This is a genomic window from Kitasatospora sp. MAA19 (assembly GCF_029894125.1).
Taxonomy (GTDB): domain Bacteria; phylum Actinomycetota; class Actinomycetes; order Streptomycetales; family Streptomycetaceae; genus Kitasatospora.
Genome location: NZ_JARXYZ010000031.1, coordinates 1 through 90952, shown reverse-complemented (window position 1 = coordinate 90952; position 90952 = coordinate 1). Strand labels below are relative to the sequence as shown.

Here is a 90952-nt window from a genome sequence, read left to right as displayed (position 1 = left end):
ACCACCGTCGTGCGGTGGGGGCGAATCGATTCGCCCCCACCGCACGACGGTGGTGAGCCCGCGGGCCGGTCCGGTTCCGAGCGGACCGGCCCGCGGGCGGCTCGTGGGAGCGCCGGGCTACTCCCCCAGCTCGGCGCGCGCGTCGATGAAGGCCGCCACGGCGCGCTCGACGTCCTCGGTGGAGTGCGCGGCCGACAGCTGCACCCGGATCCGGGCCTGGCCGTGCGGGACCACCGGGTAGGAGAACCCGATCACATACACGCCGCGCTCCAGCAGCAGTTCGGCGAGCCGCCCGGCCTTGGCCGCGTCGCCGATCATCACCGGGGCGATCGGGTGGTCGCCCGGCAGGATCTCGAAGCCGGCCTCGGTCATCTTGGTGCGGAACAGCGCCGTGTTGGCCGCCAGCCGCTCGCGCAGCTCGTTGGAGCTCTCGACCAGGTCGAGCACCTTCAGCGAGGCCGCCGCGATCACCGGGGCGAGCGAGTTGGAGAACAGGTACGGGCGGGAGCGCTGGCGCAGCAGGGCGACGATCTCCCGGCGGGCGGCGACGTAGCCGCCGGAGGCGCCGCCGAGCGCCTTGCCGAGGGTGCCGGTGATGATGTCCACGCGGTCCATCACGCCGTGCAGTTCGGGGGTGCCGCGGCCGCCGGCACCGACGAAGCCGACGGCGTGCGAGTCGTCGACCATGACCATGGCGTCGTAGCGGTCGGCCAGGTCGCAGATCTCGCGCAGCGGGGCGACGTAGCCGTCCATCGAGAACACGCCGTCGGTGACGATCAGGCGGCGGCGGGCGTCCTGGGTCTCCTTGAGCTGCTGCTCCAGGTCGGCCAGGTCGCGGTTGGCGTAGCGGTGGCGGCGGGCCTTGCTGAGCCGGATGCCGTCGATGATGCTCGCGTGGTTGAGCGCGTCGGAGATGACGGCGTCGCGGTCGTCGAGCAGGGTCTCGAAGACGCCGCCGTTGGCGTCGAAGCAGGAGGAGTACAGGATGGTGTCCTCCTGCCCCAGGAAGGCCGAGAGGCGGTCCTCCAGCTCCTTGTGGACGTCCTGGGTGCCGCAGATGAAGCGCACCGAGGCCATGCCGTAGCCCCAGCGGTCCAGCGCGTCCTTGGCTGCGGCGAGCACCTCGGGGTGGTCGGCCAGGCCGAGGTAGTTGTTGGCGCAGAAGTTCAGCACCTCGCCGGGGCGGCCGCCGCCGGTGACGGTGACCTCGGCGCTCTGCGGGCTGCCGATGATCCGCTCGGGCTTGAAGAGGCCTGCCTCGCGGATCTCGTCGAGGGTGGTGGCGATGTCGGCGCGCACGTTGTCGAACACTGCGGACTCCTAATCGGATCGTCTGGTCGGATCGTCTTCGATCGGCGAGGGGCTCAGGGCTTGGCCCTAGGCGGACCAGTCGAGGATGATCTTGCCGCAGCGGCCGCTGGCGGCGTCTTCGAAGGCGGCCTCGAAGTCGGTGGCGGCGTACCGGCCGGTGATCACCGGGCTGAGGTCCAGGCCGCCCTCCAGCAGCACGGACATCGCGTACCAGGTCTCGAACATCTCGCGGCCGTAGATGCCCTTGATGGTGATCATCGAGGTGACGATCGAGGCCCAGTCGACCGGGAACTGCTCGGCGGGCAGGCCGAGCATCGCGATCTTCCCGCCGTGGGTCATGTTGGCGATCATCGACTGCAGCGCCTCGGGGCGGCCGGACATCTCCAGACCGACGTCGAAACCCTCGCGCAGGCCGAGCTTGCGCTGACCCTCCGCGATGGTGTGCTCGGAGACGTTCAGCGCCAGCGTGACACCGACCTCACGGGCCAGGTCGAGGCGGTACGGGGAGACGTCGGTGATCATCACGCTGCGGGCGCCGGCGTGCTTGGCGACGGCGGCGGCCATGATGCCGATCGGGCCGGCGCCGGTGATCAGCACGTCCTCGCCGACCAGCGGGAAGGACAGCGCGGTGTGCACGGCGTTGCCGAACGGGTCGAAGATCGCGGCCACGTCCAGGTCGACCGGCACCCGGTGCACCCAGACGTTGGACGCGGGCAGGGCCACGTACTCGGCGAAGGCGCCGTTCCGGCCGACGCCGAGGCCGACCGTGTTGCGGCACAGGTGGCGGCGGCCGGCCTGACAGTTGCGGCACTTGCCGCAGACCAGGTGGCCCTCGCCGCTGACCAGGTCGCCGACCGCGATGTCCACGACGCCGGCACCGGTCTCGGCGACCTCGCCGACGAACTCGTGGCCGAGCACCAGCGGGGTGGTGATGGTCTGCTGGGCCCAGCCGTCCCAGTTGCGGATGTGCAGGTCGGTGCCGCAGATGCCGGTGCGCAGCACCTTGATCAGCACCTCGCCGGGGCCGATCTCGGGCTTCGGGACGTCCACCAGCCAGAGCCCGGGCTCGGCCTTCTGCTTGACGAGTGCCTTCACGGCGTCGGCTCCTGACGTGCGAGTGGGGCGGCCTTCGGGGGTGGGCAGGCCGAGTGGCCCCGGTGTGGCCGTTTCCTGGCGGACGCGTTCCGGGCACGCAGAAATCTGCCTGGTGGGGGCGGGTGCGGTCCATCGAGGAATTCTTAAGGGCGGCCACAGCTGGGCTAAACGATCGTGCCCGAGCCGGAGCCGAGGGCGGGTGCGGCGTGCCGGTGCTCACCCGTTCGGCCGAGCGCGGGACGCCTTCGGCGACACCAACCTCCGGACGAGCGGCGGTCCTTGACAGCGCGGGAGGCTCGCTCGACCCCGCGGGAGGCGTTCCTCGACTCCGCGGGGGCGTTCCTCGACCCGCGCGGGAGGCGGCGGGCGCCAGCCGGGTTGCGGCACTCGGCTGACCGGTGGGTCCGTTCGGGTCAGCCCCGTGGTGACCGGCGCGCGGGCGCGCACCGGCGGTGCTTACGGTGGCGGCGCTCCCCCGCGGCCCCGTGGAGCGCCGCTCCGGGTCCGCCCGCCCCAGAGAGGCGCCTCGACCTATGACCAAGACCCGACGGCCACGTCCGGCCGCGTCCCGCTCCGCCGCTTCCCGCTCCGCCGTTCTGCCCCGCTCCGCCCGGCGGGCGACCGCCGCCGCCCTGGCCCTGACCGGCCTGCTCGCGGCGGCGGCCTGCTCCGGCGATCCGCAGTCGGCCCGGCAGGTCGGCGACCCGGCGGTCACCGCCGAACCGGTCGCGATCAGCCCGTCCGCGCCGGGTTTCGGCGCGGGCTCCGCGTCCGCCTCGGCGTCCGCCTCCGGTTCCAACTCCGGCTCCGCGAGCGGTTCGGCGAGCGGTTCGGCAAGCGGCTCCGCGAGCGGTTCGTCCGGCGTGGTGCTGCCGCTGACCTCCGACGTCACCGACCGGCTGGACGCCGCGATCAAGCAGGTGATGAGCGAGGCCTCCGTGCCCGGCGTGATCGTCGGGCTCACCACCCCCGACGGCAGCTACCAGCGGGCCTTCGGCCAGGCCGACAAGGTCGCCGGCACCCCGATGTCCGCCGACATGAACATGCGGATCGGCAGCGAGACCAAGACCTTCACGGCGACCGCCGTGCTGCGGCTGGTCGACCAGGGCAAGGTGGGCCTGGACGACCCGATATCCAAGTACGTGGGCGGCGTGCCCGGCGGCGACGGCATCACCGTCCGCCAGCTCGGCGAGATGCGCAGCGGCCTGTTCCCGTACAGCTCCGACCCGGACTTCGTGAACGCGCTGATCACCGACCCGAACCAGGTGTTCACGCCGGACCAGCTGCTCGCCTACGGGTACAAGCACCCGGCGAGCTTCCCGCCGGGCAGCAAGTTCGAGTACAGCAACAGCAACTACATCCTGCTCGGCAAGCTCATCGAGAAGGTCGGCGGGCAGCCCGCGGACCAGTTCCTCAAGCAGCAGGTGTTCACCCCCGCCACCCTGACCGGGACCGTCTTCCCGGTCGACGCGACCTTCCCCGACCCGCACGCCCGCGGCTACACCGACCAGACGCCCACCGGCGCGACCACGGACGCCACCGACTGGAACCCGTCCTGGGCCTGGACGGCCGGGGCAGCCATCTCCAACCTCGCCGACCTGCAGCGTTGGGCGAAGTCCCTGGCCACCGGCACGCTGCTGAACCCGGCCACCCAGGCCGAGCGGCTGAAGACCCTGCCGACCGGCGAATCCGGCGCCGGGTACGGCTTCGGGCTGTTCGACAACAACGGCTGGATCGGGCACAACGGCTCGCTGCCCGGGTACGAGACCGTGACGGTGCACCTGCCGCAGTCGCAGGCGACGCTGGTCGTGCTGCTCAACACCGATGTGTCGTACCAGGGTTCGGAGCCCTCCTCGCTCTTCGCGCAGGCGATCACGCAGATCGTCTCGCCGAACAACGTCTACTCGATCCCGCCGATGGCCACCGGTTCGCCGTCGGCTTCGACATCGCCCTCGGCATCGGTCTCGCCGTCGTCGCCGTCGGCCTCGCAGTCCGCCGCCCCGACCACCTCGCCGACCGTCTCCGGCACCGCGTCCAACTCGCCCGCCTCCGTGCCCGCTTGACCGTCTGGAGCCCGACCCGGTGCGCCGGGCCGGGCTCCAGGCGTTTCGTCACGCGCGGCTCATGCGCGGTTCCGTCACGCGCGGTTCCGTCAACCGCCCCCGCCCAGCACGCGCGCCAGATCGTAGGAGACCGGCTCCTCAAGCTGCGCGTAGGTACAGCTCTCCGGCGTACGGTCCGGCCGCCAGCGGCGGAACTGCGCGGTGTGCCGGAAGCGGGTGCCCTCCATGTGGTCGTAGGCGACCTCGACCACCCGCTCGGGCCGCAGCGCGACCCAGGAGAGGTCCTTGCCGCCGGTCCACCGGCTGACCGCGCCCGGCAGCCGCCCCGCGGCGTGCGCGGCCTCGTCCGCCCAGCCGCCCCAGGGGTGGCGGGAGAGGTCGGTCAGCCGCAACGGGGCCAGCTCCTCGGCCAGTTCGCGGCGGCGGGCCATCGAGAACGCGGCGCACACGCCGACGTGCTGGAGCCGGCCCTCGGTGTCGTTGATGCCGAGCAGCAGCGAGCCGACCACCGGGCCGCTCTTGTGCTCGCGGTAGCCGGCCACCACGCAGTCGGCGGTGCGCTCGTGCTTGATCTTGAACATGGTCCGCTCCCCCGGCCGGTACGGCTGCTCCAGCGGCTTGGCCACCACCCCGTCCAGCCCGGCGCCCTCGTACTCGGCGAACCAGGTCCGCGCCAGGTCGCGGTCGGTGGAGGCGGGGGCGGTGAACACCGGGTCGCGGGCCCCTGCCAGCGCCGCCTCCAGGGCGGGGCGGCGAATCGACAACGGCTCGTCCAGCAGCGCGACGTCACCGAGGGCGAGCAGGTCGAAGGCGATGAACGAGGCGGGCGTCCGCTCCGCCAGCAGCCGCACCCGGCTCGCCGCCGGGTGGATCCGCTCCAGCAGCTCCTCGAACCGCAGCCGGCCGTCCCGGGCGATCACCACCTCGCCGTCCAGCACGCAGCGCGGCGGCAGCTCCCGTCTCAGCGCCGCGACCAGTTCGGGGAAGTACCTGGTCAGCGGCTTGCCGGTGCGGCTGCCGAGTTCCACCTCGTCGCCGTCACGGAACACGATCGTGCGGAAGCCGTCCCACTTGGCCTCGTACTGCATCCCCGGCGGGATCTTGGCCACCGACTTGGCGAGCATCGGGGCCACCGGCGGCATCACGGGCAGGTCCATGGCTCCGATCCTCGCGCCAAGCTCCTCGGGGCGCGCGCCGGGCGTGGCGCCCTTAGCGTGAGAGCCATGGGCTCAGCCGTGGAACTGGATGTCGCCGGGCGCAGCGTCCGGCTGTCGAACCCGGACAAGGTGTACTACCCCGAGCGCGGCTTCACCAAGCTGGACGTCGCGCAGTACTACCTGGCCGTCGCCGACGGCGTGCTGCGCGGACTGCGCGACCGGCCGACCACGCTGCAGCGCTTCCCGGACGGCGTGGACGGCGAGTTCTTCTACCAGAAGCGCGCCCCCAAGGGCCTGCCGGACTGGCTGCCCACCGCCCGGATCAGCTTCCCCAGCGGCCGCTCCGCCGACGAGATCTGTCCCACCGAGCCGGCCGCCGTGCTGTGGGCCGCCAACCTCGGTTGCCTCACCTTCCACCCCTGGCCGGTCCGCCGCGCCGACACCGAGCACGTCGACGAGCTGCGCATCGACCTCGACCCGCAGCCCGGCACCGACTTCCACGACGCCGTCCGCGCCGCCCACGAACTGCGCGCCCTGCTGGCCGAGTACGGGCTGCGCGGCTGGCCCAAGTCCTCCGGCGGGCGCGGCCTGCACGTGTACGTCCCACTGGTGCCCGAGTGGACCTTCACCGACGGCCGGCACGCGGTGATCGCCCTCGGCCGGGTGCTGGAGCAGCGGATGCCCGGGCAGGTCACCACCGCCTGGTGGAAGGAGGAGCGCGGCGAGCGGATCTTCGTCGACTACAACCAGATGGCGCGCGACCGCACCATCGCCTCCGCCTACTCGCTGCGTGCCCGCCCGCGCGCCACCGCCTCCACGCCGCTGCGCTGGGAGGAGCTCGACGACGCCTCCCCGGAGGACTTCGACCTGCGCACCGTCCCCGCCCGATTCTCCGAACTCGGCGACCTGAACGCCGAGATGGACGGGCAGGCGTTCCGGCTCGACGCCCTGCTGGAGCTGTACGACAAGCAGTTGCACGACGAGGGCCTCGGCGAACTCCCGTACCCGCCCGACCACCCCAAGGCGGCCGGCGAGCCGACCAGGGTGCAGCCGAGCCGGGCCCGGAAGAAGTGATCAACCAAGAGCTCGCGCACATAGGCGGGGTGGCGGTACCCGGCAGCAGTACAGGCACAGGTCTTGGCGATCACGGAGTTACGACGCTCTGTGATCACCGGGGGGATCTGTGCCTGTACTGCCGTCATGGCTGACCGAACCGCTCTGGAGCCAGTTCGCCTTTCTGCTGCCCGAGCGATCGCTACGCGCCGAGCCATTCGCCGGGCTGCCACCGCCCGCGCATCAGCGACCGGGTCGTCTTCGACAAGATGCTTCAGCTTTTGCGGTTCGGCTGCTCCTACCAGGCGATCGCCGACACGACGTGCTCGGCCACCACGATCCGCAACCGTCACGACTCCCCGCTGCTCGCCCCGACCTTGGACCGCCTGGACGATCTGGGACCGCCGCCCGACGACATCACCGTGCATCTGGACGCCGGCTACGACTCGGACAGGACCCGCGCCCTGCTCGACGAACGCGGCCTGCACGGCCGCGTCGCGCACCAGGGCGAGAAGGCGCCAGTCCAGGCAGGCCGAAGGTGGCACGTCGAACGGACCCACGCCTGGCAGAACGCCTTCCACCATCTCTCCCGCTGCTACGAACGCCGAGCCACTGTCATCCACGCCTTCCTCGACCTCGCCGACACCGTCATCACCTTGCGCAGCCTGATCCGTCGCGCGTGGACGACCCACCGCTGGGACGAACGCCCGACCCGCCGCCCATGAGCACGCGCTTACCTCTGGCTAGGACGACGATGCCGGACCATCGCCCGTCTCCGTGTCCTCGCCGGCGTGAAGCCCGACGGGCCCGCCGACGACCCCGCCGGGCGTGCCGACTGCGACGGCCACCGACGCGCCGGGCGGGGGGATCAGGCGGCCGAGACCGCGTCCGAGTCCGCGACGCGGGGACAGTGCGGAGGGGCTCCGCTTCGCGTGGCGGGTCGGACGGGCCACCGGCGGATACGGTCGGCTCAGCGCCGCCAGGGCGGCTCTCCGCTCGGACCACTCGACGGCCTCCCGCTCGGCGAGGCGCTCCAGGGCGTCCGCCGGGATCGGCGCGTCGCCCAGCTGGGCCATGAAGCCGGTGCGCCAGTGCGGGTCGAGGCGCTTGCTCAGCACGGCGGGAGCGGCCGTGCGCGCGGGAGCGCTGACGGCCAGGGCGATCGCGCGTGCGGCCGCGCTCCGGACGTGCCAGGCCCGCCGGTCGTCGTAGCTGAGCAGGTCGCGGGCGGTGTCGTCGGACTGCGATTCGTTCCCCGCGCGGGCCTCGGCTGCGAGAGTGCGCAGGACCATGCCCAGCTCGTTCTCGTCGGTCACCTCCAGGACTTCACCGGCCGCCGCGCCGTCCAGCGCCCGGATGATCTCCGGGTAGCCGTCGAGGCCGGTCTCGGCCGCCAGCAGGCGGGCCTGCTCCACCACGGCGGCGCGCAGCCGACGTTGCGGGGTGAAGGCGAGCGCGCACGCGATGACGGGGTTGTCGCGGCTGTCGAACGGGCTGTGGACCAGGTGGCGGCCGGTGGGGACGAGGTCGTCGGGCACCGGAAGGACGCGGGCGCTGGGCAGTGGCCCGTCGAGCAGCGAGTGGTCCATCGCGATGCCCAGCTCCGAGGAGAGCACGTCCAGGACGGCTCGGACGTCCTCGTCCGGGTACCGGGCGGTGTTCAGCGGCACCAGGCCCGCGTCTCGTAGCGCGGGGCGCAGCAGGTCCGGTTGGCTGCCGCCTTGCTGCTCGGGGTCCAGCGTGTCGTACGAGGTCGTTAATTCGCCGTCGTCGTAGACGGCCAGGCGCACCGAGGTGTTGTACGTGACGCTCACCGCGCGGGTGCCCGCCGACAGACGGCGCAACACCTCGGCCCGCTCGCCCTCGCTGCTGCCGGACTCGAAGCCGAAGGCCCATCCTCCCGCCAGGCCGGTGCGCACCACAGGTAGGTAACCGCAGGTCCAGGCCCGTGACGTGTCGTCAGCCTCCTGCTGGGTGCGCGGGGCCTCGGTGTCGTCCTGGGCGCCGTAGCGACGCAGCAGGTCGGTGCGGTCGACCTCCCGGACGAACGTGAGGCAGAAGCGCGCGTGGTCCCCGACCCAGCCCGCCGCGGGTACCGGTGAGTGGCGGTGACAGCTCGGTGCGGGGCTCGCGGGCTGCTCAGCGGCGGCCGCCAGGGCCAGCAGGGAGCGCGGCTCGGGAAGCCGGGCCTGGACGAGATCCCAGGAGAGCCGGCCGCCGAACGCGACAGGTGTCCAGCCGTCCAGCGGGCGGCCGGTCTCCAGCGCCTCGGCCTGCTCGGCGAGCAGCTGCCCGAGTGACTCCCAGGTGCCGAAGGACGTGCCCTCGCCGTGGGAGAGCTGGCCCACCCGGCCGAAGTCCGGGCCGGGCCGGCAGTCGAGGACCAGCAGGTAGGTGCCGGTCCAGTTCCCGATGGGCAGGAACTGACGGTGCCAGTACGAGCCTTCCAAGAGATCGATGTCGTCGTCGAGCTGTTCGTTGACCTCGGCGAGAGCCTGGTTCATCCTCAGCAGATCCTCGGTCATCTGCTTGACCGAGTGGAACTCGTAGCGGCCGCCCAGGCGGAAGACGGCCGGGCCTTCGGCCGCACCGTCGTGGTACCGCAGGAGGAGGGCGACCAGGTCCGGAGGGAACCTCAGGCCCAGGGTCCGCTCGGCGGCCTTGATGACCGTCAGCTCGGCCCGCGGAAGCAGTGAGGCCAGGGTCTGGGCCGCGTGTTCGGCGAGCCAGGACTCGATGCGCTTCCAAGATTCCTCCACGAGGGCACGGGACATCAGGTCGGTTCCGTTCCTTGAATGCTGGTCACGTGCGGTGAGAATCGCACGTGGCACCGACAGAGCGCTGGACACCCGCCGAGTGGGCGGCAGCGCGAGGGCGCGGAACCGGGCGCTCCCGAGGCCGTCAGCCCGCAGTGGCTCCACCCGCTGGTCCAGGACGTGCCCCGGTAGGCACCGCCCCACATGACGCAGGCGGCCGGAGCGGCCGGCTTCACGAGCCTGGCGTAGTAGGTGCAGGTGCCCGGATCGAGTACCACCGTCGTGCCTGTCTGCGCGGCCTCTAAGCTGGCACCCTTCGACCGAGGACCGACGACGGAGGGGTGCGGATGGGCGTGCGGGGGCTGGCGGAGATCCTGGCGGATGCGGCGGGCGGGGTGTTCCCGCCCTCGGACGGCTCGGTGACGGTCGTACCGCAGCCGTCGCCGCGCGAGGCCGGGGTGCTGTCCTTCTCCGCCCACGCGGTCGTCTTCACCGACGAGGACCCGGACTGGGTGCACCGGACGCTCGCCGCCGTCCCCAGCGACCCGCTCGCCGCGCCGCTGTGCCCGCCCTTCCTCACCGCCTTCGCCGAGCGCACCGGGCGCGTCGTCAACAACATCGACCTGCTGACCGTCGCCCACCGGCTGCCCGGCGAGCCGCCGCTGCCGCTGACCCGGGTCGACGACCGGGAGCACCCCCGGGTCGTCCGGGCGCTGCGCTACCGCGAGGACGTCCGGGTGTTCACCGCCGACGGCGGCGTCCTGGTGCTCGGCCGGGGCGTGGCCGGCCGCCGGGAGTGCGCGATCGAGGTCGACCCGCAGGCCCGCGGGCGCGGCCTCGGCCGGGCCCTGGCCACCGCCGCCCGGCACCTGCTGCCCGAGGGCGAGGCGATCTGGGCCCAGCAGGCGCCCGGCAACGCCACCAGCGTCCGCGCCTTCCAGGCCGCCGGCTACAAGCCGGTCGGCGCGGAGACGCTGCTCGTCCTCGGCCGCCCATGACCCACTCGCCCGGCGGCGCGACGCGGGACGGGGTTGCCCTGCGAACCGGCCGGGCTCACAGGCCCGTCATGGCCAACACGAACCAGACGACGCCGCCGAGCGCCACCAGGGTGACCAGCAGGACGCCCCCGATCACGGCGGACATCATCAGCGCCTGACCGGCCCGCCACTCTCTCAGGCCGGCGCCGATCAGCAGCACCCCCACCACGCCCGGCACCAGGGTCAGCGCCAGCAGCGTCAGCGTCCGGGCCACCTCGGCGTCCGACACCAGGTGGCACTCGTCCCCCTCGCACGCCGCCCGGACGTCCTCCCCCACCGGCGCGCCCGCCCAGATCCGGGCGTGCTCGTCCGCCGGGCCGCCGGTGTCCGGGTGGAACACGCCCCGGCAGTCCGAGGGGGGCGGGCCGTCCTCGTACTGGGAGATCAGACACCGCTCCGCCCGGAACGTCCCGGGCACCCCCACCAGCCCCGCCGCCTGCCCGAACTGCCGTACCGGCCCGCCCGCCAGCCACCCGGCCAGCCACACCGGCAGCACCCCGGCCACGACCGGTCCCCACCGCCGCACCGCCACCTCCATCGACCCACCCCCGCTGGTGTGACGCCCTCGGCGGCCGGGTGGTTGCACGGGCGGCCGCGGCGGACCGGAGGCCGATCAGCGGCTTCAGCGGGCCCGGGCACCCGCCGGGGCCAGTTCGGCGATGATCCGGACCGCCTCCGCGATCTGATCATCCGTCAGGTCCCCGCGAGCGGTCAGCCGCAGCCGGGACACCCCGTCCGGGACGGAGGGCGGGCGGAAGCACCCGACGGCGAGCCCGGCCCGGAGGCAGTCGGCGGCCCAGCCGACGGCGGCCTCCGGGCCGGGGGCGCGCACGGACACCACGGCCGCGTCCGGCTCGCAGGCCTGCAGCCCGGCGGCGGTGAGCCGGGCCGCGAGGCTGCGGGCCACCTCGCGGGCGCGGTCGGCGCGGTGCGGCTCGGCGCGCAGCAGGCGCAGCGCGGCGAGGGCCGCGCCGACGGCGGCCGGGGCGAGGCCGGTGTCGAAGATGAAGGTGCGGGCGGTCTCGGTGAGGTGGCGGATCACCCGGCGCGGCCCGAGTACGGCGCCGCCCTGCGAGCCGAGCGACTTGGAGAGCGTGACGGTGGCGACGGTGTCCGGCTGCCCGGCGAGCCCGGCCGCCGCGAGGGCCCCGGCGCCGCCGGGCCCGAGGACGCCCAGCCCGTGCGCGTCGTCGACCAGCAGCGCGGCGCCGTGCGCCCGGGCGGCGGCGGAGAGGGCGGGCAGCGGGGCGGCGTCGCCGTCCACCGAGAACACCGAGTCGGTGACCACCAGCGCCCGCGGCTGCTCCCGCCGCCCCAACACCTCCCGGACGGCCTGCGGGTCGCTGTGCGGGGCCCGGTGGACGTCCGCGCGGGCGAGCCGGCAGCCGTCGATCAGCGAGGCGTGGTTGTAGGCGTCCGACACGATCAGCGTGTCCGGATCGGTGAGCGCGGTCAGCGCGGCCAGGTTGGCGGTGTACCCGGAGGAGAACACCAGCGCCGCCTCCACCCCGCAGAACGCGGCGAGCTCCTCCTCCAGCTCGGTGTGCAGCGCGGTCGTCCCGGTCACCAGCCGCGACCCGGTCGAACCCCCGCCCCACCGCACCGCCGCCTCCGCCGCCGCACCGGTCACCACCGGATGCCTGGTCAGCCCCAGATAGTCGTTCCCGGCCAGGTCGAGCACCGGATCCCCCGCCTGCCGACTGCGCAACCTCCGCGTCAGGCCCGCGTCGGCCCGCAGCGCGGCGGCCTCGTCGAGCCAGTCGAAGACGGCCGCCGGGGCGAGATCGGTGGTGTGCGTTCCGGACGCAAGCGGTTGGACCATGCCCGGCACTCTGGCACGCCCCGCAGCCCCGATCAATGTGCCCCTCGGCACAACTTCGACGGCCGATCCTTGTTCGAGTTCACTTGCATTTCATCTGAATTCCATTTGAAATATGCCCGAACTCCTCGCATTCCCACCGGCCGTAACATTTCCGCAAACAGGACTCGGCCGGAACGCCCGATCCCGATAGGCTTCCGAACGATCTTTACCTGGGGGGGTAGTGACCATGACGGACCTCGAATTCGAGCGCCGGATGAATCCGTGGCTCTTCGACGGCAACGGGAATCTGACCGAAGAGGCGAAGAAGCAGTTCCCCGACCTGGCCGGCGCCAACGCCGCCCCGGTCTCGCTCGGTGCCACCGGAGGCGGCCAGACCGTCAAGGCGAACCCGGGGGTGATCCAGCAGGCCACACAGCACGCCTTCGCCCTCCGCGACGCCGTCAAGACCGAGTGCGGCAAGCCCGGCGAGCACGTCAACGCGGCGGCGGGCGCACTCAAGGGCTGGGCCGTCGGCGGGGCCCTCACGGCCTTCTGGGGCACGTGGACCAACCAGGCCGACGGCCTGCAGAGCACCGTCGGCGACATCGGCACCAACCTCCAGGCCACCGCCCAGGGCTACACGAAGACCGAGGCCGACATCCACGCCGGCTTCACGCAACAGGGCACGCAGGGCGCGCAGGGCTGACCGCGGCACGAGTGGGGAAGCAACAGAGATCATGGTGACGTTCGGCCAACTCCGGCAGGTCGACCTCGGCGGCCTCAACTCGGCCGCCGGCGACTTCGAGAACCTGGTCCGCACCTGGGACCTCACCCGGCGCATGCAGAACGAGGTCATCGGCACCGTCCAGCGGTCCGGCTGGCACGGCGACGCGGCCGGCCTCGCCACCGCCAAGCTCACCTGGGCCCGCGACCAGATCCACGCCGCCTTCGAGGAGGCGTCGGCCATCGCCAAGACCCTCCGCGACGCCCACACCGAGCTCACGGCCGCGAAGAAGGACCTGGACACGGCCGTCCAGCACGCCACCACCGACGGCCTCACGGTCGACGGCGAGGGCGCGGTGCACTGGCCGCCGCCCACGACCGACGCCGACAAACGCGATCCCGAATACGCCAGGAGCTGGCAGGCCAAAGCCGACGCCGCCGCCAAGGCCATCGGTGCCGCCCTCGACCGGGCCACCGAGGCGGACCTCGCCGCCGCCAACGCCCTGGGCAACGACACCGGCAGCGACGGCACCGTGTTCAACGCCGCCCCGGTCGGTGGCCTCCCGGAGGAGGAGGCCAAGGAGGCCACCTTCATCCTCGGCCTCGGCGACAAGGCCACCGACGCCCAGCTCGCCCGCCTCCGGACCCTGCTGGACCACCACAGCAGCGACCCGCGCTTCGCCGCGTCCTTCTACGGCAACCAGGACCCGCAGACGTTCCTGGCGAAGTACGGCGCGATGGCGCAGAGCGCCGACTTCGCCAACAGCACGGCCCGCTCCGCCGCGATCAAGGGCATCCAGCAGGGCCTGGGTCTCACCCTGGCCACCGCGACCGACAGCAAGCAGCAACCGCACGTCTCCGACGACTGGGAGACCAGGCTGCGCGCCGCCGGCGCCAAGCAGATCCCCGTCCCGGCGGGCGCCGATCCCACCCACAGCCCGTACGGCTACCAGATCCTCGCCAACGTCCTGCGGAACGGGACGTACGACCCGCACTTCCTCAACCCGATCGCCGAGCACGTCACCCAGCTCACCCAGGAGAACCCGATGCGCTGGGACGCGGCCGGCAAGGCCGCCTACCCGTTCACCGAGCTCAAGTTCATCGGTGTGCCCGACAAGGACGGCAACCTGCGGGGCGTCAACCCGATGTCCGCCGTCCTGGAGGCCCTCGGCCACAGCCCGGAGGCGGCCACCAGGTTCTTCCACGACGCGCCGACCACCTACAACCCGGACGGCACGGTCAAGAGCAAGGGGGGCGAGAACACGTACCTCACCACGCTCACCGACAACGGCTCCCGCTCCCTCCTGCTCGACCAGCAGTACCCGCCCCGGCCCAACCCCGGCACCGCCGACCCGTTCGAGGTCACCGCCCTCGGCCACGCTCTGGAGGCGGCCACCACCGGGCGGGCGTACGACGACGTCCATGGGAAGTTCCCTCAGCACACCGCGGAGATGAACGACGTCATGCAGCAGGTGGTGCACAAGTTCGGCAGCGGCGACGGTCCGGACCTGCTCAACGGCGGACGGTTCGCGAACCTCAACGGCAGCCTCGGCAACATGACCGCCAACTACATCGGCGACATCCGAGGTGCGCTGGAGGGTCCGGGCGCCGACTCGCACCTCCTCAAGCAGGGCGAGGTCACGCGCCTGGTCGGCACGCTCGGCCGGAACCCGGACGCCTACGCGGCGATCGCCGCCGGGCAGCAGGCATACACTACGGCCCGGATCCAGGACGTGTTCGCCCATCCCGAGCTGCACAAGGACCTGTCCGTGGCGATCGAGAACATCACCAGGCCGACCGGGCAGGTCAACGGACTGATCACCAGTGTCAGGATCGACGAGGTGTACAACAAGCACACCCTCAGCGATGCCGCGTTCAACGAGTCCATCGCCACCAAGCGGGAACTCGCCGGCCAGCTCTGGTCGTTCGCCGGCGACGCGCTGAAGGAGCGGGCCCCTCTGATCGGCGAGGGCGTCGACAACGTGGTCAACCAGATCATGGACAACGTCGCCGCCGGCTACAAGGTGGACACCCACAACGCCGCGAGCGACGAGGCCGGCTCGGCCAGGGAGAGCGCCGAGGCCAACGCCCAGCAGGCGATCATCAACGCGGTCCGCGACGCCGGCCGCACCGCGGGTGTCGATCCGAACTACATCAGCGACGTGGCCCGCCGGGCCGCCGGCGAGGAGAACAACGGCTACGGCAGCGGCGCGCACTCCTACGACACCGCATTCCGCAAGTAGAGCTAGCGCCGCAGAAGGCGCACACCGAGCCACGACCGAGAGCGTTGAGACATGGTTGACGTCGCCCACATCATCCCGCCGTCCCCCGACGACCCGCCCCGGCGGCCGTCCCGGGTCCGCCCCTGGCACGCCGCCGTCTCCCTCATGGTCGCGGCGGCGGTAGGCGGCGGGCTGTGGGCGTGGAAGCCGTGGCAGTCGGTGGAGCTGCCGGAGCACGCGTGCTGGTCACTCCTCGGCAAGGACGACCTGAAGCCGCTCGCAGGCCCGGACGGGACGGCGCGTGAACCCGTCCCGAGCGAGCACATCGAGACCCCCATGAAGTCGGCGAACGCCGCCACGCGCAACGACTGCGTCGTGTGGTGGAGCAGCGGGTACCTCCTGGACGTGAACATCCTGCCGGCCTGGAAGGGCGTCGACGCCGATCGCGCGGCCGACGCCGAGGCCGGGAAGGTCACTCCGCTCGACCTCGGGCCAGGCGCCGTGGGGTGGATCGGTCCCCCCGAAGAGCACTTTGGGCCGACGGCTCGGCTCTACGTGCGGTGCGACTTCGAGATCCGGTCCGACACCGGTCAGACCCCGCCTCCGTACTTCGGAGTCCGCGTCACCGGCGACGTCATCGACGGCACCTCGCCCGGCAAGGTGCGTCAGGCGTACGCGGACATCGCGCTCAAGGTGGCCAGGGCCGCCGCGACCGCGTACGAGTGCGGCAACCGCGTGCAGCTGCCCGCCGCCGTCCCCGGCGTTCCTTCCTAGGCCGCCTTTGCCCGGGGTGGCGGCGAGCAGGCAAGATAGCCGGGTGACCCTCCTTGATCTGATGCCGAAGCCCGCCACCCCCGATGCGCTGTACGAGACGTTCGCAGCCTGGGCGGAGGAGCGGGGGATCACGCTGTACCCGGCGCAGGAGGAGGCGCTGATCGAGCTGGTGTCGGGGAACAACGTGATCCTGGCGACGCCGACCGGCTCGGGCAAGAGCCTGGTGGCGGCGGGGGCGCACTTCGCGGCGCTGGCGGAGGGGAAGCGGACGTTCTACACGGCGCCGATCAAGGCGCTGGTGTCGGAGAAGTTCTTCGACCTGGTCAAGATGTTCGGCACCGAGCAGGTCGGCATGATGACCGGCGACGCGAGCGTGAACCCGACCGCGCCGATCATCTGCTGCACGGCCGAGGTGCTGGCGCAGATCGCGCTGCGCGACGGGCTCCGGGCGGACGTCGGCCAGGTGGTCATGGACGAGTTCCACTTCTACGCGGAGCCGGACCGCGGCTGGGCCTGGCAGATCCCGCTGCTGGAGCTGCCGCAGGCGCAGTTCCTGCTGATGTCGGCGACGCTCGGCGACGTGCGCCGCTTCGAGGAGGACCTGACCCGCCGGACGGGCCGCCCGACGACGGTGGTGCGCAACACGACCCGCCCGGTGCCGCTGTTCTACGAGTACCGCCGCACCACCATGCACGACACCCTGGAGGAGCTGCTGCAGACCGGCCAGGCGCCGGTCTACGTGGTGCACTTCACGCAGAAGGAGGCGGTGGACCGGGCGCAGTCGCTGATGAGCATCAACATGTGCTCGAAGGCGGAGAAGGACGCCATCGCCGACCTGATCGGCGGCTTCCGCTTCACCACCAAGTTCGGCCGCAACCTGTCCCGTTTCGTGCGCCACGGCATCGGCGTGCACCACGCGGGCATGCTGCCGAAGTACCGCCGGCTGGTCGAACGCCTGGCTCAGGCCGGCCTGTTGAAGGTGATCTGCGGGACGGACACGCTGGGCGTCGGGGTGAACGTGCCGATCCGTACGGTGCTGTTCACGGCGCTGTCCAAGTACGACGGCAACCGGGTGCGGATCCTGCGCGCCCGCGAGTTCCACCAGATCGCCGGGCGGGCCGGCCGGGCCGGGTTCGACACCGTCGGACAGGTAGTGGCGCAGGCGCCCGAGCACGTGATCGAGAACGACAAGGCGATCGCCAAGGCCGGGGACGACCCGAAGAAGAAGCGCAAGGTGGTGCGCAAGAAGGCGCCGGAGGGCTTCGTCGGCTGGACCGAGGAGACCTTCGACAAGCTGATCGGCGCCGACCCGGAGCCGCTGGTCTCGCGGTTCAAGGTGAGCCACGCGATGCTGCTGTCGGTGATCGGCCGCCCCGGCAACGCCTTCGAGGCGATGCGCAAGCTCCTCACCGACAACCACGAGGACCGCGCGGCGCAGCGCCGGCACATCCGCACCGCGATCGCGATCTACCGCTCCCTGCTGCAGGGCGGCGTGGTCGAGCGCCTGCCGGAGCCGGACGCCGAGGGCCGGATCGTGCGCCTGACGCTCGACCTCCAGGAGAACTTCGCGCTCAACCAGCCGCTCTCCACCTTCGCCCTGGCCTCCTTCGAGCTGCTCGACCCGACCTCGCCCTCGTACGCGATGGACGTGATCTCGGTGGTCGAGGCGACCCTCGACGACCCGCGCCAGATCCTCGCCGCGCAGCAGAACAAGGCGCGCGGCGAGGCCGTCGGCGAGATGAAGCGCGACGGGATCGAGTACGAGGAGCGGATGGAGCGGCTCCAGGAGATCACCTACCCGAAGCCGCTGGAGGAGCTGCTCACCCACGCGTACGAGGTGTACCGCCGGGCGCACCCGTGGATCGGCGACCACGAGCTGAGGCCGAAGTCGGTGGTCCGCGACCTGTACGAGCGGGCGATGACCTTCTCGGACTACGTCGGCTTCTACGAGCTGGCGCGCACCGAGGGCATCGTGCTGCGCTACCTGGCGAGCGCGTACAAGGCGCTGGAGCAGACCGTCCCCGAGGACGTGAAGACCGACGATCTGAAGGACGTCATCGCCTGGCTGGGCGAGCTGGTCCGCCAGGTCGACTCCAGCCTGCTGGACGAGTGGGAGCAGCTGGCCAACCCGACCGACCCGCAGGCCCCCGAGGTGACGCTGGACGACAAGCCGGCGCCGGTCACCGCGAACGCGCGGGCGTTCCGGGTGCTGGTGCGCAACGAGATGTTCCGCCGGGTCGAGCTGTGCGCGCTGGAGCACTACGAGGAACTCGCCGAGCTGGACGGCGGGTACGGCTGGGACGCGGACCGCTGGGCGGACGCCATGGACGGGTACTGGGAGGAGTACGACGACCTCGGCACCGGCCCGAACGCGCGCGGCCCGAAGATGCTGATCATCGAGGAGGAGGACTCCGCCTGGCGGGTCCGGCAGATCTTCGACGACCCGGAGGGTGACCACGACTGGGGCATCAGCGCCGAGGTCGACCTGTACGGATCGGACGAGGAGGGCCGGGCGGTGGTGCGGGTGACGGCGGTGGACCGGCTCGGCGGCTGACCCTCCGTCAGACATGCGGAGGGGCCCGGAACTTGCCGGGCCCCTGGTCGTTTCCGCGCAGCCGTCAAACCGCCGGTTGCGCCCCCTGATCGTTTGTCACATCCATACAAAGGGCTGACCGGCCACGTAGGAGAGGGCGCGGGTGGCGTCGTCGAGGTTCGGCTCCCCGCCGGCCCCGGAGGCGGTGGGCGCCGGAACGGTGGTGGTGGCGCCCGGGGTGGCGGCGGGGCCGGGGTGGGCGTCGGTCCGCGAGCTGGTGACGGTCACGTAGTGCCCGACCGCCTCGACCCGCGGCTCACTGGCCGGCTTGGCGGAGACGGAGGCGGACGGCGCGGGCGCGGTGGAGGCGTCGGCGAGGATGAAGGCGACGGCACCGGGCTTGGCCCGCAGGGCGTCGGCGGCCTTGGCAGCAGAGGCCTGGTCGGCGAAGCGCAGCAGGGTGACGCTGCTGAGCACCGGGCGGTCGACGCCGGAGAAGCTGACGATCAGGTAGGCATGGCAGCCGCTGTCCCGGAACAGCTCCTGGGTGCGGTCCTGCAGGACCTCGGCGCAGTTCTCGCCCTGCCGGATGGCGCCACGCCGGGCCTTGTACCCGGCGGCCTCGACCGGCCGCTGGGTGGGGAAGAGGCTGTCGGCATTGAGGCCCTCGGAGTCGGTGTGCGGCGGCGGGGTGCCGACCACCGGGGGCGTCCTGGGCGCATCCTTGGTGGACGGGCCGAGGCCGGGTATGTAGTCGCCGGGCATCGGGCGGGTGATGATCCATCCGCCGGCGGTCATCACACCCACCACGACGAACCAGCCCACCACCCGGCGGGCCGTCAGGCGCCTGCCCCGGCCACCGCCCCGACTGCCGCTCAGCTCCGCGCCCGTGCCGACGGCGGCCCCGCCGGTCCGCTGCCCTGCCTGGCCGTCCTGGCCCTCTCCCGGAGTCGGGGTGCGCTCCCGCTGCGTGGTCATGGCGCAGATTCTAAGCAACCGTCGGGTGGCCCAGATCACGGGGTGGGCTGGTTGTCGATCACCGCCGCACGTGCGTACCGACACCGACCGTCCACCCCCCGCCGGCGACCTCCGCCTACTGGCGGGTAACCACCGGTTCGCGTCGGCGTCAAGCCCGTGACCAGCACCGATGCCGTGAGCTTCGACACTGTGGCAAGTGGCACATCCTTCCGCGGATCTTCTGGCGGGTTTCCTCTGGCGCCATTCGAGCGCCAACAGGCAGGATCGGCCCCATGGATCTGCTCGATACCCTCACCGCCAAGGGCCTGCGCGGCGACGTCCCGACCCGCGAGGAGGCGCTGGCCGTCCTCGCCACCACCGACGACGAGTTGCTCGACGTCGTCGCCGCGGCCGGCAAGGTGCGCCGGAAGTGGTTCGGCCGGCGCGTCAAGCTCAACTACCTGGTGAACCTCAAGAGTGGGCTCTGCCCGGAGGACTGCACCTACTGTTCGCAGCGGCTGGGCTCCAAGGCCGAGATCCTCAAGTACACCTGGCTCAAGCCCGACCAGGCCGCCGAGGCGGCCCGCGCCGGGGTGGCCGGCGGCGCCAAGCGGGTCTGCCTGGTGGCCAGCGGCCGCGGCCCGACGGACCGTGACATCGACCGGGTCACCGACACCATCGACGCCATCAAGGACGCCGACCCCGCGGTCGAGATCTGCGTCTGCCTCGGCCTCCTGTCCGGCAACCAGGCGGAGCGGCTGAAGGCGGCCGGCGCCGACGCCTACAACCACAACCTCAACACCTCCGAGAACACCTACGGCGACATCGCCACCACCCACACCTACGCGGACCGGGTGGACACCGTGCAGAAGGCGCACGGCGCGGGCCTGTCCGCCTGCTCCGGCCTGATCGCCGGCATGGGCGAGAGCGACGAGGACCTGGTCGACGTGGTGTTCGCGCTGCGCGAGCTCGGCTCGGACTCCGTCCCGGTCAACTTCCTGATCCCGTTCGAGGGCACCCCGCTCGCCAAGGAGTGGAACCTCACCCCGCAGCGCTGCCTGCGCATCCTGGCGATGGTCCGCTTCGTCAACCCGGACACCGAGGTGCGGATCGCCGGCGGGCGCGAGGTGCACCTGCGCTCGATGCAGCCGCTCGGCCTGCACCTCGCCAACTCCATCTTCCTCGGCGACTACCTGACCAGCGAGGGCCAGGCCGGGCAGGCCGACCTCGACATGATCAAGGACGCCGGTTTCGAGGTCGAGGGCGCCGACGAGGCCACCCTGCCCCGCCACCGCTCGGACATCGCGGCGGCGGCCGCCGCCGGCTCCTGCGGCACCGCCGCCTCGGCCTGCGGCAGTGGCGGCGGCTGCGGGCCGTGCGGCGGGCACGAGGCGCACGAGGCCCCGGTCGCGGCGGCCGAGCACCCGGCGTCCGAGCACCCGGACGCCGGTCAGCCCGGCGACGGGACCCCGGGCGACGGGACCCCGGGCGACGAGCTGCGCAGTGACCTCGTCAAGGTCCGCCGCCGCGGCGCCGGCACCGAACTCGCGCCCAACGCCTGACAGTTCCACCGTCTGGAGTAACCCACCATGCCCCAGCTGTCCGCGGACACGCTGCTCTCCCTCGACCGCGCCCACGTCTGGCACCCGTACGGGCCGATGCCCGGCACCGTCACCCCGTACGTGGTCGAGTCCGCCTCGGGGGTCCGGCTGCGCCTCGCCGAGCCCGTCGCGGGCGGGCGGCGCGAACTCGTCGACGGGATGTCGTCCTGGTGGGCGGCCATCCACGGCTACCGGCACCCGGTGCTGGACGAGGCCGTCCGCGAGCAACTGGGGCAGATGAGCCACGTGATGTTCGGCGGGCTCACCCACGAGCCCGCCGTCCGGCTGGCGGCGACGCTGGTGGACATCACGCCCGAGCCGCTGCGGCACGTCTTCCTCGCCGACTCGGGCTCGGTGGCCGTCGAGGTCGCGATGAAGATGTGCCTGCAGTACTGGCAGTCCGTCGGCCGCCCGCACAAGCGCCGGCTGCTGACCTGGCGCGGCGGCTACCACGGCGACACCTTCCACCCGATGTCCGTCTGCGACCCGGACGGCGGCATGCACCACCTGTGGGGCGGGGTGCTGCCCGGGCAGCTGTTCGCGCCGCAGCCGCCGGCCGGGTTCGACGCCCCGCTCGACCCCCGGTACGCGGCCGAGTTCGAGGAGCTGATGGCCCGGCACGCGGACGAACTGGCCGCCGTCATCGTCGAACCGGTGGTCCAGGGCGCGGGCGGTATGCAGTTCCACTCCCCCGCCTACCTGCGGATGCTGCGCGAACTCTGCGACCGGTACGGGGTGTTGCTCGTCTTCGACGAGATCGCCACCGGCTTCGGCCGCAGCGGCGCACTGTTCGCCGCCGACCACGCGGACGTCTCACCGGACGTGATGTGCCTGGGCAAGGCGCTCACTGGTGGCTACCTGACGCTCGCCGCCACGCTGTGCACCGCCGAGATCGCCGACGGCATCAGCCGCGGCGAGATGCCGGTACTCGCGCACGGGCCGACCTTCATGGGCAACCCGCTGGCCTGCGCGGTCGCCAACGCCTCGCTGGGCCTGCTGCTCGGGCAGGACTGGGCGGTCGAGGTCAAGCGCATCGAGGCGGGGCTGACCGACGGGCTCGCGGCCGCCGTGGACGTCCCCGGGGTCCGGGACGTCCGGGTGCGGGGCGCGATCGGCGTCGTCCAGCTCGACCACCCGGTGGACGTCCCGGCGGCCACGGAGGCGGCCGCGCGTGCCGGCGTCTGGCTGCGCCCCTTCCGGGACCTGATCTACACCATGCCCCCCTATGTGACGGAGGACGAGGACGTGGCACGCATCGCCGCCGCCGTGACGGCCGCGGCGGTGGCGGCATGAGCGCGCGGATCCTGTTCGTAACGGGCACCAACACCGAGGTCGGCAAGACGGTCGCCACGGCGGCCGTCGCCTCGGCGGCGCTGCAGGGCGGCCTGCGGGTCGCGGTGCTCAAGCCCGGCCAGACCGGCGTCGCCCCCGACGAGCCCGGCGACGCCGCCGAAGTCGCGCGCCTGGCAGGCCAACTGACGGTGCGTGAGCTGGTCCGGTACCCGGAGCCGCTGGCGCCCGACACCGCCGCCCGGCGGGCCGGACTGCCGTTCCTCTCCCCCGCCGAGGTGGCCACCGCCGTCGCCGAACTCGCCGCCGCGCACGACCTGGTCCTGGTCGAGGGCGCGGGCGGGCTGCTCGTCCGCTACGACGACGAGGGCCGCACCCTGGCCGACCAGGCCCGGGCCGTCCGCGACACCGGGCTGCCGGCCGAGGTACTGCTCGTCGCCTCGGCCGGGCTGGGCACGCTGAACATCGTCGCGCTCTCGGCGGAGGCCCTGGCGGCGCGCAGGCTGCCGCTGGCGGGCGTGCTCGTCGGCTCCTGGCCCACCGCCCCCGGGCTCGCCGAGCGGTGCAACCTCGCCGACCTGCCGCGCTCGGCCGGCGCCCCGCTGCTCGGCGCCCTGCCGGAACGCGCCGGCACCGCCGCGGACTTCGCCGCCCTCGCCCTCGCCTCGCTGGCCCCCGAGCTGGGCGGCACCTGGGACGCGGAGCACTTCGCGCACGCCCACCGCCCGGAACAGGCTCGGCTTCGCTCGAAGGTGTGATCTCGGCGCCCGAACCGTGGGCCGAGGCGGTACGGGCTCAATACCGTTCCTCCCATGACAGACGGGATGACGGTAGACGAGTCTCTTCGGGCCCTGGCCACCCTGGAGGCTGCGTGGAAGGACGACGACGAGGCGCTGTCCGCCCTCGCCGCGGGCGGTGCGGACGAGCGCTCGCTCCCGGCGCTGGTCGCCGCGTACGGCGAGCACGCGATGGACACCCTGCTGGCCCTGGCCTTCGGGCTGCGGTCGAGCATGAGCGACGAGGAGATCGCCGAACTCTCCGACGCGGTGAGCTCCAACATCGGCGCCCGGATGAGCGCCCTGCTCACCCAGGCCCTGAAGACCTGGGGCGCCCTCGCGGCCCCGGACGACCTGGCGGTGACCAAGGCCATCGCCCACGCGGTCATCGACGCCATGCGCGCCGTGACCGAGGACCCGAGCCGGACCGAGGTCCTGCCCCTGCTGGCGACCTTCCGCACCTACGCCCTGAACAACCCCTGAGGCGTTGGGGCGGCGCGGAGTGGGCCTCGGGAACACCGAAGCCCACTCCTGCCCCCGCCCCCGCCCAGGGGAGTGGGGGCCGGGGCGTATCCACCACCGGAGTTCGGTGGACCGAACGGTCGGCCCACCCATCAGTGGCCGGGCCGCGGCGCGGCCACCTTCCGCCGCTGCGCGAGGTGCAGCCGCTGCTCCGCCCGCTGGTGCAGGAGCAGCACCGAGCGCACCGGCTCGCCGCCCAGCGCGGTGTACGCGTGCGGCAGCGAGGCGTCGAAGCCGACGTAGTCCCCCGGGCCCAGCTCCGTCTCGTACCCGTTCACCCGCACGCCCAGCCGGCCCGCCTGGACGATGGTGTGCTCGGTGCCGACGTGGCCACCGGAGTCCTGGGTGCCGCCGGCGCGCACCTGCTGGTCGTAGACCTCGAACACCGAGTCGCCGGACTCGATCCGGCGCAGCGGGCGCAGGTCCACGCCCTCGCCGCTGAACGACTCGACGTCGGCGGCGCGGACCACGGTCAGCTCGCCGGAGGGCCGCCCGTCGACCAGGTCGGAGATCGGCACGCCGAGGATCCGGGAGAGTCCGAAGACCGTCTCCAGGGTCGGGTTGCCGCCGCCGGACTCCAGTTGGGAGAGCGTCGCCTTGCCGACCCCGGCCTGCCGGGACAGTTCGGAGAGCGACAGCCCGCGCTGGGCCCGGACGCGCTTGAGGTTGGCGGCGAGGACGCCCCGGACGGATCCCTCGGAGACGCTCACGCTCTTCCCCTTCTCTCCGGACATTGTTCGATAAACCGTACGGTACGCATGCCAAGCAGACAGGTCAGCGTAGCGAAGCAGGTCGATACCCCGGGCCGGTCCGACCCGAACCGGCCCTCCCCACCCACGGGTCCGGCTACTTCAACCGCGCCAGCGCCGTGGCCACCCGCTTGACCGCGTCGACGACGTCCTCGGGCTGGCGGGCGGTGAAGCAGAGGCGGAAGAAGCCGGGCACCGGGTTGTGCATCACGCCACCGGGCAGCAGGGTGACCTCGGTCGGCTCGGCCATGAGGTACTTGAACAGCCACTCCTCCTTCGGGTCGAGTCCGCCCGGGCCGGCGAGCGGCAGTCCGGCCGCCTCCTCGTGGGCGTGATCGGCACGCTTGCCGAGGTACTTGGTGAGGTCGAGCCAGAAGAACTGGGCGGCGTTGTCACCGGGGCGGTGCACATAGTCGATCTTCGCGGCGTCCAGGGCGGCCTTGACCTTGTCGAAGCTCGTCTTGAGCAGTGTGCGGTACTCCCGCATCGCGTAGGTGGTGTAGAGCTCGCTGCACGGGCCGTCGGCGGGGGCGCTCAGCAGCTCCTGCATGACGTAGGTCTTCAGCGAGTCGAAGGGGCTGAACCAGGGCAGCGGATGGGTCGGCTCGGCCGGGTCGTTGTTGCCGAGCATGGTGTCGCGCACGGCGAGGTTCCGGGAGACCACGAAGCCGGTGCGGAAGCCGGACAGGCCGAAGTCCTTGGCGAAGCCCCAGACGACGTGGATCCGGTCGGCGTGCTTCTGGTAGGCGTCCAGGGCCAACGCGCTGGTGAACTTAGTGGTGCCGCCTTCGAGTTGGGAGTGGCAGTAGATCTCGTCCGAGACATATGCCAAGGCATGCTAAGGCGCTAACCTGGTGCAATGCAGGCCAGCCACGAGTCCAACCCCCAGCTACGGGCGTTCCTGTACGCGCGCAACAGCCGAGGCGGTAAGAGCACCAAGGCCCAGCTGCTCGAGAACCGGCGCGAGTGCGAGGCCAGAGGGTGGCAGAACGCCGGCGAGTTCGAAGACGCCAACCGCTCGGCCAGCCGGTATGCCAAGCGGATTCGTGAAAACTTCGAGGACATGGTCGCGCGCGTCCACGGCGGCGAGGCCGACGTCATCATCAGCTGCGAGTCGAGCCGCCTCCAGCGAGACCTTGAGGTCTACGTGATGATCCGCCGCCTCTGCGTGGAGACCCACACCCTGTGGTGCTACGGCGGCGCCGTCTACGACATGTCCCGGCCCCAAGATCGCAACAGGACCGCGCTCGACGCCGTCCAGTCTGAGTCCGAACTCGACGTCATTCGCGAGCGCAACCTCCGTACCGTCCGCCTCAACGCCGAGTCCATGCGACCTCATGGACGGGTCCTCACCGGCTACGTACGCCGCTACGACCCCGAGACGGGCGACCTCATCGATCAAGTCCCAGACGAGACCTGGGCCCCGCTCGTCCAGCGGGTCTTCAGGGAGTTCGTCAGCGGCATCACTGCTCACAGCATCGCCCGCGGGCTCCAGCGTGACGGCCTGCTCACCTCGACCGGGCGAGAGTGGCGAGACACCGGAATTGTCGCCATGCTCAAGACCCCTGGTTACGCCGGGTACCGGGTCTTTCAGGGCAAGATCATCGGTAAGGGCGCCTGGGACCCACTGATCGATGACCTCACGTGGCGGCAGGCGCAGATGATCCTCAACGACCGCTCCCGAAAGGGGTCACGGACGACGGCGGTCGTCAACGAGCTGAGCGGCATCCCTAGTTGCAGCGGCTGCACAGGTACCGTGCAGGCCGTCGGCCGACGCAGCAAGCGCAAATACGGGTGTCGTACCAAATTTTGCGCCAGCATCGGGGCCGACGTGATGGAGGCGTACGTCGAGGAGCGGTTGGTGCGGTGGCTCGGCCGGCCCGACACGGCTGCCGCATTCCAAGACCCTGCCCGCAACGCCGAGGTCGAGGAGGCTGTTGCGCTGGTGGCGAAGCTGGCGGCCGAGCTGAACCAGGCGCGCGCCGCGGCGAAGACCGGTGCGCTCAGTGTCGCGAGCCTGATCGCCGTAGAGGCTGGCCTGCTGCCGCGGCTCGCCGATGCCCAAGCTGCTGCCGAGGCGTGTACGACGGCGTCGCCGCTGCTTGTCAGTCTGCTCGGCCGGGACGACGTCGAGGCTCGCTGGGGCGCGTTGACGTTGGAGCAGAGGCGCGCGGTGCTGCGTGAGGTGGCCACGATCACGCTGCACCCGGCCCTACGCCGAGGCGACTCCACACTGTATGAGGGCCGGATCGTGATGACGCTCGGCCCTCGGCGACCCGGTCAGTCGTCGGACGCGGCGAGTGCCGCGTCGTCCATCGGCTGACGTACAGGCAGGCGAACCACCGTGCCGGCATGCAGTACGGGGGGCTCGTCCAGCATGCCGGACGACTCCATCTTGAGAGCCACCGCGATGGCGCGCCTCTGGATCGAGAAACGCTCCTCTTCCAGGGCCTGGAAAAGGGCTCGACGCTCACGGTCCAACATGTCCTGTGCAGCCTTCCGGCCGCGGGCCAGATCGGCGCGCATACGCTCGCGCTCAGACGCAACGACGGCCTGAGCGGCGATGGCGAGATCCCGCTCTTCGGCAAGCGCAGCGCGCTCCGTGGCGGTGTCGCGCAGAGCCCGGAGGATGACCTGAACGCAGATGACCATGGCGGACACGAGGAGGAGGGCGGACCCGGATATGGCCTCCCCTGCCTGATCAGTCACGCTGCCCACCCCCATGGCAACGAGCCCGGTCGCCGCACCGACCGACGCCGCCATCTGACTGACCTGCACGTCCACCACACCCCTATGCCTCGGCCGCTTTACCCCCGTTGCTGCCGTCGCGCTCTGCTGCCCTGTCTCGCCTCAGCCGGTCGACCATGGCGAGGAACATTTGGCGGTCGACCGGATCGGTGATGCCGAGTTCGTCGGCGGCTTCGTCGGGGGTGATGGGTCGTGATCGTACAGCGTGATCCGGCCATCCGGGCAGGGATTCGGATGGAACGATTCCACCTTCAACCATCAGTTCTCGGAGCGGCACGCGGAGTGCGCGGGCGAGACCTTCGTAGCTGGCGGGGTCGAGTGCTCGGGTGCCGGCCAGTACGCGGCTGATGGTGGTCAGGCTGATGCCGGAATCATGCGCAAGCCGGCTTTTCCCTCCGCCGCGAGGCGAGACGACGTCGTATCCGGCACGCAGTGCCGCGGTCCGGAGGTATGCGGCGAACCGTTGCAGATCGCTGAGGGTGCGCGCGCCGGGGCGGCGCGGAGGCGGGGTGTTGGCGTCCATGGTGCGCAGATTAGCGTGCCAGCTAGCACCCTGGCACATGCTTGCCAGATGGCAATTTCGCTGGTCAGCCCGTTTCAGTCAGGTTCCTGCCACCGATCTGCAGCGCTAGACACACGTTCGATTAGTGATCCGCGTGAAGCCAGGCCCTTTACGTGCTTGCTAGCAAGCATCAGATGGCGTAACGTACTTGCCAGCAAGCAAGCACGCCGCCTGACATACCGGGAGGTGACACCACGTGTCCAGCACCACGTACCGCTTCGACACCGAGCGCCTCATGGAGGCCGCCGCCCGCATGGGCGACAACAGTGGGTACGCCATCGCGCGCCGCACCGGGCTCACCCAGAGCGCCGTGTCGCGCATCCTGGCCGGCCGCCGCCAGCCGACGCTCACGTCGGCCGCGCTGATGGCCCGGACCTACTCCACTCCGCTCGATGACCTCGTTGGCGTCGCCGCATGACCCGCGAGCAGCGCGAACGGATCCTCGGGCCGGCCGGGCTCGCGCTCGTAATTGAGGACGGCAAGACCGACCGGCCGCCGTCCGTCGAGCAGCTCGTCCGGCTCCGCGCCATCTTCGCCGGATCTGTCCGAAAGTCGTCGCGCTCCAGTACGACGCTCGGCCGCGCCGCCGCCTGACCCCAGACATGGGTTGGGCCGCCCCTCTGGCGCCAACCAGGGACGGCCCCGACCCACCGATCAACTCACCCAAGAAGGAAGGAGGTAGGCCGACATGAAGCCTACCTTGCACCCCACGCAGCTGAGCCCCGCGATCGCCCTCGCGCAGCTGCTTTCCGAGAACCCCCACCTGCCCGCTCTGATGTGGGAGATCCGTCCCAACGGTGAGCTGAACGGCCGCCTGTGGGTCGACGACTCCCGTGCCGCGTCGGCCGCGTACCGGGACGCCCTGGGCGTTGGTTACGTCCTGACGCTGGAGTACAGCGTGCGGGGGGTGCCGATGGTGTCGGAGGACATGTCGACGGTGTGGCGGGACGTGTCGGTGCACCTGTCGTTCCGGTCGCTCGCGGCCGCGCATCTGGGTGCGGCGGCGTGATGGCGGAGTTGCCGGTGCGCCGGCCGATGCGCGACGCGGCTGAACTGGAGCGCGACTTCGAGGTGATGTATGGGCCCCGGTCGAACTGGCCGGAGGACGTGTCCCACGCGTACGCGGCGGCCGTGGCCGGCCTGCGGGGACGGTGGCTGCGGGGTGAGATCTGGTGACCGTCGAGCCGAACGGCTGCGCGCACTGCGGGATCCCGTGGCGTGAACACGCCCGGCGGTGGGTCTCCGCCGCTGGCTGGCACCCGTGGGTGCAGCCCTCGAACTCCCAGATCCTCGCGCGGATGCAGGCCCGTCGTGCCGCCCGCGCCACCAACTCCCGGAAGGACGGTTCCTGATGGCCGACGTCACGAACCCGGTCGCGCGCCGCGCGGCCATCCTGATCGCCAACACCACAGGCACCCCCGAGGAGATCGCCACCGCGCTCGACGCCGCCGGGATGCTCCAGCGGCCGGCCGAACGGATCAACGGCGCGTACCCGCTGTGGGTCCGGCCGACAGCGCTGGGGGTCGCGATCGACGCTCACCCGCTGGTGTCGGCGTTGGTGCGCGGTCTCGCGGCCGAGGTGGCCGAGGACGGGGACGAGGTCGTCGCCGAGCTGGTGACGATTGCCGAGGCCTCGGGCCCGGAGCGAGACGCGATGGTCGAGCAGCTGCTGGAGCGGCTGGGTGGGACGGATGCGCGGTACGCGGCCCGGGACGCCCGACACATGGCTGAGGTGCTGCTGCAGGCGGTCGGCCCGGTGCTGCCGCAGCAGCAGGACAGGAGGGCCGCGTGATGGCTGAGCTCTGGTACACGGCCGCGGTCCTGCTCGCCCTGCTTCTGCTGGCCGGCTGGCTGTCGGATGTGCGGGCCAACCGTCGGGTGCGGTCGGGGTCGGCACACGAGGTGACGCCGGAGCAGATCCGGTACGTCTCCCGCCGCACCGAGGAGGACGGCCGGTGATCCGCCACCTCCGCGCCCTCGCCGACCTGCGTGTCCGCCGCGTCACCTGGCCGTTCCCGGCCCTGGAACTGGTCCGGCCCGACGGCCGCGGCTGGCTGATCTGCCCCCTCCCGAACCACCGCACGGAGAACGACCGATGACTGTCACCGAGCTGCCGGGGCACTTCGCCCCGGCCGCCGGGCCGATCGTTGACCGGCCTGGCATCTACGAGATGACCAACGAGCAGTACCACGCCGACCCGGTTCCGGGTGGCTCCCTCTCCTCGACCGGCGCTCGTCGGTTGCTCACCCCGTCCTGCCCGGCCCTGTTCCAGCACGAACGGGCCCATGGCCAGAAGAGGCGGAGGGTGTTTGACTTCGGGACCGCGGCGCATCTGCAGGTGCTGGGGTCCGGTCCGGAGCTGGTCGAGATCAAGGCCAGCAACTACCGCACGGCCGCCGCGCAGGCTGCCCGCGATGAGGCCTACGACCGCGGCGCGGTTCCGCTGCTGCCCGCCGAGTGGGAGCAGGTGCAGGCGATGGCCGAGGCGATCCGCCAGCACCCCGTGGCGTCTCGCCTGTTCGCGCCGGGGTCGGGTCTTCCGGAGCAGTCGCTGTTCTGGGTGGACCAGGCCACTGGGGTGTGGCGGCGGGCCCGTCCGGACTGGCTGCCGTACCCGACGGGCGGCCGGCTGATCGTCCCGGACTACAAGACCACCGTGTCCGCTGACCCGCGGTCGATCGAGCGGTCGGTCTACGACTACGGCTACTACCAGCAGGACCCGTGGTACGTGGACGGGATCCGATCGGTGTGCGGAGTCGAGGACGTCGTCATGGTCTTCGTGTTCCAGGAGAAGACCGCCCCGTACCTGATCAGCGTCGTGCAGCTCGACCCGGTCGCGATCCGCGCCGGCCGTCGCCGCAACCGCGAGGCCCTCTCGATCTACCAGGCGTGCACCGCCTCCGGGCAGTGGCCCGGCTACTCCGACCGCGTCGAGATCGTCTCCCTGCCCGCCTGGGCCGAGAAGCAGGAGTCTGCTAAGTGAGCAACCCCATCGAGCAGTACATGCCGTCGACGCCGGCCCGGATCGGGCAGGGTACCGCGGTGGAGCAGTCCCGCGCGGTCGCCGAGGTCCAGGCGGCCATCGTCGTCGCCCAGCAGTGCCCGCGGAATCTGGCGACGGCGGTCGCCGAGATGCGCCAGTCCTGCCAGAACTACACCCTCGCTCAGCGATCGAGCTTCCGGTTCTCCCGGGGCAGCGGCCAGGTGAGCGGCCCGTCGATCCACCTGGCCCGCGAACTGGCCCGTTGCTGGGGCAACATCCAGTACGGCCTGACCGAGCTTCGCCGGGACGACGCGGCTGGCGAGTCGGAGATGCAGGCGTGGGCGTGGGACGTCCAGACGAACACCCGCACCTCCTCGACGTTCATCGTGCCGCACAAGCGGGACACGAAGGACGGCACACGGGCGCTGACGGACATGCGGGACATCTACGAGAACAACGCCAACAACGGCGCCCGGCGCGTTCGTGAGGCGATCTTCGCGGTGCTGCCTGCCTGGTACATCGAGGAGGCCAAGGGGCTGTGCGCACAGGCCCTGAAGGGCGGGGGTGGCCAGCCGCTGCCCCAACGCATCGCGGACGCCCGCGCCGCGTACGAGGCGGTCGGCATCACGCTCGACCAGTTGGAGCAGAAGGTCAACCGGACCGTCGACAAGTGGACCGACCACGACGTCGCGCAGCTCCAGGTGATCTACAACTCCATCGACCGGGGAGAGGTCACCCGCGAGGATGAGTTCCCGCCGCCGCGCGTCACCGCCGAGGAGATCCCCACCCCGTCGCAACCGACCGCCGAGCAGGCCGCGTGGCCGCAGGTCGCACAGCCCGGGGGTGCCGAGTGAGCTGGTGGGCGGACGAGTGGGCGGCGCTGGACTTTGAGACGACGGGCCTGGACCCGGAGTCGGACCGCATCGTGAGCGGAGCGGTCGTGTGGACCAGCCGAGGCGTTCCGGTGGAGCGACGGACGTGGCTGGCGGACGCTGGCCGGCAGCCGATCCCCGCCGACGCAACGGCCGTTCACGGGATCCACGAACGGCACGCGCACCGCTACGGCCGACCGGTCGGGGTGGTCGCGGAGATGATCGCCGCCGCGCTGGCCGAGGCCGCCATCGACGGCCTGCCGATCGTGGTCGCGAACGCTCCGTACGACCTGACGATGCACGACCGTGAGCTCGCCCGACACTTCAGCTTCCCGCTGGACACGTGGGCCGGGTCGAAGCCGATCCACGTCCTGGATCCGCTGCTGCTCGACTGGGCACTTGACCAGCGTCGGGAGGGCCGGCGTCGGCTGGTCGACCTGTGCGAGTACTACGAGGTGCAGCACGCTGGCCCGCACTGTGCGGACGCCGACGCTGCGGCGGCCGCGGCGGTGACGTACCGGATCGTCGGCGAGTACCCGGGGCTGCGACAGATGTCCCTCGCGCAGGTTCACGAGGCGCAGGTTGGCTGGGCGGTGGAGCGGGCGGAGGCCAGGCAGGCGCACAAGCGCCGCAACGGCGACCCGGCCGCGGTCGTCGACGGCTCGTGGCCGCTGATCCCCCGGCAGGGGGTGGCGTCGTGACCCCCGAGGAGCGCGGCGACCTCGCCCAGCGGCTGCTGCCTCTCGCTGCCGGTCTCGCGTGCGTCGTCCACGGCGACGGCGGTCCGGACGAGATCCGGCACGCCCTGGTCCAACTCGACGACGCCGAACGGGACGCGCTGATCGTGGTCCTGGCCGGCCTGGTCGACCCGGACGCCCGACTGTGCGACGTGCTGCGGTACCTGACCTGGGACGAGCACGGCCGTCGAACCCGGCCCACCAGCGCCACCCGAACCCTGCGCGACATCGCCGAGGCCTGCTACGGCGGCATCGACGTCGAGGAGCTGTTTGAGGACGAGCAGCGGCGGACGGTCGAGCACCTGGCCCGGTCCGGGTTCGGGCCGCGGGAGATTGCGATTCGGACCGGCCTCAACGAGCGCACCGTATACCGACTGCGCGGCCGGGTGGGGGTGGCGGCGTGAGGGCGTTCTACCGCGGCTACCACACCGGATCCGACCGCCGCGCCAAGCAGGTCCGCCGCCTGCACATCATGCGCGAGGACGGCAAGTACCCGGGCCGTCAGGCCTACTGCGGAACGGGCGGCTACGACGTCACCCACTCCACGACCGTCCTGATCGACCCGATGCCGTCCGCGCCGCCTGACGGCCTGTCCTGGTGCGGTGCCTGTGTCGGCCGAGCTGCCGAACGAACCGGGCAGCTCGACACCTGGGCCGCACAACTCGCGGCCTGACCCGCTGACTGCCTGGGGCGGGGCGGCACCGTCCCCCGCCCCAGGCCACCAACCCTCACCACCCCGAACCTGGGAGCCCGCCCCGTGGCCACTGACCGACCCGCCGAGCGCACGCAGTCCGTGCGGAACGCGTGGATCAACGCGCTCCGCGCCGAGACCCTGCGCGTTGCAGAGCGGGAGCAAGCTCGGGTGGCGCAGGTCGGGCACTGGATCGCCACCTACGCGGATGCGGACGGCGACAACGCGTGGCCGTCTCGGGAGACTCTGTCGGTGCTGTGCGGCTGCACGAAGGAAGCCGTGACGCGGGCCGTGGCGGTGCTGGTGGCGGTGGGAATCCTGGAGCGACGCCGTCGGCCGAACGCCTCGCAGGTGTATCGGCTGCTGATGCCGACCGGCCAACGCCTGGACTGGGCCGCGCACATGCCGCTGTTCACGGAGACGCGGCAGAAGCGGGCGTATGCGGCGAAGAAGGCCCGGGAGATGGAAGCCGTCCTTGAAGCTGGGACAGCGTCTGTGGACGCTGTCCGGACAGCGTCCGTGGACTGCCTTCCGGACAGCGTCCACAGCGGGGTTTCCGGACAGCGTCCGTGGACGCCATCCGAGGATTCGGAAAGCGTCCATGGACGCCCCCGGACAGCGTCTGTGGACGCTGTCCGGACAGCGTCCGTAGCGGCCCCTACCAGTACACCTACCTACGGTAGGGACCCACTCCACCACCACGACATGGCTGATCACCAACCTCAGCCACAGGTCTGCGCGGGCGAGCGCCCCGAAAACGATCAATCAGCCGAGAAGCCCACGCCGCCGAACTGGATCCCCTGCGCCGTCTGCGGTCGGCACATGGTCCCCCGCCCCGGCCGGCCGAACCACCACGCCCACTGCACCCCCGCAGCTGCCTGAACGGAGCCACCACGATGCCCGACATCCTGCTGCTGTTCGTCACCCTCGACGGCGCCAACCACCCCCTCGCGGCCTGCCGATGGGTTCGCTACACCGCCAACGGATGTGCCACCGGATCCATCCACGGCACCCGCGCCACCACCCCCGAGGATGCCGCCATCCACTTCACCGCCAGTCGGCGCGACCGCGACCGCGAGTACCGCCGCGGCGTCCGCTACCGCCTCGTCAGCCCCGATACCTGGCGCTCCGTTCGGGCCTGCGTCCTCGGCGAGTGCACCCACCAGACCACCGACCGCCCCGCCGCCTGAGGAGACCACCGTGACCACCCCCGACATCACCCGCGCCCGACACGAGATCTTCCTCCGTCAGACCATCGCGCACAGCGTCGGCATCGCCCGCGGCCCGCGCGGCACCACCGGCGCCCATGCCGACGCGGCCGTCAACGCCTGGTGGGCGCACCGCCTTCTCGGGGCGCTCGCCGGCGTGATGCCAGCGGCCGACCTCTCGGTGTTGCTCGACGACATCAGCGAGGAGCTGGAGATGGGCGACGCGCATGAGGCCGCGTACGTCGACGCGGTCGCCATCGGGATCGACGTGGATGCGCTGACCGCGCACGCCGAGGCCAAGTTCACCACCCAGCCCGCCGTCTGAGGAGACCACCCGATGAGCACCCAGCCCCAGACCGCCGTCAGCGACCAGACCCGCTGCCCGTCCACCCACTGGTTCCTGCTCCTCAGGTGCGAACTGCCCCGAGGTCACCGCGACAACTGGCACCAGGGCCGGGACGCCGCCAACACCACCATCCGCTACCGCCGCACCATCGGCCTCACCGAGGCGTACCGCGACGGCGAATGGCAGCCCACCGACGCGCCCACTCCCGACGGCCTGGACTGGCGAGCCACCGAGTCCGTGCTCAACCACGCCGGTCAGCGCGGCGACGCCGACACCATCACCGTCATCGACGGTCTGAGCCGACAGAACGACGCTCTGCTCGCCCGGGTCCGGGAACTGGAGGCCGAGCTGGCCGCCGACGACGCGCCCGCCCGACTCGCCAACGTCGAGACCCTCATCGACGCCGCCGAAACCCGCCCCCTCACCGCATGGGAAGCCGAGGAGGTCCGCTCCGCCCCGCGCGCCGTCCGAGGCAACCGACGCGTCAGCCTCCGCCGCGAGGCCCGCATGCAGCGCTACCTCACCGCCTGGCACTCCGCCCGCCGCCGCGCCCGCGCCACACACCAGCTCCTCGACATCGCCGAGTTCGGGCGCGACTACGCCAACGAGACCGCCAAGCAGCTCCAGGCCGCCATCAACGCCGTCGTGGCCCTCGCCCCCGAAGAGACCGACGACCAGCGGCGCGCCCGATACGAGCAGCTCGACCCCGAGGACTACCACCAGGCCGTCGGCTACGACGACGCCATCGGCAAGGTCACCCGCGCCATCTGCGACGTGCTCCGCGCCCAGCCCGCCCCCAGCGGCCCGCAGACGCCCGCCCTCACCGGCTGGGCCGCCGACATGGCCGACGCCGGCCTCACTCCCTACGACGGCACCCTCACCCTCGATGCCGACGACAGCCCGTTCGTGCGCGTCCACTTCGCTTTCGCCACCAACATGCCCGACCCGGACCGCGCACGGTTCGTCACCCAGCTCGGTCGGATCATCCTCAACGAGCTCTGACGGCCCCGTGCGCGGCCAGGACCGGACCACCAGCGCCCCCACAGCCCCGCACGGACCGGAGGACCCGCCATGCACCAGCAGTCAACCGACACCGTGTCAGGGCAGCACGAAGCGCCGCGCGGCGTCGGCCGGCGGCTACGGGGTGGGACGGGTCAGGGCTGCGGCGGCGCCTCGGGGCGCTCGGGGAGATCGGCGCCAGGTCGGCCGGCGTACCACTCCCAGAGCTGGCGGGTGATGGCGGAGCGGTCGCTGCCGGCGGCCTTCGCGGCGGCGTCGAACTGGGCGGTGAGGTCGTCGTCGATGCCGCGGATGACGCGTTGCTTGTGCTTGTGCATGTTGGCCATGGGTCGATCCTCCCAGGTGGCTTGCCACCCGTCCAGTCTTGTGTCAATCTATGGGTGGCAAGCCACCCGTGAACTGGAGGAACAAATGCCCACCGCCACCATGAGCGAGGACGGCGTCTACCGGATCGACCTGCGCATCACCCGCCGCGTCTCCATCGGCGACCTGGCCAGCTACCTCGCCTCCTCCCAGCGCCACATCCCGATGGACCGGATCCCGTCCATCACCAACAGCCTTTCCCCCAAGCAGATCCGCGACCTCGTCCGCACCGAGATGGAACGACGCGGCACCGACTACATCGACGGCTGGGCCGACCAGTTCGGCGACACCGAGACCCGCGACCGCCTCACCTTGGCCGCCGACCTGATCCGCCGCGCCTACCCCGAACTCGCCAAGGCCGAAGACAGCCAGCGCCCCGCCCTGGAGAACCTCGTGACCACGATGTGCAAGCACGGCAACACCCCCCGCGAAGACGTCACCGGCGACCCCATCGCCGAGTGCTCCAAGGCCGACGGCCGCACCGAGTGGGGCGCCTTTGGCGATGACGGCGACAACGGGGAGGCGTTCTACGTCTACGACTGCGCAGTCGACGTCGCCAACGAGGCCGCCAGGGAGAACGTGGACGCAGAGGCCGCCCCGGACGACCCGTACGCCACCTGGGCCCGCATCTGCCCCGACCACCAGGCCCAGTCGGCCGACGACTGCCAGGAGTGCTACGCGGAGGAGCCCGAGGACGACGACGCGGACGACGAGGCCCGTTGCACCGACTGCTCCGGCAAGGGCTGCCACTGGTGCCACTGGACCGGCCGCACGGACAGCTGACCCGCCCCGGGCGGCCGGCACCCACCGGCCGCCCGCCACACACACCCACCACGGAGACCAGATGCTCAGCCTGCCGACCCCGCCCAGCACCCCCATCATCGACACCCACCAGCTCGAATGGGACCCGCCCGCCGCCATCACCGCTGTCAGCCGCTGGACCTGCGCCAGCTGCGGCGACGCCGTCCTCGACAACCGCGGTTACGTGTACGGCGGCGCCACCACCACGGCGTGCACCCAGCCCACCGGGGGCGACCGGTGACCGACACCCCGCCGCCCAGCCTCCGCGACCGCATCGCCGCCTCCCTCCGCACCGCCGCCTACGACTGCGACGGCTGCGACCTCACCGAGCGCGAGTGCGACGACCAGCACCCCATCCAGGCCGCCGTACTGCACCACGACGTCATCACCAGCGTGTACGGCGACATCGACGCCATCGCTGCCGCCGTGCTCGCCGTGGTGCAGCCCGAGATCGACCGGCTCCGCGCCGACCTCGCCGCCGTCCGCGACCGCACGCTCACCGAGGCCGCCGAGGTGCTCCGGCAGGCCACCGTCCCCGCCCACCAGACGGACGGCCTGGACGCCGCCGCCGACATCCTCGACGCCGCCCGCGACACGACCAGCTGAGGACCCGCCATGAACCCCATCACCATCCGCTGGGACCGCACCATCCTCCCCACCACCCCCGGCGCCGACACCATCGTCTGCTGCCTCACCGACGACGGCCGGCCCGTCGCCCTCATCCTCAGCGACGAACACCGCGTCGGCCTCGGCCTCCAGCTCCTCGACCCCGACGGCGAGTAGCCGTGATCGAAACTGACGCCACTTGGATCCGCCACCACGCGTGGACCCGCCAAATGCGCGCCTGCCACGTCGACACCCCCGACTACTGGACCCGCTGTCTCTGCCAGTGGACCCGTACCGGCCAATGTGCCACCGGCCGGCACACCGCCTGCCGCGGCCCCATCCCCACACACCCGGAGCCGGAGACCTACCTGTGCGGAACCAGCGGCACGCCGTTGGCTGGCAACGTCCCCGTGTGGCTCGCTGACCGGTCCTGCTACTGGGCCAGCTGCGTGTGCGACTGCCACACCGGTGCCGTCCCCGAGTCCGCAAACCAGGCCAACGCCAGCGACATGCAGCTGTCCCTGCTGTGACCGCCCGCGCTCCGCTGACGCCCGTCAACGCCGCCCGCAACCCGCGGGCGGCCCAACCACCGGAGACCACCGTGGACCACACCCAGCTCACCGGAGTCATCGAGACCGCCCTGGAACGCATCGAGACCGAGGTCGGCATCGAGGAGATGGAGATCCCCGACCTCGCCGCCATCCTTCGCGCCAAGCCCACGGACAGCACCGCGTGACCGTGTCCCCGTGGCTGGTCCTGGCCGGCGCCCTCCTCGGCGCCGGCCTCGCAGCCACCCTCCTCGCCGTACTCAGCAGCAGCACCAACCGCCGCGGCGACGACGAACAAGCCCGCGTCGACGACCAATTCGCCCAGCTCATCGCCCAACTTGAGGAGCCACAGCCGTGACCGTCTACGCCCGCGCCGGCGCCCCCCTCACCCCCGCCGAGATCGACACGCTCGCCCTCCTCGCCGACGGCTACACCATCACCGAAATCGCCGCCGAGCTCAGCATCAGCTACGACGCCGTCAGCAGCCGCCTCTCCTGCGCCCGTCGAAAGCTCCGCGCCCGCACCAACCCCCAGGCGGTCGTCCTCGCATACCGCACCGCCCAACTCGCCCTCGGCCCAGTCAGGAGCGCCGCATGACCAGCCACTACCAGCAGCAACTCGCCCAGCAACTCCGCGCCGCCGAGGACGAGCTCGGCGAGCTCCGACGGCGCGTCGCCGAGCTCACCGAGCAGCGGGACAGGGCCCAGGCTGGCGCACAGGAGCGCGCCGTAATTCTGGAGCACGCTCGTGACCTCCTCGAACCCTGGGGCGGACACGGCGACGCGTGGCCGGACATCGCACCCGCCATCGAGGCGCTGATCGCGGAACGGCTCAAGTACGGCAACGGCTACAACCAGGAGCGCGCCCGCGCCGATCAGGCCGAGGCCCGCATCGCAGCCCTCACCCTGCACATAGAGCGCGCTCACGAGGCCTCTAACCGCGCCTGTAACACCGCCGCTGTCGCGCGGCTGGAGATCACCCAAGCCCTCAACGAGGACACTGGTGCAGCCACCACGCCAGTCCGCCCGACGCCCTGTCCCACCTGCCGGTGGCCCGCCCACCACGGCGTCACCTGCCAGGAGATATTCGCTGTCCTGCAGGCTGCTGCCGAGACGCCGTGACCTGCCCCGACGACGAGTGGGATGGCCGGGAGGACGAAGCCCTGCTCGCCGACCTCGACCCCGATGAGTGGGAGTCCCTCCCGCCGTCCCGCCACATCCACGACGTGATTCGTGGCCTCACCGACTACCAGCCCACCAGCTGAACCACCCACCAGCACAGCGCACCAGGAGACCGGACATGCTCCCTGCCCCCATCGTCGACCGCCTCCGCACCCAGCTCGGCCAGCTCCCCGAGCTGATCACCCTCGCGCACCTCGCCCTCGCCCCTGGCTCCGGCCGGCGTGGGGCCCGCGTCTCCGGCGCCACCCGCACCGCCCCCCTCCCGTGCAACCCGGGCACGCTCTCCCTGATCGGCCCGACCGCCGTTGAGACGGTTCACGATGAGTACGGCGACCAGGACGACACCCCCGGCCTCGACCTCCTCGCCGACTGGGCGCACACCGTCCTCGAGGACCGTCGTCGAGCCAACGACTGGACCGCCTGGCTCAGGCCTGCCGGCCACGAGTGGGAGCGCACCGTCAGCATCGCCGTGAAGGTGATCGCCCTCCACCTCGACTTCGCCGCCGCCCGCCCCTACGCCCGCGACATGGCCGACGAGATCGGCCGACTCCACGGCCACCTCAACCGTGCCACCGGCCTCCCGATAGCGCCGCCGGTCCGACGGCAGGTCTGCCCCCGCTGCCAGCTCCTGACCGTCACCGTCCGCCCCGACGGCATGCGCGAGTGCTCGACCATCGACTGCCAGGCCGTCCTCAGCACCCAGGAGTACGCCGACCGCGCCGAGCGCACGTTGGTCGAGCTCGCCGCGGCGTGACTGCCAACGATCGCCGGGCCAACCGGTGATGCGCTCCTGATGCGTGGCTGATGCGCCGCAGGTCAGCGGCACGACAACGGCCCCACCCGGATGCTCGGGCGGGGCCGTTGATGCGCGGTGATGCGTCAGGTCTGGGGCGGTTCAGGAGCGGGTGCCTTGACGCTGACAACAGTGCGCTCCCGTAGGGGTGGAACGCCGCCGGCCTTCGCGATTCGACCGACGTGCTGGCGTTCGTAGGGCACGAGGCGGGTCACCTCGGACGGGCCCAGAGTGCGGGCCTTGAGGACGGAGACGATGCCGGCGTTGAGTGCTTCGCGGGCGACATCGAGCTTGGCCTCGGCTTCGGTGTAGGCAGCACTGAGTTCGGCGAGCTGGTCGCGCGCTGCCTGCTGCGCTCTCTCGGTGCTGGTCATGCCCCGATGATGCCATGTCGTGTTCCGTCGCTGATAGGGGCGACACCTGCCACCCTTTGATGCATCTTGACGTTGCAACTTCATGATGCAAGTATGGGTGACGAAGGCAGCAGCCGCCACCCCAAGGGGAGCACCGAGATGACCGCCAAGGCCCGCAAGCTCATCCGCCGCACCACCAACGCGATCCGCACCGCCGCCCGCATCACCATCGAAATGGCGTACGCGATCGTCGACGGCCACCAGCTGAACAGCCTCGTCCGCTCGGGCACCCTGATCCGCACCAACGACATGCTCGACCGCCTCGGCATCGAACTCCCCGACGGCAAGGCCTCCTGGTACGGCCGGCACGTCGCCAAGGCCTACCGCGCCGCCCACGACAACCAGGACGCGCCGAAGGCGTGGGTTCGCCACCGCACGACCGGCCGGTGGATCCACGTCTTCGTCTACTCGCCCACCGACCCGGCGCTCATCGAGGGCCTGCGCACCTACAAGGCCACCGTCGGCCTGATCTCGCAGGCCTCGTTCACGGAGGCCGCGTAGACCAACTTCGCCGCCCCGACCACCACGAAGGACACCCGCATGACCCCCGCCCTCGCCCTCGCCACGAGCGTCACCGGCACGCTCCTCACCCTCGCCCCGCTCGACCCGGCCGACGTACGGGCCGCCCGCCGCGCCATCGACCCCACCGCCCCGTACGAGCAGGACCCCGACGTAGCCGCCGACCTCACCATCATCCAGCACACCACCGCCTGGCTGCCCACCTGGCAGCACTACGGCGCCGCAGAGTTGGACCGCCGCCTGCTGCTTACCAGCGCCGCCGAGGACCGGCTCCTCACCGCCCACGGCTACCTCGTTCCCACCACCGAGCAGCGCTACCAGCGTCGCACTCAGGCCCGCATCGCCGCCGAGGCCATCCAGGCCGCTGCCGACCTGGCGCACCCGCCCGCCGACTGCCCCCGTTGCCGCAAATGGGAGGACTGTCCGGCGGCCGACCGCGCTCACCGTGACGCGATCCACGCCGACTGGGCCACCCGCTGGCACGCCGCCTGACCCGTCCCCGTGACCACCCCGCCCCGCTTCCCAGGAGCACACCACCATGACCCGCCTCGCCCAGGCCACCCGCTACGTCGAGCACACCGTCAACGGCCGCACCCGGCTCGTCCCCCAGGACTACGCCGCCCCCGCGGCGCCCCGCGACTGGGACCAGATCATCCTCGGCGGCATCACCACCGCCGCCATCGGAGTCGGCGCCGGTTGCATCGCCTGGTCCACCAGCAGCATCGGCACCCTGCTCGCCCAGGCCGCCCCCACGCCCATCGCCTACGGCGGCGCCGCTGTCTTCGACACCCTGTGGATTGCCTGCCTCGGCCTCGAATGGCTCGCCCGCTACGAGCCCGCCAAGGCGGCCGCCGCCCGCAGCGCCGGCCTGCTCTGCCTGACCATCGCCGTTGCCGCGCTCCTCGTCGAGGGCTACACCGGCCACCACCTCGCCGCCGGCATCGTCGGCGCCTTCATCTCCATCGGCGTCAAGCGACTGTGGACCCTCGTCCTAGCCCGGCACGCTCGCCGCCTCGACCCCCTCACCCAGGCATGGGTGGAGCAGGAGATGGATGAGGTCGGCGGACAGCTCGCCCTCGCCGGCATCAACCGGCGCCTCGCCCGCGACCGCGCCCAGATCGCCGCCCACTACGCCACCGTCGTCGACGAGCCGGACGACAACGGACCTGACCCGGACAAGCCCCGCGGACAGAGCGCGGACAACATCGACCCGGTTGTCCGGGGTGCCATCCTCGCCGCCATCGCAACCATGCCCGGCGCGACGCCCAGCGAGATCGTTGAGCAGCTCGTCCACGCCCGTATCGACACCGATGAGGACACTGTCCGGACCGTGTCCGGACAGACGGACAGCAGGTCAGCAACCCTGCACGACCTCGACGCCCGACGCGCGACGGACAACATCACGGACACTGTCCGCCACCTTGTCCGCAAGGGCGTGACCGACGACGAGACGCTCCTCGCCCTCGTCCGCTACGTCCACGGCGACACCGTCAAGGCCGACTCCGTGCGCCGGCTGGCCCAGCGCGTCGGTTGAAGGGATGCCCCGTGTCCGCTCTGCTCTGGGCGGTCCCCGCCACGTTGGCCTACGCCGGTCTCTACCGGTACGTCGACCACACCGCCCGCATCACCCTGCGCCTCACCGGCGCCTGCGCCCTCAGCGCCCTCACACTCACCATCCTCTGGAGGTAGCCATGGGCCTCTGGTCCAAGCTCACCGGCAGCCAGACCGCCGACACCACCCCGACCAGCCGCGCCGACGCCAACACCGCCGCGTGGCTCCGCCGCGGCGGCCTCGCCCCCCGAAAGGGGAACTGACCATGCACATCGAACTCGCCCGGCTGCGGCCCGCCTACAACGGAACCGCCCTCGCCGCCGGCATCCTCGCCGCCCCTGCCTGGGCCAACCTCCTCACCGACATCTCCCACACCGGCGACGGCACCGGCCCCCTCGGCGCCACCGCCATCGCCGCCACCGCCGCCCTCATCGCCGACCGCACCCTGCGCTACCGCGACGACAACGGCCACAGCCACGGCATCTGGATCCCCCGCGCCGCCCTCTTTACCACCCTCGTCGCGCCAGCCTGCAGTCTGGCCGCCGCCCGGCCCACGCTGGCCTTCCTCACCGGAGGAATCCTGTGAACGTCACCATCACCCTCGGCGGCCTCTTCGTCGGACTTCTCCTGATCGTCCGACAGTTCGCCCCCGCCGCCTGGGCCGTCATTGCCAAGAAGGGCAAGAGCGGGACCGTCGAAGGCGGATCGCACGGCGGCAAGTTCAACATCCTTGACCACCTTGGCTTCCTGGTCGGCACCACCATCGGCATGCTCGTCATTTCCATGCCCGGAGGCGTCCTCGGGCAGATCGCCGCAAAGGTAGTCGGAATCAGCAACTCGGTCGGCGACAAGGTCGTCTCCGGCACCACCGGAGCAGCCGCCGCAGCCGTCAACCGAGCCGCTCCCACCGCCATGACTGCCTTCGGCACCATCGTCACGCTCCTCCTTGTCGCCGCCGTCTTCTTCCTCCGCAAGCACCTGGAGAGGCGCGTCAAGAGCCAGATGTTCGCCGGCATCTGGTGCGGCACCACCCTCGGCCTTTCCGCCGGAGCCGCCGGCCTCACCGCCGCCGTCCTCATCCCCCTCGTCAACCAGGCTGGGCAGCTCATCGGCGGCCAGCTGTGACTACCATCCAGCGGCGAGCCGCAGACCGGATCGCCGTGGGCAGCGGCATTGTCACCAAGCGCATCGGAGTCGCCCTCGTCCCCGAGGGCCGACCCATCGCCACCACGATTCGGTGCGGGGGAGCGTTCTGGTTCGGCGTCCACCTGCTGGATTCCGCCCACCAGGCACCCGCCCTCCTCGCTGTCGGAACCGGTATCTGGTGCATGTCGGCGTGGAAGGCCGGCGGCCCCAAGCCGCCCGCGGAGAACAAGGCGCCCGTGGAGATTAAGGCGCCCGATCCGACCGACGTTCCGGAAGCGACCGAAGCGACCGAAGCGACCGGCGAAGCCGAAGAGGTCGACGAGCACACCGAGTTCCTCGCTCTCCTCCACCGCCTGATGCCCGGCGCCACCCCCGGCCAGGACGACCGGATCCACCTCGCCCAGATCGCCTCCGCGTGGACCGGCGAAGGATCCGACACCACCCCCGTCCGGGCCCTCCTTGCAGAGCTGGACATCCCCACCACCGCGTGCCGCGTCCCCGAACGGGGCCCCAGCACCGGCATCTACCTCCGCGACGTACCCCCGCTCCCCGACCCCGACCGCCAGCCCCTTCCGGTTGTTGTTGCTGGCCCTGACCAGCAACAACAACAGCAACAACGCTCGGAAGTGGCTGCCCGAGAGGGGTTCTGGATCAAGGACGACCCCGCCAACCCCGCACGATCCACCGTCCACCGGGAGGAAGCGTCATGACCGATCAGCATCTCGTCGAGGCACTCGCCCGCGACAACGCCGCCGAGGACGCCGGCATGCACGGCGACGACCGCACTACCTGCTGGACCCACCAGTGCTGGGCGTCCGACTGCGCCGACGACCCGATGCACACCAACCCCAGCGCCCTTCGCTAGGGCCCGACTCCAACGCGCCACCCAGAGAGGACCCAGTAGTGACCATCGACCAGCAGCTCGCCGCCGCCGAGGCCCGGCTCACCGAGCTCCAGCATGCGTTCGTCGCCGCCGCCTACGACGCCGACGAGCGCCGCCGTCTCGTCGACCAGATCCATGCGACCCGCCGCGAGATCACCCGGCTGTACGACCTCCAGCCGACCACCTGACCTCGCCCCGGGGCGGCCGTCACAGCCTGCCAGCACAGCCGGCCGCCCCGGGCCTCCACCACCCAACACAGAGCAGAGGAGACCGCCATCATGGCGTACGCCAACGGCACCGACCAGCAACCCGAACCGATCGTCGTCGAGAGGGGCAGCGGCCACAGCGTCGTCTGGCCCCAGCCCGCACCGCAGCCCCAACCCGAGAGCTGAGGACGACATGACCGACAGCAACGCGTTCGAGGTCGAGATGACCCGCCAAATCGTCGACGCCATGCAGGCCCGCGACCACGACCAGGCTGGCCGCCTCGTCGACCGGCTCCTCGCCGAAAGCACCGACCCCGTGGCCACCGAAGCCCGCATTCAGCAGGCGCTCCGCAGCCTCGCCTGACCGTACCGCCCGCCCCGGTACTACCCGGGGCCTGACCGGCGATGCCGCTTGCGGAGTGATCGCCTCCCGTCGTAACCTCGATCGCAGCAGGTAGCCCCTGCCCAGAAACGCCCCGAAGGCCCCGACAGCACGCGCTGCGGGGCCTTCGGCATAGAGTTCCGGATCCCGTCGCCCGCTCTCCCCGCGTCAGGGTGCATCCGAGCAACGAGACGGAGCGGGTACCGAAAGGCCCGCACGGCCCCGGTGTTGACGCACCCGGGGCCGTTTTGCTTCCCGGGGAGGTGCCGTGTCCGTCCTCTACCCGAACCCGCCGCTCGCCAGCATCAACCCGGCCGACCTCGCCGACCGGGCCGGCACCGCCGCCGCCTTCGGGGTCAGCGAGTCGGCCGTCAAGCGGTGGGCCTTCGAGGGCCTCATCGAGGCTCTGCCCATCCCCGGCGGCCCCCAGCTCTACTACTTGCCCACCGTCGCCAAGGCTGAGCTTCACGCGTGGCAGAACGGCGCAGACCGGCCCGCACGTGGCGGCCGACGCGCAGGTTGGCGTCCCGGGCAGGCCGCCACAGCCGCATAGCCCGCGAGGAAACCACAGTGACCGACACCTCGTACAGCCCCAACACCGCCACCGCCGTGGGTATCGGCGCTACCTCGGACGGCTACCTCACCATGGCCCAGATCTGGGCCGCAGCCATCGGGCCCTGGCTGTCGTAGCCCACAGGCCGCCCACGTCCAGATAAGTCAGCTCAGCACAACGCCTGTCCGGCCGTGATTGCCGCGCTGATGTCCACCTTCAGCCCGTTCCCAAGTCCGGGGTCCAACCTCCAGATCGGGTCCACCTTCGGGTACCCCATCGTTTGGGCTGACCCGTTCAGCGCGTACTCCACCCCGCCGGAGGGCTGGAACGTCACGCCAGAACGTGTCCGGCATCGCAGCATCCCCGACTCCGCCGAGAACGGCCACGGAACAACGTCCGCCCGTGACACGGCCCGTTCACCCGGCGACAGATCGACACCCTTCGTGCTGCCGCCACCGAACGCCGCCGACCACGCCGCGATCAGCAGAACACCCCCGCCGACCACGCCGGCCGCCAAGCGCCAGTCCCGGTGCCACGGCGGCCGATCGGCACCAGGCTTCTGAAACTCCACGGCCATCATCACCCCTTGGTCGATAGGCCGCACAGCGTAGGGCAGGTGATCACCGGTGGCCAGACATCGCGCACTCACCATCTGCACCGTGGCCGGCTGCCCTGAGCTCACCACCGGCGGCCGCTGCCCCACCCACCAGGCCGCAGCCGAACAGGCCCGCGGCACCCGAACCCAGCGTGGCTACGGCACCGGACACCAGCGCCGCTTCCGACCCGGAGTCCTGGCCCGCGACCCGGTCTGCGTGCTCTGCCACCAGCAGCCCAGCCAGCACGCCGACCACTGGCCGCTCAGCAGGCGCGAGCTGGTCGCCGCCGGCCACGACCCAGACGACCCGCAGCATGGTCGAGGGCTCTGCCACAGCTGCCACAGCAGGGAGACGGCCAGGCACCAGCCAGGAGGCTGGAACGCCCAGTGACCGCTAACTGCCAGCCACCCCAGGTCAGTCACCCAGGGTGACAGGACCCAGGGGGGTGACCCCCTCTGGCCATCTGCCAGGGACCCGCGGGGGAGGGAGCTCGCGGTGCGTACGGGTCTGGAAGGTTCCGCAGCCCCACTTTCGTAACCCAGTGTGACCCCCGCGCGGGCCGCAACGGCCGGTGCTGACGTGCCGCAACGGCACCCGGAGAGGTGATCACGATGGCCGGTGTCGGCCCCGCCCCCAAGGACCCCTCGCAGCGACGCCGGCGCAACGCCGACCCGGTCGCCGGAGCGGTCCTGCCTGCTGCCGGCCCCGACGGACCGACCCCGGTTCTGCCCGGAGGCCACGACTACGACAGCCGCACGCTCGCCTGGTACGAGACGTGGCGGAGCTCGCCGCAGGCCGCGCTGTTCCTGGCCACGGACTGGCAGCGGCTGCACATGCTGGCCCAGCTGGTCGAGCAGTACTGGACCGAGCCGAAGAAGGAACTCCTGTCGGAGATCCGGCTGAACGAGGCGGCCCTCGGCGCGACAGCGGCCGACCGGGCCCGGTTGCGCTGGAGCGTGGCCGAGCCGGAAGTTCCGGTGAGGAAGCGCGCCGCCGCAGGCCGTGCTGCGGCCTCCCGACGGGACCGAGTGCTACGAGTGGTTGATGGCCAGGCGGAAAGCTGACCCGACTCGGTTCGTCTCCCTCGGCTTCGACGCCATCGACTGGATCGAGCACTACCTCTGCCACGGCCCGGGCGACGTCCAGGGCCAGCCGCTCGTCATCGATGACGAGATGGCCGCGTTCATCGTCAAGGCGTACGAGCTGGACCCGGCGACAGGCCGCCGGAGGGTCAACCGGGCGTTCCTGTCCCGGCCGAAGGGCCGCGCCAAGTCGGAGCTGGCCGGTGCGTTGGTGTGCTTCGAGGCGCTCGGCCCGTGCCGGTTCGACGGCTGGGACGCGAACGGCGATCCGGTGGGCCGCGTGCAGACGTACCCGTTCATCCGGTGCATGGCCACCGAGGAGGGCCAGGCCGGCAACACCTACGACAACGTCGCCACGATGCTGGAGCACCTGGTTGAGCACTTCGGGGACGAGTTCCCCGGGATCGACCTGGGCCGCAACGCCCAGACGTCGAGCCGGATCTTCATCGAGGGCGGCGGCGAGATCGTCCCCTCGACGGCGTCCTCGGCGTCGAAGGACGGTGGCAAGGAGACGTTCGGGGTCTTCGACGAGACGCACCTGTACGTGCTGCCGGAGACCCGGGCGATGCACAAGACGGTGCGGCGCAACTTGGTGAAGCGTCGCCAGGCCGAGCCGTGGTCGCTGGAGACCTCGACGATGTACGCGGTCGGCGAGAGCTCGGTGGCCGAGGCCACCCACCAGTACTACGAGGCCGTCAAGGCCGGCAAGGTGCGCGATGGCGGCCTCCTCTTCGACCACCGGCAAGCCCCGCACGTCGAAGACCTCATGGACGACGCCCAGTTGCTGCCCGCGCTGGAGTACGTCTACGGCGACGCGGCCGGGTGGATGGACCTGGAGCGCATCGCAGCGGACATGCGCGAGCCGGACACCGACCCGGCGGACGCCCGACGCTACTTCCTCAACCAGCCCGGCACCGCGTCGGCGAAGGCCTTCGACGCCGGACGCTGGGAGGAACTGGCGAACCCCGACTTCGTGGTTCCGAAGAAGGAGCTGATCGTGGTCGGCTTCGACGGCGCCCGCTGGCGGGACGCCACCGCGCTGGTCGGCACGCACCTGGAGACCGGGCACCAGTGGGTACTCGGCGCGTGGGAGTCTCCCGTTCGGCCGGACGAGGCCGAGCATTGGGAAGTTCCCGCCAGCGAGGTGAACGCCACCCTCGAAGCGGCCTTCGACCAGTGGCGCGTGGTCCGGGTCTACGCGGACCCGCCGTACTGGGAGGAGACCGTGGCGGCGTGGGCCGGGACGTACGGCGAGCGGATCGTCGTCGAGTGGTGGACACACCGCCCCCGCCAGATGGCCTTCGCCTTGCGCGCGTTCCGCACCGCACAGACCGACGGCTCACTCGCCCACGACGGTGACACGCTGTACGCCCGGCACATCGCCAACTCGGTGAAGCGGGACGCCCGTGTGCGTGACGACGACGGCAAGCCGATGTGGACGATCCAGAAGGACCGCCACGACTCGCCACGCAAGATCGACGCCGCCATGGCCGGGTGCCTGTCCTGGGAGGCCAGGCGCGACGCCATCACCGCGGGCCTCAACAAGCCGAAGAAGTCGAGCCGGATGGTGGTGATGCGCTGATGAATCTGAGCCCGGACGACTGGCTGACGCTGCTGACGCGCCGACACACCCAGCTCCTGCCGGACCTGCAGGCCCTGGACCGCTACTACGAGGGTCTGCAGCCGCTCTCATACATGCACCCTCAGCTGGTGACCGAGATCGGTGACCAGCTGCGGCAGGTGGTGATCAACTGGCCGCGTCTGGTCGTCGACTCCCTGGAGGAGCGCCTGGACGTCGAGGGGTTCCGCTTCGCGGTGCCCGACTCGACGGCCGCAGAGGACGAGGCAGACGAGGCCACGGCCGATGAGCTGTGGCGGATCTGGCAGGCCAACAATCTCGACGAGGGCAGCCAACAGGCGCACGTCGACGCCCTGGTGATGCGCCGCAGCTTCATGATCGTCGGCTCGAACCCGGGCGACCCGTCGACGCCGTTGATCACGGTGGAGTCGCCGCTGCAGGTGGAGGTTGACTACGAGCCGGCCACCCGCGCGGTGCGGGCGGCGATGAAGCGCTGGTACGAGGTCGACCCGGTGACCGGCGCGATCCGGGACGAGAAGGCGACGATTTACCTGCCCGACCGCACGGTGCACTACGCCAAGACCGTGCCGAACGGTTGGTCAGTGCAGAGCGAGGACGTGCACGAGCTGGGCGTGGTGCCGGTGGTGCCGCTGGTCAACCGCGGGCGCCTGCTCAACCCGGGCGGCGTGTCCGAACTCGCCGACGTGATCCCGCTGTCGGACGCGGCGTGCAAGGTCGCGACGGACATGATGATCGCCGCGGAGTACCACGCCATGCCGCGCCGGTACGCGCTCGGCTTCGACCAGGAGGACTTCGTCGACGCCGACGGCAAGCCCGTGTCGGCGTGGACCCAGCTCGCCGGCCGGATCTGGGCGACGGCCAAGAACAAGCGCGATGACGGCGTCGAGGTCGGCCAGTTCCCCGAGGCGGCCCTGGACAACTTCCACTCGACGCTGAACCAGCTGGCGCGGACGGTCGCTGCGTTGGCCGGTCTGCCGCCGCACTTCATGGGCCTGTCGACCGACAACCCACCGTCGGCGGACGCCATCCGCTCCTCGGAGATCCGGCTGGTGAAGAGGGCCGAACGCCGTCAGCGTGCATGGGGCGGCTCGTACGAGCAGGTCATGCGCCTGGTGCTGCGGTTCCGCGACGGTGCGTGGGATCCGCGGGCTCGCTCGCTGGAGACCCGCTGGCGAGACCCGGCGGTACCGACGTTCGCCCAGAAGGCAGACGCCACCGTGAAGCTGGTGGCGGCCGGCATCCTGCCGGTCGAGATGTCCTGGGACGTGCTGGGTTTCACGGCAGTGCAGCAGGAGCGCATGAAGGCGATGCAGGCTTCTGCCCTGGATCGGGCCATGGAGGGCGATCTTGCCGCCTTGCTTGGCCCCAAGCCCCCGCAGCCCCCGGCATCTGAGCCGGTGCCCGGTGGCTGAGCAGACCGCCGAGGAGATCGCCGCCGCCTACTACCGCCGCCAGCAGGCCACCACACGGCAGGCTGCGGAGACCGCGCAGGCGATCTGGCGCACGGTCGACGTCGACGCTCTCGACGAGTCGTGGCGCTCGGTCGGTCCGCTGCTCGTGCGGACGGTCGCGGGCGGCCAGCGACGGGCGGCCGCCCCCGCCGATGGTTACGTCACTGCGGTGGTCGTCGCGGACGGCGCCGCCACGGAGCCGGCCGGGCGTCTGGCCGTCGAGGCGTTCGCCGGCCGGGCGGCGGACGGCCGTCCGTTGTCGAGCCTGCTGTACGAGCCGTGGATCGAGACCCGGTGGCGTCTTGCAGCTGGCCAGGCCAGGCCTGAGGCAATGCGCGGCGGCCTGGCCACGCTGGTCCGGCAGGTCGGCACCGAGGTGCCCGACGCCGGGCGCGGAGCGGCCGGGGTGAGCCTGGCCGGGAACCGGGCGACCCGCGGCTACGTGCGGGTGCTCAACCCTCCGTCCTGCGCGCGGTGCGCGGTCCTGGCCGGCATCCGATACCGCTACAACGCCGGGTTCCAGCGGCACCCACGGTGCGACTGCGTCCACCTGCCAGTCACCCGCTACAGCAAGGGCCGCGCGGCCTCGGACCCGAAGGAGTACTTCCGCAGCCTCTCCCGGGCCGAGCAGGACCGCGTCTTCACACAGGCTGGCGCCCAGGCGATCCGGGACGGCGCGGACATCGGTCAGATCGTCAACGCCCGCCGGGGCATGTACACCGCTGAGGCGTACTGGCAGCGGCTGCGGTCGACCTACGACGCGACGACCAAGCGTGGCCGTTTCTTCCGCATTGAGCGCCAGCGGGCGATCGACCGGGGCCTGATCCCGCCGTCCGGCCGTGGATTTCGGCTGACCACTCACCGGCTGCTGCCGGAGGAGATCTACAAGCGCGCGGGCAGTCGCGACGAGTTGATCGCCATGCTCCGCCGCTACGGCTACCTCATCTGACCCCGCAACGGGGCCGGACCACCCAACCCGCAACGGGAGCCCACCATGACCGACATCGACCCGACACCGACGCCCGCACCGGAGCCACCGGCCACCGAGCCGCCGCAGGCGCCCGACGCGCCGACGTCGGAGCCGAAGGACTGGCAGGCCGAGGCCGAGAAGTGGAAGAAGCTCAGCCGCGAGAACGAGACCCGGGCCAAGGCCAACGCCGACGCGGCAAAACGCCTCGCCGAGCTGGAGGATGCCCAGAAGAGCGAAGCCGAGCGCCTCGCCGAGCGCCTCGCGGCTTCGGAGGACCGTGCCAGCGCCGCCACCAGGCTGGCTGTGGCCGCCCGAGTCGAGGCCATGGCCACCGGCCGGTTCGCCGACCCCCAGGACGCTGTTGATGCCCTCGGCGGTGACTTCCTCGATGACGCCGGGCAGATCGACGCCGCCGCCATCGAGCAGGCCCTGACCGACCTGCTCGGCCGCAAACCGCACTGGGCTGCTCCTGGGCCGCCCGGACCGCGCACCCCGGCACCAGACCCGGCACAGGGCGCCCGGCCGAACAGCACGCCCACGCTGGCCCAGCAGATCGCCGACGCCGAGTCACGCGGCGACATCAAGGCATCGATCGCCCTCAAGTCCCGCCAGCTGCGGGAACTCCAGACCAACCGCAAGTAGCCGGCAGGCGTCGCCTGCCCCATCTGAGAGGAGCCCTCCATGGGCGCTGTTTCCGGGCAGGGGACGACCTACAACCTGCCGAACTACCACGGTGAGCTGTACAAGGTCACCCCGACCGAGACCCCGTTCCTGTCCGCGATCGGCGGCCTGACCGGCGGCAAGCGCACCCGCTCTGTTGAGTTCGAGTGGCAGACCGAGGACCGCCGCTCCTCCACCGCAAACAACTCCGTGGTGGAAGGCGCCGCCGCCCCGACCGCGGTCGCCCGGTCGCGCTCCAACATCTCCAACGTCGTGGAGATCCACCAGTCCGCGGTCGAGGTCTCGTACACGAGGCAGGCCGCGACCGGCATGTACTCCGGCATCAACATCGGCCAGGACGACAACCCGGTCGGCGACGAGCTCGACCACCAGATCCGCGTCGAGCTGGAGTCGATGGCCGTCGATGTCGAGATGTCGTTCCTGACCGGTACCTACCAGAAGCCGGCCAACAACTCGACGGCCCGCAAGACCCGCGGCCTGCTGACCGCCATCGCAACCAACGTCAACGCCAACGGCGGCACCGGCCGGGCCCTGTCCAAGGCCATCGTCGACGCTACCCTGCAGACCATGTTCGGCAACGGCGCCCGCATGCCGCAGGACAGCACGGTGTTCCTCCTCGGCCCCGGCCAGAAGGTCGCCCTGTCGAACCTGTACGGCACCGGCTCGCTGAACCAGCCGACCATGACCCGCAACGTCGGCGGCGTCGCAGTGGACACCCTCGTCACCGACTTCGGCACCTTCGGCGTGATGCTCGACCGCTGGATGCCAACCGGCCAAATCGCCATCGTCGACCTGTCCGTGTGCGCCCCCGTGTGGCTGGAGATCCCCGGCAAGGGCCTGCTGTTCGCCGAGCAACTCGCCAAGACCGGCGCCTCTGAGAAGTGGCAGCTCTACGGCGAGATCGGCCTGGAGTACGGCGCCGAGACCTACCACGGCCTCATCAAGGATCTCACCTAAGGAGACCGCCGCCATGGCGCGATTCACCACCGCCCGCCACCCCGGGCTCATCCTGCAGGACGACAAGGGCATCTGGGCCCAGTTCGCCGACGGCGTCTGCGAGACCACCGACCAGGCCACCATCAAGCGCCTGCGCGCACTGCCTCAGGAGTACGAGGTCGTCGAGGCCAAGGACGCCCCAGCCGAGCTCCCGGCGGAGTAACCGGTGACGGACCTGGCGACGCTCACGGACCTGGCGGACCGGCTCGGACGGGACCTGACGCCGACTGAGACCCGCCAGGCCACCGCCCTCCTGCACGACGCGACGGCGATCATCCTCGACCGGTTTCCGCAGTACGGCACCGCGCCCACCCCCGCGTCGACGGCGGTGTGCAGTGCGATGGTGCTGCGGGTACTCCGCAACCCGGACGGGAAGCGGAGCGAGCAGATCGACGACTACTCCTACACGGTCGACAGCGCTCGCTCGGCCGGGGAGCTGTACATCACCGAGCACGAACTGGACACCCTCCGGCCGATCCGTACCTCGGCGTTCAGCATCACGCCCGTCATGCCGCCGGTGGTGACGTCGTGATCGACCCAGGTCCGGCGCTGGCCGCTGGCCGGGTGGCTCACGAGGCCCTGATGCTGGACACCGTCCGCCTCGTTCGGCCCGGCAAGGACGTTTATGACCCGGCGACCGGCGCCACCGGCCAGCCGGACGCCCGGGTCCTCTACCAGGGCCCAGCCAGGGTGAAGCCGAACGTCGTGCAGGAGCGGGACGTTCAGGCCGGGCAGCGCGAGGTAGTCCTGCGTCGCTACCAAGTCGCGCTGCCGTGGTCCGCCATGCCGCTGGCGGTGGACCGGGTGGTGGCCGGCGACCAGCTGATCGTGGATGCCTCACCGGACCTACGGCTGGCTGGCATGACGTTGTGGGTGACGTCGGTCGGAGAGTCGTCGACTGCTACCGCGTGGCACCTCGGAGTGGAGGACCGCTCATGACCGTGGACGTGAGCGGCCTGGAGGCATTCGCCGCTGAACTCGCCCGCACCGGCGGCACGCTGGAGCGGCAGGCTCGGCAAGTGGTCAGTCGCGGCGCACTCAACATCAAGCGGGACTGGTCGGCCAACGCCCGGTCCAGCAGCGGCCGGTACGCGCCGCACTACCCGTCCAGCATCGGCTACGACCTCGTCACCACCCCGCTCGGAGCCGGCGCAGTCATCGGGCCGGACAAGGGAGCCACCCAGGGCGCGCTCGGCAACATCCTGGAGTTCGGCACGTCCCGGCAGGGTGGCCACAACGACGGCGGCCGCGCCCTGGCCGCCGAGGAACCCCGGTTCCTGGCCGCGGTCGAGCAGCTCGCGCGGGACCTGCTGTGACGTCGCCCGCCGTGCTGCCATACGTCGCCGCTGTCCAGGCCGCGCTCGCGAACGCCTCGCTGGCGGTATACCTGGGCGGCGCCCCCGCCGGGCCAGCGCCGCTACCCAAGACCTACTGCGTGGTTTACACCGGCCCCGGGCAGGTCTCCTCGGCGTCGATCGCCGACGACCGCACCACCCTCGACATGCTGCTGCAGATCACCTGCGTCGCTACGACGCCCGAGGGCTCCCTGGGCACCGCCGACCGGGCCCGGGCCGCGCTCGCCGTCCCGCTCACCGTGGACGGCCGAGCGACCTGGAGGCCCGAGGAACTCGGCGGCCCGCACCTGCTACGCGACGACGATGTCACCCCGCCCCTCTACTACCTGCCAGTGCAGTACCGGCTCCGATCCATCCCCGCCTAGAGGAGGGCCCATGGCCACCCTGACACCCCAGGTCGTCTCCGTCGTCGGCCTCACCCCCACCTACACCGCAGCCGGAGCGTCCGGCGACAAGGTCAGTTGTGGCGAGCGCACGTTCATCCACGTGAAGAACGCCTCCGCCAGCAGCATCACCGTGACGCTGACCGCCACCGGCAGCGTGCGCGGCCAGGCCGTCACCTCGCCGACCGTCTCCGTCCCCGCCTCCGGCGAGCGCATGATCGGCCCGCTCACCGCGGACCTGTTCGCCGGCGCCACCGACGGCCTCGCTGCCATCGGCTACTCGGCGACCGCCACCGTGACGGTTGCCGCGCTCCGTATCTGACCAGCTCCATCAACCTGCCCCGCCACTTGGCCGGGCTTCTGTATGCCCAGGAGGGCTCATGTCTGACGTCATCGGTGATGGCAAGGTCCGGGTGGCCTGGGCTACGTCCATCGCCAACATCAACGCCCCGACTGCGGCAGAACTCACTGCCGCCATGGACATCACCGTTCGCATCACCCCGGACGGGCTGAAGACCGACCCGGCCACCGCCCCGGTCAACACCAGCTCCCTCGCCTCCACCTTCGACACGGAGGAGGCCGGCCGCGTCAAGTTCACCAACGAGCTGACGCTCAAGCGGGGCAACACCGCCCCGGAGGATCTCGCCTACGGCACTCTCGTCAAGGGCGCGCGGGGCTTCATGGTCGTGCGCCGCGCCGTCGACTACACGACCGCGTGGGCATCCGGCCAGCAGGTCGAGGTGTACCCGACCGTCTGTGGTGAGCGTCAGAACAAGGCGACCGCCCCGAACGAGGTCATGAAGTACAGCGTTCCGATGTTCGTCCCCACCGAGCCGGCCACCAACGCGACGGTCGCCTGATGCCCCAGGACATCGAGGACATCATCGCGGGCGCCACGCTGCGCGAGGCCCGGGTGCCGCTGTGTCTGGCCGGCGACCTGCTCGGCGACTACGAGGCGCTGGAGCGCCAGCTCTCGGACGCCGCTGCCCTGGTCGGCCAGTCCCTGGCCGGCGGCCCGCGAGTCGACATTGCCGCCCGCATGGAGGAACTCCGCGCCGAGATGGCCGAGCACACGGTCGAGTTCCGCCTGCGCGCCCTCGGCGACGAGGCCTGGTCCGACCTGATCGCCGCCCACCCGGGCACCGGCGTCCAGGCCTTCGACCCGAAGACCTTCGGACCGGCTGCCGTCGCCGCGTGCGCGGTCGAACCAGCCATGACCGTCGACCAGTACCAGCGGCTGGCCAAACGGCTCAACCACGGCCAGCAGGAGGCCCTGCTCAACACGGTCTGGGACCTCAATACGAAGGCGGTCCAGGCCATCCCTTTTTCTCTGCTCGCCTCCGCGACCGCCGCCTCCCGCACCGGCGAGAAGTAGAGGCTGCCCGGGCCTGGGGCGTGCCCCGGTCAATATTCCTCGGCCGGGTGGTCGGTGCGGGCGAGCCGCTGTGGACGGACTCCGACCGGGCGTGGGCGCTCGCCCTCCTCACCGTCGAGGAGGACACATGCCGGGGCTGCGGCCAGCCACTCACCGAATCGACCGACGCGGACGCCGAGAACGCGTGGACGGCAGAGGTCATCCGCTGCCACGCCTGCACCACCGCACACCAACGCTCCACGCAGTTCCAGAAGGACGGCGGCGACCTCGGCGGCGCCCACATCCACGTACGGCATCGGAGGTGACGCGCCATGGCTGACCGCGTCGTCAACGTCCGCCTCAACCTGGACAACGCCGGCGCCCGCCGGAGCACGGTTCAGTCGGAGCAGGACTTCCGGCGGCTCGCCCAGGCCGCGGTGGCCTCGGCTGCCGAGCAGCAGAACGCCGTGCAGCGGGCGGCCGCCACCGAGCAGGCCTCGTTCGAGCGCACTACCACTGTGGCGCGGGCGTCCAGCCGGGCCACGCAGGAGGCCGTCACCGCGACTACTGCGAGCATGGGCCGACTCGCCGTGGCGGCCGAGGAAGTCCCCGCCACGTTCGCGTCGGCCGCGGCGATCTCCTCGCGCGCTATGGGCGAGATGGCCGCAGCCGCGCAGGGCGCCGCCACGTCGGTGGTGTCGGCTGAGACGCGCATGTCGGAGGCCACCGCCGCCTCTGCGGCCGGCATCCGGTCGTCCCTGGCGATGCGCCTGGCCGCAGGCGAGGCGGTGATGGCCCAGCAGGGCGCGCTCGCCGTGTCCACCACGTCCTCCGCGACTGCCCAGGCCGGGGCACTGTCCCGCGTGGCGACCGCCGGCGAGCGGGCCGAGACCGCGTTTAGCACCGTCCGCACCACCGGACTGCTGATGCTCGGCGCGTTCGCCGCCGCCAGCCTCACGGCCGCGCACTTCGAGAAGAGCATGTCAGGCGTCGCGGCAGTCGCCGACGCGTCGACCGAGCAGCTGGGCCAGCTGCGGACAGCGGCGATCGTGGCCGGCCGCGACACCGCCTACAGCGCCAGCCAGGCCGCCGACGCCGAAGGCGAACTCGCCCGCGCCGGCGTCAGCGTCGCGGACATCCTCAGCGGCGCCCTGCACGGCTCCCTGTCCCTCGCAGCCGCCGGCCAGCTCGACCTCGCCGAGGCGGCGACGCTCAGCGCGCAGGCCATGAACACGTTCGGCCTCAAGGGCAAGGACGTTGAGCACATCGCCGATGTCCTCGCCGCCGGCGCCAACAAGTCCGCCGCCGACGTCCACGGGCTCGGCGAGTCCCTGCGCATGGGCGGCCTGCTGGCCCACCAGACCGGGCTCAGCCTGGAGGACACGGTGGGCGCGCTGTCCGCCTTCGCGGACCACGCCTTGATCGGGAGTGATGCCGGAACTTCGCTGAAGGTGATGCTCCAACGGCTGGTTCCGCAGTCCGATGAGGCGCGCGGCGTCATGGACAAGCTCGGGTTCTCCGCATACGACGCCCAGGGGAATTTCGTCGGCCTGACCAAGCTCGCCGGGAACCTCAAGAGCTCGTTCTCCAATCTCACCCCAGAGGCCCGCAACGCGGCGATGGCGACGATCTTCGGATCGGACTCCGTCAGGGCGGCGACGATCCTGTATGAGCTGGGCGCTGATGGTGTCGACCGCTACCGGGCCGCCGTCAACGACTCTGGCGCCGCGTCCCGCATGGCCGCGACCCAGATGGACAACCTGGCTGGCGACGTCGAGCAGCTCAAGGGCTCCTTGGAGGTCGCTCTGATCAACGGCGGGACTGCGGCCAACGCCGTGCTCCGTGACATGGTCCAGTGGGTCACCAAGCTGGTCAACGCCTACTCGGATCTGCCTCCGTGGTTGCAGACGTCCGCCGCCGCGATTCTCGGCATCGGCGGCGCGCTCACGATCGTGGTCGGCGGCCTGATGTTGGCCCTGCCGAAGATCGTCGCATTCCGGGCATCCGTCGCCACACTCGCGGAGACGATGCCCAGGCTGGCATCAGCAGCCTCCGGCGCGGTCGGGTTTCTCGGCGGCCCGTTCGGTGCCATCCTCGGCGTCGCCACCGCGGCGCTGGCGGTGTTCGGGCTGGCCTCGCACGGCGCCAAGCAGGAGCAGGAGTCCCTGACCGAGGCCGTCAAGGCGGACAGCAACGCGGTCGGGGCCAACGTCAAGGCGTGGTTGGCACACCGTCTGGAGACCGACGGCGTCCTCAAGGCGTCCCAGTCGCTCGGCATCAGCACTGCGGATCTGACCGAGGCCATCCTCGGCAACGCGGCCGCGATCCAGCGTGTCCGTGATCAGCTCGGACCGATGCGAGACGAGGCCAAGGCCCAGGCCCAGGCTGCGGCGGAGGCCGGCGGCGGCAACGACGACTGGTCGAAAAGCCTCGTCAAGGTGGACCAGGCCCTCAACGGCCTCAGCCCGCAGATCACCTCGAGTGTCGAGGCGGCCAAACGGGAGGCGGAGGCGACCGGCAGCGCGGCTGACAGCACCGGCAAGCTCGGCGACTCCGCGAAAGTAACCGCCAAGGACCTATCCGACACTCGGTCCGAGGTCGAGAAACTCAACGACTCGCTGAACAACCTCAACGGCATGAACATCTCCGCCGCGAAGGCGGCGATCAGCATGCAGTCGTCGCTCTCCGACCTCAAGGACAAGATCAAGGAGAACGGCAAGAGTCTCGACATCACCACGGAGAAGGGGCGCGCGGTCAAGGGAGCGTTCCTGGACGCGGCATCCGCCGCCCAGGCCCACGCCGAGGCGGTGATGAAGCAGACGGGGTCGAGCGAGCAGGCCATCATCGTGCTAGGCCAGGACATCGAGGCCCTCAAGGGCGTCATGAAGCAGGCCGGCCTCACCAAGGAGCAGATCGACAGTCTGACCTCCGCGTACGCCCAGCTGCCCGCAGCGAAGGAGACCAAGGTCACCGATCCGGGCGCACTGCAAACCATCCGGGACCTGCAGGAGGTCAGGGCCAAGGTCGAGGACGTCCCGCCTGGCAAGAGCATCACGGTCCGGGCGCCGAGTCAGGACGCCATCCGGGACCTGCAGTCCATCGGCTACACCGTCGAGCAACTACCCGGCGGCAAAGACGTCAAGATCACCGTGCCCTCATCCGACGCGGTGAACGGATCCGCTCGGATTCAGCAGGTCATCAACGGCATCCAGGACCGGACCGTCAACGTCAACGTCCGCTACAACGCCGACTACGCGGACCGGCACATCCCCGTCGGCTGGGCGGACGGAGGCATCACCGGATACGCGAACGGCGGCGTCACCGCGTTCGCGAACGGGGCGGAGCGACATGTCGCTCAGATCGCCCCGGCCGGCGCGATGAGGCTGTGGGCGGAGCCGGAGACCGGCGGCGAGGCGTACATCCCGCTCGCGCAGGCCAAACGCGACCGCAGCATGCGGATCCTCGGCCAGGTCGCCGGCATGTTCGGCCAGCAGCTCATTCCAGCGCGCCCGACGGCCGGCGAGCTCATCCCGGCCCGGCAGGTCGCCGGTGCGGCAGCCGCCGTACTTCAGGCCGCCCACCGCACCACCACCGTCAACCTCTACGGCGCCCGCCAGTCGTCCGAGGAGCAACTCGCCGACCTGACACGCCGCCTGGACTTCATCGCCTGAGAGGGGGTGGCCGATGGCCAGCTACATCCCCGGACAGCTCCTTGGCGGCCGCCAAGTCGGACTCGGCCCTCTACAGTTGGGCCAGGTCGACGCGGCAGGGGTCGCCTGGACCGTCGCTGCGGACGGCCTACGCGGCTGGTCCGGTCCCGCTGTCCGCACGCAGTACACGGAACGGGACGCCGATCACGGCGCCTGGGCCGGGCCCACCTACCTGGGCGCCCGGTCCATCACCCTGGCCGGCACCATCACCGCCCCGGACCTGGCCACGCTGGACGCGGCCGCCGAGCAGCTGTACGCGGCGGCCGCGCTCACGGACACCACGCTGGTGGTCGCGGAGGGCACCCCCAAGCAGGCGACCGTTCGGCGCTCCGGCGAGGTTCTCTTCGCGTACGAGACCGACAGGGTTGCGCGGTACAGCATGCTGCTGACCGCCGCCGATCCACGCCGGTACTCGACAACGCTGCAGTCCCAGTCGACCGCGCTGCCGTCCGTCACCGGCGGCGTCACACTGCCGATCACGTTGCCGCTGACCATCACCGCGACAACGGCGTCCGGCACCATCACGCTCACCAACTCCGGGTCGATCGCGACCCGCCCGGTGCTGACCGTCACAGGACCCTGCCCGGGCGGATTCACCATCGTCGCGGCCCGCCCCGACGGCGCCGTCACCCAGCAGACCTACACCGACAGCCTCGGCGCCGGCGATGTCCTCGTCCTCGACGCGGACGCCCACGCCGCAGTCCTCAACGGGCAGGTGTCGCGCCGCCGTTACCTGTCCGGCCCGTGGCCTGAGGTGCCCGCCCAGTCCTCCCTGCAGCTCAGCTGGAACTGCCCCGCCTACGACCCGTCCGCGCTGCTGACCGGCACCTGCCGGGCCGCGTGGCTGTGAGGAGCCACCATGCCAACCGACCCGCTCTGGCTCCCGTCGATCAGTTACGACGAGACCGAACTTCGCAAAATGGACAGCCCGTTGGTCATGGCCGACGGCACCGCGCTCGGATCCCGCCCGGGCATCCGCCCCGGCGACCCCGGCCTCACCGTCACGCTCTCCGGCACAACCGTCAACATCTCGACCGGCGTTGCCACGCTGTACCGGCCCGGGCAGGGCGTCTACCGCGCCTTCCTGGCCGCGACATCACCTGGCACGCTCACCGCCGCCAACGCCTCCTTCAGTCGGATCGACCTGGTCTACCTGCGCGTCTGGGACACCGCGGTCGACTCCTCCGGCCTTCGTCGCGCGGACGCTGTCCTGCTCACTGGTACCGCCTCGGCGACCCCGGTCGTGCCGACCCCCGGCGCCACCGAGATCTACATCCCCCTGGCGACGATCACCGTGCCGTCCACCGGCGCCGGCGGCACCGGCGCGGCGACCGTGTCCACCGCGGTCCGGCAGATCACCGTCGCCCCGGGCGGCATCCTGCCCGTCAGCAGCCCCACGGACATCGCCTCCGCCGGCTCCTACGTCGGCCAGGCCCGGTTCAACACCACCCGCCTCGTCCCCGAGTACTGGACCGGCACCGCCTGGACAGGCCAGGGCGACTGGTCGAGCTTCACCCCTACCTGGACCGCATCGACCATCAACCCGATTCTGGGCAACGGAACGCTGACCAGCCGATGGACCCGCGTCGGCCGGCAGATCACCTGGATCGGCCTGATGTCCGCCGGATCGACAACCAACGGCGGCAACGGCGTGTGGGCGATGAGCCTGCCCACACCGTCCGCCGCGAACGGCGTAGTGACCGTTGGTAGCGCGAACTACTTCAACCAGGGTGACAACGACTACGTCGGCGTCTGCCAGATCAACTCCGCCAGCAGTGTGTTGACGTTCTCCGTGAAGACGGCCTCGTCCTCGTCCTCCTACGGCAACGTGTCCAACTCCGCGCCGGTGGCGGCAGGATCCACGTCGAACCTGCGCTGGACCATCGTCTACGAGGCAGCCGGCTGATGGCTGCGGTCGAACTCGCGTGGTTGGCCTGTGACCTGCTCACCGGCGCCGTTGCCGAGGAGCTGCCGTCCCTGCACCCCACACAGGCACTGTCACGGCACCTCGGCGCGGTCACCGCGCTCACCGCGGATCTGTACCTGGGTGGGGCGCCGCGCGAGTGGGAGTCCGCGACCGACCCGGGCCGGACCATGGTCGTCGCCGTGGACACCGCCACCGGCGACCCCCTATGGTGCGGTCTCACCCTCGGCCGCGACGGCGGATCCGGCACCCAGGTACGGCTGTCCGCGGCGACGCCCGAGGCGTGGCTGGACCGCCGCTACACCGGCACCTACAGCGCCACGGCCACCGACCAGGCCGCCATCATGGCCGCCGTCGCCACCCCGGCACTCGCCTCCGGGCCCCCCATCGTCATGGCCACCACCCCCACCGGCATCAGCTCCGACTACAGCATCGCCGACGGCGACGACCGGACCATCCTGTCCGTCCTGCAGGAGATCAGCGGCTTGAGCGGCGGCCCCGAGTGGACGATCGAGCCCCGGTGGGCCGACGCCGCGCACACCCGCGTCGAGCTGGTCCTGCGAATCCAGGCCGCCATCGGCGTGCAGAGCCCCCAGCCCGACGCCGTGTTCGAACTCCCCGGCTGCGTGAGCGAGTACGCCCTCTCCGAGAGCTACGAGCGTGGCCGCGGCGCCACGTCGGTCACCGCACGAGGCGACAGGGCGGACGGCGTGCGCGCCACCAGCGCCACCCACACCGACACCGGTCTCCTCGCGGCCGGCTGGGGCCTGTGGGAGTACCGGTGGACCCCTGCCCAGGGCATCACCGCCACCGACCAACTGGAGTCCCACGCCGCCGAGGCGCTCGCCCTCATGGGCACGGGCAGCCGGGCATGGTCCCTCAACGCCGTCGCCTCCCGCTCACCCCGACTCGGCAGCGCCTGGGGGCTGGGCGACAGCGTGCGCCTGGCCGTCGCCTCCTCGCCCCGCCACCCGGCCGGGGTCGACGTCGTCGCCCGCGCCTACGCCTGGACGCTCGACCCCGCTGCCGACCGCGTCGCCCCGATCCTCCTGGAGGACGCATGACCGTACGCCTCGACCAACTGCCCCGCGACCTGTCGTGGCTGGCCCGCAGACTGCACGAGGTCGTCGACGACATCGCCCAGATCCGAGCCCACACGCCGGACACGGCCGCCGCGGACGCCCTGCTCGCCCCTGCGGACACCGACATCACCCGTTGGCCGCAGACCGCCGGCACCACCTACACGACCATCTCCCGCTGCTACAACATCGCCTGGAAACCCCGCCTGCGGATCCTCGTGGCGACGACCACCAGCGGCGGCTCCACCGGCACCATCCGCGTGTCCATCAACGGCACCCCGTGGGCCACCGGCAACGCCGGCGCGGCCCTCGACACCACCGCTGCGCTGCCCCCCACCGTCGCCATCGGCGACCAGTACCAGATCACTGTCGAGGCCGTCCGCACCTCGGGCGCTGGCTCCGTCTACGCCCAGGTCCAGCTCATCCGCGCCGTCGACTAGGAGACCTCCGTGCACAACGTCAGCACCCTGCGAGCCGACAACCCCCAGCAGCTCGCCGACCGCCTCGCCCCGCTCGCCTCCGCCGAGTACCTGGCCGGCCGCGCCGGACAGCTCTCCACCCCCCAGGCCGGACAGACCCAGGTCCCCGGAGAGCTATGGCTCCTCGCTGTCGCCCGCGTCAGCTCCGACCCCGGCGAGTGGACCGTCTACGCGCTGACCAGCGCCGAGGACATCCCCGGCTGGCCGCACAGCACCGGCTACTACACCGGCGGCGTCCGGGGCCCCCGGGACGTCGCGGCCGCCCTCGCAGCGGCCGGCTACCAGGTCGCCCTCCGCCACTACGCCGGGCTCGCCGTCGCCTGCACTGACCAGGATGTCCCCCTCACCTAGGAGACCGTATGCCCGACCTGTGGCTGCCCGGTGCCGAGGTACACGACCTCGGCGACCACGCCCCGACCGACCAGCAGTACCCGCCGAAGGCCATCGCCCACATCACCTGGGACCGCAACGCCACCGCCGCCGCCCCACAGGACTGGTGCACCTTCGACAGCCTCGTGTCGTACTTCACAAACGGCGGCGCGAGCGCGGCGCCGCACATCATCTGGGACCCGTTCAGCGGCCGCATCGCCCAGCTCTACCCGGCCAACTCCCGCTCCAAGTCGGTGGTCGACAGCCCAGGCGGCACGAGAACCAACCGGGCGGGCCGGGTGGTGATCCAGGTTGAGGCCGTGTTCTTCCCCTACTGCCGCTACCAGGGCCGCGTCTACCCACGCCTGGTCGACACCCCGTGCGCGGGATGGGACCGCCTGCACGCCTGGATCTCCTCCTGGGGCGTGTCCGACGTGTGGCCGATGGGCCGACCCGTCGACTTCACGAGCCGCCGCAACGAGCAGACGTGGGAGACCCGCGGCGGCTGGTACGCCCACGCTCACATACCCGAGAACGACCACCAGGACCCGGGCTCCTGGCCCGACTTCACCACCGCGCCGACCCCGGCGCCCCCACCGTCCGAGGAGGACCCATTGGCCGCATTCACTGAGGCTGACCTGCGCCGCTTCATCCGCGAGGAGGTCACCTCCCAGCAGGTCAGGGACACGATCGCGTACGCGGTCGACTTCCGAATGGGCCCGCAGGCGGACGCTCGCGCGGCCGCGGCCCCGGGCGCCCTGCTCGACGCCCCGATGCCGGACTACGCGCTCCTGCCTGGCGGCTACCGGCCGACGGTCGGTGAGTCGATCAACGGCGCCAAGACCGCCGGCGCGCAGATCGCCGGGTTGTCCGCTGCGGTCAGCGCGCTCGCTCAGCAGGTCGCCGCTGGCGGCCCGGTCGATGTCGATGCCCTGGTCGCCCGGATCGAGCAGGCGATCAGCTCGGTGACCGTGCACCTCACCACCACCTCGAAGGAGAACAGCTGATGCGCAAGTTTTGGACGGACCTCGCCGAGCGCACCGTCGCGACGTACGTCGTTGCCCTGCTCGGCCTCCTGCTGGCGGACGGCGTCGACCTAGCGTCGATCGGCACGCTGCGAGCCGCCACGGTTGCCGCACTGCCGGCCGCCCTGACTGTCATCAAAAGCGCCGTGGCGACCTTTGTGGGTGACCCGACGAGCGCGGCGATACTGCCGAAGCAGCGTCTGTGAGTGGCCTGGAGGCCGACCGGCCAGTGGTCTCCGTGGCGTTGGAGCTGGCCGAGATCCGGAGGAGCGTGGACGTCGGTTTCGCACAGATCAACGGGCAACTGGCTCTCGTACTCCAGCGTGCCGACCAGAGCGACGAGGAGGTCGCGGCGCTCAAATCCGAGGTTGCTGGCCTTCGCCAGGAGGTCGAAGACCTCAAACGCGGCCGCTGGCCGTGGCAGACCATCGGCGTCTTGGCTGGCCTCGCTGGCACCGTCGTTGCGGTGATCGCCCTGGTCCGCCCCTGAACCACCATGCCCCCGCTCGGCTCTACGGCCGGGCGGGGGCTTCGTCGTGCTAACATCGGGGCCAACGCGCGCTCCCAGTTGCCGTGTTACTGCTCCCGGCGGACGCCGGGGTGACTCAGAGGTTCCGAGTTTTTAGCAGTTGCTCCCCGCGCCAGCGGGGGATGCGCCAGACGGCGCCAGTTCCCTCCCCGTCTACGGGGCTGCCTAAGTCGCCGGCAGGAACTGGAGATCATGGACTACGACTTCGCCAGCATGATCGGCCGACCGCACCCGGACCTTGACCCAGGCCTCACGCCCGATCCCAGCACGGCCGTGCCGTTCGAAATGACGGACGATGCCGCCATCCTGGAGCGGTGGGAGCGCGATGGGCACCTCGACGTACGCATGCCCAACGGCACGTTCCAGCGTTGGCTGACCCCGCCCGAGGAGTACGCCGGAACCCCGTACGACGAGGACGAGCACCTCGCGGCTCTCGGCCACATCGACGATCCGTGGTGCCCCTGCCCGGCATGCGAGGCCGAGGCGTAGAACCGCCGCCAGATAGAACGCCCCCGCTCGGCCATGTGCCGGGCGGGGGCGATTCGTCGTGTCAGGACCGGGCAGCGGCGACGGCGTCGGTGTAGAGCTCCGTCGTCAGGTCGTCCTCGCTGATCCCGAGGTCAGCGAGCGCGGCCCGGACAACGGCGAGCGCTGACGGGAGGTCGTCCTCGGTGGCTGCCGCGGTCTCGACCTCGATGAACGTGGCGTCCAGCTCGGGGACTCGGACGAGCGTGGCGAGGAGACGGCGTCCGTCACGGTCGAGGCAGTAGTTCCTGCACCGCTTCTCGAACTGGATGCGCGGGGTGAAACCGAGTCCCGCGATGATCTCGTGGGCAGCCTCCGCATCCTCGACCTTCGTCTCGTGCTCCGGCTTCGACCCGGACGCTTCATCGACGCGGGCGCCCTTGTAGGTGAGCACGGTACGGGTGTCGTCGGGGCTGTGGACGGTGCGGATCCGGAGCTCGCGATCACCGCTCATCAGGCTGCCGTCGGGCGCGTCGTAGTAGGTGTCGCGGTAGACCTCGGCCCGGCCGGCGCCGTGCTGGTCCTCCAGCTGCTGGAGGACCGCCTCGGGGTCGCGCACAACCGCCTTCAGCTCCGCCTCGATCGCCATCGTGGTCCCTCCGTCAGATCACGCGCTCAGCGCCGTCCAGCAACACCTCGAACTGCCTTCGCCAGCCCCGGTACAAGGGCCCGCTGGGGGTGGGCAGCACCTTATACGTTGCCGACTCGTGCCCCTCCCAATCTGTGTCGAACGAGCCGACGTAAAGGGTGCGGTCCAGTCGGATGAGTCGCCACACGGGCACTTCGGAGTACCGGTACACCTCGACCTGGCCAACCTCGGCGAGCTCCCGCAGCCGAGCCTCGGCGAGGCGGATTCCGCTGGCGAGGGACTCGGCTGACTCGCCGATCTCGGTCGCCCGGCGCGCGGCTGCGGGCGAGTCCGGGTCGAGGAGGAGTACGCGGAGCCGGGGCGCCTGGTCGCCGTCGCGGTCGAGGTGTTGCCGCAGAAGCGATTCGCGGAGGGCAAGGAGACCGAGCCCGCGTACGGCAAGGACGTCCAGTTCGGCTGCGGACCGGGCGGCACGTTGGACCTCGGCAGCAGCCGATGCCTGGTCGCTGTACACCCGGATGATCTCGGGGAACGCGGCCAGGTCAAAGGCGGCCCCGGACGTGCGTTGGCCCTCGGTCCGGGGCGCGAGTCCCAGCAGGCGACGTGCGGCGTCTGGCAGGTGGAGGCCGTCCGCGATGCGCTCGAATACGTCGAGGCGGCTGACCTCGCGCCGACCGTTGATGATCTCGTTCACGCGGCTCTGCGTCATCCCGACCTGCACGGCAAGCCGGGCCTGACTCGCGCCGCTGTGGTGCTGGACATACCGGAAGAGGCTGGCGACGTCCCGGCGGCGGAGTGCATCACGGACCTCCTCGTTCTGCCATGCGATATCCGGCAGTCTGATCGGTTCCAGCGCGGTTCCCACGGCCTCAACCTCCGTCTCCGACGAACCATCTCACGGTGAGATTACCGGCTGGGTATCGGGATTGACGCTCCAGCAGTCGACCCTTGGGGGGTGACCACTCCCGTCTACACCCGGGCCCAGTTGCAGGGTCTCGCATGCATCCGTTGCGGCGGCGAGGGTGACGATCTGATACCGGCTGGCCACGTCTATACGGCGACCGGGACGACGACAGCCCCGCTCGGCTGGGCAATCGTGGCCCACCCGAAGTGCATCACCATCAAGGAGAGGACATGTTGACCGACGATCTCACCGTTTCGGTGGACGGTCACCTGGAGCCGGTCACCGCGCCGGCGCTGCAGGCGCTGGACATCCTGTGGCAGACGCTGCGTGAGTTGCCGATCGGCGAGTACCAGCTGCGGGCGATGGAGCGGCTGGTGGGCAGCGGCGACACGCGCGACCTGGAGCGCTGGATGCACGGTGACGAGGCCACCGATTGGACGCTTGGCCTTGATGGGGATGCCGTCGCTGTCGTGCGGGTGTCGTACGGGTCCGGGCTGACCTGCCGGCAGCGGGTTGCCGCCCGGTACACCGTCGTGCAGCTGCCGGCCGACCAGCGAGGGCGGCGCCCGTGGGTGATCCGGGACGCCGTGACCGGCGGCCTGGTCACCGCTGGCACCGGGCCTCGTCCGCTCGAGTTCTCGATCCGGGAGAGCGCCGATGAGTGGACCCGTGGCCGGGTGAACCTCGCCGGGTACCGCGCCGTCCCGATTCGGACGGTCTCCGAGTGAGCGCTGCCGAGGGAACACCGGCCGAGGCCGAGGAGCGAACGGAGCGAGGCCTGTGCCCCGTCTGCGGGCGCTGGGTCCGCGGCCGGTTCCTGGGCGACCTCACCGCGTACACGGCTGCGGTCGAGCACTGCCCGCCACTGGATGAGCCAGACGTGATCACCAAAAGGAGAAGTGCATGAGCGACCCGGATGACGCGTTCTTCGAGCAGCTGGGCCACCTGGTGGACGCCGTCCAGGACGGGCGGGCCGCAACCGATGGGACGTCGTACGACGACGCGTCCCATCGAGCCAGCGAGGCCGCGGCGGCGCTCCGGGAGATGGACCACGAGGGGTCGTGATGGATGACCGGAACCGTGCCACGGGGGTATCGCGGACGCGCCACGATGGTGGGTCCGACCAGCACAAGGAGGACGCCATGAGCGGCACTGTCCACCCGCATGACCAGGGCCGGTGGCGTGACCAGCGAGGCCGCGCTTCCCGCGGACCCAACCGGGCGCTTGCACACCCCCTGATGCCACCGCCGGACGACATCCCCCCGGGCGGCGTCCCGGTGAACGACCGTGAGGAGGAGAACGACATGCCGCAGGACAAGCCCAGTGGTGGCAGTGGCGGAATCGGCGGCCCGAAAGCGCCGCCGAGGGCCCCCAAGTCCGACCCCCCGCCGCCCCCGCCCGAGTAGCACTAGACCCCTGGCCGACCGTACGGCGGTGTGGTCGGCCAGGACCTACTCGTCCCAGAACAACCGCCACAGCGGCAGCTGCAGCGCGTACGCCACACGCGCCAGTTGATCGTGTGTAGCAGACGCCCCGCCCTGCTCTAACGCGCCGATGGTCTTACGCGAGAGCCCGGAGCGTTCGGCCAGCCCCTCCTGAGTGAGCCCGTGGAGACGCCGGGCTCGGCGGATGCGGTCGCCTGTCGCGCGTCGCTGCTGGTCAAGGTCTGCCTGGTCCGGCGGTGGAGGGGGGAGCACCCCTCGACGCTGACGATTCCATGATCAAAGGTCTGCCCCCAGGCAGGGACATTTCACACGAACATCCGTTCGCTATGATTCGTTCGAATTTGAATCCGCTGGGGGCATTTCACCCGGAGTGCACCCATGCCCACCACTGCCGCCCCCCGCACGCGCTTAGTTCGCTGGATCACCCCCGGCGGCATACGCGACTACTTCGCCTTGCCACCCGCCCCAGCAGCACCCGATCCCAGTGAGACGATGAGCACCGACACGCCCCCACCCCTGCCGCCCGAGTACACCGCCCGCTTCTGCATGGCCAACGCAGACCTTGCCCGGGCCCGCGAGATCGACCTGCTGACCATCCCTCTGCCCCGGCTGGTGCACGAGTTCGGCAGCCTCATCTCCGCCCTCGACGACGCGCTCCAGCTCGTACGCGACATCGCGATGCCGCGCGACGGCGAGGATGAGGCCACCTGACCTGCCACTATCACCCTCGGCAACCGCCAGTTCAAATCATGCATAAGCAGATATGTCGTCCGAGATGATGTGCATGTCGGTGTCGTTGAGCGCCCACCCGTAGATCTCGTCCTGCAGGGCCCGCGAGTAGTTGACGCCCAGCGGGTTGTGCGGGTTGGTGAGGACGAGCAGGCGCGGCGTGTGGCCCGCCGCCTTCCGGTCCTTGTAGGCCTTCTTGAGCAGGGCCAGGGTGAGCCGGTACCGCTCCTCCCCCTCGGTCGGCAGGTTCACCGGGACGCACGTGAGCCTGGGCCGTTCCTGGAAGGACCAGTTGAAGCCCTGCCAGTACGGCGCGGGGATCAGCACCTCGTCGCCGTCCTTGAGCGGCCGGCCGACCGGGTCGCTCCCCTTGAGCGCGAAGGCGATGCACTCCAGCGCGGAGGAGACCCCGGCGACGCCGTACACGTGGTCCTTGTCGACCTCGGCGCCGAGCGCCAGGGTGAGCAGCTTGGCGACCGGCTCGCGCACCTTCTCGGTGCCGGCCGAGTCGATGTACTGGATGTACCGCTCGGGGAGCAGGTGGATGTCGTTGAAGACCTTCTCCATCGAGTGGTGGTACAGCAGCACGTTCTCGGCGACGGACAGGTTGACCGCCCTGGGGGTCGCGACGTGCTGATGGAAGTAGGCGAGGGCCTGCTCCAGGTCGGGCTGGCGGGCGAGGATGTCGGCGGCCGTCTCGGGTGAGGCCAGGGTGCGGGTGTCGTCGGTCATGGCGGTCCTTCTCCGGGTGTCGCGGGGTGGGCTGGGCGGCGTGCCGGAACCAGTCGTTCGGGCACGCACCGGCCCCAGCGGACCACGCACCGGAGACGGCCGCCAGTGCTCGGCGGCCGTCCGGACGGGGGTGGACTCAGGCGGTCAGCAGCTTGACCCAGCGGCTCCACCGCGGTTCGGGGCGGTAGCCGGCGGCCTGCCAGGTGCGGTGGCCGAGGGCGTTGTCGTCCAGCACCATGGCGTCGGCTCGGCGGCCGCCGAGCGCGGCGAAGCGCTCCTCCGCGGCGGCCAGCAGGGCGGCGCCGATGCCCTGGCGGCGGTGGTCGGGGTCGACGGCGAGGCGGTAGAGGTGGCAGCGCCAGCCGTCCCAGCCGGCGATCACCGTGCCGACGACCGTTGCCGGGTCTCCCACCGGGGTGGCGACGATCAGGCACTCCGGGTCCCGGGCGAGCAGCGCGGCCACGCCCGCCGCGTCGTCCGTGATGCTGGTGCCCTTCGCCGCCCGGGCCCAGAGGGCGAGCAGGGCGGGGATCTCGTCGGAGGTGGCGGCGCGCAGGGTGATCGTGTCGGTCATGCGGCCTGTCTAGCGGGCGCTTTCGCCCCGCCGCCGGGAATTCCGCGACGCGGACGGACGCCGCCGGCCGGCCTGCACCGCGGGCGGACGGGCCGTCAGCCCAGGCGCCACACCGTGGTGGTCTTGACCGCGGTGTCCTCCAGGTCGGCGACGACCGGCACCTGGTAGGCGGCCACCGCGGTGAACCGCTCCCGGGGCAGGTAGGCCCGGCCGGGGTCGCCGACGATGACGGTGGCGCCGCGCGCGGCGGCCCGTTCCAGGAAGGGCAGGAAGCGGGCGGCCATGGCCCGTTCGTAGAACACGTCGCCCGCGAGCACCACGTCGGCCGGGGCACCGTCGCCGTCCACCAGGTCCACCAGAGCGGCCTCCACCCGGACACCGTTGGCCTCGGCGTTGAGGTCGATGGCGGCCACCGCGTAGGCGTCGATCTCGGCCGCGCGGACGGCCGCCGCACCGCTCAGCGCGGCCGCGACGCCGACCACCCCGGACCCGGCGGCGACGTCCAGCACCGTCCGCCCGGCGACCAGCTCGGGGTGGTCCAGCACGTAGCGGGCGACGGCCACCCCGCCGGCCCAGGCGAACGCCCAGAACGGCGGCGGCAGCCCGACCTCCCCGCGCACCCGCTCGGTGGTCTCCCAGAGGGTGATCGCGTCCTCGGCCATGTGCAGGCCGACCTCGGGGACGAACGGGACGGGCTTCAGCTCGGTCTCGCGCCGGACGAAGGCGAGGTCGGTCTCCGGCTGAAGAGTGCGCAGCTCACTCGGCATCCCCGCAGCATAGGGCCTCGCCGCCGGGACGGGCGTTCCGCGAGCCGGCGGGGGCGCTCGCGACCGCCACCACAGCCACCGCCGCTGCTTCCGCCAGGACCTCGCGGAGCCTGGGCAGGACCGGGCCCGGTCCTGCCACCGGCCGCGCGACCGTCGTCCCGGCGGCGCCGACCGGGTCTCCGGCGCCGTCAGCCGTCGGCCGCCAGGGGGACGGTCGCCGTGAGGCGGGCCCCGGACGGCGTCGGGGTGACGACCAGGGTGCCGCCGTGGTGGCAGGCGATGTCGCGGGCGATCGGCAGGCCCAGGCCGCTGCCGCCCTCGTCCCGGCTGCGGGCGTCGTCGAGGCGGGTGAAGCGTTCGAAGACGCGCTCGCGGTCGGCGGGCGGGATGCCGGGGCCGTCGTCCTCGACGTCCAGGACGGCCAGGCCCCGGGCGCGGTCGGCGGTGAGCCGGACGTGGACGGCGCCCGCCGCGTGCCGGTCGGCGTTGTCGAGCAGGTTGGTGAGCAGTCGGCCGAGCCAGAGCGGGATGCCGTCGACGGCCACCGCGGGGGCGAGGTCCGTGGTGCGCCGGTGCGGGCCGGCGGGGCGGCCGAGCACGGTGGCGGCGACCAGCCCGGTGAGGTCCACCCGCTGCCGGGGCCGGTCCTCGGCGCCGCCGCCCGCGTCGAGGCGGGCGAGCAGCAGCAGGTCGGTGGCGAGGCTCTGCAGCCGGTCGGTGTCCTGGAGCGCGCCGTGCACCAGTTCGGCCCGGACGGACGGGTCGGGGTGGGTGTCGGCGACCTCCAGCTGGGTGCGCAACACCGCGAGCGGGCTGCGCAGTTCGTGCGAGGCGTCGGCGATGAACTGCCGCTGGCGCCGCCCGGAGGCCTCCAGCCGGTCGAGCATCGCGTTCATGGTGGCGGCGAGGCGGGCGATCTCGTCGGCGGTGCCGGGTTCGGGGACACGGCGGTGCAGATCCTGCCCGGTGATCGCGTCCACCTCGGCGCGGATGGCCTCCACCGGCCGCAGCGCGTGCCCGGTCACCCGCCAGGTGACGACCACCCCGGTGAGCAGCAGCAGCGGGCAGGCGACGGCGAGCGCGGCCTGGGTGATGTCGAGCGCCTCGTCGGCGGCGCGCAGCGAGGCGCCCGCGTAGACGGTGACCGGCCCGCTCGGGGTGTCGGCGGTGACGGCGGTGAGGCGCTGGCGGTGGTGGTCGTACAGCGGGTCGACGTCGTCGGTGGTGTGCGAGCCGGTGCGGTGGGCGGCGGTGAGGGCGGGCCGGCCGGTCAGGTTGGGGCTGGCGGCGAGGACGGTGCCGTGGGCGTCGACGGCCTGCAGGAAGTCGGTGCCGTGGCCGGCGTGCAGGACGGGCGTGAGCCGCCCCTGGACGGCGAGTTGGGCGACCGAGTCGGCCTGCTGCCTGGTGGCGGAGGCGGCGGAGGCGACCAGGTCGGCGTGCAGGGCGGCGAGCAGCCCGGCGCCGGCCAGGGCGAGGGCGGCGGCGAGCACCGTACCGGCGGCGGCGGTGGCCCGGGCGCGCACCGACCGGGGGACGAACCGCCCGAGCGGGCCGGGGAGTCGGGGAAGGCGCGGGCGCATCTCAGCCGCCGTCGGGGGCGAGCCGGTAGCCGGCGCCGCGCATGGTCTGCAGGGCGGCGCGGCCGAACGGGGCGTCGATCTTGCGCCGCAGTGCGTGGATGTGGACCTCGACGATGCTGGGGTCGGGGTCGTGGTCGGCGTCCCAGACATGGTCGAGGATCTCGCGCTTGGAGACCACCGTCCCGGCGCGCGCGGCCAGGTACTCCAGGATCGCGAACTCGCGGGCGGTCAGCTGGGTGGGGCTGCCGGCCCGGGCGCAGGTGCGGGCGTTGGCGTCGAGGACCAGGTCGCCGAGGGTGTGCAGGCGCGGGCGCTGCTGGTCGATCCGGCGGTGCAGGGCGCGCAGCCGCGCGAGCAGGACGACGAAGGAGAAGGGCTTGGACAGGTAGTCGTCGGCGCCGGTGTCCAGGGCCTCCGCCTCGTCCCATTCGCCGTCCTTGGCGGTGAGCATCAGGATTCCGGCCCGGCAGCCGTTGGCGCGCAGCCGGGCGCAGACCCGGTAGCCGTTGAGGCCGGGCAGCATGATGTCGAGGACGATCACGTCGTAGGGGTGCCGGTCGGCGAGGGCGAGGCCTTCGGGCCCGTTGTGGGCGGTGTCGACGGTGTGGCCGTCGGCCTCCAGGCCGCGGCGCAGCGCGGTGGCCATCCGGTGTTCGTCCTCGACGACGAGTAGGTGCATCCGTTCAGGGTGCCAGGTGATGCCTGGTGGTCCGTCGGCGGCTTAAGCGGAGGTTCAGGAACGGTCCGCCATGATCGCCGGGCGCGCCCCGGGGGTTCCGGGCGCGGTGAGCAGCCGAGGCAAGGAGAACGCCCGATGACCGACGCCACGTCGTCCACCCTTCCGCTCCCGGAGGGCCCGAACGGACCGGACGGACCGGACGGCCTGCACGGACCGGACGGCCTGCACGACGCTGCGCAGGATCCGCAGCGGGCGCCGAAGCGGCCCCGGGCGGCGCGACTGCGCGGCTGGGCGGGCGGCCGGGAGCGCCGGATCGCCGCCGGGGTGGCCGCCGTCGCGCTGATCGGCGCGGGCGGGCTGGCACTGGCGGCCGCCCACGAGGAGCACGGACGCGAGGGCCACCGCGCGATGAGCCGGGCCGAGGGCGGCTCGTCCGACGAGCACGGCGAGCACGGCGGGAACAGCGAGCGCGGCGGATACGGCGAGCAGGGCGGGAACGCCCCGGGCGAGGGGCGCGCCAAGGACGGCCGCCACCACGGCGGCGGGCAGGGGCGGGACAACGGACAGGGGAAGAACGGCGGCCAGGCCGGGGCCGACGCCCGCCTCGCCCCGGCCCCGCTCCCCTCCCTCGCCGCCTCGGCCGCGTTGGAGAAGGCCCAGGGCGCCGTCCCCGGCGGGCGGGCCGAGTCGCTGCGCCGCGTCACCCAGCAGGGCGGCGCCGCCGCCTGGGCCGTGGTGGTCGTGGGCCCGGACGGCGTGCGCCACCTGGTGACCGTCGACGGCACGAGCGGCGAGCTGACCGGGAACACCGTCGTCGACGGGTCCGGGCGCTGACATGGCCCGGCACACGACGATGCCCCGGGCCGCGGCCCGCCCCGGCACCCCGGTCGAGGCGGGAGCGGCCAGGGCCGGAACGCCCGGAGCCGGAACGCCCGGGGCAAGCAAGGTCCCGGCCGTGGACGCCTGGTTCTGGCTGGTGAAGGTGCTGACCACCGGCATGGGCGAGACCCTGTCGGACTTCCTGGCGCACACCGTCGGCCCGGTGCCGGCGGTCGCGGCGGCCGGACTGCTGCTCGCCGTGGCGCTGCTCGTCCAGCTGCGGCTGCGCCGCTGCGTGCCCGGCATGTACTGGGCGGTGGTGGTGCTGGTCAGCGTGTTCGGCACGATGGTCGCCGATGTGGCGCACGTCGCGCTGGGCGTGCCGTACGCGGTGTCGGCGGGTGGACTGGCGGTGGCGCTGGCCGCGCTGTTCCTGCTCTGGCACCGGGTGGAGGGCTCGCTGGCGATCGACCGGGTGACCGGGCTGCGCCGGGAGCTGTTCTACTGGGCGGCGGTGCTGCTGACCTTCGCTCTGGGCACCGCGCTGGGCGATCTGACGGCGGCCACGCTGCACGCCGGGTATCTGCTGGCCGGTCTGGGTTTCGCCGTGCTGATCACCGTCCCGGCGGTGGCGGCGCGGGCTCGGTGGGTCGGCCCGGTGGCCGGGTTCTGGTGGGCGTACGTGCTGACCCGCCCGCTGGGCGCCTCGTTCGCGGACTGGCTGGGCGTGGGCGCCGACCGGGGCGGCCTCGCGCTCGGCACCGGCCCGGTGAGCCTGGCCCTGGCGGTGCTGATGGCGGCCGCCCTCGTCCTGTCGACCCGGGCACACCGGCGACGGACGGCGAGTGGACGTTCCACCGCCTAAGCGTCTACATTGCTGTAGACGTCGGAGGCGTACGGCATCACCCCCCGGACAGCCGTGCGCCTCCGGCCTCCAGGCCTCACCCCTACCCCCGCTCGTCGACCACCCGCCGGATCTTCCCCACCGACCGCTCCAGCGCGTACGGCTCGACCACCTCGACCGCGACCGTCACCCCCACGCCGTCCTTCACCGCCCGGACGATCGCCGCCCGCGCCGCCACCCGCCGCTCGGCCGGAGCGTCCGGGCGCGCCTCGACCCGGACGGTCATGTGGTCCAGCCGCCCCTGCCGGGTGAGCCGTAGCTGGAAGTGCGGCGCGACGCCCGGAGTGCGCAGCAGGATCTCCTCGATCTGGGTCGGGAAGACGTTCACCCCGCGCAGGATGATCATGTCGTCGCTGCGCCCGGTGACCTTCTCCATCCGCCGGAAGGCCGGCCGCGCGGTGCCGGGCAGCAACCGGCTGAGGTCGCGGGTGCGGTAGCGGATCACCGGCAGCGCCTCCTTGGTGAGCGAGGTGAAGACCAGTTCGCCGCTCTCACTCTCGGGCAGCACCTCGTCGGTGAACGGGTCCACGACCTCCGGGTAGAAGTGGTCCTCCCAGATGTGCAGCCCGTCCTTGGTCTCCACGCACTCCTGCGCGACGCCGGGGCCGACCACCTCGGACAGACCGTAGATGTCGACGGCGTGCAGGTCGAGCCGGTCCTCGATCTCGCGCCGCATCTCCTCCGTCCACGGCTCGGCGCCGAAGATCCCGATGCGCAGCGAGGTGCTGCGCGGGTCGACGCCCTGTCGCTCGAACTCGTCCAGCAGGGTGAGCAGGTAGGAGGGAGTGACCATGATGATCTCGGGCCGGAAGTCCTGGATGATCTGCACCTGCCGGGCCGTCATGCCGCCGGAGGCCGGGATGACGGTGCAGCCGGCCCGCTCGGCGCCGTAGTGCGCGCCCAGCCCGCCGGTGAACAGCCCGTAGCCGTAGGCGATGTGCACCTTGTGCCCGGGCCTGCCGCCGGCCGCGCGGATCGACCGGGCGACCACGTCGGCCCACATCGACAGGTCGTTCTCGGTGTAGCCGACGACGGTCGGGCGCCCGGTGGTGCCGCTGGAGGCGTGGATCCGGCGGACCTGCTCCATCGGGACGGCGAACATGCCGAACGGGTAGTCCTCGCGCAGGTCGGTCTTGGTGGTGAAGGGGAAGCGGGCGAGGTCGGCGAGGGTGCGGCAGTCCTCGGGGCGGACGCCGGCCGCGTCGAACCTGCGGCGGTACAGCTCGACGTTGTCGTACGCGTGCCGCAGGGTGGCCCGGAGCCGGGTGAGCTGATGGGCGCGCAGTTCGTCGACACCCATCCGCTCGCCGGCGTCCAGCAGCGCGGACGGGATCGGCTCCCCGAGGCGCCGGCCGGACTCCCCGAGCCGTCGCCCGGGCTCCCCCGGATACCGACCGGACTCCCCGGGGTGTCGGCGCGGGGCGGGTGCGCTGCCGGTCATCGTCGCTCCTTCGCAGGTCGGCCGATACGGGACGCCTACCGATCGTTCGGTCAGGGCGGGCCCACGGCCAAGTAACCCAGTGCCCGAACCACCTGTCAAGGGGTGTGCAGCGGATCCGGAATGTGAGGTTCCATCCGTTTCAGGCGGAGATCGGACGGCCACCTTGGCTGGCCGATATGAAAATCATTACGGAATTTTGACCCGTGCACGGCATCCGCCGGCCCAGCCGCATGGTTCAGTAGTGCGGTTTCTCCCCCGCACCCCGGAGTGATCACCGTGTCCACGACTCCCGCCCTGGTCAGCGCGCTGCGCGAACTCGGCGACCGACCCGCCGTCGTCGCCGACGGGCGCGCGATCAGCGGCATCGGCCTGCTGCTCGGCGTCTCCCCACCGGGCGGCCTGCCCCGGGTCCTCGCCCAACGCGTCGCGGCCCACGCCGCGCTGCCGCCCTCCGCCGCCCGCACCGCCGAACAACGGCTGCAGCACTGGGCGGGCGTCCTCGGCCCGCCGCCCATCCGGCACACCGTGCTCCACCCCGCCACCGACCTCGCCGTCGAACTCGCCCTCGCCACCCTGCTCGCCGGTGGCACCGTCCACTGCGGCGACCCCCAGCAGGACCCCGACCAGCAGCTCGCCGCCCTCGCCGCCGACGCCACCACCCACCTCAGCCTGCCCTCCGCCCTGCTCTGGCGCCTCAGCCGCCGCCCCGGCCTGGCCGCCCACGACCTCGGCGCACTGCGGCTCGTCCTGCACGTCGGCCCCGAACCCCAGCAGGAGGACGTGTACGCCGCCGTCGACGCGCTCGGCGCCGTCCTCGCCCACGTCCGCGCCCCGCACACCCACGCCGAGGCCGCCGACCACCGGCTGCGCGCCGCCGTCGACGCCGCCTCGGCCACCGCCTGGAAGCACACCATCGGCGTCACCGCCGACCAGGTCCAGGCCTTCGGCGCCCACCTCGACCAGGCCGTGCTGGCCTCGCTGCTGCTCACCCTCCAGCAGAGCGGCGTCCTCACCGACCCCGGGCGCGGGCACACCGAGGCCGAGGTCCTCGCCGCCGCCCTCGTCACCCCCGCCCAGCGGTCCCGGGTCGGCCGCTGGCTCGACGCGCTCACCCGGCACGGCCTGATCACCCGGCACGAGGGCGTCCACCACGGGCGGACCGAACTCACCGCGGCCGAGGTCCGGGAGGCCTGGCGGCCCGCCGTCGAGGCCTGGACGGACGGGCTCGGCCCGCTCGCCGCCCTGGACCGGGTCCGGCGCGGCGCACTGCGGCTGCCCCGGCTGATCACCGGCGAGGAGGCACCCCGGCCGGCCGCCACCCCGATCCGCTGGACGGCCGCCCGCGGCTACCTCGGCGCCGCCCTCGGCGCGCTGGTCCGCGGCCTCGCCGAGACCCACCACGGACCGGTACCGCTGCGCGTCCTCGAACTCGGCCACGACGGCGCCGACTCCGCGATCACCCGCGCCCTCGCCGCCCGGCCCCGGCAGCACGCCGACCACCACCACCTGCCCGACGGCGGCCGCTACGACATCGTCGTCGCCACCGCGACCGGCCGTCCGGACCGCGCCGTCCAGGAGTTGGTCGACCAGCTCGCGCCCGGCGGGCACCTGCTGCTGCTCGCGCCCACCGGCGAACAGCTCGACCTGCTGATCACGGGCGAGGCCGAGGCCGAGGCCGACGTGCTCCCGGCCCTCGCCTGCATCGCTACTGCCGTCCGGGCCTGCCCCGTTCCCCCTGCGCCCCCGGCATCCCCGATATCCGCGACGTCCCCGGCGTCCCCGATGTCCCCAGCCTCCACGGCCTTCGCCGCCGAGCACTGGCGGGCCGCGCTCACCGCCGCCGGCTGCCCGACCGTCCTCGCGCTGCCCGAGGACGGGCACCCGATGGGGCTGCTCGGGCAACGCCTGTTCGCGGCCCGGATACCCTGAGCCACCGCGACGATCGGGCCGTGCCCGCCTCCCCGCGCTCAGCGCCCTGTCGGCCGGCTCCCGGCTCCCGGCTCCTGGCTCCTGGCTCCTGGCTCAGCCTCGGCTCGGCGCTCTCCGCCCGTTCCCGCTGGTCGGTGCGGTCCCGGCGGCGCGGTCGTGGGCCTTCTGTGGCCGGGCGGTGAAGCCCGGATCACCCACCGCCACCCGATCCGTACCATTTCGATACCGAAGCCTGGATGAGCTGCAAGGATTCTCGCCCACCGGGCCCACGCCCGGGTAGGCTCCGCATGTCCTCCGGCCCTGGCGCAGGCGGCCCCGCGCCGCCGTGCCGCGTTCCGGGCGGCACACCCCCGCGGGCCACTCGGTGGGCACCGCGCACTCGACACCGCGCGCCAGGGCAGTCGCGCGAACGGCGAAGGGCATCGCATTGGCGGATCGGCTCACCGGAGGAGACTCCTCGCTGCTGCGGCGGATCAACGCGGCGGTCACGCTTCGGGCGCTGCGGACCGGCCACTCCGTGACCCTCACTCAGCTCGTCGGCGAGACCGGGCTCTCCCGCCCGACCGTCGAGGGCGTCATCGAGGGCCTGGTCGAGACCGGGCTGGTCGCCGAGGTCGACCAGCCCAAGGAGGACGGCCAGCCCGGCACCGGCCGCCGCGGCCGACCGGCCCGCTGGTTCCGCTTCCGCGCCGAGGCCGGGCACATCCTCGGCATCGAGGTCGGCGTGCACGACATCCGGGTCATCCTCGCCGACCTCACCGGCGAGGTGGTGGGCAGTCACTTCAAGCCGGTCGACGAGACCCTGGACGCCGAGGACCGGCTCGCCGCCGTCCGCACCGCCGTCGCCGAGGTGCTGCGCAAGGCCGGCGTCTCCCGTGACAACCTGTGGGCCGTCGGCATCGGCACCCCCGGCATCGTCGACCGCGACGGCACCGTCCGGCTCGGCACCGCGATGCCCGGCTGGACCGGCCTCGACCTCGGCGCCCGGCTGCGCCGCTCCTTCCGCTGCCCCGTCCTGATCGAGAACGACGCCAACCTCGCCGCCATCGCCGAACACTGGCAGGGAGCGGCCGTCGGCGCCGGCGACGTCGTCTTCGTCATGGCCGGCCTCAGCCCCGGCGCCGGCTCCCTCATCGACGGCAGGCTCCACCGCGGCTTCGGAGGCGCGGCCGGCGAGATCGGCGCCCTCCACCTGCTCGGCCAGGAGGTCACCCCCGAACGCCTCCTCTCCACCACCGGCAAGCCGCTCAACCCGCTCGACGAGGCCGCCGTCGCCCGCGTGCTACGGCTCGCGCGGGAGGGCGACGAGGTCGCGAAGGTCGCCATGGACCGCTTCCTCACCCGCCTCGTCCAGGGTGTCGCCGCGCTCGTCCTCGCCATCGACCCGCAACTCGTCGTGATCGGCGGCTGGGCGGCCGGCCTCGACGGCGTCTTGGAACCGCTGCGCGAACGCCTGGCCCAGTTCACCCTCCGTGCCCCCGAGGTGGCCCTCGCCGCGCTCGGATCCGAGGTCGTGGCGATGGGCGCGCTGCGCGTCGCCCTCGACCAGGTCGAGGACCAGCTGTTCGCCGTCGACCCGCCGACCACCGGCAACGGTCGGGCCTGACGGGGCCGGGCGGGCCCGCTCACCACCCACCACACAACGGCCGAGGCCCGGACGCCACTTGGGCGTCCGGGCCTCGGCCTGAGGGTGTCGGAAAGATGGTTCAGGAGGCGGTGCGGACCTCGGCCGCAGCACCGACCGGGGTGACCTCGACCAGGCCGGTCTCGCCGAAGGTCAGCTTGCAGGTGTCGGCCCGGTAGGTGGAGACGGCGACCGCCACCAGGCGCCCGGCCGCGGCGTACTGGGTGGTCATCACCAGCACCGGCGAACCGGGCGGGCGCTCCAGCAGGGCGGCCTCGTCGGCCTCGGCGACACCCAGCTCGACCGCGCGGGACTCGCCGTCCACCTCCAGCCGCTCCAGCTGGCGCAGCACCGAGCGGGCCCGGTCGCTCTCGGCCCGGAAACCGGGCAGGTGCGGCAGCGCCGCGGCCGGGACGTGCAACGACTCGGTGGCCATCGCCCGACCCTCCACCAGGCGGACCCGGCGGACGATGTGCACGGTGGCGCCCTCGGCGATGCCGAGGCTCTTGGCCAGCTGGGCCGACGCGGGGGCGGTGGTGCAGTCGATCGTCCGCCAGGCCTGGCTGCGGACGGCGCCGGGCCAGCCCTCCTCCTGCCGGTTGACCGGGACGCCGACCCGCGGGGCCGCGATCAGGGTGCCGATCCCCCGCCGACGCACCAGGCGCCCCTCCAGCTCCAGCTGGTCGAGGGCCTGCCGCAGGGTCGCGCGGGCGACACCGAAGCGGGCGGAGAGCTCGCGCTCGTTGGGCAGGACCTGACCGATGGAGAACTCCGAGTCGATCGCCCGGAGCAGCACCGTGCGCAGGTGCCAGTACTTCGGCTCCGGCACCGCCGAGAGCTGTCCTGTCGTCCCCACCTTGTCCTCCACCCTGTCGTCTCCGCCCTGCGGTAAGGAGGGCGGATGCCGGGCCCGCTGTCCGCTGATGCGGCAGGTGGGAGAGCGGGCTTTTATCCGTCCTTCTTTATTAAAGGTCTTTGCAGTAAGCGACCCTAGGTGCTTCATCCGAAGATGGTCAAGACCAATGGCGCGGCTTGGTGCGACCGTCGCACACATTCATGCCACGTTCACGTCATCCGGCGGGCGGTGCGCGTCACGCTTCGGACCGGCCTGCCGCACTCGGTAGGCTGCTCGGGTGATCGTGGTGACGAGTGTGAACGTGAACGGAATCCGGGCGGCGGCCAAGAAGGGCTTCATCGAGTGGCTGGCCGCCACCGAGGCGGACGTGATCTGCCTGCAGGAGGTGCGCTCCGAGCCCGGGCAACTGCCCGTCGAACTGCGCGACCTCGACGGCTGGCACGCGGTCTGGGCCCCCTCCGTCGCCAAGGGCCGGGCCGGCGTCGCCGTACTGTCCCGCCAGGAGCCGCAGCGGACCGCCATCGGATTCGGGTCGGATGAATTCGACGATTCGGGCAGGTATGTCGAAATCGACCTGCCGGGGCTGACCGTCGCCAGCCTCTACCTCCCCTCCGGCGAGGTCGGCACCGAGCGCCAGGACGAGAAGGAACGCTTCATGGCGGAATTCCTCGTCCACCTCACTGCCCTGCGCACCCGCGCCGCCGCCGACGGCCGCGAGGTCGTCGTCTGCGGCGACTGGAACATCGCCCACCGCCCCGAAGACCTCAAGAACTGGAAGGCCAACCAGAAGTCCGCCGGCTTCCTCCCCGAGGAACGCGCCTGGCTCTCCCGCGTCTACGACGAGGCCGGCTACGTCGACGTCGTCCGCAGCCTCCACCCCGACCGCACCGGCCCCTACTCCTGGTGGTCCTACCGCGGCCGCGCCTTCGACAACGACTCCGGCTGGCGAATCGACCTGCATTGTACAACGCCTGGTATCGCCGCCAAGGCGGTCGAAGCCTATGTCGAACGTGTCGCCACCCACGCGGAACGCTGGTCCGACCACGCCCCCGTCACCGTGGTCTATGACCTGGAGAGTTGAGACCAGCAGGCCGGGCTGCCCCCTCGTGGATCGGCAACCCGGCTACCGACACGGTCCACAACGACCCGCAACAGCGCCTCGCGGAGCCATACCGAGCTCGTGACCATGAAGACGCCGGACCTCACCCACGGCACGTTCACTACGATGCCCGGACCGCGCCGAGCTAGCGGGCACGGGAAGGGGAGCGGCGCGATTGCGTGACGGATTGCCTCGCTGACGATGACGCTGCGACGGTGGCCCGTCCAGGCGGGTGCGGGATTGGCGCCAGTCCGGCGGCCCAGGCCACAGCAATCCGGCGGCTGTTGCGGTGCTGCACGTTCGGGTACTGAGGTAGGACCATCCTCGTCGAACTGTGGCGGGACCGTGAGACGCTGCAACGGTGCCACACCTCGACCGCGTACGTGCTGCGATGGTGCTGTACCTCATGGGTGTGGGGACGGGTGAGCTCCTGGGCGACGCGGACGGTCGTCGGGCCGCTGCGACGGTGCCGCACCTCGTGGGTGGGGGCGGCGATCGGCCGCTCGGCCGCGCCGTCCAGGCCGACGCGCTGCGGCGGTGCCACACCTCGCGGGTGTGGAGATGGGGCGTCCAGCCGACCGCGCCCGAGGACATTTTGCGGCTGCGACGGTGCCGCACCTCGCGAGTGTGGAGACGGCAGGCTGTGGCCCATGGCGTCGTAGCGCCGCTCAGTGCCGCGACGGTGCCGCACCTCGTGGGTGTGGGGACGGCGCCCTCGACCAGACCGCGCTGCGGGCGGACCAGCAGCCGCGATGGTGCTACACCTCCTGAGTGTGGAGACGGCTGTTCACCGCCAATCTCATCATCGCCCCCTACTTGCTGCGACGGTGCCGCACCTAGCGGGTGCGGAGACGGGGCGAGGTCCTCGGCGACGAGGTGGTGGCGATGTTGCTGCGACGGTGCCGCACTCACGGGTACGGGAATTGCCTGGCCGGAAACGACTCCCTACTGACCGCCGGGACGCTGCGACAGTGCCACACTTCGCAGGTACGGGGAAACCACCCCCCGCTGCCCGTCGACGTTATGGTCAAGCTGCTGCGACGGTGCCACACCTGGTAAGTGCTGGGACGGCCCGGATCTTCGGGGCGCGGAAAAGCTGCGACGGTGCCGCACCTCGCAGGTGCGGAGACCGCCCGCGGACTGCGGTCGGGGTTTCGGCGACCTCCGGGCTGCGGCGGCGCCGCACCTCGCGGTATGCAGACCGCAGCTGGGTGAGGTGGCCGAGATTCGGAGGGGTGTCGCTGCGACGGTACCGCACCTCGCGGGTGTGGAGACCACAGCTCGGACGTCTCCTCGTTGCGGCCGGCGATCGCACTGCGACGGTGCCGCACCTCGCGGGTGTGGAGACCGCGGCAACCTGTCCGGCATCGGCGACACGGTGATCCAGCTGCGACGGTGCCGCACCTCGCGGGCGGGGAGACCGGCGGGGTGAAGCCGGTGTTCAGAGGGGGCCCCTGAGCGCTGCGACGGTGCCGCACCTCGCGGACGCGGGGACGGCATGCCGCAGGGCTTCGCGGCGTTTGAAAATCACCACCTGCGACGGTGCCGCACCCCACACCTCGCGGATGCGGGGACGGAGCAGGTGAGCTGGATATCTGCAGTCACGTCCCGCCTGTCTTCCTGCCCGTTGTCACGCACATAAGAGATGCTTCGGGCCTTCTACTTCGGTGCGGCCGGGCGTTTCGTGGTGTGCTTGGGATTCCGAACTTATCGGCTTGTGGGCGACCAGACGTTGACGGCAGCGCTGTGGAGTTCTCAGTGGGCGTTTAGCGGGCTCTTTTCCGTCATGCGGCTTTCATCCATGACCGCGTTCGTGGCGATCTACCCGATGCAGGAAGTCTGTCCCCGCCTTGGCCGCCAGCATGCCTGGCGGTCTCGTCCGCTTCTGCGCCTGGAAGTCCGTCTGATTTGAAAAAGTCATAGAACCGCCCATGGGACAGCGGAACAGAGTCTTCCGCCACGTTCATGCAGACGCTGTGTCGTGAGCCAGCGGAAGCCATACCCCAGCGACCTGTCCGACGCCCGATGGGCCCTGATCGAGCCGAAACTGACGGCCTGGAGGAAAGCTCGGCTCGACCGCAGGCCCACCGGACAGCCGGCAAAGGTCGAACTGCGCGACGTGTTCAATGCGATCCTACGTCAACCGAACGGGAATCCCCTGGAAGTACCTCCCACACGACTTCCCGAACCACGGCACCGTCTACGCCTACTACGCCGCCTGGCGCGACGAGGGAATCTTTGCCCAGCTCAACTACGACCTGACCGGCCTGGCCCGCGTGAGGGAGGGACGCAACCCCGAGCCGACAGCATCCGTCATCGACACCCAGAGTGTGAAGACCTCCACCAACGTGCCCCTGACCAGCCAAGGAACCGACGCAGCGAAGAAAATCGTCGGCCGCAAACGCGGCATCCTCACCGACACCCCCGGGCTGATCCTCGCCGTGATCGTCACCGCCGCGAGCCTGTCCGAGAACGCCGTGGGAATACACCTCATCAACCAGGCCAAGAAGACCTACCCGGGCATCTCCAAAAGCTGGGTCGACACCGGCTTCAAGAACGCCATGGTCGAGCACGGAGCCAGCCTGGGAGTCGACGTCGAGGTCGTCCACCGCAAATCCGACGCCCCTGGATTTCACGTGGTGAAAAGGCGGTAGGTTGTCGAACGAAGCCTGGGGTGGATCATGCTAAGACGGCGCCTCGCCCGCGACTACGAGACCCTGCCGACCAGCTCCGAAGCCATGATCCACATCGCCTCGATCGACAACCTCGCCAAGCGCATAACGGACGAGACCACACCAACCTGGCGAGGGACTTACTAGGGCATAAAGGGCAATCCGTTCACATCAAACGCCCTCTGAGTTCGCAAGAAGCCTCACCCCAGCGACTGGGCCAGGTCACAGTGGATCATCGAGAACCGGCTGCACTTCGTCCGCGACAGCACCTTCGGCGAGGACGCCTCGAGGATCCACATCGGCCACGGACCCGAGAACATGGCGACCCTCCGCAACTTGGCGATCAACACGCTGCGGCAGCACGGATACCGCAACATCGCTGCCGGCCTCCGCCACGCCTCCTACGAACCCTTCACCCGCCCGCTCGACCTCTTGGGTATCGCTTGACCAGCCAGTCTGCCTGATCACCGGGACTTTATAACAGCCCTGTCATCCTGCCCGATCGCATCGCGCACGGCCCTCCAGCCTGCAAGGCAAGCATCGAAGTCCACTGCGACTTCCCGGACCTCCTTGGTCGCGTAGTCGCACCACAGCAGGCGGGCGCCGGTTGCGCACGAGCGCACGAGATAGGCCTCCTCAGCATCGAAGAGCTCGGTAGCCTCGGGCAACGCGAAGTAGCTGCGCGGATTGGCGTCGGCTGCGGCGAACGCCGGCCGCAGGCCTTCGCTGTGCCATGCGTGCAAGCCGGCGAACAGCGTTGCGACGCCCATGCCGGCCGCGGCGTGCAGCACCGGCTGCAACGCCAGCTTCTTCAGCATGTCGTCGATCGCGCCCTGAACCAGCCCGACGACCGCCCAGGCGTCCGGATCGCCGATCTCGCCGGGCGGCGCGGTTACACGAATCCCGCAGAAGCGATGCGCGCCGTCGCTCGACGTCTCGGCGGTCCAGCGCCACGCGAGGGAAACGACTTGCTCGGTCATGAACCACAGGGTATCTGCACGACTTGATCGGTCACCGGCACTCAACCGGAGCTTCGTTGTGTACGGACCGGGTACATCATGCCTCGTCATACCGCCGTGACCAGCACCTTCACCAGCTCACCCGGACTTTGAAATCGCCCTGCCAGGACGATGCGGTCCTGCGATGCATGCACGGAGGTCACCGTCTCCTGTCCTGTCCAGGCGTCCCAGTGGGCGGTCCACTGCGGGGGCTGGAACAGCTCGCGCCACTCACGGTCGCGGGCCGACCCGTGCAGGCGGTCGCCGGTGCGCAGCCTGGAGGCGAGGTCGCTGGTGATGGCCTCGACGATCTCGACGGGTGTCTGGTCGGTGAGGCACACGGTCCACTGGGGCGGCTCGAACGGCGAGTTGTGAACGGCGATCTTCCACATCGCGTCGGTGCCATTCTCGGGCTCGAAGCCGAGCCGGACCCTGCCGTCGGTGGAGACGATGAACTGGTTGCCGCGGCCGTCGTCGATGCGCACGGCGCCAGCGTCGACGAGGGGGCGGATCGCGCGCTCGGTGTCCAGGACGGGGCCTGCGTACGTGGCCGGGGTGACGCTCAGCTGCAGCCACGGCTGTTCGTGCGCCTTCCTGGTCCAGTAGGGGTTAGTCGCAATAACAACGCGAAATGACGCAATCAGGGTCGCGAGACACTAGAGGGCCCGTCCGGCCCTGATCCACCGTCAGAACGATCATTGCTCTGCTCCGCCCCCGTATTCCATACTGAGTGCCGCCGCCGGAAATCCTGGCGGTGTTCAGGGGGTAGTCATGCGTATTGCTCGTAAGGCAGGCGTCGCGCTGACCAGTCTCGTGATGGCCGGGGGCCTCGCCACCGCGACATCCGGCTCGGCTTCCGCCGCGACGGACGAGATCTGCGCGTACCCGTCCGCCGAGGTCTACAACGACGCCGGCAAGTGGGCCGGCGGCGCCCAGTGGAGTGCGAACCCCGGCTGTGGCGTGACGGGAGACACCCTCGGCGCCTTCGACGCCACCGCCGACGGATATGGCGTCGTCGCCCATCTGAGCGCGCCCGACGGCAGCATCCCCGAACGTGTGGTCAGCACCTCCGGCCACAATTCGCCTTACACCGCGTGGAAGAGCGGCAACCTGCCCGAGGGCCATCAGTACATCATGTGGGCCTGCCTGACGAAGGGCGGCGTCACGTCCCACTGCTCGAAGACCAAGATCGTGACCTCCTGACGCTCGCGTCCGATGACGGCTTACGTCTGACGGCTTTCGTCTGACGGGTCGCGTCTCCCTCGCCGGGTGAGCCCCGGCCGCCGCAGTGGATTCCGCGGCGGCCGGGGCTTTCGGCTGGGACGCCGGTGGTCTAGCCCCAATGCCGGTGACTTAACAACGATCGCGAGCCGCTGACCTGACCATATGAGGGCCGGGCCCCCCTTCCCTGCTCATCCGGGCGGTGCCTATCGTCCGGGTATGTACACGGGCTCGGAAAGGAGGCCCTCAATGTCTGTCTACGTCGGTATCGACGTGCACCGCAAGAGGTCCCAGATCGCCGTGATCGACGAGGACGGTGCGGTGCGGGTCAACCGCAACGTCCCCAACGGCGTGGAGACGGTGCTCGGGGTCATCGGGGACCTGCCGATCGGCACCCCGGTCGCGTTCGAGGCCACCTACGGCTGGGGCTGGCTGGTCGGACTCCTGGAGGACTACGGATACCAGCCGCACCTGGTCCACCCGCTGCGGTGCAAGGCGATCGCCTCGGCCAGGCTGAAGAACGACAAGGTCGACGCCGCGATCCTGGGCCGGCCGCTGCGGGCCGACCTCCTGCCGGAGGCGTGGATCGCCCCGCTGGAGGTACGCCAGCAGCGAGCCCTGCTCCGCCACCGCTTCCAGCTGGTGCGGTTGCGGACGCTCATGCGCAACCGCGTCCACGCGGTCCTGGCCGACCTCGGCCACGACCGGCCCGGCAGCTGTTTCACCGGACCCGGCCGCAACTGGCTCGCGTCATTGGAGCTCCCGGACGCCTCCCGTCGCGTGGTGGACGACCTGTTGCAGGTCATGGACGCCCTGCAGGTGCCGATCGACGCCCTCGACAAGCAGCTCGCCGCGCACGCCAGGGGCGACCCGCGGGTGAAGGCCCTCATGGAGCTGCCCGGTGTCGGCACGCTCACCGCGCTGGTGATCCTCGCCGAGGTCGGCGACGTCACCCGCTTCCCCTCCGCCCGCAAGCTCGCCGCCTGGGCCGGCCTCACCCCCACCGTCCGCGCCTCGGACCTCACCGTCCACCAGGGGCACATCTCCAAACAGGGCTCCGCCTGGCTGCGCTGGATCCTGTGCGAGGCCGCCCAGACCGCCAAGCGCAGCCCCGTCTTCGCCGACACCTACCAGGCCATCGCCGCCAGGCGCGGCAAGAAGATCGCCACCACCGCCATCGCCCGCAAGCTCCTCACCCGCGCCTACCACCTCCTGCGCGACCCTCGTTTCGAGCGGGACCAGCGCAAGCGACCAGCCCGATGAAACCGCCACCGTGCGGATCGCCCGCAGACCCCGGGTGCGCTCGCAATTTCGCATGAGACGGCTCCGCCGCGCTCGATGACCTGACTGAGCAGCCCGGTCCCCGGACCACGGTCATGGCGCCGGCCACACCGGCCAGACGCCGGATGGGTGCATGTGACACCACACGCGGACCACCTGCCGGGGACGCAACGATCCACATCCCAGAAGAACTTCACGCTTCATCGGCTGTCCATTGTCTACCGCCGCGCATCGGTGTCCAGCTCGTTCGTCCTCGCCCGCTCGTCCCTCGTCGGGCTCCGGGCGCTCCAACTGGACTCCTCCCACGCGGCGGCAGCACCAGCGACTACGAGGAAGCCCCGAAGACCACGCAGCCCCGGCAACAACAGGACGAAACCCGAGGCCAGGAACCTACGCGCGCTTGACAGGCCCGGCCCTCATGGGTGCGGCAATGCTTCGGCCAGAGGGCCGTGAAAGACCGCAAAGTCACCTGCATTGGGGTTAGGGCCTGTCCTGCGGATCATGCCTGGAATGCGGCACGCTCGCGTAGGTGGGCGACCATCACCCGAGCTGCGCCGAGGCGGACTTGCAAGCCCTCGGGAATGAATCTCAGGATCTCGTGGCTGTCGATCAAGCCGGGGTGATCACAGCTGCCCGGCTCCGCTTGTGCAGTTTTGAGGGAGTGTCAGCAATATGACCGTCACACAGCCTGCCGCCGAGCGCGTGCGTGTCTCCGCGGAACCCGACTGGTACGAGTCGGCCGGTATCTCGCTCGGCGTCCGGGTCGGGAACTTGGTCTTCACATCAGGGCAGGCGCCGATCGATGCCCAGGGAGCCACGGTCGGCGCCGGGGACTTCGAGACGCAAGCCCGTCAGGCGCTCGCGAATCTGTCGACGGTCCTCACAAACGCGGGCTCCAGCCTCGCCGACGTAGTCAAGGCGACCGTGTTCGTCACGGACATAGCGCAGCAGGACATCTTTGCCAAGTTGCGCGCGGAACACTTCCCGGACAAGCCTCACCTCGCGGAGTCGTTCGTAGAGGTCTCCTCACTCGCCAACCCTGAGTGGATGATCGAGATTGAGGCCATCGGACTCGTCCGGTGATGCCGGGTACTCACAGGCTCTTCGGCGGGTTTACTGACTTCGGCGTTTCGAGGTGATTGGCGTGTTTGTGTAGCTGACCGTCGGTCACTTCCGCGCTATGCCGTTGGTATGCGCTATGGGGATGGGGGCGGGCTGACGGCGAAGGGCCGGCAGCGCCGCGAGGCGGTGCGGCTGGAGGCCGCCGGGTTGTTCGCCGATGGACTCGGGCCACCGGAGGTCGCCCGCAGGCTGCGGGTGAGCTCGAAGTCGGCCTACCAGTGGCACCAGGCGTGGACGAACGGCGGGGTCGCGGCCCTGGCCTCACAAGGCGCGAGCGGCCGGCGTTGCAAGCTGTCCGCGCGCTGCCAGGAGAAGCTGGCCGCCTACCTCGAGCAGGGGCCGGCCGCCCACGGCTGGGATCAGGACCAGGTCTGGACCGGCGCGCGGGTGGCCACGCTGATCGGCCGCAAGTTCCACGTGTCTACAGCGTCTCGGGCGCCACCCGCCTGATGCACCGGCTCGGTTTCACCCCGCAGGTCCCCGTGCGGCGTGCCACCGAACGCGACGAACAGGCCGTCGCCGCCTGGAGGGAGGCGACCTGGGAGGAGGTAAAAGCACCAGGGCGGCCTGCGACGGATGGATCTGCTTCGAGGACGAAGCAGGCTTCACCCGCAGGCCGCCCAAAGGACGCACATGGGGACGCCGCGGCATCACCCCGGTCGTGAAGGTGAGCGGCAGCCGCTCGGGGAGGATCTCCGTCGCCGGGCTGATCGCGATGCGACCGGGCTCGCGGACCCGCCTGTGCCACCGGCTGCGGCGCCACACCGGGCGCAAGGGCGAACGCCGCAGCCTGTCCGAACACGACTACATCGGGCTGATAGACGGGATGCACCAGCTGGTCAAGGCGCCGATCGTGCTGGTGTGGGATCGGCTGAACACCCACGTCTCCCACGCCATGCGCGACCTCATCGACGCGCGGGACTGGCTGACGGTGTTCGTGCTGCCCGCATACGCACCCGAGCTGAACGCGGTCGAGTACCTGTGGGCCCACGTCAAACGAAGTCTGGCGAACCTCGCCAGTGTCGCCCTCGACCGGCTCGAAGCCCTCGTCCGCAACCGACTCAAACGACTGCAGTACCGCTCCGACATCCTCAACGGCTTCCTCACCGGGACCGGACTCTCCCTCGACCTCCCACCGCCATCACCTTGAAACGCCGAGGTCAGTAACCGCGCCCCAACCTCCGTCACCACCCGGCCGACACCCGACCCCACAGCCCTACCGGCCACGAACACCCAGGGATCGCCTCGCAGGCCGACCGGGCTGTCCGCCCCCACGCCATTGCCTGGGGAATGACAGCCACCACCGGTTCCGCACCCGGCCCGGTACCGTCACCGCAACCCTCT

Annotated in this window: 117 protein-coding genes and 2 pseudogenes; 93 read left to right on the top strand and 26 right to left on the bottom strand. The window is 71.4% G+C overall.

Features of this window, described 5'->3' with window-relative positions:
* Window positions 1-117: 117 nt before the first annotated feature.
* Both P3T27_RS32730 and tdh read right to left on the bottom strand, forming a co-directional pair.
* Window positions 118-1311: a glycine C-acetyltransferase gene (locus tag P3T27_RS32730; protein ID WP_280684890.1), complete on the bottom strand. Its 1194-nt coding sequence runs from the start codon at window positions 1309-1311 to the stop codon at window positions 118-120.
* 66 nt (window positions 1312-1377) lie between these two features.
* Window positions 1378-2406 (bottom strand): L-threonine 3-dehydrogenase, encoded by a 1029-nt coding sequence (gene tdh / locus P3T27_RS32725; RefSeq protein ID WP_280684889.1) that lies wholly within the window; start codon window positions 2404-2406, stop codon window positions 1378-1380.
* A gap of 533 nt (window positions 2407-2939) precedes the next feature.
* On the opposite strand from tdh, the gene P3T27_RS32720 reads away from it, so the two are divergent.
* A complete protein-coding gene (locus P3T27_RS32720) occupies window positions 2940-4469 on the top strand; it encodes a serine hydrolase domain-containing protein (RefSeq protein WP_280684888.1) in 1530 nt (509 codons plus the stop codon).
* An 89-nt stretch (window positions 4470-4558) separates the two neighbouring features.
* On the opposite strand, the gene P3T27_RS32715 is transcribed toward P3T27_RS32720, so the two are convergent.
* Complete coding sequence (locus P3T27_RS32715) at window positions 4559-5626, bottom strand: ATP-dependent DNA ligase (RefSeq protein WP_280684887.1); 1068 nt, start codon at window positions 5624-5626, stop codon at window positions 4559-4561.
* Window positions 5627-5692: 66 nt separating this feature from the next.
* Between P3T27_RS32715 and ligD the strand changes: the two genes are divergently transcribed.
* Together ligD and P3T27_RS32705 are read left to right on the top strand one after the other, a co-directional pair.
* Entirely contained in the window at window positions 5693-6700 is a 1008-nt protein-coding gene (gene ligD / locus P3T27_RS32710; protein ID WP_280684886.1) for a non-homologous end-joining DNA ligase, read from the top strand.
* 109 nt (window positions 6701-6809) lie between these two features.
* A pseudogene (locus P3T27_RS32705) lies at window positions 6810-7404 on the top strand (transposase).
* 18 nt (window positions 7405-7422) lie between these two features.
* Here the strand turns inward: P3T27_RS32705 and P3T27_RS32700 are convergent.
* Window positions 7423-9453 carry a DUF6461 domain-containing protein gene (locus tag P3T27_RS32700; RefSeq protein ID WP_280684885.1) on the bottom strand — a complete coding sequence of 677 codons (2031 nt, stop codon included), beginning with the start codon at window positions 9451-9453 and terminating at the stop codon, window positions 7423-7425.
* A gap of 329 nt (window positions 9454-9782) precedes the next feature.
* Between P3T27_RS32700 and P3T27_RS32695 the strand changes: the two genes are divergently transcribed.
* A complete protein-coding gene (locus P3T27_RS32695) occupies window positions 9783-10433 on the top strand; it encodes a GNAT family N-acetyltransferase (protein ID WP_280684884.1) in 651 nt (216 codons plus the stop codon).
* 55 nt (window positions 10434-10488) lie between these two features.
* Here P3T27_RS32695 and P3T27_RS32690 read toward each other — a convergent pair whose 3' ends face one another.
* Both P3T27_RS32690 and P3T27_RS32685 read right to left on the bottom strand, forming a co-directional pair.
* Complete coding sequence (locus P3T27_RS32690) at window positions 10489-11010, bottom strand: hypothetical protein (protein WP_280684883.1); 522 nt, start codon at window positions 11008-11010, stop codon at window positions 10489-10491.
* Between the two features lie 84 nt (window positions 11011-11094).
* The gene (locus P3T27_RS32685; RefSeq protein ID WP_280684882.1) at window positions 11095-12294 is read right to left on the bottom strand and encodes an 8-amino-7-oxononanoate synthase; all 1200 of its coding nucleotides are present in this window, start codon (window positions 12292-12294) and stop codon (window positions 11095-11097) included.
* Window positions 12295-12520: 226 nt separating this feature from the next.
* Here P3T27_RS32685 and P3T27_RS32680 point away from each other — a divergent pair, with 226 nt between their 5' ends.
* From P3T27_RS32680 to P3T27_RS32665, 4 genes are read left to right on the top strand one after another with little or no spacing between them, the layout of a single operon-like run.
* Window positions 12521-12979 carry a hypothetical protein gene (locus P3T27_RS32680; RefSeq protein ID WP_280684881.1) on the top strand — a complete coding sequence of 153 codons (459 nt, stop codon included), beginning with the start codon at window positions 12521-12523 and terminating at the stop codon, window positions 12977-12979.
* A 31-nt stretch (window positions 12980-13010) separates the two neighbouring features.
* On the top strand, window positions 13011-15239 hold the full coding sequence (locus P3T27_RS32675; RefSeq protein WP_280684880.1) for a hypothetical protein: 2229 nt from the start codon (window positions 13011-13013) through the stop codon (window positions 15237-15239).
* Between the two features lie 51 nt (window positions 15240-15290).
* The gene (locus P3T27_RS32670) at window positions 15291-15992 is read left to right on the top strand and encodes a hypothetical protein (protein WP_280684879.1); all 702 of its coding nucleotides are present in this window, start codon (window positions 15291-15293) and stop codon (window positions 15990-15992) included.
* 43 nt (window positions 15993-16035) lie between these two features.
* Window positions 16036-18546: a DEAD/DEAH box helicase gene (locus tag P3T27_RS32665; RefSeq protein WP_280684878.1), complete on the top strand. Its 2511-nt coding sequence runs from the start codon at window positions 16036-16038 to the stop codon at window positions 18544-18546.
* Window positions 18547-18642: 96 nt separating this feature from the next.
* On the opposite strand, the gene P3T27_RS32660 is transcribed toward P3T27_RS32665, so the two are convergent.
* Window positions 18643-19503 (bottom strand): hypothetical protein, encoded by an 861-nt coding sequence (locus P3T27_RS32660; protein ID WP_280684877.1) that lies wholly within the window; start codon window positions 19501-19503, stop codon window positions 18643-18645.
* Between the two features lie 272 nt (window positions 19504-19775).
* On the opposite strand from P3T27_RS32660, the gene bioB reads away from it, so the two are divergent.
* Genes bioB through P3T27_RS32640 form a run of 4 tightly spaced genes read left to right on the top strand, consistent with a single transcriptional unit; the run spans window position 19776 to window position 23632 of the window.
* Window positions 19776-21044 (top strand): biotin synthase BioB, encoded by a 1269-nt coding sequence (bioB, locus tag P3T27_RS32655; protein ID WP_280684876.1) that lies wholly within the window; start codon window positions 19776-19778, stop codon window positions 21042-21044.
* Window positions 21045-21071: 27 nt separating this feature from the next.
* The gene (locus tag P3T27_RS32650) at window positions 21072-22376 is read left to right on the top strand and encodes an adenosylmethionine--8-amino-7-oxononanoate transaminase (protein ID WP_280684875.1); all 1305 of its coding nucleotides are present in this window, start codon (window positions 21072-21074) and stop codon (window positions 22374-22376) included.
* Window positions 22373-23131: a dethiobiotin synthase gene (bioD, locus tag P3T27_RS32645; RefSeq protein ID WP_280684874.1), complete on the top strand. Its 759-nt coding sequence runs from the start codon at window positions 22373-22375 to the stop codon at window positions 23129-23131. The genes P3T27_RS32650 and bioD overlap by 4 nt, the downstream gene beginning before the upstream one ends.
* Window positions 23132-23185: 54 nt before the next feature.
* Window positions 23186-23632: a hypothetical protein gene (locus tag P3T27_RS32640; RefSeq protein WP_280684873.1), complete on the top strand. Its 447-nt coding sequence runs from the start codon at window positions 23186-23188 to the stop codon at window positions 23630-23632.
* 131 nt (window positions 23633-23763) lie between these two features.
* Here P3T27_RS32640 and P3T27_RS32635 read toward each other — a convergent pair whose 3' ends face one another.
* Entirely contained in the window at window positions 23764-24381 is a 618-nt protein-coding gene (locus tag P3T27_RS32635; protein WP_280684872.1) for an XRE family transcriptional regulator, read from the bottom strand.
* Window positions 24382-24517: 136 nt separating this feature from the next.
* A complete protein-coding gene (locus tag P3T27_RS32630) occupies window positions 24518-25252 on the bottom strand; it encodes an aminotransferase class I/II-fold pyridoxal phosphate-dependent enzyme (protein WP_280684871.1) in 735 nt (244 codons plus the stop codon).
* A 27-nt stretch (window positions 25253-25279) separates the two neighbouring features.
* Here P3T27_RS32630 and P3T27_RS32625 point away from each other — a divergent pair, with 27 nt between their 5' ends.
* Window positions 25280-26743, top strand: coding sequence for a recombinase family protein (locus P3T27_RS32625; RefSeq protein ID WP_280684870.1), 1464 nt, complete (start codon window positions 25280-25282; stop codon window positions 26741-26743).
* Here P3T27_RS32625 and P3T27_RS32620 read toward each other — a convergent pair.
* Together P3T27_RS32620 and P3T27_RS32615 are read right to left on the bottom strand one after the other, a co-directional pair.
* Window positions 26701-27207, bottom strand: a complete 507-nt coding sequence (locus tag P3T27_RS32620) for a hypothetical protein (protein ID WP_280684869.1) — start codon at window positions 27205-27207, stop codon at window positions 26701-26703. The two genes, P3T27_RS32625 and P3T27_RS32620, sit on opposite strands and share 43 nt — an antisense overlap.
* 4 nt (window positions 27208-27211) lie before the next feature.
* Entirely contained in the window at window positions 27212-27691 is a 480-nt protein-coding gene (locus tag P3T27_RS32615) for a helix-turn-helix transcriptional regulator (protein WP_280684868.1), read from the bottom strand.
* Window positions 27692-27926: 235 nt separating this feature from the next.
* Between P3T27_RS32615 and P3T27_RS32610 the strand changes: the two genes are divergently transcribed.
* The 16 genes from P3T27_RS32610 (at window position 27927) to P3T27_RS32535 (ending at window position 35569) form a co-directional block, all read left to right on the top strand.
* A complete protein-coding gene (locus P3T27_RS32610) occupies window positions 27927-28148 on the top strand; it encodes a helix-turn-helix transcriptional regulator (RefSeq protein WP_280684867.1) in 222 nt (73 codons plus the stop codon).
* Window positions 28145-28324, top strand: coding sequence for a hypothetical protein (locus P3T27_RS32605; RefSeq protein ID WP_280684866.1), 180 nt, complete (start codon window positions 28145-28147; stop codon window positions 28322-28324). Before P3T27_RS32610 ends, P3T27_RS32605 begins: the two co-directional genes overlap by 4 nt.
* Before the next feature lie 94 nt (window positions 28325-28418).
* Window positions 28419-28739, top strand: a complete 321-nt coding sequence (locus P3T27_RS32600; protein WP_280684865.1) for a hypothetical protein — start codon at window positions 28419-28421, stop codon at window positions 28737-28739.
* Window positions 28739-28906 (top strand): hypothetical protein, encoded by a 168-nt coding sequence (locus P3T27_RS32595; RefSeq protein ID WP_280684864.1) that lies wholly within the window; start codon window positions 28739-28741, stop codon window positions 28904-28906. The genes P3T27_RS32600 and P3T27_RS32595 overlap by 1 nt, the downstream gene beginning before the upstream one ends.
* Window positions 28903-29082: a hypothetical protein gene (locus tag P3T27_RS32590; protein ID WP_280684863.1), complete on the top strand. Its 180-nt coding sequence runs from the start codon at window positions 28903-28905 to the stop codon at window positions 29080-29082. The genes P3T27_RS32595 and P3T27_RS32590 overlap by 4 nt, the downstream gene beginning before the upstream one ends.
* Entirely contained in the window at window positions 29082-29522 is a 441-nt protein-coding gene (locus tag P3T27_RS32585; protein WP_280684862.1) for a hypothetical protein, read from the top strand. The genes P3T27_RS32590 and P3T27_RS32585 overlap by 1 nt, the downstream gene beginning before the upstream one ends.
* Window positions 29522-29689, top strand: coding sequence for a hypothetical protein (locus tag P3T27_RS32580; RefSeq protein WP_280684861.1), 168 nt, complete (start codon window positions 29522-29524; stop codon window positions 29687-29689). Before P3T27_RS32585 ends, P3T27_RS32580 begins: the two co-directional genes overlap by 1 nt.
* Entirely contained in the window at window positions 29686-29829 is a 144-nt protein-coding gene (locus tag P3T27_RS32575; protein WP_280684860.1) for a hypothetical protein, read from the top strand. The genes P3T27_RS32580 and P3T27_RS32575 overlap by 4 nt, the downstream gene beginning before the upstream one ends.
* A complete protein-coding gene (locus P3T27_RS32570) occupies window positions 29826-30713 on the top strand; it encodes a PD-(D/E)XK nuclease-like domain-containing protein (RefSeq protein ID WP_280684859.1) in 888 nt (295 codons plus the stop codon). Before P3T27_RS32575 ends, P3T27_RS32570 begins: the two co-directional genes overlap by 4 nt.
* Entirely contained in the window at window positions 30710-31567 is an 858-nt protein-coding gene (locus P3T27_RS32565; protein ID WP_280684858.1) for a hypothetical protein, read from the top strand. Before P3T27_RS32570 ends, P3T27_RS32565 begins: the two co-directional genes overlap by 4 nt.
* On the top strand, window positions 31531-32286 hold the full coding sequence (locus P3T27_RS32560; protein WP_348534169.1) for an exonuclease domain-containing protein: 756 nt from the start codon (window positions 31531-31533) through the stop codon (window positions 32284-32286). The genes P3T27_RS32565 and P3T27_RS32560 overlap by 37 nt, the downstream gene beginning before the upstream one ends.
* Entirely contained in the window at window positions 32283-32726 is a 444-nt protein-coding gene (locus tag P3T27_RS32555) for a hypothetical protein (RefSeq protein WP_280684856.1), read from the top strand. Before P3T27_RS32560 ends, P3T27_RS32555 begins: the two co-directional genes overlap by 4 nt.
* Window positions 32723-32995: a hypothetical protein gene (locus P3T27_RS32550; protein WP_280684855.1), complete on the top strand. Its 273-nt coding sequence runs from the start codon at window positions 32723-32725 to the stop codon at window positions 32993-32995. Before P3T27_RS32555 ends, P3T27_RS32550 begins: the two co-directional genes overlap by 4 nt.
* Before the next feature lie 914 nt (window positions 32996-33909).
* A complete protein-coding gene (locus tag P3T27_RS32545; RefSeq protein WP_280684854.1) occupies window positions 33910-34203 on the top strand; it encodes a hypothetical protein in 294 nt (97 codons plus the stop codon).
* Between the two features lie 10 nt (window positions 34204-34213).
* Window positions 34214-34546, top strand: coding sequence for a hypothetical protein (locus P3T27_RS32540; protein WP_280684853.1), 333 nt, complete (start codon window positions 34214-34216; stop codon window positions 34544-34546).
* 12 nt (window positions 34547-34558) lie between these two features.
* Window positions 34559-35569 carry a hypothetical protein gene (locus P3T27_RS32535; RefSeq protein ID WP_280684852.1) on the top strand — a complete coding sequence of 337 codons (1011 nt, stop codon included), beginning with the start codon at window positions 34559-34561 and terminating at the stop codon, window positions 35567-35569.
* A gap of 152 nt (window positions 35570-35721) precedes the next feature.
* Here the strand turns inward: P3T27_RS32535 and P3T27_RS32530 are convergent, their stop codons facing one another.
* Window positions 35722-35913, bottom strand: coding sequence for a hypothetical protein (locus P3T27_RS32530; protein ID WP_280684851.1), 192 nt, complete (start codon window positions 35911-35913; stop codon window positions 35722-35724).
* 85 nt (window positions 35914-35998) lie between these two features.
* On the opposite strand from P3T27_RS32530, the gene P3T27_RS32525 reads away from it, so the two are divergent.
* The 11 genes from P3T27_RS32525 to P3T27_RS32475 all read left to right on the top strand — a co-directional run bounded on the left by P3T27_RS32525 (window position 35999) and on the right by P3T27_RS32475 (window position 39840).
* Window positions 35999-36733 carry a hypothetical protein gene (locus P3T27_RS32525; protein WP_280684850.1) on the top strand — a complete coding sequence of 245 codons (735 nt, stop codon included), beginning with the start codon at window positions 35999-36001 and terminating at the stop codon, window positions 36731-36733.
* Between the two features lie 61 nt (window positions 36734-36794).
* Window positions 36795-36992 carry a hypothetical protein gene (locus tag P3T27_RS32520; protein WP_280684849.1) on the top strand — a complete coding sequence of 66 codons (198 nt, stop codon included), beginning with the start codon at window positions 36795-36797 and terminating at the stop codon, window positions 36990-36992.
* Window positions 36989-37357: a hypothetical protein gene (locus tag P3T27_RS32515; protein ID WP_280684848.1), complete on the top strand. Its 369-nt coding sequence runs from the start codon at window positions 36989-36991 to the stop codon at window positions 37355-37357. The genes P3T27_RS32520 and P3T27_RS32515 overlap by 4 nt, the downstream gene beginning before the upstream one ends.
* A gap of 9 nt (window positions 37358-37366) precedes the next feature.
* Window positions 37367-37534: a hypothetical protein gene (locus P3T27_RS32510; RefSeq protein WP_280684847.1), complete on the top strand. Its 168-nt coding sequence runs from the start codon at window positions 37367-37369 to the stop codon at window positions 37532-37534.
* Window positions 37535-37587: 53 nt separating this feature from the next.
* The gene (locus tag P3T27_RS32505; RefSeq protein ID WP_280684846.1) at window positions 37588-37887 is read left to right on the top strand and encodes a hypothetical protein; all 300 of its coding nucleotides are present in this window, start codon (window positions 37588-37590) and stop codon (window positions 37885-37887) included.
* Window positions 37884-38093 carry a hypothetical protein gene (locus P3T27_RS32500; RefSeq protein ID WP_280684845.1) on the top strand — a complete coding sequence of 70 codons (210 nt, stop codon included), beginning with the start codon at window positions 37884-37886 and terminating at the stop codon, window positions 38091-38093. Before P3T27_RS32505 ends, P3T27_RS32500 begins: the two co-directional genes overlap by 4 nt.
* On the top strand, window positions 38090-38263 hold the full coding sequence (locus P3T27_RS32495; protein WP_280684844.1) for a hypothetical protein: 174 nt from the start codon (window positions 38090-38092) through the stop codon (window positions 38261-38263). Before P3T27_RS32500 ends, P3T27_RS32495 begins: the two co-directional genes overlap by 4 nt.
* Window positions 38260-38502 (top strand): helix-turn-helix transcriptional regulator, encoded by a 243-nt coding sequence (locus P3T27_RS32490; protein WP_280684843.1) that lies wholly within the window; start codon window positions 38260-38262, stop codon window positions 38500-38502. Before P3T27_RS32495 ends, P3T27_RS32490 begins: the two co-directional genes overlap by 4 nt.
* Window positions 38499-39026 (top strand): hypothetical protein, encoded by a 528-nt coding sequence (locus P3T27_RS32485; protein WP_280684842.1) that lies wholly within the window; start codon window positions 38499-38501, stop codon window positions 39024-39026. Before P3T27_RS32490 ends, P3T27_RS32485 begins: the two co-directional genes overlap by 4 nt.
* Entirely contained in the window at window positions 39023-39169 is a 147-nt protein-coding gene (locus P3T27_RS32480) for a hypothetical protein (protein WP_280684841.1), read from the top strand. The genes P3T27_RS32485 and P3T27_RS32480 overlap by 4 nt, the downstream gene beginning before the upstream one ends.
* Window positions 39170-39204: 35 nt before the next feature.
* Window positions 39205-39840, top strand: a complete 636-nt coding sequence (locus P3T27_RS32475; protein ID WP_280684840.1) for a hypothetical protein — start codon at window positions 39205-39207, stop codon at window positions 39838-39840.
* 125 nt (window positions 39841-39965) lie between these two features.
* Here the strand turns inward: P3T27_RS32475 and P3T27_RS32470 are convergent, their stop codons facing one another.
* Complete coding sequence (locus tag P3T27_RS32470; protein WP_280684839.1) at window positions 39966-40253, bottom strand: hypothetical protein; 288 nt, start codon at window positions 40251-40253, stop codon at window positions 39966-39968.
* A gap of 93 nt (window positions 40254-40346) precedes the next feature.
* Here P3T27_RS32470 and P3T27_RS32465 point away from each other — a divergent pair, with 93 nt between their 5' ends.
* The 12 genes from P3T27_RS32465 to P3T27_RS32410 all read left to right on the top strand — a co-directional run bounded on the left by P3T27_RS32465 (window position 40347) and on the right by P3T27_RS32410 (window position 45532).
* Window positions 40347-40793, top strand: coding sequence for a hypothetical protein (locus tag P3T27_RS32465; RefSeq protein ID WP_280684838.1), 447 nt, complete (start codon window positions 40347-40349; stop codon window positions 40791-40793).
* A gap of 39 nt (window positions 40794-40832) precedes the next feature.
* Window positions 40833-41303: a hypothetical protein gene (locus P3T27_RS32460; protein WP_280684837.1), complete on the top strand. Its 471-nt coding sequence runs from the start codon at window positions 40833-40835 to the stop codon at window positions 41301-41303.
* A gap of 46 nt (window positions 41304-41349) precedes the next feature.
* Complete coding sequence (locus tag P3T27_RS32455; protein WP_280684836.1) at window positions 41350-42345, top strand: hypothetical protein; 996 nt, start codon at window positions 41350-41352, stop codon at window positions 42343-42345.
* Window positions 42346-42356: 11 nt separating this feature from the next.
* On the top strand, window positions 42357-42500 hold the full coding sequence (locus tag P3T27_RS32450; protein ID WP_280684835.1) for a hypothetical protein: 144 nt from the start codon (window positions 42357-42359) through the stop codon (window positions 42498-42500).
* Between the two features lie 2 nt (window positions 42501-42502).
* Window positions 42503-42625 (top strand): hypothetical protein, encoded by a 123-nt coding sequence (locus P3T27_RS32445; RefSeq protein ID WP_280684834.1) that lies wholly within the window; start codon window positions 42503-42505, stop codon window positions 42623-42625.
* 2 nt (window positions 42626-42627) lie between these two features.
* On the top strand, window positions 42628-42948 hold the full coding sequence (locus P3T27_RS32440; protein WP_280684833.1) for a hypothetical protein: 321 nt from the start codon (window positions 42628-42630) through the stop codon (window positions 42946-42948).
* Window positions 42945-43487 (top strand): hypothetical protein, encoded by a 543-nt coding sequence (locus P3T27_RS32435; RefSeq protein ID WP_280684832.1) that lies wholly within the window; start codon window positions 42945-42947, stop codon window positions 43485-43487. Before P3T27_RS32440 ends, P3T27_RS32435 begins: the two co-directional genes overlap by 4 nt.
* A 203-nt stretch (window positions 43488-43690) precedes the next feature.
* Window positions 43691-44218, top strand: a complete 528-nt coding sequence (locus tag P3T27_RS32430) for a hypothetical protein (protein WP_280684831.1) — start codon at window positions 43691-43693, stop codon at window positions 44216-44218.
* Entirely contained in the window at window positions 44215-44373 is a 159-nt protein-coding gene (locus P3T27_RS32425; protein ID WP_280684830.1) for a hypothetical protein, read from the top strand. The genes P3T27_RS32430 and P3T27_RS32425 overlap by 4 nt, the downstream gene beginning before the upstream one ends.
* Before the next feature lie 38 nt (window positions 44374-44411).
* The gene (locus P3T27_RS32420; protein WP_280684829.1) at window positions 44412-44579 is read left to right on the top strand and encodes a hypothetical protein; all 168 of its coding nucleotides are present in this window, start codon (window positions 44412-44414) and stop codon (window positions 44577-44579) included.
* A 211-nt stretch (window positions 44580-44790) separates the two neighbouring features.
* Complete coding sequence (locus P3T27_RS32415) at window positions 44791-44961, top strand: hypothetical protein (protein ID WP_280684828.1); 171 nt, start codon at window positions 44791-44793, stop codon at window positions 44959-44961.
* A 286-nt stretch (window positions 44962-45247) separates the two neighbouring features.
* Window positions 45248-45532, top strand: a complete 285-nt coding sequence (locus P3T27_RS32410) for a hypothetical protein (RefSeq protein ID WP_280684827.1) — start codon at window positions 45248-45250, stop codon at window positions 45530-45532.
* Between the two features lie 169 nt (window positions 45533-45701).
* On the opposite strand, the gene P3T27_RS32405 is transcribed toward P3T27_RS32410, so the two are convergent.
* Window positions 45702-46112, bottom strand: a complete 411-nt coding sequence (locus P3T27_RS32405) for a DUF2511 domain-containing protein (protein ID WP_280684893.1) — start codon at window positions 46110-46112, stop codon at window positions 45702-45704.
* A 46-nt stretch (window positions 46113-46158) separates the two neighbouring features.
* Between P3T27_RS32405 and P3T27_RS32400 the strand changes: the two genes are divergently transcribed.
* The 26 genes from P3T27_RS32400 (at window position 46159) to P3T27_RS32275 (ending at window position 65604) form a co-directional block, all read left to right on the top strand.
* Complete coding sequence (locus tag P3T27_RS32400) at window positions 46159-46518, top strand: holin (protein WP_280684826.1); 360 nt, start codon at window positions 46159-46161, stop codon at window positions 46516-46518.
* 221 nt (window positions 46519-46739) lie between these two features.
* Complete coding sequence (locus P3T27_RS32395; protein WP_280684825.1) at window positions 46740-47192, top strand: hypothetical protein; 453 nt, start codon at window positions 46740-46742, stop codon at window positions 47190-47192.
* Window positions 47173-48792, top strand: a complete 1620-nt coding sequence (locus tag P3T27_RS32390) for a terminase (protein ID WP_280684824.1) — start codon at window positions 47173-47175, stop codon at window positions 48790-48792. The genes P3T27_RS32395 and P3T27_RS32390 overlap by 20 nt, the downstream gene beginning before the upstream one ends.
* Window positions 48705-50222 carry a phage portal protein gene (locus P3T27_RS32385; RefSeq protein ID WP_280684823.1) on the top strand — a complete coding sequence of 506 codons (1518 nt, stop codon included), beginning with the start codon at window positions 48705-48707 and terminating at the stop codon, window positions 50220-50222. The genes P3T27_RS32390 and P3T27_RS32385 overlap by 88 nt, the downstream gene beginning before the upstream one ends.
* On the top strand, window positions 50215-51210 hold the full coding sequence (locus tag P3T27_RS32380; protein ID WP_280684822.1) for a hypothetical protein: 996 nt from the start codon (window positions 50215-50217) through the stop codon (window positions 51208-51210). Before P3T27_RS32385 ends, P3T27_RS32380 begins: the two co-directional genes overlap by 8 nt.
* A 45-nt stretch (window positions 51211-51255) precedes the next feature.
* On the top strand, window positions 51256-51873 hold the full coding sequence (locus P3T27_RS32375) for a hypothetical protein (protein ID WP_280684821.1): 618 nt from the start codon (window positions 51256-51258) through the stop codon (window positions 51871-51873).
* A gap of 39 nt (window positions 51874-51912) precedes the next feature.
* Window positions 51913-52869 (top strand): DUF5309 family protein, encoded by a 957-nt coding sequence (locus P3T27_RS32370; protein ID WP_280684820.1) that lies wholly within the window; start codon window positions 51913-51915, stop codon window positions 52867-52869.
* A gap of 13 nt (window positions 52870-52882) precedes the next feature.
* Window positions 52883-53071 (top strand): hypothetical protein, encoded by a 189-nt coding sequence (locus P3T27_RS32365; RefSeq protein ID WP_280684819.1) that lies wholly within the window; start codon window positions 52883-52885, stop codon window positions 53069-53071.
* Between the two features lie 3 nt (window positions 53072-53074).
* Window positions 53075-53440, top strand: a complete 366-nt coding sequence (locus P3T27_RS32360; protein WP_280684818.1) for a Gp19/Gp15/Gp42 family protein — start codon at window positions 53075-53077, stop codon at window positions 53438-53440.
* A complete protein-coding gene (locus tag P3T27_RS32355) occupies window positions 53437-53847 on the top strand; it encodes a DUF6093 family protein (RefSeq protein ID WP_280684817.1) in 411 nt (136 codons plus the stop codon). Before P3T27_RS32360 ends, P3T27_RS32355 begins: the two co-directional genes overlap by 4 nt.
* Window positions 53844-54224, top strand: coding sequence for a hypothetical protein (locus P3T27_RS32350; protein ID WP_280684815.1), 381 nt, complete (start codon window positions 53844-53846; stop codon window positions 54222-54224). The genes P3T27_RS32355 and P3T27_RS32350 overlap by 4 nt, the downstream gene beginning before the upstream one ends.
* Window positions 54221-54628, top strand: a complete 408-nt coding sequence (locus P3T27_RS32345; protein WP_280684814.1) for a hypothetical protein — start codon at window positions 54221-54223, stop codon at window positions 54626-54628. Before P3T27_RS32350 ends, P3T27_RS32345 begins: the two co-directional genes overlap by 4 nt.
* Before the next feature lie 10 nt (window positions 54629-54638).
* Window positions 54639-54968, top strand: coding sequence for a hypothetical protein (locus P3T27_RS32340; protein ID WP_280684813.1), 330 nt, complete (start codon window positions 54639-54641; stop codon window positions 54966-54968).
* A gap of 58 nt (window positions 54969-55026) precedes the next feature.
* Entirely contained in the window at window positions 55027-55506 is a 480-nt protein-coding gene (locus tag P3T27_RS32335; RefSeq protein ID WP_280684812.1) for a hypothetical protein, read from the top strand.
* Window positions 55506-56021 (top strand): hypothetical protein, encoded by a 516-nt coding sequence (locus P3T27_RS32330; protein ID WP_280684811.1) that lies wholly within the window; start codon window positions 55506-55508, stop codon window positions 56019-56021. The genes P3T27_RS32335 and P3T27_RS32330 overlap by 1 nt, the downstream gene beginning before the upstream one ends.
* Before the next feature lie 20 nt (window positions 56022-56041).
* Entirely contained in the window at window positions 56042-56326 is a 285-nt protein-coding gene (locus P3T27_RS32325) for a hypothetical protein (protein WP_280684810.1), read from the top strand.
* 6 nt (window positions 56327-56332) lie between these two features.
* Window positions 56333-59671, top strand: a complete 3339-nt coding sequence (locus P3T27_RS32320; RefSeq protein ID WP_280684809.1) for a phage tail tape measure protein — start codon at window positions 56333-56335, stop codon at window positions 59669-59671.
* A gap of 13 nt (window positions 59672-59684) precedes the next feature.
* Window positions 59685-60560, top strand: a complete 876-nt coding sequence (locus tag P3T27_RS32315; protein ID WP_280684808.1) for a phage tail domain-containing protein — start codon at window positions 59685-59687, stop codon at window positions 60558-60560.
* A 9-nt stretch (window positions 60561-60569) separates the two neighbouring features.
* Window positions 60570-61616: a hypothetical protein gene (locus P3T27_RS32310; RefSeq protein ID WP_280684807.1), complete on the top strand. Its 1047-nt coding sequence runs from the start codon at window positions 60570-60572 to the stop codon at window positions 61614-61616.
* A complete protein-coding gene (locus tag P3T27_RS32305; RefSeq protein ID WP_280684806.1) occupies window positions 61616-62698 on the top strand; it encodes a hypothetical protein in 1083 nt (360 codons plus the stop codon). Before P3T27_RS32310 ends, P3T27_RS32305 begins: the two co-directional genes overlap by 1 nt.
* Window positions 62695-63153, top strand: a complete 459-nt coding sequence (locus tag P3T27_RS32300; RefSeq protein WP_280684805.1) for a hypothetical protein — start codon at window positions 62695-62697, stop codon at window positions 63151-63153. The genes P3T27_RS32305 and P3T27_RS32300 overlap by 4 nt, the downstream gene beginning before the upstream one ends.
* A 9-nt stretch (window positions 63154-63162) precedes the next feature.
* The gene (locus P3T27_RS32295) at window positions 63163-63543 is read left to right on the top strand and encodes a hypothetical protein (protein ID WP_280684804.1); all 381 of its coding nucleotides are present in this window, start codon (window positions 63163-63165) and stop codon (window positions 63541-63543) included.
* Window positions 63544-63551: 8 nt separating this feature from the next.
* The gene (locus P3T27_RS32290) at window positions 63552-64568 is read left to right on the top strand and encodes a hypothetical protein (protein WP_280684803.1); all 1017 of its coding nucleotides are present in this window, start codon (window positions 63552-63554) and stop codon (window positions 64566-64568) included.
* The gene (locus P3T27_RS32285; RefSeq protein ID WP_280684802.1) at window positions 64568-64792 is read left to right on the top strand and encodes a holin; all 225 of its coding nucleotides are present in this window, start codon (window positions 64568-64570) and stop codon (window positions 64790-64792) included. Before P3T27_RS32290 ends, P3T27_RS32285 begins: the two co-directional genes overlap by 1 nt.
* Complete coding sequence (locus P3T27_RS32280) at window positions 64789-65076, top strand: hypothetical protein (RefSeq protein WP_280684801.1); 288 nt, start codon at window positions 64789-64791, stop codon at window positions 65074-65076. The genes P3T27_RS32285 and P3T27_RS32280 overlap by 4 nt, the downstream gene beginning before the upstream one ends.
* A gap of 231 nt (window positions 65077-65307) precedes the next feature.
* Entirely contained in the window at window positions 65308-65604 is a 297-nt protein-coding gene (locus tag P3T27_RS32275; protein WP_280684800.1) for a hypothetical protein, read from the top strand.
* A gap of 61 nt (window positions 65605-65665) precedes the next feature.
* Here the strand turns inward: P3T27_RS32275 and cyaB are convergent, their stop codons facing one another.
* Entirely contained in the window at window positions 65666-66229 is a 564-nt protein-coding gene (gene cyaB / locus P3T27_RS32270) for a class IV adenylate cyclase (protein WP_280684799.1), read from the bottom strand.
* Window positions 66230-66242: 13 nt separating this feature from the next.
* Window positions 66243-67094 carry a helix-turn-helix transcriptional regulator gene (locus P3T27_RS32265; protein WP_280684798.1) on the bottom strand — a complete coding sequence of 284 codons (852 nt, stop codon included), beginning with the start codon at window positions 67092-67094 and terminating at the stop codon, window positions 66243-66245.
* 272 nt (window positions 67095-67366) lie between these two features.
* Between P3T27_RS32265 and P3T27_RS32260 the strand changes: the two genes are divergently transcribed.
* Together P3T27_RS32260 and P3T27_RS32255 are read left to right on the top strand one after the other, a co-directional pair.
* Window positions 67367-67861, top strand: a complete 495-nt coding sequence (locus P3T27_RS32260; RefSeq protein ID WP_280684797.1) for a hypothetical protein — start codon at window positions 67367-67369, stop codon at window positions 67859-67861.
* A gap of 175 nt (window positions 67862-68036) precedes the next feature.
* Window positions 68037-68198: a hypothetical protein gene (locus P3T27_RS32255; RefSeq protein ID WP_280684796.1), complete on the top strand. Its 162-nt coding sequence runs from the start codon at window positions 68037-68039 to the stop codon at window positions 68196-68198.
* 386 nt (window positions 68199-68584) lie between these two features.
* On the opposite strand, the gene P3T27_RS32250 is transcribed toward P3T27_RS32255, so the two are convergent.
* The gene (locus tag P3T27_RS32250) at window positions 68585-68830 is read right to left on the bottom strand and encodes a helix-turn-helix transcriptional regulator (protein WP_280684795.1); all 246 of its coding nucleotides are present in this window, start codon (window positions 68828-68830) and stop codon (window positions 68585-68587) included.
* Window positions 68831-69070: 240 nt separating this feature from the next.
* On the opposite strand from P3T27_RS32250, the gene P3T27_RS32245 reads away from it, so the two are divergent.
* Window positions 69071-69289: a hypothetical protein gene (locus tag P3T27_RS32245; protein WP_280684794.1), complete on the top strand. Its 219-nt coding sequence runs from the start codon at window positions 69071-69073 to the stop codon at window positions 69287-69289.
* 36 nt (window positions 69290-69325) lie between these two features.
* Here the strand turns inward: P3T27_RS32245 and P3T27_RS32240 are convergent, their stop codons facing one another.
* From P3T27_RS32240 to P3T27_RS32220, 5 genes are all read right to left on the bottom strand, one after another.
* Complete coding sequence (locus P3T27_RS32240) at window positions 69326-70039, bottom strand: aminotransferase class I/II-fold pyridoxal phosphate-dependent enzyme (protein ID WP_280684793.1); 714 nt, start codon at window positions 70037-70039, stop codon at window positions 69326-69328.
* 136 nt (window positions 70040-70175) lie between these two features.
* Complete coding sequence (locus P3T27_RS32235; protein WP_280684792.1) at window positions 70176-70613, bottom strand: GNAT family N-acetyltransferase; 438 nt, start codon at window positions 70611-70613, stop codon at window positions 70176-70178.
* 95 nt (window positions 70614-70708) lie between these two features.
* Window positions 70709-71380, bottom strand: coding sequence for a 50S ribosomal protein L11 methyltransferase (locus tag P3T27_RS32230; protein ID WP_280684791.1), 672 nt, complete (start codon window positions 71378-71380; stop codon window positions 70709-70711).
* Between the two features lie 188 nt (window positions 71381-71568).
* Window positions 71569-72963, bottom strand: coding sequence for a HAMP domain-containing sensor histidine kinase (locus tag P3T27_RS32225; RefSeq protein ID WP_280684790.1), 1395 nt, complete (start codon window positions 72961-72963; stop codon window positions 71569-71571).
* Window position 72964: 1 nt separating this feature from the next.
* Window positions 72965-73642 (bottom strand): response regulator transcription factor, encoded by a 678-nt coding sequence (locus P3T27_RS32220; protein WP_280684789.1) that lies wholly within the window; start codon window positions 73640-73642, stop codon window positions 72965-72967.
* 135 nt (window positions 73643-73777) lie between these two features.
* On the opposite strand from P3T27_RS32220, the gene P3T27_RS32215 reads away from it, so the two are divergent.
* Together P3T27_RS32215 and P3T27_RS32210 are read left to right on the top strand one after the other, a co-directional pair.
* Window positions 73778-74476: a hypothetical protein gene (locus P3T27_RS32215; RefSeq protein ID WP_280684788.1), complete on the top strand. Its 699-nt coding sequence runs from the start codon at window positions 73778-73780 to the stop codon at window positions 74474-74476.
* A gap of 1 nt (window position 74477) precedes the next feature.
* Window positions 74478-75326: a hypothetical protein gene (locus P3T27_RS32210; RefSeq protein ID WP_280684787.1), complete on the top strand. Its 849-nt coding sequence runs from the start codon at window positions 74478-74480 to the stop codon at window positions 75324-75326.
* Between the two features lie 82 nt (window positions 75327-75408).
* Here P3T27_RS32210 and paaK read toward each other — a convergent pair whose 3' ends face one another.
* Window positions 75409-76665, bottom strand: coding sequence for a phenylacetate--CoA ligase PaaK (gene paaK / locus P3T27_RS32205; protein ID WP_280684892.1), 1257 nt, complete (start codon window positions 76663-76665; stop codon window positions 75409-75411).
* 417 nt (window positions 76666-77082) lie between these two features.
* On the opposite strand from paaK, the gene P3T27_RS32200 reads away from it, so the two are divergent.
* Window positions 77083-78735 carry a hypothetical protein gene (locus P3T27_RS32200; RefSeq protein WP_280684786.1) on the top strand — a complete coding sequence of 551 codons (1653 nt, stop codon included), beginning with the start codon at window positions 77083-77085 and terminating at the stop codon, window positions 78733-78735.
* A 427-nt stretch (window positions 78736-79162) separates the two neighbouring features.
* Entirely contained in the window at window positions 79163-80341 is a 1179-nt protein-coding gene (locus P3T27_RS32195; RefSeq protein ID WP_280684785.1) for an ROK family protein, read from the top strand.
* Window positions 80342-80441: 100 nt separating this feature from the next.
* Here P3T27_RS32195 and P3T27_RS32190 read toward each other — a convergent pair whose 3' ends face one another.
* The gene (locus P3T27_RS32190) at window positions 80442-81215 is read right to left on the bottom strand and encodes a GntR family transcriptional regulator (RefSeq protein ID WP_280684784.1); all 774 of its coding nucleotides are present in this window, start codon (window positions 81213-81215) and stop codon (window positions 80442-80444) included.
* A 277-nt stretch (window positions 81216-81492) separates the two neighbouring features.
* On the opposite strand from P3T27_RS32190, the gene P3T27_RS32185 reads away from it, so the two are divergent.
* The gene (locus P3T27_RS32185) at window positions 81493-82296 is read left to right on the top strand and encodes an exodeoxyribonuclease III (RefSeq protein WP_280684783.1); all 804 of its coding nucleotides are present in this window, start codon (window positions 81493-81495) and stop codon (window positions 82294-82296) included.
* A gap of 1999 nt (window positions 82297-84295) precedes the next feature.
* Window positions 84296-85133 (top strand): annotated as a pseudogene (locus P3T27_RS32180) (IS5 family transposase).
* Window positions 85134-85450: 317 nt separating this feature from the next.
* Here the strand turns inward: P3T27_RS32180 and P3T27_RS32175 are convergent.
* Together P3T27_RS32175 and P3T27_RS32170 are read right to left on the bottom strand one after the other, a co-directional pair.
* The gene (locus P3T27_RS32175; protein WP_280684782.1) at window positions 85451-85966 is read right to left on the bottom strand and encodes a hypothetical protein; all 516 of its coding nucleotides are present in this window, start codon (window positions 85964-85966) and stop codon (window positions 85451-85453) included.
* 86 nt (window positions 85967-86052) lie between these two features.
* Window positions 86053-86469 carry a DUF317 domain-containing protein gene (locus P3T27_RS32170; protein WP_280684781.1) on the bottom strand — a complete coding sequence of 139 codons (417 nt, stop codon included), beginning with the start codon at window positions 86467-86469 and terminating at the stop codon, window positions 86053-86055.
* 286 nt (window positions 86470-86755) lie between these two features.
* Here P3T27_RS32170 and P3T27_RS32165 point away from each other — a divergent pair, with 286 nt between their 5' ends.
* The 6 genes from P3T27_RS32165 to P3T27_RS32145 all read left to right on the top strand — a co-directional run bounded on the left by P3T27_RS32165 (window position 86756) and on the right by P3T27_RS32145 (window position 90758).
* A complete protein-coding gene (locus P3T27_RS32165) occupies window positions 86756-87187 on the top strand; it encodes a hypothetical protein (RefSeq protein WP_280684780.1) in 432 nt (143 codons plus the stop codon).
* 267 nt (window positions 87188-87454) lie between these two features.
* Entirely contained in the window at window positions 87455-88468 is a 1014-nt protein-coding gene (locus tag P3T27_RS32160) for an IS110 family transposase (RefSeq protein ID WP_280684779.1), read from the top strand.
* A 690-nt stretch (window positions 88469-89158) separates the two neighbouring features.
* Entirely contained in the window at window positions 89159-89569 is a 411-nt protein-coding gene (locus P3T27_RS32155; RefSeq protein WP_280684778.1) for a RidA family protein, read from the top strand.
* A 108-nt stretch (window positions 89570-89677) separates the two neighbouring features.
* Window positions 89678-90058 (top strand): helix-turn-helix domain-containing protein, encoded by a 381-nt coding sequence (locus P3T27_RS41090; RefSeq protein ID WP_348534167.1) that lies wholly within the window; start codon window positions 89678-89680, stop codon window positions 90056-90058.
* A complete protein-coding gene (locus tag P3T27_RS41085; RefSeq protein WP_348534165.1) occupies window positions 90058-90273 on the top strand; it encodes a winged helix-turn-helix domain-containing protein in 216 nt (71 codons plus the stop codon). The genes P3T27_RS41090 and P3T27_RS41085 overlap by 1 nt, the downstream gene beginning before the upstream one ends.
* Window positions 90189-90758: a transposase gene (locus tag P3T27_RS32145; protein ID WP_280684891.1), complete on the top strand. Its 570-nt coding sequence runs from the start codon at window positions 90189-90191 to the stop codon at window positions 90756-90758. Before P3T27_RS41085 ends, P3T27_RS32145 begins: the two co-directional genes overlap by 85 nt.
* The last annotated feature ends 194 nt before the right edge of the window (window positions 90759-90952 follow it).

Excerpts from the sequence above, each read along its gene's own strand:
- P3T27_RS32720 (WP_280684888.1), top strand. The coding sequence starts at position 2,940 with ATGACCAAGACCCGACGGCCACGTCCGGCCGCGTCCCGCTCCGCCGCT.
- P3T27_RS32715 (WP_280684887.1), bottom strand. The coding sequence starts at position 5,626 with ATGGACCTGCCCGTGATGCCGCCGGTGGCCCCGATGCTCGCCAAGTCG.
- ligD (WP_280684886.1), top strand. The coding sequence starts at position 5,693 with ATGGGCTCAGCCGTGGAACTGGATGTCGCCGGGCGCAGCGTCCGGCTG.
- P3T27_RS32700 (WP_280684885.1), bottom strand. The coding sequence starts at position 9,453 with ATGTCCCGTGCCCTCGTGGAGGAATCTTGGAAGCGCATCGAGTCCTGG.
- P3T27_RS32695 (WP_280684884.1), top strand. The coding sequence starts at position 9,783 with ATGGGCGTGCGGGGGCTGGCGGAGATCCTGGCGGATGCGGCGGGCGGG.
- P3T27_RS32690 (WP_280684883.1), bottom strand. The coding sequence starts at position 11,010 with ATGGAGGTGGCGGTGCGGCGGTGGGGACCGGTCGTGGCCGGGGTGCTG.
- P3T27_RS32685 (WP_280684882.1), bottom strand. The coding sequence starts at position 12,294 with ATGGTCCAACCGCTTGCGTCCGGAACGCACACCACCGATCTCGCCCCG.
- P3T27_RS32680 (WP_280684881.1), top strand. The coding sequence starts at position 12,521 with ATGACGGACCTCGAATTCGAGCGCCGGATGAATCCGTGGCTCTTCGAC.
- P3T27_RS32675 (WP_280684880.1), top strand. The coding sequence starts at position 13,011 with ATGGTGACGTTCGGCCAACTCCGGCAGGTCGACCTCGGCGGCCTCAAC.
- P3T27_RS32670 (WP_280684879.1), top strand. The coding sequence starts at position 15,291 with ATGGTTGACGTCGCCCACATCATCCCGCCGTCCCCCGACGACCCGCCC.
- P3T27_RS32660 (WP_280684877.1), bottom strand. The coding sequence starts at position 19,503 with ATGACCACGCAGCGGGAGCGCACCCCGACTCCGGGAGAGGGCCAGGAC.
- bioB (WP_280684876.1), top strand. The coding sequence starts at position 19,776 with ATGGATCTGCTCGATACCCTCACCGCCAAGGGCCTGCGCGGCGACGTC.
- P3T27_RS32650 (WP_280684875.1), top strand. The coding sequence starts at position 21,072 with ATGCCCCAGCTGTCCGCGGACACGCTGCTCTCCCTCGACCGCGCCCAC.
- bioD (WP_280684874.1), top strand. The coding sequence starts at position 22,373 with ATGAGCGCGCGGATCCTGTTCGTAACGGGCACCAACACCGAGGTCGGC.
- P3T27_RS32640 (WP_280684873.1), top strand. The coding sequence starts at position 23,186 with ATGACAGACGGGATGACGGTAGACGAGTCTCTTCGGGCCCTGGCCACC.
- P3T27_RS32625 (WP_280684870.1), top strand. The coding sequence starts at position 25,280 with ATGCAGGCCAGCCACGAGTCCAACCCCCAGCTACGGGCGTTCCTGTAC.
- P3T27_RS32615 (WP_280684868.1), bottom strand. The coding sequence starts at position 27,691 with ATGGACGCCAACACCCCGCCTCCGCGCCGCCCCGGCGCGCGCACCCTC.
- P3T27_RS32605 (WP_280684866.1), top strand. The coding sequence starts at position 28,145 with ATGACCCGCGAGCAGCGCGAACGGATCCTCGGGCCGGCCGGGCTCGCG.
- P3T27_RS32600 (WP_280684865.1), top strand. The coding sequence starts at position 28,419 with ATGAAGCCTACCTTGCACCCCACGCAGCTGAGCCCCGCGATCGCCCTC.
- P3T27_RS32595 (WP_280684864.1), top strand. The coding sequence starts at position 28,739 with ATGGCGGAGTTGCCGGTGCGCCGGCCGATGCGCGACGCGGCTGAACTG.
- P3T27_RS32585 (WP_280684862.1), top strand. The coding sequence starts at position 29,082 with ATGGCCGACGTCACGAACCCGGTCGCGCGCCGCGCGGCCATCCTGATC.
- P3T27_RS32580 (WP_280684861.1), top strand. The coding sequence starts at position 29,522 with ATGGCTGAGCTCTGGTACACGGCCGCGGTCCTGCTCGCCCTGCTTCTG.
- P3T27_RS32570 (WP_280684859.1), top strand. The coding sequence starts at position 29,826 with ATGACTGTCACCGAGCTGCCGGGGCACTTCGCCCCGGCCGCCGGGCCG.
- P3T27_RS32545 (WP_280684854.1), top strand. The coding sequence starts at position 33,910 with ATGCCCGACATCCTGCTGCTGTTCGTCACCCTCGACGGCGCCAACCAC.
- P3T27_RS32535 (WP_280684852.1), top strand. The coding sequence starts at position 34,559 with ATGAGCACCCAGCCCCAGACCGCCGTCAGCGACCAGACCCGCTGCCCG.
- P3T27_RS32530 (WP_280684851.1), bottom strand. The coding sequence starts at position 35,913 with ATGGCCAACATGCACAAGCACAAGCAACGCGTCATCCGCGGCATCGAC.
- P3T27_RS32525 (WP_280684850.1), top strand. The coding sequence starts at position 35,999 with ATGCCCACCGCCACCATGAGCGAGGACGGCGTCTACCGGATCGACCTG.
- P3T27_RS32520 (WP_280684849.1), top strand. The coding sequence starts at position 36,795 with ATGCTCAGCCTGCCGACCCCGCCCAGCACCCCCATCATCGACACCCAC.
- P3T27_RS32510 (WP_280684847.1), top strand. The coding sequence starts at position 37,367 with ATGAACCCCATCACCATCCGCTGGGACCGCACCATCCTCCCCACCACC.
- P3T27_RS32505 (WP_280684846.1), top strand. The coding sequence starts at position 37,588 with ATGCGCGCCTGCCACGTCGACACCCCCGACTACTGGACCCGCTGTCTC.
- P3T27_RS32485 (WP_280684842.1), top strand. The coding sequence starts at position 38,499 with ATGACCAGCCACTACCAGCAGCAACTCGCCCAGCAACTCCGCGCCGCC.
- P3T27_RS32475 (WP_280684840.1), top strand. The coding sequence starts at position 39,205 with ATGCTCCCTGCCCCCATCGTCGACCGCCTCCGCACCCAGCTCGGCCAG.
- P3T27_RS32470 (WP_280684839.1), bottom strand. The coding sequence starts at position 40,253 with ATGACCAGCACCGAGAGAGCGCAGCAGGCAGCGCGCGACCAGCTCGCC.
- P3T27_RS32465 (WP_280684838.1), top strand. The coding sequence starts at position 40,347 with ATGGGTGACGAAGGCAGCAGCCGCCACCCCAAGGGGAGCACCGAGATG.
- P3T27_RS32460 (WP_280684837.1), top strand. The coding sequence starts at position 40,833 with ATGACCCCCGCCCTCGCCCTCGCCACGAGCGTCACCGGCACGCTCCTC.
- P3T27_RS32455 (WP_280684836.1), top strand. The coding sequence starts at position 41,350 with ATGACCCGCCTCGCCCAGGCCACCCGCTACGTCGAGCACACCGTCAAC.
- P3T27_RS32445 (WP_280684834.1), top strand. The coding sequence starts at position 42,503 with ATGGGCCTCTGGTCCAAGCTCACCGGCAGCCAGACCGCCGACACCACC.
- P3T27_RS32440 (WP_280684833.1), top strand. The coding sequence starts at position 42,628 with ATGCACATCGAACTCGCCCGGCTGCGGCCCGCCTACAACGGAACCGCC.
- P3T27_RS32430 (WP_280684831.1), top strand. The coding sequence starts at position 43,691 with ATGTCGGCGTGGAAGGCCGGCGGCCCCAAGCCGCCCGCGGAGAACAAG.
- P3T27_RS32425 (WP_280684830.1), top strand. The coding sequence starts at position 44,215 with ATGACCGATCAGCATCTCGTCGAGGCACTCGCCCGCGACAACGCCGCC.
- P3T27_RS32415 (WP_280684828.1), top strand. The coding sequence starts at position 44,791 with ATGACCGACAGCAACGCGTTCGAGGTCGAGATGACCCGCCAAATCGTC.
- P3T27_RS32405 (WP_280684893.1), bottom strand. The coding sequence starts at position 46,112 with ATGATGGCCGTGGAGTTTCAGAAGCCTGGTGCCGATCGGCCGCCGTGG.
- P3T27_RS32395 (WP_280684825.1), top strand. The coding sequence starts at position 46,740 with ATGGCCGGTGTCGGCCCCGCCCCCAAGGACCCCTCGCAGCGACGCCGG.
- P3T27_RS32390 (WP_280684824.1), top strand. The coding sequence starts at position 47,173 with ATGGCCAGGCGGAAAGCTGACCCGACTCGGTTCGTCTCCCTCGGCTTC.
- P3T27_RS32375 (WP_280684821.1), top strand. The coding sequence starts at position 51,256 with ATGACCGACATCGACCCGACACCGACGCCCGCACCGGAGCCACCGGCC.
- P3T27_RS32370 (WP_280684820.1), top strand. The coding sequence starts at position 51,913 with ATGGGCGCTGTTTCCGGGCAGGGGACGACCTACAACCTGCCGAACTAC.
- P3T27_RS32365 (WP_280684819.1), top strand. The coding sequence starts at position 52,883 with ATGGCGCGATTCACCACCGCCCGCCACCCCGGGCTCATCCTGCAGGAC.
- P3T27_RS32350 (WP_280684815.1), top strand. The coding sequence starts at position 53,844 with ATGACCGTGGACGTGAGCGGCCTGGAGGCATTCGCCGCTGAACTCGCC.
- P3T27_RS32340 (WP_280684813.1), top strand. The coding sequence starts at position 54,639 with ATGGCCACCCTGACACCCCAGGTCGTCTCCGTCGTCGGCCTCACCCCC.
- P3T27_RS32335 (WP_280684812.1), top strand. The coding sequence starts at position 55,027 with ATGTCTGACGTCATCGGTGATGGCAAGGTCCGGGTGGCCTGGGCTACG.
- P3T27_RS32330 (WP_280684811.1), top strand. The coding sequence starts at position 55,506 with ATGCCCCAGGACATCGAGGACATCATCGCGGGCGCCACGCTGCGCGAG.
- P3T27_RS32320 (WP_280684809.1), top strand. The coding sequence starts at position 56,333 with ATGGCTGACCGCGTCGTCAACGTCCGCCTCAACCTGGACAACGCCGGC.
- P3T27_RS32315 (WP_280684808.1), top strand. The coding sequence starts at position 59,685 with ATGGCCAGCTACATCCCCGGACAGCTCCTTGGCGGCCGCCAAGTCGGA.
- P3T27_RS32310 (WP_280684807.1), top strand. The coding sequence starts at position 60,570 with ATGCCAACCGACCCGCTCTGGCTCCCGTCGATCAGTTACGACGAGACC.
- P3T27_RS32305 (WP_280684806.1), top strand. The coding sequence starts at position 61,616 with ATGGCTGCGGTCGAACTCGCGTGGTTGGCCTGTGACCTGCTCACCGGC.
- P3T27_RS32300 (WP_280684805.1), top strand. The coding sequence starts at position 62,695 with ATGACCGTACGCCTCGACCAACTGCCCCGCGACCTGTCGTGGCTGGCC.
- P3T27_RS32290 (WP_280684803.1), top strand. The coding sequence starts at position 63,552 with ATGCCCGACCTGTGGCTGCCCGGTGCCGAGGTACACGACCTCGGCGAC.
- P3T27_RS32285 (WP_280684802.1), top strand. The coding sequence starts at position 64,568 with ATGCGCAAGTTTTGGACGGACCTCGCCGAGCGCACCGTCGCGACGTAC.
- P3T27_RS32275 (WP_280684800.1), top strand. The coding sequence starts at position 65,308 with ATGGACTACGACTTCGCCAGCATGATCGGCCGACCGCACCCGGACCTT.
- cyaB (WP_280684799.1), bottom strand. The coding sequence starts at position 66,229 with ATGGCGATCGAGGCGGAGCTGAAGGCGGTTGTGCGCGACCCCGAGGCG.
- P3T27_RS32255 (WP_280684796.1), top strand. The coding sequence starts at position 68,037 with ATGAGCGACCCGGATGACGCGTTCTTCGAGCAGCTGGGCCACCTGGTG.
- P3T27_RS32245 (WP_280684794.1), top strand. The coding sequence starts at position 69,071 with ATGAGCACCGACACGCCCCCACCCCTGCCGCCCGAGTACACCGCCCGC.
- P3T27_RS32240 (WP_280684793.1), bottom strand. The coding sequence starts at position 70,039 with ATGACCGACGACACCCGCACCCTGGCCTCACCCGAGACGGCCGCCGAC.
- P3T27_RS32235 (WP_280684792.1), bottom strand. The coding sequence starts at position 70,613 with ATGACCGACACGATCACCCTGCGCGCCGCCACCTCCGACGAGATCCCC.
- P3T27_RS32230 (WP_280684791.1), bottom strand. The coding sequence starts at position 71,380 with ATGCCGAGTGAGCTGCGCACTCTTCAGCCGGAGACCGACCTCGCCTTC.
- P3T27_RS32225 (WP_280684790.1), bottom strand. The coding sequence starts at position 72,963 with ATGCGCCCGCGCCTTCCCCGACTCCCCGGCCCGCTCGGGCGGTTCGTC.
- P3T27_RS32220 (WP_280684789.1), bottom strand. The coding sequence starts at position 73,642 with ATGCACCTACTCGTCGTCGAGGACGAACACCGGATGGCCACCGCGCTG.
- P3T27_RS32215 (WP_280684788.1), top strand. The coding sequence starts at position 73,778 with ATGACCGACGCCACGTCGTCCACCCTTCCGCTCCCGGAGGGCCCGAAC.
- P3T27_RS32210 (WP_280684787.1), top strand. The coding sequence starts at position 74,478 with ATGGCCCGGCACACGACGATGCCCCGGGCCGCGGCCCGCCCCGGCACC.
- paaK (WP_280684892.1), bottom strand. The coding sequence starts at position 76,665 with ATGGGTGTCGACGAACTGCGCGCCCATCAGCTCACCCGGCTCCGGGCC.
- P3T27_RS32175 (WP_280684782.1), bottom strand. The coding sequence starts at position 85,966 with ATGACCGAGCAAGTCGTTTCCCTCGCGTGGCGCTGGACCGCCGAGACG.
- P3T27_RS32165 (WP_280684780.1), top strand. The coding sequence starts at position 86,756 with ATGCGTATTGCTCGTAAGGCAGGCGTCGCGCTGACCAGTCTCGTGATG.
- P3T27_RS32160 (WP_280684779.1), top strand. The coding sequence starts at position 87,455 with ATGTCTGTCTACGTCGGTATCGACGTGCACCGCAAGAGGTCCCAGATC.
- P3T27_RS32155 (WP_280684778.1), top strand. The coding sequence starts at position 89,159 with ATGACCGTCACACAGCCTGCCGCCGAGCGCGTGCGTGTCTCCGCGGAA.
- P3T27_RS41090 (WP_348534167.1), top strand. The coding sequence starts at position 89,678 with ATGCGCTATGGGGATGGGGGCGGGCTGACGGCGAAGGGCCGGCAGCGC.
- P3T27_RS41085 (WP_348534165.1), top strand. The coding sequence starts at position 90,058 with ATGCACCGGCTCGGTTTCACCCCGCAGGTCCCCGTGCGGCGTGCCACC.